Source organism: Ruegeria atlantica (assembly GCF_947495585.1).
GTDB lineage: Bacteria > Pseudomonadota > Alphaproteobacteria > Rhodobacterales > Rhodobacteraceae > Ruegeria > Ruegeria atlantica_G.
This window is the reverse complement of sequence record NZ_CANLZK010000015.1, coordinates 1-108,995: the sequence shown is the minus strand read 5'-3', so window position 1 is coordinate 108,995 and position 108,995 is coordinate 1. Positions and strand designations below refer to the sequence as shown.

The window sequence follows — 108,995 nt, the reverse complement described above, 5'->3', positions numbered from 1 at the left end:
CTGACATGGTCTACGGCTCCAACCTGCTGTTAAAAGCTGGAGTGAAACCAAGGGTTTACCTGAGGAAGTGGTGCCCGGGGGCGGAATCGAACCACCGACACGAGGATTTTCAATCCACTGCTCTACCCCTGAGCTACCCGGGCACGGGAACGGCGTTTGCCGTTGGGTGGAGGCGTTCTATGACTTGCTACAGGCAGTGTCCAGAGGCTTTTTCACATTTTTTCAATGTGGACATTGTTGCTCTGGTTCGGGATCGGAAGCTTCTGTTTCAACGTCCTCTTCCCGCTGCGATGGAACCGCGTAGGACCCGTTCAGCCACTTGGCCAGATCAATATCAGCACACCGCTTCGAACAGAATGGCCGAAACTCGGTTACAGACTTTTCTGCGCAGATCGGGCAGCTCATTTCAGCACTTCCGACAACGGGATACGGCCGCGTTTGCGCTGTAGCTCGTAGTGGCCAAGAGGGGTCCAACCTGCCAGCGTGGTTTCGACCGAATCTGCCTTCAACGCAGCGCGCAGAGAGGCCTCGAACCCACGGCGATCCTTTTTAGGCATTGGTGCTAGGTCCAGAGTGATTTGCCCCCCAAGACCGCGAACGCGCAAGGCACGGGCAAGCCCCTTGGCACAGGCGAAATTGACCTTGGTTCCGGCTGCCATCGACGTGTCGGACCCGGTGTTGACATCCACAGCGACCAAGGCCCGGGTGGGCTGAATATATAGATACCCGCCTCCGGGCAGTGGCTCGGAAATACCACGCGCCACGTCCAATGCATCCAATACGCCATGCGTTTCGAAACTGCCCGGCTGTGTCACAACCTCAGCTGGGTCAGTCCAGTCGCGCCAGGCCAGAACATGGGGTCCGTCACCTTCCAGCAACAGCTCGGGCTCAGTTCCCGGATCGTTCAAAACCTGATCCGCATGGGCCAGCATCGCACCGATATCTTCGGCGATTTCAGCCGCACCTTCGCCCTCACAACAGGACCGCAGGATCAGGCCATGGCTGCTGCCCTCCATGCTCTCATGAGCGATTTCAAGAAGGCGGTCACGCTCATCTTCGTCGTGGATGGAACGTGAGATATTCAAACCGGGCGCATCAGGCGTGACGATCGCATAGCGGCTTTTGAAGAGAACCCGATCGGTCACTGGCAGCGCCTTACCGGGTTCGGCATAGCCCGTCACCTGAACCAACATCAGTGCACCGGGTGCGAGCCCTTTGACCTGTCGTAAAAAGGCCGGACCATCTGGCGTGGTCAGGAACATGCCACCCTGCCCTTTGACCGGTCGGTCGGCACGGGCACGGTAAATCGTACCCGGCGCGGGCGCGTCAGCTGCAATCAGGAAATCGTCCAGCTGACCGTCGACCATAAGGGCGGCAGATTCGCGGTTTTCGATGTGATCCAGAACAATGGTTCGACCCTTCATGACACCTCACGATACAGGGGATAGCCGATGCCTTGCAAAAGCGCGGCAGTCTCGGACAGGGGGAGCCCCACGATGCCGGTAAACGAACCAGAAATCCAAGGGATGAAAGCCCCGGCAGGGCCTTGAATGGCGTAAGCGCCTGCTTTGCCCTGCCAGTCTCCGGTCGCCAGGTAAGCGTTGATTTCGACGTCTGACAGACGTTTGACTTTGACCTGAGACACCACATCACGTTGCAGAACGCGGTCCCCGCGCCGTACAGCGACCGAGGTGATTACGCGGTGCCGTCGACCGGACAAAGCATGCAGGAATTCAGCCGCCTGGCCCGCGTCTTCCGGTTTTCCCAGAATACGGCGACCCAGTGCGACCGTGGTATCCGCGCAAAGAGTTACATCGTCGCCATCGGCCTGTACCGCCTGCACTTTTGCCCGCGTAATGCGATTGCAATAGGGCACCGGCAGCTCACCTTTCAGCGGCGTTTCATCAATGTCGGGTGCACGGATGGCATCGGGCTGCACGCCAAGCTGGGCCAACAGGTCCAGCCGCCTTGGGCTGCCCGATCCTAAGATAAACGCCATTGCGGCAGGCGTTACTTGAAGCGATAGTTGATCCGACCCTTGGTCAGATCATAGGGGGTCATCTCGACCTGAACTTTGTCGCCGGCCAGAACACGGATGCGGTTCTTGCGCATCTTGCCTGCCGTATGTGCGATGATCTCATGGCCGTTTTCCAGCTCGACCCGAAACGTCGCATTAGGCAGGAGTTCCTTCACGACACCGGGAAATTCGAGCGTATCTTCCTTGGCCATGTTGTCTCCACATTTAAGTTGCACCCGCAGAATCTGCGGGGATGTGCGCTTAAATGAGCCTATTTTGGCCCTATTTCAAGGGCGGAATCACCTATAGGGCGGATATTGTGACCGAATCGACTCGGGGTGATTGCTCATCCCAATGAGTTCGGTTGAGGACATGGCCATCGGAACGCACACCGGCGATGGCTGACATGTCGACCTCAGCATAAGTCCAGCCGGGTTGGTTCAGGGTACCTTCGGCCAGCACTCCAGTCACGGGAAAGCCCTTGTCCGGTGGACCAAATATACCGCCAGTGCCGGTATTCATATCAACGGCTTCGGACCATTCATTAACGCCCACCAAGGACGACATCACCGTAACGCATTGATTTTCCAATGCTCTGGACATCGCGCCGATACGCACCCGCCAGTAGCCTGACAACGCCTCGGTGCAGGATGGGACAAGGATAAGGTCTGCCTCGCTGAGAGCACGACCCAACAGCGGAAACTCACTATCGTAGCAGATCAGCACCCCGATTTTGCCCAGCGCAGTATCAAACAGCTTCAGCGGGCCGCCAGGGGCAATATCCCACGACTCGCGTTCGAACCGGGTCATGATCTGTTTGTCCTGGTGGTCCTGTTTGCCATCTGGGGCATAGAATGCAGCCCGGTTCACAGGTCGCTCGAGGCCATCCACAACCGGGGCCGATGCGCCCAGAATGTACGCCTTGTACTCCTGTGCGAGGCGCTGGTGCAGGTTTTGCACTTCCTCCATCCGATCCGAGACCGCGTGGATCGACCGCTCCAGATCACCCGCCACCTCGGCCCCGTCGAGCGTAGACAGCTCCATCGCGCCATATTCAGGAAAAACCAGCAGGTCCGCCCCCTGCCCCGCGGCGTCTGAGACCCAGCGGTCCAGCTTGTCTTCATACTGCGCCCAGCTGTCGAGCCAATCTAGGTTATAGGCGGCAGTAGCGACTTTCATGGGCTATCCTTGCGGTCCAAACTCGGGCGAATTTAAGTGTGAGTTCGCGGTCTGTATAGCCCCATCCTGTCAACATGTGTATTGAATGAACAACTCCACTGTGGGCTCAGTGCCGACTTCTTTTTCAAGCGCAACATCCATCACAACGAGTGCATATGCGTCTTCCAGTTCAGCCATTGGGTTAACAACGGCACAGGGAACTGGCAAAATCTTGCGGGAGAATTGGCAAGCCCCTTTTCATTTTCGGTCAAATCATCGTAGAACCCCGTTAGTCTTCGAACCGGCAATGAAGCGTCTTGGAATACAGCACCTACAAAACAAATACGATTTGGCCGCGCCTGTCCGGCACCGCCCGAACCGCGATTGCGGTGGGTGTTTTTTGTCTTGTCTCCGCCTGCTCCGAGCGTCCAACCGATGCAGACCTCAATCCGGAACGTCAGTCAATGGCTTTGCGGGAGGTCGCGCAAAAGCAAGCCCGGGGGCAAAGGGTGTGGTGCGTACCCTACGCACGGAACCTCAGCGGCATCCAAATTCGTGGCAACGCCAAGGATTGGTGGGGAAGGGCGCGCAGTACATTTGAACGCGGCAATGAACCAGCTGTCGGTGCTGTGATGTCGTTTCGAGCAACCAGCGGGATGCCCCTGGGTCATGTGGCTGTCGTGTCGGATATTGTCACGGACCGGGAAGTCATCGTGAATCACGCCAACTGGCACCGAAACAAGGTATCGTTGAAAATGGGCGTCAGGGACGTATCCAAACACAATGATTGGACCTTGGTCCGTGTCGAAACCCAGCCGGGCCGATATGGCAATTTCTACCCAGTGAACGGGTTTATCTATCCGAAAGATGACGGGTAGCTCAATTTCTCTTCGCGTCTGCCGCGAGGCATCGGAATGCACCGCGAGCGTTTCCTGCTTCGGCCGTGAATCGCGAGCACCTAACGTTTGCGCGGGGAGGTCGAACGTCAATATCGTCCGCAGAGCAGACGAAAACTATCTACAAATCCCGCATCCAAAACTGCAGTCGCTTTGCTGTCTCGCCCTCTTCCCCAACATCCTTCCACAAAAACTGCGCGATCACACCGGGCAGTGGCTCATATCCCCGCGCGCGCCAGAAGGTATCCAAGGGGCGATAATTATCGGGCTGCATCGGGTGGGCGGGGGGGCGCTGTACACTGCAAAAGGCGCATTTTCTGTAGCCCAGCTTGCGCGCGTGTGCCTCGCGAAGGCCAAAGAACTTATGCCCAACCCCCTGCCCCCGATAGTCCGGCAAAAGGACAGATTCGGCGCAGTAGAAGATGTCGGTCAGGTCCAGGCCCGAGCCTTCAAAGGCGGCGGCGAAATCATCAGCGTGATCGGTCAGAGGGGCACCGGTTGAAGCGCCGAACAGGCGGTCACCATCGAACGCTCCAACAACGACTGCTTTGTCGCTGTCACGGTAAGATTGGAGGTACTTCCGCTCGTAATCAATGTCGCCGTCATACAGATACGGCCATGCCCGAAACACCTGAATCCGCAAACGCCCCACATCGTCCAAGGCATTTGTCAGCGCCGCGCCGGTCAGGGGGCGGACAGCTGTAACCTCAGCCATTCGAAACCTGCTTTGTCCAGTCAGCGAGGTTGTAGAACGTGGTGACGCGGGTAATTTTGCCGTCTTTCAAGTCAAAGAACGACCCGGCGGGCAAGCGATAGGTCTGATCGCGGGCTTCCGGCAAACCCTCATCCGTCTGCAGATAGGTGCCGTTCACAGTGAACTCTGCCGCAGCGCGGGTACCGCCTTCGGCCTCAAACACCACGATGTCCGTCAGGTGTTCCTTGTAGCAGCGGTTCATATGGGCACAGAAGGCTGCAAATTTTTCCTTGCCGGTGCGGATCTGGCCTTCGTTCACGTGATGCGCCACATCATCGGACAGGCAGGCCAGCATGCCGTCGACGTCACCGGCATTGAAGGCCTCAAAATAGGTTTTGACGGTCTTGTTCATGTTCACTCCGTAGGTTCACCCCAGCGGCCTTTCAGATGTTGAATGATCTGGTCGCGGGTCTGTCGGTAGTGAATTAACTTGTCTGCGCGGCTTTCGCCCAGTCCGGTAGGGTCCATTATTGGCCAATAATCGACATCCAGGTGAAAAATCCGTGTCAGCTCCAGCGCCTGACGCTGGCTGGCCGGTGACAACGCAACGATCAGGTCGAACGAGCTTAGGTCGTCGCCCCATTCCTGCATTTCATCAAACGAGCGCGACCGATGGCGGGACAGTTCGACGCCAACCTCCTGACAGACCGCTATGCAGAACCCGTCAATCTCAAGGTCATTTCGCACACCGGCGGATTGTACGTAGGTGCCGGTGCCGTAAAACTTTTTCATGAGCCCTTCGGCCATAGGGGACCGAACCGCGTTATGGTCGCAACAAAACAGGACCGACTGCGGCAAAGGCTTCACGCGTCAGCCCCCGAAATGCAGCACGCAGATCAGCGTGAACAAACGGCGTGCGGTATCGGTGTCGATGTCAGCCTTACCTTCAAGACGTTCCTGTAAAACGCGGCTGCCTTCGTTGTGGATGCCGCGACGGGCCATGTCGATGGTTTCGATCTGGCTGGGCGGCAGGGTTTTTACCGCGTTGAAATAGCTTTCGCAGATCTGAAAGTAGTCTTTGACCACCTGCCGGAACGGCCCCAGTGACAGATGAAACTCTGCCGCCTTTTCCTCGGCCTCGGTGGCAATGTCGAAAACCAGCCGCTTGTCGCGGATCGACAACTGAACACGGTACGGTCCGTCGGGCACGACACGGTCATCGCGTAAAGGCAGCGCAAAGCTGTTTTCTTCCAGCAGATCATAGATCGCAACCTTACGCTCCTGCTCGATTTCGGGGGTCGGCGGAGGCAGGTTTCGGTCATCTAGTTCGATGTGCGAGATACGAGTCATAAGGCGTGGTCCGTTCAGTCCGGGACAGACTTATCGCAATTAAAAATGATGAACAACGCAAGAGCAGACCAAATCGGATGCTCCGCAGGGTCGATTTGATGGTTTTTCAGAAGCTGATCGATCAGAGAGCCTTCATTAAAGCTCTTTACACCTAAAAACATCCGGCGGAACCATGATCCATAAAAGTGGATCGACATCTTGTCCTGCCACTCGAGAAAATCCAGCTTTGAGATATCTGGGTCGTACCACAAAGCACGGAAACGGGGCGGAATTGAATACAGGTCGGTTCGAGGCGTTGCCATCGAAGTCTCGTCGCCTTTAGAGACATAGTAATACAGCATTGGAGGCCCCAGTCTAAAAAGGGGCAAACCCCAATACGTGGATTTTCCAAAGATACACAGGTAGGCTTTTTGCTGATCTTCCGGCCACCAGGGCGGAACAAGATCGCTTTCAAATGCAAACTCGCACATCTGCTTTAACGCGAGGTTTTCAGATGGAAAGGCCAGAACGCCATTCATCATACGTCGACGTTTCAAATTCGCCTTTGGAAACAAATATCCCTGTTTGGTCTCGAACGGTCTGTTCGCGTAGGCATCGGCATCCACCCAGATATTGTCCGAAACCTGCATAAGTTTCAGGCGGAACAGATCCGCATAAACGGCAACGAATCGGGTGATTGGATCACGGTAAATCTCGGACGTGTCAAAAATTTCGCGTGCGTCGCACGCCTCAATGTAGTCCGGAATATCCTATAGGTCGCCATAGTGGTAGACGATCGGCTTCTGGTCCACACCCGCGAAGGATTTCAGGCACAAATGCTCCAGAAAACTAAACCGCTTGCCGATCCAGAGTGTTGCCACGCGTTCCAAGTCTGGCTACTATATGTCAGGTCCTTCGGTCAAGGCGCCGTTGAACAACCGGTTGTTTCAAGTCCCTACCTAGATAATCCGTGCAGGTTCGCGGCGGGTGTGACCCTTAGGCCATAAGGATTTAGCCGTTCAGACGTTTCAACCGCGCCGTTACTGAAAGCCCATGTGCCTCGAGGCTTTCGGAGTGCGCCAGTTGCTCAGCTGCTGGTCCAATCGCTCGCAAAGCTTCTGGTGTCATCTGGCTGAGTGTCGTGCGTTTGAGGAAATCCATCACACTGAGACCAGAGGAGAAGCGGGCCGAACGCGCTGTTGGCAGCACGTGATTGGGACCACCGACATAATCGCCAATGGCCTCCGGTGTGTACTGGCCCAGGAAGATCGCCCCGGCGTGGACAGTCTTAGCGCTCAGCGCGATTGGGTCGGCCACGCACAGCTCCAGGTGTTCGGGCGCGATGCGGTTCGACAATGCCGCCGCCTCGTCCAAATCACGTACGGTGATTATCGCGCCAAAATCACGCCAGCTTGCGCCCGCGATGGCGCGGCGCTGCAGGGTTTCCAGGCGTTTGTCGACGGCTTTGGCGACAGCCTGTCCAAATCCTGCGTCATCTGTAATCAGGATCGATTGCGCGCTTTCGTCATGTTCTGCCTGGCTAAGAAGGTCCAGTGCGATCCAGTCGGGATCGTTCTCCTTGTCGGCGATGACCAGAATCTCGGACGGGCCTGCAATCATGTCGATGCCAACCTTCCCGAATACGCGGCGCTTGGCGGCGGCTACAAATGCGTTGCCCGGACCCGTGATCTTGTCGACCGCTGCAATTGTGTCGGTGCCATAGGCCAGTGCGGCAATCGCCTGTGCCCCGCCAATACGATAGATCGTGTCCACACCGGAAAGCTGCGCCGCCAGCAGGACCAACGGGTTCACTTGCCCGTCCGGTGTCGGCACGGCAATGGCCAGACGCTCAACCCCAGCGACCTTCGCGGGGATTGCGTTCATCAGCACGGAAGACGGGTACGATGCCAGCCCGCCGGGCACGTAGAGACCGGCAGCCGACACAGCAGACCAACGCCAACCCAGCATTGCGCCCGACGAATCTGTCCACTCGTGATCCTCTGGCAACTGCTTTTCGTGATAGGATCTGATGCGCTCAGCGGCCAATTCCAAAGCAGCCCGATCTTCGGACGAGACCTGATCCACAGCCTCGGTGATCTTTTCAGCGCTGAAGGCCATTGTTTCGGGCGTCAGCTCCAGTCGGTCAAACTTGGCGGTCAGCTCGATCACCGCCGCATCGCCACGTTTCCGCACGTCATCGATAATCCCGGCGACAACGGCGTCCACATCCGGGCTGTCCTCGCGCTTGGCGGACAATAGTGTTTTGAAGGCGGTCTCGAATTCAGACGACGTCGTGTCGAGGAAAACAGGCATGTACTGGCACTCCGGAGCGTTTGATCGGGACATACCGCCCAGATGGACCGGCCTCAACCCTCAGTCCTGTAGGTGCAGCGATTTGCGCATACTCAGACAGGACACGTCATTGCGCTGACTGCATCTTCCGGTGGCTTCCCAGCCGTGCCGCGCATAGAAACCCTGTGCCGTTTGGGTGGCTTCAAGCCGTCCCTCGGTACAGCCAAAGGCGATAAGTTCCTGCTCAAGCGTCTTCAACAAAGCGCCGCCAATACCGCAACCGGTATGATCGGGATCGATATACAACAGGGTGATTTCTCCGGCTTCGGTCAGCCCACCAACGGCTGCAGGCTGCCCGTTATTCTCGGCAAGCCAGATTTGTGCCCCGTTCCTGATCCAGCCTCTGATCGTCTCCAGATCCTTGTTTGCGACCCATTGCGCGATCACCTCAGGATCATCCTGATGGTCCGCCGTGCAAAGGTCGGTAATTGACCGGATCAGAACACGGCTCAGATCGAACACGTCGAAAACGGTCGCACGGCGCAGCACCAAACCCTGTGGGGGTCCGGTGAATGCCTGCGCTATGCCGCGCTTATTCCGGATGGTGCGGTGCCTGACCGGATGGGGCCTGATACGGTCGGGTCACGTCCTTGAGGGTGACATCCAGCGCCTCGACCGACAAGCGGATCGTACCGTCTCCGGCCAGTGTCAGCATGATCTGCCCGGCACCGTCTTCGCCCGCTTCGAAATCAATCGAAAGCAGGGACATCACCATTTCCTTGTCGCCGCGTTCGACCCCCTGGCTCGCCACAGACAGCACTGAATCGAAAACCAGAACCGACTGCACCCGTTCAAACGGGCGGTCGCGGCGGGCGGCAGCATCCTTGTCTTCCCAGCGGAACCGGTTCAGCAACAGGCCAAAGCGACGCTCAGAGGGCCGCCACGTCATCTCGGTGATTGGGAAAATCGCATCCTGCGCCAGGGTCGAAATCACCTGAAGGTCATCGGCGTCCTCGGCCCCCAGATTCAGTGGGGCTTCGCGTCCGTCTTCGAAACTTGCATCTGTCATTGGCCTTTGATCCGTTCAATCTTTGCGCCCACGCCTTCCAGCTTACGCACCACATGTTCATATCCGCGGTCCAGATGATAGACCCGACTGACTGTCGTTTCCCCTTCAGCCGCCATTCCGGCCAGAATCAACGAGACTGAGGCCCGCAAATCCGTCGCCATCACGGGCGCTCCCTTCAGACGTTCAACCCCGGTCACGGTCGCCGTACCACCGTGCACTTCAATATTCGCGCCCATGCGCACCAATTCCGGGGCATGCATGAAGCGGTTCTCAAAGATACGTTCTTCTAGAACCGAGGTACCTTCGGCCGTGCACATCAGCGCCATCATCTGCGCCTGCAAATCCGTCGGGAAACCGGGGAACGGCTCGGTCACAACATCCACAGCGTTAACACGTCCGTTCTTACGGGCGACCTTCAGGCCATTTGGGGTTTCTTCGACATGCACTCCCGCCGCATCCAACTTGGCCGCAAAAGATTCGACCAAAGCCATCCGACCACCCAGCAGCTCAACTTCACCGCCGCACATGGCCGGGGCCAACATATATGTGCCCAGTTCTATCCGGTCGGTCACCACCTGATGCGTTGCACCGTGCAAGCGATCAACGCCCTGAATCTCGATGGTCGAGGTCCCCTCACCCGAAATTTGCGCACCCATCTTGCGTAGACACTCAACCAGATCGACAATCTCAGGCTCGCGCGCGGCATTCTTCAGAACGGTCGTGCCTTTGGCCAGCGTGGCGGCCATAACGATGTTCTCAGTCGCGCCCACCGAGGCAAAGCGCATCTCATGCACTGCGCCTTTCAGCCCACCCGGGGCTTTGGTGTGCAAGTAACCGTCTTTAAGCTCGATCTCGGCGCCCAGCGCCTCAAGCCCTTCGACATGCAGGTCCATCGGACGCGCGCCGATGGCGCAGCCGCCCGGCAACGACACAACGGCCTGTCCGAAACGTGCCAGCAAAGGACCAAGCACCAAATTGGATGCCCGCATCTTGCGCACAATCTCATAATCCGCCGTCTGACTGGTCAGGTTATGGCTGGACATCGCCAGCACCTGCCCTTCCTGCAGCGAAGACACTTCTGCCCCCAGCGATTGCAATAGCGCAGTCATTGTTTTGATGTCACTCAGTCGCGGCGCATTGGTCAGCGTCAGCGGTTCTTCGCTGAGCAACGTTGCAGGCATCAGCGTCAGGCATGCGTTCTTGGCCCCCGCAATCGGTATCTGACCGTTCAGCGGCCCGTTGCCCGTTACCAAAATCGAATCCATCTGCTCTTATCCCTCGTCCTTGCCAGTCTTGTCCTCGGATGCCGCCCGCGCTTTGGCTTGCGCCTTGCGCCGCGCCATATTCGCCTTAAGCGCGGCCTTAAGCCGTTCTTCGCGCGCGTCCCCGGATTTACCGTCTTTTTTGGGTGAATTTTTGTCTGCCATTGTCTTTCTCTACAGGAGACGAAAAAAACCGTCCAGACACCCTTGCGCCGCGTTTCGTTTGAGTCTAATCACCCGCCCACAGCGCTGCTGTAGCTCAGAGGTAGAGCACTCCCTTGGTAAGGGAGAGGTCGAGAGTTCAATTCTCTCCAGCAGCACCATCTTTTCAATGAGTTACCGACCAGCGCAGCGCTCGCGCCCCGACGCTGGGGCACACGTGGGGCACACATTGCAGCAGAATATCGCGGTTTCAGCACACCATCTGTACCGTTTGGAGCACAGCTGAAACTCCGCACATCCCGCTATGGTCGGTTCCGCAGTCTGAGCGATTGTTCCAGGCATTTGTAATCCTGCGCGCATATCTCAGCGTAGCGCATGCTAGCTAAGAGATTGATCGCCAAGAGCTTGAAGCTTGGGGATGCACTCGGGCAAGCCGCATAGCCCCTCATGTGAAGTCGGACAGAATCTCACGCATCTCCTGCGCGATGCGTTCCGGCGAGGACTCCTGACGGACATGCCTCATCCGTTCGGTCGCCTCGTCCCAAGCAGACGTTCCGTATAAATACCGTGCTCGGTCCAATGCGGTCAGGACGCTGTCTTCGTCAGTTCGGTCCAGAAGAAACGGGTAATCCTCGCCAAGGTAATGCACCGCATCCGTTGTGTGGCGTGTTGTCAGCACATTTGCCCCCAACACCGCGGCGGTGAAGCCCTTGGTGAATGGTTTGAAGACACCGAGCACCTCTTTTCTGCGCGGTAAAGCCCGAACAGCATAGTGCATATTGAAGCCGCGCAGCCCCTCGAATACGTCGCCGATTTCTCGGTCGTTTTCATAGCTCAGCACATGCACCTCCTGACGCAACCGATCCGTGAGAAATGCGTTGGCCGGATGTCCGAGATACCCCACCTGCACCACGTCGGCAAACGTGCAGCGCACGTCCGACAAACGCGGATCAGCATGATGGGTCAGATGCATCACCCTGCCTGCACACTCGCCCGCTCCCTGATAGACAACGAGCTCTTCCAGCATTGCAGCGCCAGCTTTCGATGCCGCTACATGCACCTGAGCGTGGCGGGCGAAATTGGTGCGGACATTCGAGTCTACATAGTCAACGCACACCGCACGCGCATAGCGGCGCAGTTCAAGCATTCGATTGTCACCGAACAAGGCCCAGGTGCCCTTTAACATGATAACAATGCAATCCTGAAGGTTTGAGCAGACTTGTCGGAACGCCTCAGTGCTGCGCATCGGCCTGAGCGTGACCACGGTAAACTCGAACTCATCGCCCAGATAATAACTGCACAGTGCGCTCAACTGATCGCAGCGCATGATTTTCGATCCAGCACCGCTCAGGCCCTTTCGGTGCAGAAAAACCACCCGAGTTTTTTTTACCATGTGCCTGCCTACACGTCTTTACGGAAAAATCGATTTTCATTAACCACATTTTTCACGGAACAAATAGTGCAAGCAGGTTTTTTGGGCGCAAGTCAAATACCAATTGTCAACAACCGACTTGGATCAGGGCGTAATCCGCGCACAGTATGAATTGTAATATTGGTTTATTCGTTCACGTTCCTTCCGTTTATTCGCACGCGAATGCAGCCAGCACGACAATGATTGCCACCCCACCAAACGCCAACCAAATCCGGTCAATCTTGCCGTCATCAGCCACAACTATCTTGCGCCATTTCATGTCGTGTTCCTCTCTGCTGAACCTGCGGTTAGCTTCGACGACTGGTTGACTACAGAATGTCGTGAGCATCATTGGCTTTCGAACCCGCCGCGGTGATTTCCGCAGGTCGTCGGTTTTGAAATATCGGAAAACTCACGCGGTGCAACGTGCACGGGATTGGGAGATCAGTCGTGTGCACAGGGGACAACGTTTTGCGATTTTCTGCCATCTACAGTTGGTGTGCGCCGGAACAATGCCTCTACACCCCAATGCCGTCACGGCTTGGGCGTTGTGGTAGCCATATTTCGAACCGTTTACAGATGATTGCGCGACATTTTGGTGCGATTTTTGGCAATCTGTCGCCGTCGCCACGCCCTGCTCCTGCAACTACTGCTGCAATAGTGTGCGGTGTGTTGGGCCAACTGAAACAACGCCTCTCCACATTCCGCGCAAACACGCGTGTCGGCGGGCAGTGATTGGCCCTCACGCTGCGCACGTAGCAACCGGATGTGTTCCTCAAATGCCGCTTCGTGTTTCGCCTGCGTTTTGCGCCAGCGGTATTCAGCGCTGCGGCAGGCATTAGAACAATATCGACGCGACGAACGCCAGGCGAACACCACAGCGTCGCAACAGTCGCACAAGATTACGTATTGCCGTGTTGAGCGGAACTGCAGCGGCATCGGTCTACCCCCGTGTCCCAAAGTTCCCCAAACCCCACGGTGTGCCGTCTACAACTTCGCTGCGACTGCCACCCGCATCTGCTTTGGTTTGTTGTTGCTGTGCTTTGCGTTTGGCACGATAGCGTTCCCGGTTCGCCTGCACGTTTTCTACCGTGTCCTGCAATTCGATTTCTTGCACGGATGCAATCGTCAGGTACGTTTTACCCTCGTGGGTCTCTTGCTTCAGCTTTCCCGTAACCGTGATGGGTACGCCTTGTACAATATGTTCCGCCAGGGCCAACGCCCGTTTGCCCCACAGGCTCGCCCCGACAATCATTGCATCGTCACCTCGGCCCGACGCAATGCGGAAGTTGGCAACATCCATCTGTCCGGCTTTGGTGAGTTGTGCGCCTCTACTGACGCGTCCCGCTATTATGAGTATCATCATGGTTCAACCCCCATTGATTTGACTGTGATTGATGTTGCGTGTGCCTTTTCGCCTCTGCCCATCCACGGCGATGTTGCGCCCGTGGCCATTGGCGAGACAGTGCAGTGAAAGCGCCGCGATGACCGCAGCCGCTGTTCTGACATTTCCACTGGTGCGTTGAGCGGTGATGGTTCGACACGCAATCCGCAACCACTGACGCTTCCCCAGCAACTGCGCAAACGTTGCCGCACGTATTCATGCCCGTGAGTGAGCCGCGCCATTGACGCCAAAGTCGGTTGAAGTCTGTGCAAATGCATCAGATCTCTCCCGGTGGTACGGGGACAAAACCGTCCCACTCATCTGCGTCGCCGGTGACGCCCAAAACGGTGCCGTCCGCGACACGTATACCGAAGGCATCCTGCTCTTCCGGATACAACGGGGGGTTTTGCATCCGGGTCACGCTATTTGACAGGGCGTCCGTTGCATCCACGTCAGCCGGATCCAGATCGGTTTGCTTTTCATCCGGTTTAACCGGATGTAACGGTTCCACCACATCCACACGGTTTGGCCCGAAATCATACCTCGGCGCACGCCGTCCTCTGCCGGGTTCAGCTTCGTAGATGACACCCAGCGCCAGCAACTGTTGCAGCGCGTGTGTAGCCGTGGAGTTGGATACTGCCATCAGTCGGGCAATGGAGTTTTGCCCACGTTGCCATCCATACTTCGGGTGCCATTTGCAGGCCATCAGATGCAGCAACAGCTTTGCGGACATATCCAACCGAAAATCTCGAAAGCACGTCTCTGCGTACGCACGGGCCTGTTTGAGGCTGGTGATAACCGTGTACCCCGCTTGTCCGTCCGTTCCGTCACGGGCATACTGATTGATGTCACGTTTCGTCGCGTGGCCCCATCTGCGTCTCCGGCGTAGAGTTTGGCTGGCAGGTGGGGGTTCATCGTCCCACTCGCATCACCGTTCTGCCGATGCTTCCAGCGCTTCGAGAATGTGCAGCCCGCGATATTTGGGTGGCGCATTCTGATACAACCGCGTCACCTTTGGCCCGCGTCCATCTTGCCGCCAGCGTTCCACCGTGCGCGGGGAAACCCCCAGAATAGCCGCCAAATCCTGCGTGCTATACAGCACGTCCCGTTCCACCATTCCCCCGGCAGCGGCCAGGACCGGCTGTTTCATGTGCGTGATTTCCGTCATGTGTATATCCCGTGTAATCGGCAACAAATCTCTGTCACCACAAATGCCACGGAACCTGTGTCTGTTTGGATTGGGCCAAACGGACTATTTTCTACCCAACTGATATCTCATCGCTTTACAGGCGAGGGCAGGTTTCAGGAGCGTATGCCCGCCCCACCTTCCGCAGCGTGTCGCGTGCTTTCATGATTGGGTTTTCCGGCAGGCAATAACTCCGCGTCATGAAATCCTGATAAATGTCCACCGCATGCTCCGGGTCCGCATCCGTGTCGACGCCGGGCCCCGAAATGATACGCTGACGAGGCAGCCAATCGGCTTCCCATTTCCGCACGCGTTCGACGCCGTCTGTCCGGCCCATACTGCGCAGTATCCGCGCGACTTCAGCGCGGGCATTCTTCGCTGTCAACGCCTGCCCGTGGGTTTTTCCATCGCGCAGAAAACGCACCGCCGCGATGGCCGCACACCGCAGCAGGGTTTCCCCAGCTGGCTTCTGGGGCTGGCCATTGCCCCGTTCACGCGTGACTGCTGTGCCTGCATTGTGCAGTATTTCAGCCCGTAACCGCCGCAGTTCTGCCAACTCATCGCCCTGTATCAGTTCCGGGTGTGCCGCGTCCATGTACCGGATAATCGCTGTCAGCGCTGTGCCCCGCTTCATATCTTTAGACTGGTGCTGCATTGCGCGGGCCAGGTCAGCCCGCATCTGCACATACGCCGCCCTAACCCGCCGCCCGTCATACGTGGTTGGCATCTCCGACATTCTCTGATTGCCCGTGTCGCGCCCGTTCGTCATGCGACCACCTCGGCAACGCGACTTTCCCATAGCGCCTGCGCATCTACACGCTGCGCCCACAGGTCCGCCGCCGAATACCGCCCCAGCAAATCAGGGCGGGCGTGGCCAATCATCAGTTCGCAAACACGTTCCGGTACGCCCAGCGCTTCCAAACCGGTACGGTATGTTCTGCGCAGCGCGTGAAACCCAAACCCTGGATTGCCCAGCGCGTCCTTTACTGGACGCAGCAACTGGGAAAACCCGCCGATCCGCTTTCCGTGTCTGCCGGGGAAATAAAGCCCGACCCCTGCCATCTGTGGCTGTACGCCCAACAGGCGCAGTGAATGTGCCGCCAACGGAACCCGCACCGCCTGCCCCATCTTGTGCAGCGCGGCTGGGATGATCCAAACGTCCCCGGTCACGTCGGCGCGCGTCATCCACGCTGTTTCACTGCGTCGTTGCCCCGTCAGCAGCAGGAAACGCAGCAGGTCGCGGTGCACGGGGTTTCCCAACGTGCCCGTGGCCACCCAAAACGCCCTGATTTCCTCCGCATCCGTAAACGTCACCTTTGCCCGTGCGCCCAGCCGCTGCGCCCGTGTGTCCTTTTCTCGGCGATATCCTGCCAGCACGTTTGCAGGCAGGTGTCCATCGTTTGTCGCCCACGTCAGCAGGCCGGACACGCATTTGCGCAGGTAGTCGCTTTGTTGTCCTCGTGCCTCAATCTCATCCATCACACCCGTGATGTGCGCCCGTGTCAGGTCATGTGCCGGGCGGCGCAGGTAACGCGTCAGGTTGCGCTGCAGGCACGAAACCACGTCTTTGCGCTTTACCACCCCACGGCGGGACAGGCGTTCACTGTATGCCTCGATCAGCTGAGATAGCGTCAGCGCGTCGGTTTTGTCCGTTGGGTCTATTCCCGCCCGCAGTTCTGCCAGCAGCCGCAGTGCTTCGGCGCGTGCTTCATGCAGCGGCACAACATCAACCCCACCGATGCGGATGTTGCGGAATGCAGCACCCCGGCCACCGCCGACGCGGGATTTCACGTAGTACGAAGCAGCGCCGCTCGGCTGCACGCGGACAATCAGCCCGGGGGTTTGCGCGTCCCGTACCTCATAGCGATTTGCCCGCGGCGTCAGTTTTGTCACTCGGGCGGTTGTGAGTTTCACAGGTGCGGATAGTTTGCGCTTGAGCCGCACCACGTCTGCGGCGTTGTCATCAGTCATCGTGTTTCCCGTCATCATTTGACTGGGGCACACCAGGGGCACACCAGGGGCACACATTGCTGCGTATCCGTGGCGACTCATGTCGGCAGTATAGTCTATAAATATATGATAATAAATGCTACTTTGGAGCTATTGGCGGCGTCTGTCATCACTCAACCGGTCCTTGGAAAGGGAGAGGTCGAGAGTTCAATTCTCTCCAGCAGCACCATATAATCTCCATTGAATAATGCACACGCTGCTCGGTTATGAGCATGGCAGTCCAGTACCCGCTTGCATGTGCCATGGGCGCATCAAGCCCCAGTAGCGCGGTTCGAATTGCGCGTGACGCGTTGAGTTTACTTTGAACCATTCAGCTCAACGCCTTGTTCGCGGAGTATGAATGCAACCTTCCTCAAACGGGGTTGGGACTTGACGTTTGCAAGCCCCACTTGCCGGGATAAACTTGAATTTGTCGATCCACTCTCCCATTGAGAAACCGACAGTGCGTTGAATTATTTTTGTCGAAATTACCCAGCGCGTGTGGGATCCCCGGTCGCGTCAAATGCGCCGTTCCGACGCTGACAATGCGCCAGCAAGCGAGCTCTTGATCTCTGATGGGATGTCCCGACCTTGCTGATTCAGCTTTGCGGCGATCCAGCCCGCAGAATGTCCACGGCATCCGATCTTGTTCAAGCGCGCCGCGGCCGGTGTTGTCACTTCACCCTGAGCCAGGGCCATGGATGCTTCAACCTCTGTGTCCGGCAGGACCATTCTAACGGCGCTGAACACGTCCATCGAGACCTGTAAAGTCTGACGCTCTAGCCGATGGGCGGCGTTGGTCAGCAATCGCGTGCAATAAGCCGACAAGAAATACCAACGGAACACCTGAAAAACCTGACCGTTGGACGCCGTCATATCCGGCGCGCGGTCCGCAACAGCGGTCAGTTCGGAAAAGGCAGCTTCGGCCAATTTGGCCGCATCGCAAATCTGACGCTCGCGACTGGCACGAGAAACCGCACCGTTAGCGAAGCGGGAGTCAGATTTACCGATTTCCAAGTGCATTGATATCCTCCACCGTCAATTTGTGATGAAGATATAAAATCTGACGGCATCGCCGGCATGGGAATTGCGGTCAGAATTTCCCGATTTGTCGTCTTTTTTGGCCAACTTCAGAGTCTGTCTATACATTTCACCCTATAAGTTGGCCTGTTTTGAGCCATTTGGTCAACTGGTGAACACCGCAAACGTTAATGTTTTAAACAAAAAGCACACATATCTGACACGATCTTGTAATAGTTATGCCCACTTCGATATGTATGAATACTCAATCCTGCTGACCAGTTTACCAGTAAAGTTTTAACGAGGGGGTACGAAGCAGGATTAGGGGGTGAGCGCCTGTTCAGCCAGGCTCGCCTTAGGACAGAGACGCTCCCCCCGTCCTTATCACTTAGTCTATCTTGTTCTTTTGAGCATGTGGCGTCACACCAAAACTCGACCGGTAAACGCGCGAAAAATGTCCCGGATTTTCGAACCCGCAGGCCATTGCCACTTCGGTCACGGATGCCTCGGTTTGCAATAACAGCTTCTGGGCGCGCTCCAGCCGAAGCTCCATAAAGTACTTCTTGGGCGACGTGTTGAGGTATTTACCGAACAACCGTTCCAACTGGCGCGTTGAAATCCCCAGGTCCCCGGCAATATCAGATGGGGAAACCGGTGCCTCGATGCAGTCCTGCATGATATGAATTGCCTTGGCGAGATGCGCGTTACGCATCCCGTTGCGCGATTGAAGGGACACGCGCTGTTTGGCCGTGGCATTGCGCACGGCGTTGTAGACCATCTGGTCAGCAACCGCGATGGACAACTCTTCGCCGTGGTCCCTTTCAATCAGGTGCAACATCAGGTCGGCGGTCGCCGTGCCACCCGAGGCAGTGATGTGCTTTTCATCGGCGACAAAGACACTGCGCACCAGATTCACCTCGGGAAAGGCCTCCATAAAGGCATCGTGGTACTCCCAGTGAATGGCGGCCTGCATCCCGTCCAGAAATCCTGCCTCGGCAAGCAACCACGCGCCCGAACACAAGGCCCCGATGGCCGTACCTCTCGCCCGCTCGCGCCGCAGGGTTGCAAGCAAAGGGCGCGAGACATGGTTTCGCATATGAATACCTGACAGCACGAACAGTTGGTCGGTCTTTGGCAGCGCGTCCAGTCCCCCATGAACCAAAGTCACCGACCCGTTGGAACAGACGGCCTGCTTGCTGTGTTCGGATACAAAAGACCACTCATACAGATCTTGACCGCTGACGAGGTTGGCAATGCGCAGCGGCTCGACCGCGCAGGAAAAGGCGAGATGCGAGAATTCCTCGATCAGGATGAAAGTGATGTGGCGGGGTTGGCGCATAGACGTCCGATTCAGTTTGACGTGGTCGACGGCCTATGCTGCACGATTCTTTTCTGTATACAACTTGTATTTTTTTAGAATACAGAGAATGAACGAATTAGCCGACACGATTCGCGCAGCGACTGTTGGAGGAACGGATGAAAGACGACGCCAAATCCCGAAAGGCCGACTTGATGGAGCATCTGAAGGTGTCGATCCTGACGCTGCGCCTGCAACCAGGCACAGATCTGGACGAGGCGCACCTGTCCGACGCTTTTGGCTTGTCCCGGACACCGTTGCGCGAAGTGTTCCGGCAACTGGCGGGCGAAGGCTATCTGGACTTGCGCACCAACCGCAGTGCCAGGGTGTCTGAGATGTCTTATACCACCCTGCGTGATTTTTTTCTGGCTGCACCCATGATCTATGGCGCGGTTTTGCGACTTGCCGCGCAGAACGCCACACGAACTCAGATCAACGACCTGAAAGACGCGCAACAGGCGTTCAAGGCTGCGTTGCAATCCGGATCCGCCGAAGATCGGGCGCTGGCCAATAACCGCTTTCATGATGTGACCGGAGAGATGTCAGGCAATGTTTACTTGCGGCCATCATTCAACCGGTTGCTGATCGACCATGCCCGGATCGGGATGACCTTCTATAGACCCCAATCCGCGCACAAGACCGAGAACCTGTCCGAGGCAAGTCGCCAGCATGACGCCATCATCGCCGCCATCGAGGCGGGCGATGAGGCAGCTGCTGTGCAGCTGGCCGAGGATCACTGGAACCTGTCACGCGACCAAATCGAACTATTCGTGATGCCTGCCGCGTTGGATGTCCCGATGGGCATCCCGCCCCTTTCGAAACCTGCATGAGGACGGAATGAACCCGATTTTCAGATTTGAGGGGATATATACCCCTGTGGTCACGCCCTATCACCAGGATGGCAGCGTGAACTGGGACGCCTTGTCCAACGTGATCGAATACCTGATCGAGAATGGTGTGCACGGGCTGATATCGGGCGGATCAACGGGTGAGAACTATGCTCAGACTGTCGAAGAACGACTGGAACTGGCGTCGTTCACGCATAAACAGTTGAAAGGCCGGTTGCCTCTGGTTGTCGGAACCGGAGCGATGCTGACGCTGGATTCCATGGCGTTGGCCTCCGGTGCCCGCAAGATTGGCGCGGATGCGATCCTGTTGGCCAGCCCGCCCTATTCGGTGCCCACCGACCGGGAAAACGCGCTGAACGCCCTGGCCATCGACAAGGCGGCTGACTTGCCAGTGATGTTATACAACTACCCTCATCGTACCGGCACGATGATGGGAGAAGAATTTCTTGACCGCGTGGGACGCAGCCGGAACTTCTGCGGCATCAAGGAAAGCTCGGGCGATATCAACCGGGTGCATTTGCTGGCGCGGGATTACCCGCATATCCAGCTTGGCTGTGGCATGGATGATCAGGCGCTGGAATTCTTCGCCTGGGGCGCACCGTTCTGGGTCTGCGGTGGGTCGAACCTCCTACCAGCCGAGCATGTAGCACTATATCAAGCCTGCGTTGTCGAAGGGAACTTCGCCAAGGGCCGCCGCATAATGTCCGCCATGATGCCATTGATGCGCGTGCTGGAACAGGGCGGCAAGTTCATCCAGACCATCAAGCATGGCGTCACCATGAACGGGATCGACGCAGGCGCGATGCGGCCCCCGCTTAAGGGGCTGAACAAGGATGACAAACGCGCACTGGAACAGGTGACACGCGTGCTAAAGAAAACAATCGCAGATATCGTGGCGGAGGACTAAGGCATGGAATTGCTGACACAGGACGAATACAAATCCATCGCTGCGGGCCTGACCTTGCCCACCGGGGCCTTCATCGACGGCGCTTTCCGCCCGGCTGTCTCAGGCAAGACCTTTGAGACGGTGAACCCCGCTACAGGCGAGAAACTGGCCGATGTTGCCGCTTGCGACGCGGCGGATGTGGATTTTGCCGTCGAAAAAGCGCGAGAGGCATTTGACGATGGGCGCTGGTCCAGGATGCACCCCTCGGATCGCAAGGACATACTGATCCGACTGGCCAAGTTGATGACCCGCAATGCCCGTGAATTGGCAGTGATGGAGAGTATTGACAGCGGCAAGACCATCTATGACTGCGAAACCGTGGATATCCCCGAAACGATCCACTGCCTGAAATGGCATGCCGAGGCGATCGACAAGATCTATGATCAGGTCTCGCCCGCCAGCGACGACCACATCGCCATGGTGGTGCGCGAACCCATCGGAGTTGCGGGGTTGGTGCTGCCGTGGAACTTCCCGCTTCTGATGCTGGCGTGGAAGATCGGGCCTGCCTTGGCGGCGGGCTGCTCGGTTGTGGTGAAACCAGCAACCGAGACCACGCTGACCGCCCTGCGCCTCGCGGAACTGGCGATGGAGGCGGGCCTGCCGCGCGGCGTTATGAACATCGTTCCGGGTGGCGGTGCTGACGTGGGTGAGCCGATTGGTCGACACATGGATATCGACATGGTCTCTTTCACCGGCTCGACCGTCACTGGCAAACGGTTCCTGACCTATTCGGCGGAAAGCAACGCCAAAGAGGTGGTGTTGGAGATGGGCGGCAAGAACCCGGCCATCGTGATGGATGACGCCGAGAACCTTGACCGCGTGGCGGCCCATGTCGTGAATGGCGCGTTCTGGAATATGGGTGAGAATTGTTCCGCCTCGTCCCGTCTGATCGTGCACAAGGACGTAAAGGCCGAGTTGCTGGAGCGGATCGCCCATCACGCGAAGCAGTGGAATATCGGTGATCCGCTGGACCCGGAAACCCGAATGGGCGCGTTGGTCAGCGAAGGCCACTACAACAAGGTCTGCGGCTACTTAGAGCAAGCCGAAAACGTGGTGATTGGTGGCAATGCCAACAAGGGTTTTGTCGAAGCGACCGTGGTCGAAGTGCCCGGCAATCACAGCACTTTAGCGCGCGAAGAGATCTTTGGTCCCGTTCTGTCGGTGATCGAAGTGTCTGGCTTTGACGAGGCCATCAAGATTGCCAATGACACCGATTATGGCCTGTGTGCTTCGATCTTTACGGCTAACGCCAAGCGAGCCATCCGCGGCGCGCGGGCGATCCGCGCCGGAACCGTGACGGTGAACAGCTTCGGAGAGGGTGACATCACCACCCCCTTCGGCGGCTACAAACAATCCGGTTTTGGTGGCCGCGACAACTCGGTCCATGCCCACGACCAGTACACCCAGTTGAAAACCATCTGGATTGATCTGGCCGATGACGCGGACGAGGCGATCGATTGACGGCCTACACTGCAAAACGGCTGCCACGACAGACCGGGCCGGCGGGGTGGAACGCCATCCTGCCGCCCCAAACATCGCTACGCCTGCTTGAACAGAACATCTCAGCCGACGTCACCATTGTCGGTGGCGGGTTTGCCGGGCTGAGCGCTGCGCGCCGGCTGCGCCAGCTTGACCCAGCGCTCAAGGTTGTTCTGCTAGAGGCCGGTCGTTTTGCCGAAGGTTCCGCTGGCCGCAATTCGGGCTTCATGATCGATCTGCCCCATGATCTGGCCTCGGACAATTACGCCGGAGGCGGGCTGGAAGCGGACCGCGCAACCATAGCCCTAAACCGCCGCGCAATAAGGTTTGCGACGAGCGTGGCAGATGAATGCGACCTGCCGCAGGAAATGTTCGACCCCTGCGGTAAGTTCAACGCCGCTGCCACACGAGCCGGGGACAGGCACAACCGCGAGTTCGCCGCACATCTGGATCGGTTGGGAGAGCCCAGCACGCTTTATGACCGCCAACAGATGCAAGAGATCACGGGCAGCCCGCACTACAGCTCGGGCCTCTACGCACCCGGCACAGTGATGATCCAGCCCGCCGGCTACATTCGCGCTCTGTCCTCTCACCTATCGCCACAAGCTGATCTGTTCGAAAACTCTCCCGTCACCGGCTTTGAAAAACAAGGCGCGGGATGGCTGGTGAAAACACCTGAAGCGCAGGTTTCGACGGGCCGTATCATTCTGGCCAATAACGGCCATCTGGAGAGTTTTGGCTTCTACGAACGCCGACTGATGCATATCTGCCTTTACGCGTCGATCACCGAGCGTTTGACGCCTAAACAGATCACGACATTGAGCGGTCAATCCCGCTGGTCGGTCACTCCGGCTGATCCGATGGGCACCTCGGTCCGGCGGGTCTCGGGCAGCTATGGCGACCGGATTCTGATCCGGTCTTGTTCAACTTTTCACCCGACAATCGAAACCAGCCCAATGCGCTTGCGTAATGCAGGGTGGGTGCATGACCGCAAGTTTCGTGAACGGTTTCCGCATCTGCCCGATGTACGAATGGAGCATCGTTGGGCTGGAATGCTTTGCCTTAGCCGAAACGGATCAGCGGCGTTTGGAGAGTTGGACACGGGCGTCTTCTCGGCCTGTTGTCAGAACGGTTTGGGAATTGCCCGAGGGACATTGCAGGGCATGGCAGTGGCGGAATTGTTCACGCAGGGCGGATCGGACATCGCGGATCATTTCCTGACCCAACCGATGCCACCGCGACTACCGCCAGAGCCGTTTGCCTCACTAGGTGCAAACAGCTATTTGATTTGGAAAGAGTGGCGTTCCGGCAAGGAATGACGGGTCAGGGCAGGCTGAGCTTCGTCATACGACCACCATCAACCGTGTAAACCTGACCGGTAACAAAGCTGGCTTCCTCGGACGCAAGAAAGGCCGCCAACGCAGCGACCTCATCTGGTCGACCAGTTCGGGTGACAGGGTGAATGCGGCCAATATCTCGGCGAAATGCATCTGGATCAGTTTGGGCGTCGATGAAATCCATGTTCAATTCGGTGTCGATCCAACCGGGGGCCACCGCGTTGCACCGGATACCGTCTGCGCCATGATCCACGGCAATTGCGCGGGTCAAGCCATGCAGCCCGGCCTTTGTCGCACAATAGGCCGCATGCCCGGGATTGCTGCCCAGCCCTTCGATTGAGCCGATGTTGACAATACTTCCCTGCGTCTTACGCAGATAGGGCAACGCGGCTTTGATCAGCAGAAACGGGGCCGTCAGGTTGACCGCCAGGTTGCGGTACCAGTCATCCAGGCTCATGTCTTCGACAAGGGATTCCTGCATCATGCCCGCATTGTTGACCAGAACATCTAAACGCCCTGCCCGTTCGATAACGCTGGCAATCACTGCGGCTGGGCTGTCCGAATTGCAGAAATCCGATTCGATCGCTTCAAACTCGGTGTCCTGCCCGCGCTGCGCGGTAAACACCCGTGCCCCGTCCTGACGCAGTCGTTCAGCAATGGCCCGACCGATCCCGCTGCGTCCGCCGGTGACAAGAGCGGTTTTGCCATTAAATCGGGTCATGATACCGGCTTGCCTCCGTTCACCTCAAGCACCGCGCCGCAGATATAGCGCGACGCATCCGCGGCCAGAAACAGGATCACATCAGCAATGTCTTCGGGTTCCGCAATTCGCCCCAAGGGAACAGTCTGCCCCAGCTTGGCGACAGCTGTGTCCGGGTCGAAGCCACGCTTGGCAAAACCGGATCGCAACATAGGCGTGTTCACCTCGTTCGGGCAAACCGCGTTGATGCGGATGCCCTGATGGGCGTGGTCCATCCCCATGCATTGAGTCAGAGAGGCAATCGCGGCCTTGGTCATGCAATAGACAGCGTGGTTTGGACCGGGGCGCAGGCCCCAGCAGGATGCGGTGTTTACGATCGCACCGCCTCCGTTGGCAGCCATAATCGGGATCGCAGCGCGGCAAATGCGAAATGGGGCCTCGACATTCACGCCCAGAGACAGGGACCAATCCTGATCCGACGTTTCGGTGACGGGCCCCCGCGTAATGACACCCGCATTGTTAACAACAATGTCCAACCCGCCCAGCGCATCTGCTGCCCATTGCGGAAGTGCATCGGCATAGGTCGGGTCCAGCAGATCACCAGGCAGATGGGCCTCGGCCTCGATCCCGTCAGTCAGGCGGTCAGCAACGGCAACCTGCGCGCCGGCGGCACGTAGGCGGCGCACCAGAGTGGTTCCGATCCCCCCTGCAGCGCCCGTGACCAAAGCTGATTTTCCCGCAAACTCCATGATATGCTCCATCAGAAAGATGCGACCGGCGCGCCAAAGCGGGTTTCGTCGGGAGCGACGCCCAACCCCGGCCCGGTTGGAACTTGGATATGCCCGCCTTCAATACGAATTCCATTCTGGGCATCGTAATTGCCTTCGATGTATGGCGCAGCCAGCCAAACGCCTTCCAGCAGATCGGGTCGAACAGTCGCGCCGATATGTGTGCATGCTGCGGCAATAATGTCCCCTCCCCAACTGTCGTCGCAGGTATGGGGCAGATTCCGCGCTTCGCAGAGATCTCGGAACGCGCGCATGGGCTGCAGGCCACCGATCCGCGTGACTTTCATGCCGAACCCATCCACCAGACCAGTGCCCGCCGCAGTGATAACCGTATTCAGATTGGTGGCATTTTCGTCCATGTAGATCGGGTGGCTCACTTGTAACCGTATCTTTTGCAGATCTTCGATGGTATCGCAGGGTTGTTCCATGACAAACGGAATGTCCGGGCATTCGCGGCTGACACGCAACGCATCACGGGTTGTCCAGCCGCGGTTTCCGTCCACGGCCAGCCGCATGCCTGACCCGCCGATTGCCTCCCACACTTTGCGGATGGTTTCGATATCGATTTCAACCGGTCGACCACCAACTTTGATTTGCAGGCGCAGGTAACCTTCGGCCAATTTTTCCCTAGCCAGAACGGCTATATCGTCGGGTGCCCCAACCCCCGTCGCATAATATGACGGAACCTTGCCCACCGCAGCACCGCCAAGCATTTCCGACACGCTGATCCCAAATTTCTTGCCCAGCAGATCATGCGCGGCAATGTCGATAGCCGCCTTGGCATAGTTGTGTCCGTTCAAAAGGCTACACATTCGTCGGTGCAGTCCTAGCGGAGGCACCTCAGCACCCAATAGTTCTTCGGCCATCTGAGCCAACGCAGCCCGAGCACCAGCGGCGTGGGCCTCGGCGTAAGTGGGGCCAACCGGGCAGGTCTCCCCCCATCCGACCAACCCGTTGTCGGCCACCAGTTTGACCAATGTGGTGTCTAGCGCCCAGACCTCGGCATTGGCCATTGTGTAGGGGCCGTTTTTGACAGGCAGATCGTGGCTATAGATGTGAATTTCAGCGATTTTCACGGCTTGTGTTCCGTACTGCTATTGAAGGGACAAACCCGCCCAACTGGCCGGACGGGTGGAATGCGGGGGAGTAACTTCAGTAACTTTGGTTCAGCTCATCAGCGGCCGGGATTTCTCGCTCACGTCGGGCGATGTAGTCCAGCAAGGCCTCGTTTTTCGCCTCATCCAGTTTGGGCTCTTCATACTCGGCCAGCAACGCGCGCGCGCGGTTCAGGGCGCGCGCAGTGATTTCGACGCTCCCTTCGGCCTGCCATTGTTCGATCGAGTTGTTGTCGAACAGCTCGGGCATGAAGAATGCACTCTGGAAATTGTCCTGTGTATGGGGGTGACCAAGATAGTGACCTCCGGGCCCAACATCCGGAACCGCTGCGAGGGCTTGATCGAAATCGTGCCACTTTGGCCCCTCGGCCATGCGGTAAGCCATCGCGCATTGTTCGGCGTCGACGATAAACTTGGCGACAGAACAGTGCATCCCGGCTTCATTCCATCCGGCTGAATGCCAGATGTAGTTGGCGCCCGCATGCATGACTGCCTGCAAGGTAGTGGCAGATTCATATCCGGCTTGAGCGTCAAAGGTTTTGGCACCACCCAGCGTGTTCGAAGTACGCCACGGCACCCCATAATACCGTGCCATCTGACCAATCATGAAATTCATCAGGCTGATCTCGGGTGTACCCGCCATCGGCGCACCGGATTTCATCGACACGGTCGACAGGTAGTGGCCATAGATCGCCGGAGCCCCCTTGCGAATGACCTGTGTGTAGGCCAGTGCGCTTAGCGCTTCGGCATTCAGCTGCGCCACAGTGGCCGGAACAGATGCGGGCGTGTTGGCCCCCCCCAGAACGAAGGGTGAGCAGAGCACTGGTTGATTGCGACGACAAAAGGCCCGCAATGCACCCAGCATGGTTTCGTCCCACACCAACGGCGAGTTGCCATTGCAGTTACCGGTGGTCACCGGGTGATCTTCAAGGAATTCCTCGCCAAACAAGATCGCGCACATGTCCATGACGTCTTCGGCATTCTTGGGTGAAGTGGTCATACCCATGAACGTCTTGTCCGAGTGTTTCATCGACGAATAGGTGATGCGCAGGTGCCGTTGACTGATCGGATGGTCGTAGGGTTCCACGATGTGATGCGCCGAGGAATGCAGCGCGGGCATCATGTGGCTGAGTTTGTGGAACATCGCCAGATCTTCCAGCAACGGATTTCGGCGAACGTCGTCCAGATCGCGCAGAAATGGGGCGCCGGTCATCGGCACAAAGATCGAGTGCTTACCGCCCAGCCGCACATTCTTTTTCGGGTCCCGTGCGTGATAAGTGAAATCGCTGGGTATGGTGGCAATCAACTCACGCACCAAACCACGGTCGAGGTAAACCAGCTCCCCTTCGACCTTGGCTCCGGCTTTTTTCCAGTCTTCCAGCGCAATCGGGTCGCGAAACTGAACGCCGACATTTTCCAGAATATCCATCGAAGCAGCGTCGATGCGTTCGACCTGAGCATCATCCATCACCTCACACAAGGGGATGCCTCTGGTCAGGCCGGGCAGCATTTCAAAATTCGGGGCAGTGCGCAGGGCGCGACGGGCAGAGCGTCCGCCCGAGCGTGTCGCGGTACGAATGTTCACGGGGCAATCCTCCAATCTTACTTTTCAGATTGACGGATTCGGCGGCGGTGCACCTCACTGATTGCGATATCTGCTTGCAGGAAACGACACGGGAACCCGGAACGAAAAACGCCGCCCCAACTGGGGCGGCGTCTGTTTTGGCATTAAGACCTGCGCTTATTCAGCGGCCTGCGTGCTTGCATCAGCATACTTGTCGCGCCGACCATCACGATAAAGCGCCTTGGTCAGCGAAACCATCATCAGGCCCATCACAATGGTAAAGGGCAGAGCACCGATGATCATCGCATTGCGCAACGCGTCCATCGGGTTGTTTTCACCAGCGGCCAAGATCAGCGCACCGATCACGGCGGTCAGGATAACACCCCAGATGATACGGTGCTTGACACCGGTTTCCTGGCTGCCACCGGACATGATGGTGTTCATGACCAGAATGCCCGAGTCCGCAGAGGTCACCAGGAAGGTCATAATCAGGATCACGCACATGACGTTCAGCATGGACAGAAGCCCACCGTCGATCATGTAAGACAGCGTCACGAACAGCTTGTTGGTGTTCGACGCACCGATGATCGCGCCTTCAGCTGCACCAGCCAATTCCAGATCAATCGCAGTACCACCCAGAACAGTCATCCAGGCAAAGCAAACCAGCGCCGGCGCCAGTACGCAGCCCAGAATGAACTCACGCACAGACCGACCCTTGGAGATGCGCGCCAGGAACAGGCCCACAAACGGCGAGAACGCAATCCACCAAGCCCAGTAGAAGGTGGTCCAGCCCGACTGCCAGCCAAACTGACGGCCTTGCTCACCTGCGGCATAAACAGCCGCCAGCGTGTCGTCACTCAGCTCAGCCGCAGCACCTTCAAGACCGCTCTTAAAGCCGTCAAAGCTGCCCCATGCGTTGGTTGCGCCACCCACCAGATCAGCTGCATGCGCCTGCGCTTCAGCAGGCAGAGCCGCTGCAAACGCTTCGGTCGACAACGGACCGTATGCACCAAAGCTCAGCGAGAGGAAGTGCAGAAGGTAGTCAAACAGTGCTGTGCCATAGGTTGTCATGGCGAATACGAACGAGCCGAAGATCACAAAGGTGCCCAGCAGGATGATCGACAGAACAAGGTTTAGGTTCGACAGGTATTTAACACCGCGACCAACACCCGAGACCGCCGAAATGATCGACAGACCCATGATGACAACCAAACCTGCGATCAGACCAACTTTGCTTGGTGTGGGTACTTCACCACCAAAATCCATGATCCATTCCATGCCGGTGATTGCATACAGACCATCGATGAACTGGCTGACACCAAATCCGATCGTAACGGACACACCCAGGATCGTTGCAACAACGCCCAGAACGTCAACGACGTGGCCGAGGAAACCGTTCATCAGACGACCAAAAAGCGGGGTAAGAGCCGCGCGAATGGTCAGAGGCATGTCACGGGTATAGGCGTAGTAGGCCAGCGACAGGCCGGTCACCACGTAAATTGCCCAGGCATGAAAGCCATAATGCAGGAAGGTATACCGATACGCGGATTGAACGGACTCTGGATCATTGCCTGCAACTGCACCGGCCACGACCTCGGGGTTCGATCCCCACAGACCCAACGGTTCAGCGGTGGCAAAAACCATCAGGCCGACACCCAGACCTGCTCCGAACATCATCGAGAACCAGGAGAAGTTCGAAAACTCGGGCTTTTCGCCCGCTGTTCCCATAACCCGCTTTCCGGTCGACGGAAGGACGGCAACAATGACGAGGAAGATGACAAACAGGCCGACAATGACCACGTAGAAGCTGTTGAAGATTTCCAGCAGCTTTCCATTCCAGCTGCCAAGTGTGCTGTTGGCATTGGCCGGAAAGACAAGTGCCCATAGCACAAGGGCAACCATGATGCCCTTACTGATCAGGGCGATTGGGACGCTGTAATTTTCATAGAATCCGGCATCGGCCGTTTCTATCTCTAGATCCGTAAAGGGTTCGGGTATCGACATGTTGCTCCTCCGTGGTGCTGTATCAATTGCGAAACTGCCTCTGCATTTCACGCAATTCGCCCAATCGCCTCGAACGATGGGGAAGGTGCCGCAGCAGACGTATCGGCTCTTTCTTGTTTCGTTTCTGTGTATCAGAAATGCGGCACCGCCGCATGGTCTTACGCCTTCTGAGTTGCATTGAATTCAACACACCGTGCAATCAGGCGATACTCGGTCTTACCAACCGGGAATGGGTTCGCGCCTCCTTCACTTCCCCTTTCGACCTTTCCCGTTTGTCATTTCGGGACATCGTTGTGTCGCAGTACCGTCTTGTGACGCCCGGTGAATTCCCTCGAAAAGCCCGAAAAACACAACGTTTGTTGGTAGAACTGACTATAGTGGCGCTCCGTTCTAAATTCGGCCAGAACCGACGCATTGACGAAAAATGCGACATCCGCCTTTAACTTGAGCCAGAAAAACATCAAATCATCAAAAGCGCTATAGCTTTCACCTTCAAAAAAACTAAAACTGGGTTGATAAAAATTAAACTAACCCGAAAAACGATTCACCAGCTTCCATGTCCAGACGCCACTACAACCTGCCGCCGCTGACAACCTTGTCAGCTTTTGAGGCCGCCGCCCGCCACCTGAGCTTTAAGAACGCCGCCGTTGAACTGTCTGTCACACCCGGCGCGGTCAGTCACCAGATCAAGGCGCTTGAAGGCGATCTGGACACACCGTTGTTTCAACGCAAGCATCGCGGCGTTGATCTGACCGAGGATGGCAAGGCGCTTTATGACGCGCTGTCCACGTCCTTCGGGCGCATCTCAAAAACACTGAGCATGATCCGCGACCGATCCACGGCCGGAAAGGTGACTGTAGGATCGACAACCGCGGTTGCCGCGTTGTGGTTATCTCCGGCCGTCATTCGGTTCTGGCGGGATATGCCCGATGTCAATGTTGATCAGCTGTCACAGGATCGACCTTTTCGCGATCGCCCAGACGTCGACTTTTTCATTCGCTATGGGCGGGACAGCGATCCCAACCTGTCACACACTCCGCTGTTTCGCGACCAGCTAGTCCCGGTCGGAAGCCCAGAGATGGCAAAAAGGCTTGCGGATGCCGGTCTTGAAGACCTGACCTCTGAACGGCTGATCCATCTGGATTCAGAAGACCGCACCTGGACCACCTGGCCCGAATGGTTCCAGCAGTTGGGATATAATGGCGCAGTGCCCATTGAATCCCGCGTCAACAGCTATTCCGTCGCGCTGCAGCTTGCGCGCAAGGGTGCCGGGCTGGCGCTGGGTTGGCAGCGGCTGATCCAACCCATGCTGCAATCAGGAAAACTGGTTCCTATCGGCACGCATCAAGTGCCTGCTCCGAACCAGTTTTACCTGGTCGGGCGACCGGATGAAGAACTCTCAGACAGTGCCCGCGCCCTGAAGAACTGGATCGTTCAAGAGGTTCAGGAAGGTTCGGTTTAGGTGAAATCACTCTCTGATGAGCTTTTCTGATATTGAGACCAACAGGTTCAATCCGCCAATAGGGATTAATAGCATCCAGCAAAACCTCAGGAGAGCCCGATGAACAAGCATAGCGCGCTGTCTTCCGTTCTGGCCGATGTAAACGTCGCAAATGGCCTGCCGAACGAACACTACATCGATCCGACCGTTTTCGACGAAGAAAAGCGTTCTGTGCTGTATGCCAACTGGTCAGGGGTCGGGTTCGGCAAGGATGTTCCTGAAGAAGGTGATGCGAAGCCTGTCGACTTTCTGGGCATGCCGCTGCTGATTGTCCGGGACAAAGACGGCGAGGTTGGCGTTTTCCAAAACACCTGCCGCCACCGCGGAATGATCTTGGTCGACACGCCCCGGAAGATCGGCGGCGCAATCCGCTGCCCCTATCACAGCTGGTGCTACAGCCTGAAAGGCGAGCTGCGCGCAACGCCGCATGTGGGTGGTCCCGGCCAGAACAAGCACGAAGACGTCAATCGTGAAGACCTGGGTCTCGTCCGCGTGCGGTCCTACGTCTGGCGCGACGTGATCTTTGTGAATGTTGACGGCACAGCGCCCGAATTCGAAGAAGTTCACGGCGCTCTACTGGAGCGATGGGAAGAGTTTGACAAACCCGTCTTTCACGGCGGTGAAACGTCGTCGTTCAAGCTGGAGGTCAAAACCAACTGGAAACTGGCGGTCGAGAATTATTGCGAGAGCTATCACCTGCCGTGGGTACATCCCGGTCTGAACAGCTATTCCCGGCTGGAGGATCACTATAACATCGAGGTACGCGGCCAGTATTCCGGACAAGGCACAATGGTCTATCGCCAGTTGACAGATCAGGACGGAGCAACGTTCCCGGACTTCGATGGGCTAAGCGACAAATGGGACGAAGGCGCAGAGTACATAGCGCTGTACCCGAACGTTCTGTTGGGCGTTCAGCGCGACCATGCATTCGCCATCGTTTTGGAGCCAGTAGATCAGGAAAACACGGTAGAACACATCGAATTATACTACGCAAAAAGCGTCGAAGACACGCCCCAACATGACGGGCTGCGTGCCTCGAACGCGCAGCTGTGGAAGACGGTATTCGAAGAGGATGTTTTTGTCGTCGAAGGCATGCAGAAAGGCCGGCATGGGATGTTGTTCGACGGCGGACGGTTTTCGCCCGCTATGGACGGGCCGACGCACAACTTCCACCATTGGGTCGCGACGCAGGTCGAAAACGGTCGCGCGGATTAACCTCTTTGAATCGGTCGGCTGCCAAGTGGCCGACCGGTTGATCGTAGAAGGGGACGCCCATGGACAAACAGGAACTGGATCGCCTCTTGCTGGCCGCGCATGATCGAAATGATCATGCCGATCTGATCCGATGCTATACGATAGCCGCGGATGAGCATGAAGCGATGCAAGACATCGACGCCGCCTGTTTCTACCTGACACATGCCTTCATTTTCGCGCTGGAATCCGGCGCGCCCGAAGCTGATGCGCTGAACCAACGGCTGGTCGCATATGGCCGGGCGCATAAGCTGGATTTCTGAGTTTAGCCTCAGATTAAACTCACTCAACCCAACATGAAATTTATGTCCGTTGCCGGTGCCTTCGCGATGATGACACATGGCTGCGGAACCAACTTTGATACGGCAGGCTTATGAAAACGAATGCACAGGCGGTGGTGATTGGCGGCGGGGTGATCGGGTGCTCGATCCTCTATCATTTGACCAAACTGGGTTGGTCTGATGTGGTGCTGCTGGAACGGGATGAGCTGACATCAGGCTCGACCTGGCATGCGGCGGCAAACATCCACGGGCTGCATGACAGCACCAATATCAGCCGCATTCAGCATTACACGATGAACCTGTACAAAGAGCTTGAAGCCGAAACCGGCCAAAGCTGTGGCGTGTTCCAGCCCGGCTCGCTTTACCTCGCTCAAACCGAAGAACGCGAACATCAGCTGAAGCTGCAAGCCGCTAAGGCCAAGCTTTACGGCATGAACTTTTATGAGATCAGCATCGAAGAGGCCCAGTGTTTGAACCCGCTGGTCAACTACGATGGCATCCGCTGCGTGATGTACGAACCAGACGGTGGCAATGTGGATCCATCGGGCGTCACAAACGCCTATGCGGTGGGCGCCCGGCAACGCGGAGCCGAGATCCATCGCTTTACCCCCGTCACGGCGACTGACCAGCAAGAAGATGGCACCTGGATCGTACGAACACCCAAGGGCGACATCCACACCCCTTGGGTCGTCAATGCCGCCGGTCTGTGGGGGCGCGAAGTCGCCAAACTTGCCGGAATTGAGCTGCCCCTACAACCGACCGAGCATCAGTACTTCGTGACCGAAACAATGGCGGACGTGGCAGCGCATGGCACCCGGCTGCCCTCGGTCAGTGATCGTGACGGCGAGTATTACTTGCGGCAGGAAGGTCAGGGCCTGCTGGTTGGCGCCTACGAAAAAGATATGAAATTCTGGGCTGAGGACGGCACTCCCCTAGACTTCGCGCATGATCTCTTCCCCGACGATCTGGAACGGATCGAAGAGAATATGATGAACGCCATTGAACGCCTGCCCGCTGTTGGTGAAACCGGGATCAAACGCGTCATCAACGGACCAATGATCTGGTCGCCCGACAGCAACGTGTTGATGGGCCCGGTACCCGAGGTTGACGGATATTTCTGCTGCAATGGCATCATCCCCGGATTTTCGCAATCCGGTGGCATGGGCCTGATGGCGGCGCAATGGATCATCGAAGGCGAAACGCAGTACGACATGTTCGCATGGGATATGGCGCGGTTCGATGACTGGGCCACGAAAGAGTTCACCATGGCCCGTGTTAAGGACCAGTACGCCCACCGGTTCGCCATTCACTTCCCCAACGAAGAGCGCAGCGCAGGTCGTCCGGCGCGTACGCGCCCTATCTATGGCACCCAAACTCAAATGGGTGCCGTCTTCGGCCTGAATGCTGGTTGGGAACATCCGCTATGGTTCGCAGACACTCCGGGCGCCAAAGACACCAATGGTTTTACGCGTCAGAACTGGTGGGGACCGGTTGGCGAGGAATGCCGTATGCTGCGTGACCGCGCAGGGATCATCGACATCTCGAACTTTGCCAAATATGTCTGCAAAGGCCCCGGGGCCGAGGGTTGGCTCAACGCAGTTTTCGCCAACACGATGCCTAAGGCTGTAGGTCGGTCCTGCCTGACGCCGCTGATCTCGAAACGCGGAGGAATCGCTGGGGACTTCACCGTTACCCGCGTGGCCGAGGACGAATTCTGGATCATCGGTTCAGGCATGGCGGAACGCTATCACAAGCGGTTCTTCAAGCAGGTTCCTCTGCCCAAGGGCACCACTTTCGAAAGCAAGACCCAAGCTGTGTGCGGATTCAACGTCGCGGGCCCAAAATCGCGCGAGATTTTGCAACGACTCACTAATACTTCACTCGCCACCGAGGATTTTCCGTTCATGCGGTCGGCGAAAATCGAACTGGCCGGGATCAAGGTGCTGGCCCTGCGGGTCTCGTTCACGGGTGATCTGGGGTGGGAGGTGCACTGCGCCACCGAAGATCAGGCCAACCTGTACGACGCGCTGCTTCAAGCCGGTCAGGAATTTGGCGCGGGTCCAGTTGGCAGTCGGGCGTTGATGTCTTTGCGCGTCGAAAAGGGGTATGGATCGTGGAGCCGCGAATACAGCCCCGAATACTGGCCGCATGAGGTAGGTCTGGATCGGTTGTGCAAGTTCAGCAAAGGCTTTCTGAACAAGAACGCAGCCGAGGCCGTTTTAGCTAACCCTGCCCGCGAACAGCTTGTCCTTTTGCAACTGGATGAGGCCGACACCAGCGCGTCGAACGCCGACGCGACTGGCGGTGAGCCAATCTTCAAAAATGGTCAGGGTATCGGCCGCGTGACCTCAGGCGCTTATGGTTATTCCGTCGGCATGTCTCTGGCGCTTGGCTTTGTAACCGATGCCAAAGCAGGGGATGAGGTCGAAGTGATGGTATTGGGACATTCGCACAAGGCGACCATTCTGTCCGAGCCGCCTTTTGATCCAAATGGTGAAATACTGCGCGGCTGAATAAACCGTGAACGGTGCCTGACCCTACGGGAAGCTGTTCTCACGCATTCCAGCACCTATAGTCTGACCCAACCATATCGGTCGTTTTGGGAGGGACGGGCGCATGGAATATCAAACCGATATGCTGATCGTCGGCGCTGGATTTTCCGGCCTGACGATGGCGATTGAGGCCCGCAAACGCGGCATCAAGGACATTGCGATCCTTGAAAAAGCGAACGAGATTGGCGGGACGTGGCGTGAGAACATCTATCCCGGTGTCGCGTGTGATATCCCATCGCACCTCTATTCCATGGCAACGCATCTGAACCCGGACTGGAGTCGGGCCTATGCGGGCGGCGCTGAAATTCAGGCCTATCTGAAAAAGGTCTGCCTTGATGAGGGGATTTACCAGCTGTGCCATTTCAGTCAGCAGCTGAAATCTGCCCGCTGGGACGGCATGCGCTGGCAGGTGGAAACCGAAAGTGGGCAGCGCTGGTCCGCGCGGTTTCTAGTCTCAGCCATAGGGGCGCTGCATCTGCCCAGCATCCCCGATTTACCCGGTGCGGACAGCTTTCCCGGGCCTTGCTTTCACTCTGCCGAGTGGGATCACGACACGTCGCTTGAGGAAAAACGCGTCGCAGTTGTCGGAACCGGCGCATCCGCTGTCCAGTTTGTTCCAGAGATTGCAAAAACTGCTGCACACGTCACAATCTTTCAACGCAGCGCGCCCTATGTCCTGCCCCGCCCGGATGGACCAATCGCGCCGTGGTTACGCCGCCTTTACCGCAGCATCCCGGTGTTACCTTGGGCACGCCGGAAACTGATTTACATGGTCTTCGAGTATCGCCACCGCGTGTTCCGCGGCGAAAAACGGATGGTAAATTTTGCCATGAAGATGTGGCGCAAATCGTTGGAAAGCGCGATCGCCGACCCAGGCTTGTGCAAACAGCTGACGCCGGACTATAGGATCGGTTGCAAACGCATCCTCAGCTCAAACGATTGGTACCCGGCACTGGCGCGTGAAAACGTGACGGTTCTCCCGCACGGTGTGGCATCAATTGAGGGCGATCAGATCATTTCATCTGACGGAAGCCGTACACAGGCCGACGTTCTGATCTGGGGCACCGGGTTTCATGTGACGGATGTTGTTGAGCGCCTCGACATAACGGGATCCGATGGCTTGACACTGCGCCAGGCATGGTCGGACGGGATGAAAGCGCATCTGGGCACCGCCATCGCAGGTTTCCCCAATTTTTTCATCTTGCTCGGGCCACATACTGGCCTCGGTCACAACTCGGTTGTGCTGATGATCGAAGCACAGGTTCGCCACATCGGCCGAGTGCTGGACCAGATGAACCGCGACGGACTACTAGTCATAACACCCCGCCCGGACTACCAGGAAGCCTTCGAACAGGAGATGCGCGAACGGCACGAAGGCAGCGTATGGCAGGTGGGTGGCTGCGCCTCATGGTATCAGGATGCACAGGGCCGGAACACGACGCTTTGGCCCGGGACCGTTTCAGAGTATGAAAAGCGCATGGCGCAATCCGGGCTGGAACAATACCAACCTGCCCCTTCCTCAGGCGGAAAGTGATGAGATGACCACAATTCTAGTTATCGCCCTTCTGGTCGGCGGCTTCTTTGTCGGCATGAACCTGTGGACCCGGCGACTGACCCGGCAGGGGTTGCAGCGCGTCCCGCAACTTGGACAGATTGTCCCGGTGCGCGGCGGCAGCATTCATTACGTGGAAAAGGGCGACCCCACTAAGCAGACAGTCATCATGATCCACGGGCTTGCGGGGCAACTGCAGCATTTCACGTATTCTCTGATGGACCTGTTGGCGGATGATTATCACGTCATCGCAGTCGACCGCCCTGGCTGCGGATACTCAACTCGCGATAGCGCCGATCTTGGGCGCCTGCCGGAACAGGCCCGCATGATTCAAGAGTTTCTGGACACCAAAGGCATTTCCAACGCCGTTCTAGTCGGGCACTCATTGGGCGGGGCCGTATCGCTGGCCATGGCGTTGGAACACCCGGAGAAAACCAAAGCGCTCGCTTTGCTCGCCCCGTTGACGCAAAAGCTGTCGAACACGCCGCAAGTTTTCAAACCGCTGGAAATACGTACCGAGTGGTTGCGCAACTTTATCGGCAACACGATCGCTGTCCCCATATCGGCTAAGACCGCCCCGCATACATTGGGAGCCGTTTTCTATCCGGAACCCGCGCCAGATGACTTTCTGGACCGCGCCGGCGGTGCACTGGGGTTGCGCCCTTCGGCCTTCATTACCGCGTCGCAGGATGTTGTAGGGGTGGATGAAAGTATCGGAGCCCAGGTAGACCGCTATACCGACTTGTCCGTACCCGGCGGCATTCTGTACGGGGCACAAGACACCATACTTTCACCCAACGCCAACGGTGCCCCCATGACCCGGTTCGGGCTGAGCGACGAAAAGATAGAAGGGTTGGGCCATATGATCCCGATCACCGCACCCGACGCCTGCGCGGCCTTCATTCGTAGAATTGCTGATACTGCTGGGGTCGCTGAACAACAGGCAACCAAAGCAGATTGATCGGGGCAAAAATAATCTCTGTAAGGCGGTGTTTCCCCCTTGACCCTTTCCGGCCCCTCGCTTAAATCGCCTCTCACTCATGGCGGAGTAGCTCAGTTGGTTAGAGCAGCGGAATCATAATCCGCGTGTCGGGGGTTCAAGTCCCTCCTCCGCTACCAAATTCCCCTTAGAAAACAAGGATGCTATGTTTAGTGAACAAAGTCCTCCCTGCGAGTATCTGCTGGGGCTGCAATCACTTACCAAGCTAAGGGTATAGCTTTCTCTCCTCTCTGTAATGTAGTTGATGCCTAATTAGTGGACTCTCGGCTCATCATGCGCACGTGGCTTTTCCGTAAGGTTGAACACCTTAGAACCGCTCGACTTTGTCCGTCGCCGGAGTATTTGTTTCGATAATCGCAAGCAAGCTGCGAAATCGGCCGTCGTTCTGGCATCCAACTGTTCAGATTACACGGTCTGAAACGAAGTGTCGCAATCTTGTTGGCTTGGGGCAATCAATTCTGGTCCTCGAAACTTCACAGTCGGCACAGACAGTTCTTCTTGTTTGAATAAAAGGGTTTTCGATTGGGCCGTGACGCCTCAATGTGCGGATTTCGAGCCAGTGACCTGGCTGGCGGTCACTGTTGCGATTTCACAAGCGCAGCCAAAACGAGGATGTACCGCCGAACCCGAGCCTCGGCCCCTTTATCTAGGAATTTCTGATTCGGCACAGTTCATTTTCCTGCAACACTCTGAAATAGTTTCCTTTGATGCCCCAAGCAGCGTAACCTTAGATAAGTTTTGACGGCGCCGGTCTGGGATTGCAGGCTTGTGACGCAGAAAACCGGGGGAGTGAGCATGCATAAGGTAACTATCGTCGGGGCCGGGATTGCCGGGCTCACCGCGGCGCTTCGTTTGTTGGAGCGGGGATACCACGTCACACTGTATGAGCAGGACAATTTCATTGGTGGAATGTTGCGATCCCATAAGGAGCACGACCACGGTGATTATCCGCGCGAGCACAGCTATCACATGCTGTGCAATTGGTATTACAACTTCTGGTCGGTCGCAGAAGATTTGGGGATCGAAGACAACTTTACACCGCGTGAAGCCTTCAAGTTCCTCTATGACGGTGATCTCGACAACATGCCGGAAATGGTGAACCCGGGCGGTATTCAGGATTTCTATCGCAATCTCACCGGCGGCGCGGCGCCGCCTGCTGAACTCTTCCTGTTCATGTATTCGATGGTCGATCTGCTTTCGATCCCGGACAGTGAAGATGACAAGCTTGACCGAATGTCGTTCAACGGCTGGTTGCGTGGACGGCCCTATTGCACCGATGAGGTCGCCCAACTTCATGAGAAGATCTGGCAGACCGTCTGGGCCATCGACAGTTGGCAAGCCTCAGCGCGCAGCTACAAAACATTCCTGAAATATGGCAACCGCGTTCCGGTTCCGCAGCTCTGGCTGTTTGATGGGTCCAAGAAGGACACCCTGATTGATCCTTTCCATGCCAAGCTCAAGCAGTTTGGTGACCGGTTCGAACTCAAGTACCGTCACCGACTTCGCGAAGTTCATCCCAGTGAGGATGGAACTCGGATCGAGCGGCTGGTTTTCGACAAGGTGACCAAGTCGCCATCCGTTAATCCCGATTGGAAGGTCGCAAAGAAAGACATCGTCGAAGATGTAAGCGATGAGAACGTAATCATCAGCATTACACCTGGTGGGATGGCATCGATGGTGACCGATGATTTGTACAATGCCGACCCTGCCCTGGGCCAGTTGCGATATCTGGAAGCCGAGCCGATGGCGTCGGTGGAGCTTTATCTCAAGCGGAAACTACCTGGCATCCCTACGGAAGTGGTGGTTTTCATGGATACGCCCTATGAGATGACGTTCCTAAACTATTCGGCGACATGGGGCCTCAAAAACACATTCCTTTATGTGACGGTATCGGATTTCAAATCGCTGTTGTCTGTAAAACCCGAACGCCGAGACGAAAACCAGAACCTCATTCTGGATCTCAAAAACCCCAAAACCGCGATCGACTATATTCTGCGAGAAATCACTGCCAAGTTAGAGATAACCGAGGCCGATATTGATCTGTTCCAGACCTCTGTCGACACAAATACGGGCGAAGAGCTTTTTGCCAATCTAACCGGCAGCTGGGAACATCGCCCCGAGGTCAACACCAAGTTCGAGAACCTGTTTCTTGCCGGGACTTACGTCAGAAATTTCGCAGATGTTTCGACCGTCGAAGGAGCTTGCGCAACAGGGCTGATCGCAGCCGAAGGCGTACGCCAGGCCGCGCAAAGAGAACCGGACAAAGGCGATGCAGGTAAACCGGTAGAGGTGATCACACCCGATTTCTATCCCAGTCAGATGTTTCAGACGCTCAAGATCGCCTGGGCACCTTATGCCGCCAGTGCAAAAGCCTGGACGCTTGCGGACAAAGCGCTGGGGATCAATAAGCTGTGGCCACCGAAAGACTTCAAGTTTCCGAAGTCAAAATTCACACCAGACCCCGAGAACCTTGGTTCGCTGTTTACGGATTGGCTGCCTGCAAGTAAGTGGAACGAAAAGACTCTGGGCCTGGGTCCAATGTTCTGGAACTATACAGAAGACGGCAAGCCCCGTAAAAAGTAACCAAGAATACCTCGCACGAATAAGAGACGACTGATGACTACTAAATCAATTGCGGCATGGCTGAACGAAATTGGCCTGCCACAATACACCACACTATTTGATGAGAACGGTATCGACCTGGACATTCTTGAAGATGTGACCGGTGACCATCTCAGAGAAATGGGTGTCACGGTGTTGGGTCATCGGCTCAAGATCAGCAAGGCGATCGCGGCGATGAAGCCGGACGCGGCACAGCCCAGACCCAGCGGAGCTATGACGGGTGAGGAAAGCGCCGAACGGCGGCACCTTACAATCATGTTTTGTGATCTGGTTGGCTCGACCGCCCTGTCGGCGCGGCTTGATCCCGAAGACTATCGCGATCTTATGGCGTTGTATCAGGATACTGTTTCGCAGTTGGTCAAAGATGCCAGAGGGCACGTGGCCCAATACCTTGGTGATGGCGTTGTGGTCTATTTTGGCTATCCGGTCGCCCAAGAGGACGCGGCTGAACGCGCATGCCGCGCGGCTTTGGAGATTGTCGAGGCCGTCGCCGGGCTGGATACTGCAGCAGGTGACCGCCTGCAGGCCCGCATAGGCATTGCAAGTGGCTTGGTTGTGGCCGGTGATCTCGACCAGATCGGAGTGAACTCAACCTCTGCCGTGGCTGGGGATACGCCAAACCTTGCCGCCCGACTACAGGGGTTGGCAAAGCCGGGGCAGATCGTAATCGGCAACAAGACGCACTCGCTGTTGGGGGATATGTTCGTCTATGAAGCGCTAGAGAACATCCATCTGAAGGGGTTTGACCCCGGTCAGGTGGCTTGGCGTGTCATATCCACGGCACAGCGTCAGGACCGGTTCACCGTCAACTCGGCACGGCGGCAACTTACACCACTGGTCGGTCGCACGCCCGAGCGGACGCACCTTATGTCAGCCTGGGAGGATGCCAAATCAGGTAAGGGGCGTGTCTGCCTTGTCTCTGGTGAGGCCGGCATTGGCAAAAGCCGCCTAACATATGAGGTGGTTGATCAGGCCAAGGGCGAAGGCGCCACCGTCCTTCACCTGCAATCCGCGCCCTACTTCGAGAACACGGCCCTGTATCCCATCCGCCGTCAGATCGAGACCTTGCTTGGGTTCACTGAAGAGGATGATAGTGACGCCCGGCTAGACAAGCTGGAAAAACTGGTAGTCGCCGAAGATAATCTGAACGAAGCGCGCGCCTTAATGGCGTCGTTGTTTTCTCTGCCCTGTGACAGGTATCCACCGCTGAACCTGTCGCCCGAGCTGCAAAAAACCCGTACGATCGACATGCTAATCGAACAGGTCATCGTGCAGGCTAAGCGGGCACCTCTTCTGGTGCATTTCGAAGACCTGCACTGGATCGACCCCACATCGCTGGATTTGCTGACCAAATTCGCCGCCAAACTCGCCGATCATCAGATCTTGTTGCTTGTGACCTGCCGGCCGGAATTCACCCATGACTGGCAGGCAGATCACCTGATGACCTGCGAACTGGCGCGCCTCAAACCCGCAGAAGTCGAAAAGCTTTTGGACAGCATGACAGGGTCGGATACGTTTTCTCCTGAACAGCGCCAGCAACTGCTGGAACGATCGGATGGCGTGCCGCTATTTGCCGAAGAGCTGACCCGCTCTGCGATGGAATTCAGAAACAGTGCGGATCTGGTGCCTGAAACCCTGCAAGACAGTTTGATGGCGCGTCTCGACAAGCTGGGGGCTGCCCGAGAATACGCCCAGATCGGCGCCGTGATCGGCCGGGAATTCGATGTCGACCTGCTGTCTCAGGTGACCGGAACTCCGCTGCCCGAGCTCTCGGACTCGCTTTCGCAACTGGGTGATGCAGACCTCGCATACCCGGACCAAACCGGCCAAAGCCTGATGTTCCGCCATGCCTTGATTCAGGAGGCTGCGTATCGATCTATATTGCGGCGGCGGCGGCAGCAATTACATGGAAAGATTGCCGAAACGCTGGAAGAAAAATTCCCTGAACGTTGCAAGTCCGGTCCGGAACAGGTGGCAAACCACTTTGTTGCCGCCGGACTTGGTGACCGGTCAGTCCCCTATTGGCTGACGGCAGGCAAATCCGCGTGGGGCCGGGCTTCGATGAAAGAAGCGCTCGCTCAACTCAGCAATGGTTTGGAATATGTTGGAGACGTCGATGACCTGACGGATCGCGCAAAGCTGGAGCTGCAACTGCAGTCGACCATTGGCGTGGTGCATTTTGCGGCGACCAGCTACGCTTCGCCACAGGCGCAGACCGCATTTGAGCGCGCCCGCGAGCTATTTCTGGATGTTGACGATCCAGACCTGCGCGTCGCGGTTCTATACGGGATCGGGGCCTTCGAAACCATGCGTGGCGACGTAAGCTCAGGGCATGATACCTTTGCGGCGCTTGCTGACGAGGCGACGCGCAGCGGCAATACCCGTTATGAAGTTTATTCCGCCTCGATGCAGACTTGGTCGCATTTCAACCGGGGCGATTACGCCGAGTCGGTGCGTTATGGCGAACGGGTGCTGCAGCTTTATGAAGAAGGCATTTGGGACCAGCCCGGGCCACGCCTGTCGGCCGCAGAACCCAAAGTGATCTCAGAATGTTTCCGGGCAGCGGCGCTTTGGTCTCTGGGCCGCCCGGATCAGGCGGTGAAGGTTGGTAATGACATCCTGAATTACACCCGGTCGCTGCCAGACCCCTACTCGCTTGTTTATGCCCTGTCGAACGGTGTGATCCGCATTCACGACTGGAACGGTGACTGGGAACAGGTCATGGACCTGACCGAAGAATGCAGCGCGGTTGCCGGAGAGTACGGGTACAGGTTCCTGGGTGTCTGGGCATCGTTCTGGCGCGCCCGGGCGATGGCAAAACTCGGTCAACTGGAACAGGCCGAAGAGATCACGGCCACGGCTGTTGCTGCCTGTAAGAATGCCGGTGTCCATTATCACCGCGTATGCTTTGAAGCCAATCACGCGCGCTTGCTGCTGGCGCAGGACCGGATCGAGGATGCCGCACGTGTTCTGGACGGGCTAGACCAACCATTGCAGGATGGAGGCGAACTGAACCACGTACTTGACCTGAGCCTGGTCAAAGGGGAACTGGCGCAGAAACGTGGCGATACCAGTGGCGCAGAGCGGCATTATCGCGCTGCATTTGACGCAGCTGAAAGCCGGTCCGCGCTGGCATGGCAACTTCGCGCAGCTTTGGGGCTGGCAACCTTGCTGCCTACAAAAGACGCACAGCGCGCGCTTGTCGAACCGCTGATGGCGCAGTTCGAAGAAGGGTTCGACAGCCAGGATCTGAAAGCGGCACGCGCCTATTTGTGATCAGCGGGCTTCGCCCAAAGCGCGTGTGCGATCCACAAGTGTGATCAGCTTTTTGGGGTTTTGGGCAAATCGTTTGGCCTCGGCTATTGCGCTGGCGGCGATCCGGTCCAGTTCGGCCTCGGCTTCTGGCAAAGCGGCGCGAAAGGCCTCGGCCAGCGCGTCGTAATTGCTGGGGTTCGGATCGCGGAACATCTCGGCAATTGCAGGTTCGCGTACAGCTATCGCGGCCGGCAGGGTTAGAATCCCGTCGCGAATGTCCTCTTCACCGCCGCCGCCCAGGGCTTCAGTTCCACGCACGTCGGACACGTCATCGCAGGCGTGATACAGGGTGCCCAGCAGACCACCGAAATGGCGCAACCCCTCGCTACGGTCGCCTAGACAAGCAGCCACCTCAAACATCGAACCGGTGTCTTCCTGCGCCAGCTTGCGCCAATCCTCGACCCCGCGCGGCATCGTGCGGCTGTTCCACTGCGCGATCTCGGCCGCGCCAAGCCGGGACATCAGCTCGGACAACAACACGACCACCTGCGGCTCGGTCGCCATCATCCGATAGCCTTCCGCAACCATGAACCCGGACGTCATCAGCGCCGCAAGTTGCCCAAAGGCCGTGTGCATGGTCGGTTTGCCGCGCCGTTCGTCCGACTGGTCCAGAATGTCGTCCACAACCAGCGTCATGTTATGAAACAGCTCAAGCGTTACGGCCGCCTGGATGGTTTCATCCGTGATCTCCTCGCTGCCGACAGCCGTCTGACAGGCAAAGATGGTCAATGGGCGAAAATACTTTGAGCCGGCCAGAAACTGTTCTTCCAACTGCGGCCGCATCTCGTCGGGTGTGGATTCAACCCACGCGCCGATGGCAGTGCGCAACCGTTCGGTCTCAGACTCAAATCCCAGTTCCGGTATCACCCAATCGGCACGGGCACCTTCGTTATTCATGGTTTGGATTTTGCATAGCGATGGGGGCCTTCCCGGTCGTCACCCTCGGGGCCGACTGACTTGCGAAGCTCAGCCTCGATTTCCATAAGATCACGTTGCAACAGTTTTGCCTCACTCAGCGACAGATCCGATATCTCGCGCAACACGGCACGGGCCTTGTCCAGCACGATCAGCTGTCTGGCTTCCACTGACGGGCCATCCGCACTGGGTATGGTTGCTTCGATCGCGTCTGTCCCTTGGGTCGAGACGATGGTCGCAATCTGCTGCCAATACCGCAAAGCTGAACTGAGCCACCGGGCTTGCGCCTGCGCAAGCAGAAACATCACGTCGGGCTCAACCCGTGCACCCTTTTCGCTGTAGTCCCGCAGCGACCCCAGAACACCCTCAAGCGCTTCCAGATACATCGCCACCATATCGTCAATCGAGCCAGGGTTCCCAAACTCATTGCGTGATGATCCGTCGTCTTGATCCATCTTGCTACTCCATTGCCCGCATCGTCATAAAGTTCTGTAGATTCAGAGTTTTGCTACCGATTTCCACTGTATATTCACACCGCGTTCGGGCATGGGTTGATTTGATTTTCAGTAAAACAAGAAGATCGCCGCGCAATCAAGTACCGAGATTTGTTAACCATCTATTAACCTTGGGAATCTGCCGTCTGCATAAGAAAAAAGCACCCGCCCCGTGGGTTTTGGTTCATATCGCGCGGACGGCGATACGAAACAGATTTTCCGCGATCTGCCGGGTTGAAGTTCGTGACCATGAGGCTTTGCGCCAACTGCGTCACGCAATGTTTCTGGATCTCGATGCAGCCCTGAAGGTGGTCACCAGATGAAGTGGCCCAGCAAAGAAAAAATAGCTAAATGACATCGGCCGAGGGTTCGATTGGGAACTTCAAGGCGGATAAACTGCCTGCTATTAGGGCTTATTCAGGCATCGTTTGCCGTCAATATTCCCGCCGTGCAGTGCTGGTCCAAAACGCAATCCCATGTCTGATCGCCTCGTCGTTAAAATCATACGACGGGTTATGAAGCGGCATCGAATTGTTCCCTTCCAATCCGTTGCCCATCAGGATGAAGGCCCCGGGGCGGTGCGCAAGAAACTCTGCAAAATCCTCTGAGAATCCTACCCGACCGTAATCCGCATCAACGCTACCAACATCACGAGCAGCATCCGCGATCATGTCTGTGGCTCTGGCATCGTTCACCAATGGCCGGAAGGAAGTCGAGTAATCAACCTCCGCCTCAGCGCCTTGTGCTGCACATACACCGGCGACTATGGCGCGCATTCTTCGCTCGATATTCTCGGACACATCTCTGGAAAAGCCCCGGCAATCCCCCCGTAGAGTTACGTTGCTAGGCAGAATGTTGCGCGCGCCGTCCGTCAGGAACTCCGTTACGGAAACCACTGCATGCTCGCTCGCCGGAACCGAGCGAGAGACGATCGATTGCAACTGCTGCACAATTGCGGCCCCAGTCACAATCGGATCAACGCCTTTCTCCGGCATCGACGCGTGCCCGCCCTGACCCTGTACGCGGATCTCAAAATTATCCTCGAACGCGCAGAATGAGCCCCTTTGCGTGGCAAAGCGCCCAAGCTCCATTCCGGGCATGTTGTGAAGGCCGAAGATCGCGGCCATCGGGAAACGTTCAAACAAACCGTCCGCGATCATCGCGGCTGCCCCGTTTCCGTTCTCTTCGTCCGGCTGAAAGATGAAGTGAATGGTGCGGTCAAAAGACGGGTCTGCCGCAAGCTCCAGCGCGGCACCCAGCAGCATGGTGCTGTGGCCATCGTGGCCGCAACCGTGAAACTTGCCTTCCGTTCCCGAGCGGTACGGCAAGTTGGTGGCCTCGTGTGTCGGCAGCGCGTCCATGTCGGCTCGAAAACCGATTGCGGTTTCGTCCGGACCACGGCGCAAGGTGGCCACAATTCCCGCGCGGCCCACACCCCGGGTGACCTCAAGTCCCGCGCGTTCCAACTCCGCCGCGATCAGATCCGACGTCCGGTCAAGGTCGAAGCCTGTTTCCGGGTGGGCATGCAGATCACGGCGAAACGCAACGAGATCAAGCATCGGGAACGGCCCCTTCGGACAGCACGATCAATGGCAATTTGGCCTCGTCCGTCAACAAGGCTGCAAGCCCCGCTGCGCCAGACGGCGTGGTGGAAAAGCCCAGATCGCGCGCATGTTTTACAGCGTCCACGGCCTGCAGGTCAGTGACCGTAACCCAGTCGTCGGCGCACCGTTCAAGAGTTTCCAAAGCCAACATAGAAGGCGTTTTGCAGTCCAAGCGCCCCATATTGGACACCGGGCCCTCAACCGTTACGATCTGTCCGGCCCGGGCGCTTTCGGCAAGGCAAGGGGCCGCATCAGGTTCGACCACTATGATCTTTGGCTGAACCGCCCAGGTGGACCGGATCATGTAAGCGATCCCCGCAGCCAGCCCACCAACGCCTGCCTGCAAGTAAACGTGGCTGGGCCAATTCCCAGAGCTTTCCAACTCTGTCCGCATTTCTTCGGCGATGACGGTATAGCCCTCCATCACCAACCGCGGAGGTTCGGTATATCCAGGCCAAGATCCATCGGCGAGGTGGATTGCGCCGGACGCCTCGGCGTCGGCTATGGCTGCCGCAACGCTCGCCTCATAATCGTCACCCGATCGGACAACTTCCGCGCCTTTTTCCCGCAGGCGAATTGCAAAATCCTCTGGCACTGTTTCGGCAAGGTGAATGCGGGCCTTTGCGCCAAACAGCCGCGCTCCGGCCGCCACGGCCATGCCATGATTGCCTGCACTGGCACAGACAAAAGTCATCGTGCGCGCGATGGTTTTTACGGAATCGTCCAAATAAGCGTTTGGTTCCAAAGGATGACCGACGCGCGCTTCTATCAGCTTGGCAACAGCGTAAACGCCTCCGAGCGCTTTGAAAGCGCCCAATCCCATCCTGTTGGTTTCATCCTTGATCAGAATAGGTCTGGCTTGGAGACTGCGCGTCTCCAACGGACTTGGTTTATAGGCGGGGCATGCAGCCAGCAGAGCCAGCGGTTTTGCAACATCGAGTATCGTTGGATTTTTCATACCGAAAGTTGTACACGCGAAAGGTGATCTATTATGGTCAATGTTTACCAATTTTCGGGAAATTTTCTCGCTATGAAGGAAATTCTCATGAAACTCGATCAGCTTGACCGAAATCTGCTTCAGTTGATGCAAACCGATGCCAAGATAGGCCTCGAAGCGCTTGCGTCCGAGACGGGCTTGTCTGTGGCTTCCGTTCAGCGGCGGTTAAAGGCGCTCAGAACCTCGGGCGCAATTCTTTCGGAAGTCGCGATCGTTGACCCGAAAAAGCTGGGTGTCGCGATGAGCTTTATTGTCATGGTCGAATTGGAGCGTGAGCGTCAGGATCAGATCGACGCATTCTCACGTCAGGCGCAATCAGAGCCTATGGTACAGCAGTGCTATTACATCACCGGAGACGCCGATTTTTGTCTCGTCTGCACCGCAAAGGATATGGATGATTTTCAGGAACTCACGAAACGGCTGTTCTTCGACAACTCAAACGTCCGTCGCTTTCGCACATCTGTTGTCATGGGAAGAAAGAAAGTCGGTTTGGGTATTCCTGTGCAGGATGTTGGGCTGGAACGATAAGGATCAACATATGCGTCAGCTACCGCTTCAAAGCGGCCCTTCGAATGGTGGGCAGCAGATGCGCTCATTAGCCAGCATCACGCGTCCTTGGGGTTAGGGCCCAGATTGGGCCCCTCGTTATTTTTCCCAGTGCGGGATCCAATCCCCGTCAAGGCGAAGTGACACGCCAGCATTGTCTTCTTCAAGCTTCACCACATGCAATTCGCCCTTGTCACCCCCGTACTTTTCGCGGGCCGCTTCGAACTGCGTGCACACCAGGCGTGTGGCCGGGGCGGCGGTGCCGGCGTCGTCGCAGGCCTCAACGATCAGGCCCAGATCCTTTTGGCACAGATCCAGTGTGAAGGACGGATCATAATGTCCGGCAAAAACGGACGGGGCGTCGTGATGCATGCACCAGCTTTCGCTGGCCCCGATCTTAAGCGCGCCCCAGGCTCGTGACAGATCGACACCTGATTTCACCGCCATGACAAGTGCTTCACCCATGGCTGTCGCGTGGATAGCCCAAAGCTGATTGCTGGCCAGTTTCGTCACAGACCCGCTGCCGCTGGTGCCCATGTAATGAAGCGGACCCATCAGTTCCATCACGGGGCGAATACGCGCGACGGTCGCCTCATCCCCACCTGCAAATTGGGGCATGTTGCCGGTGCGTGCACCATCGACGGCACCTGTGACCGGCGCATCAATCAACTGTACACCGTTTTCAGCAAAGGTGGCGGCAAGCTCGCGCACAAAGGCGGGTTTGTTTGTTGTCATATCCACCCAAATCTGCCCCGCGGACATGGCGGATCGCAGCCCATCGTCGCCGCCTGCCACTTGTTCGATTTGCTTTGGTCCAAAGACCATGGTGAACACGATGTCCGCCGCTTGCGCGGCTGCCGCAGGGGTCTCTGCCCACTTCGCCCCAAGCGCCAGGTGCTCTTCTGCCCGGTTCCGATCAAGGTCGCAGACCGTTAGGTCGTGTCCGCCCTTGATCAGGTTCAGGGCTGCCGGGCCGCCCATGGTGCCAAGCCCAATAAATCCAATGCGCATCTTCGCCGTCCTCGGAGTTAGTTATATTGCTTACGCGTTCAGGATGGTGTCGGTCGAACATACCTCACCAAACTCACCCTGCAGGTTGGCAAGCGTGACGGAATGGATCTGTTCGGCGCTGTGGGTCACCCCGTCCGGCCCGGTCGCGTCATAAGCCCAGACGGCATCAGAGGCATAGACCATCTCAAAGCCCAGACTGCTTGCCGAGCGCGCGGCGGACTCGGCGCAGTGATTGGCCGTGGCCCCGCAGATGACCACACGCTCGATATTGTCGGCGCGCAGATCGGCCTCGAGCGAGGTTCCGGCGAAGGCGCTGGAGACGTTTTTGATGATCACCGGCTCGTCCCCCTGCGGTGCCGCAAAGGGTTGAACAGCCGCACCAGGCGCATCCGCATGAAATGGATCGTCGGGGTCAAGCCCGTGGTGATGCACATGGACAATCTTGTCACCTTGCGCGCGAAACCGGCTGAGAAGCCGGCCAATATTGTCGCCTGCCTCGGGGCAAGATCGCACGGCACCGGCGGCATCCTCATGGGCCAGCGCCATTTGCACATCAATGACAAGTAGAGCAGTTTTCATGGCTTGGTCCTTTATGCGTTGATAGTGGAGGCTGCGCGATCCGCGAGAATATTTTTGACGCGATCACCATAGATCCGAATGTTGATGTCGTCGCTGATCACACGGCCTTCCTGTTCGTCATAGGTCATGATCGCGGTGACACGGGGGGTCGACCCTTCGACCTCTGTCACCCCGTGCAATGAATAGCCACCGCGAAACAGGGTAAAAGTACCGGCACCCCGATCAAACTTCTGTGCATGGGACATATCGCCGGCAAGTAAGCGATCCACCGCCTCGCGGTCTTCGGTTTCGTCGGTGCGCGAGTTCGGCAAGAAGGCAAAGTCACCCCCGGTTTCAGCAGCCTGCAACAGCAGCGTCACGGTGCATTCCGTCGTATCATAATGCCAGGCGTGCCAGCTTCCTGGATGCAGGGCGACGACATTCAGCGCCTGAAACTCATCGGCGCAGCGATGCAGCACCTCTTTCTTTTGGACGCGGCGCACAAAGTCCGTCAAACGCGGCGACTGATAAAGCCGTTGGATGAGCGTTTCATTCGGCAACTGATCGTCCGCCAATTGCGTTGCCACATGCGTATATTCCTTACGACGCGGATCATCCTTGGGCAGCGACGGATTAATTGCGCCCTGGTAGATGTTGCGCTTGATGGTCAGCACGTCAGCGGTGGGCAGCAAGGCGTTGGATTCATCGGCCAGAGCAGCCAGTGCCTCGGGACGGATAAACCCATCCAGATTGCACCAGCCATGTTCCTCCATCTGATCCTGACAGTCCTTGAGAAACGCAGTGCCTTCGGCACTTTCCAGATCCGCAATGGGATAGCGCTCCAGATCCACAAGGCTCAAAACCATGTCGGTGGCTGCATCTTGATTGATCTCCGGCATAGATCGCTCCTTTTTGTCTGGTCGATTTCGTCGTCGGTTATTTCTGTCTAGCCGAGGCCCAAAATGAAGGAAAATGAAAGAATTTGCCTCCATGCACATAAAAAACTTATGAATGGGCGATGAAAAGCAATCTCAACCTGAACTGGCTTCGCACTTTCGAGGCCGCCGCACGTCATTTAAGCTTTACCGCCGCCAGTCGAGAGTTGGGGCTGACACAAACGGCTGTCAGTCAGCACATGAAGGCGCTGGAAGGTCAGCTGGGACAGAAACTGTTCATTCGCAAGGCCAAAAGCCTGCAACTTACGGAAATCGGCCGGGCCTATTTAACATCGGTCCGGGATTCATTGGAGCACATTGCGTTTTCCACAAACGGGCTGTTTGGGCCTGCCCTGGAGACGACGATCGTGGTGCGGGCGTCGGCGGCCATGATCATTTGGCTGGCGCCGCAACTTGCCACCTTTCAGAAGGCCCATCCCGGTATCGGGATCAAACTTGTCACTTCTTTGTGGCAGAGCGGTCGGGAAGGACATCCCGTGGACATTGACATCCAGCTGGCTCCGCAAACCCATTCCGACACGCGCATGGTCAAGCTTTCTGATGAATTCATCGTTCCAGTTTGCGGTGTGCGCACCGCGCCAATGATCAAAACACCCGAGGACCTGATGGCACACGCGGCCATCCACGTTCTGGGGTTCGACGACCATTGGGCGCGGTATCTGTCGGCCCGTGGTCTACCCAATGCAGATGTATCCCCGCGCCTTATCGTCGATACCTCGGTTGCCGCTTGCGAATTGGTGGCCGCGGAAAGCGGCTGCACTATTATGATCAGCCGGTTCGCGCAGCAGGCCATCGCAAGCGGCCGCCAGATCAGAATTGTCGGTGCCCCCGTTGATACAGGCCAAGCCCACTACGTCTTGCAACACAAAACAGGTACGGCGGGATCACACCTTTCGACCGCTTTTTGCGAGTGGCTACAAACCCGTTTTTAAACTAATCTTCTGTCTGGCTCCAACGCCAATGAGACAGTCTTATTTGATACAATTAGAGAGGGTTGCTGGCACATCGCAAGCGCCAAAGAGATTATATACCGGCACGCAGGATTCCTCTTAGTTCTCATAGTCGCTGGCCATCAGCGCGGCAGTGGTGAACCTATCAGGTGCACTCACTCCCGCTTCGACCAGATCGCGATCGACTCTTGATAGAATATCGATCCCCGCGGCCTGAGCTGCGGCGGCCTCGGTGCGGTTCACGGCGGTCGTCTGCACGAATTTACGCGTACCCTTGCCTGCCTTGATATCCGCCACCGTCAGGGTTGCGCGTCACCGGGTGCCCGCCGAATGTACAGATTCGCTACAAATCAGCCGCCTTTTTTATTCAGCGGCTTTGCGCTCGGAGCCTTGCGGGATCACCTCGTAACCTGGCTCTTCCGGCTCATCATCCATCATTTCCGGCGGAAACCCGGGGGCGAGAATATCCAGACCGGTGGCCTCTTCCAGACGTTTGATGATGTTGGGCGAATAACAACGCTCGCCATAGCGTTCGATGCCATCCTCAAAGATCTGCACCAGCATCGGCGAGATTTCCAGCGGCACATTGTGACGGTCAGCCACCTGCTGGAACAGACCGGCATCCTTTTTGACCAGATCCATGGTGAAAGAAATGTCCCGGCTGCCGTTCAGGATCACCTGGCTTTCGGTTTCATGTACGAATGACGTGCCGGAACTGATCTTCATCGCCTCATAGGTCGTGTTGAGGTCCATACCGGCCGCCTTGGCGGTGACCAGCGCTTCGCAGCAGGTGACAAGATTGGCCGTGGCCAGATAGTTCGTCACCACTTTCAAAACCGAAGCCGAGCCCAGATCACCAGTGTGCAGAATGCGGCGACCCATTGTTTTCAGGAAAGGCGCGATGCGGTCAAACGTGGCACGGTCGCACCCCGCAAAGATCGAGATATTGCCCGTCGCCGCGCGGTGGCATCCACCCGAAACCGGGCAATCCACGGCTGCGCCTCCTGCGTCCATCACCATTGTGCCCAGGCGTTTGACCTCGGCTTCGTCAGTGGTGGACATCTCCATCCAGATCTTGCCCGGTTTTACCTCGGGCAGCATCTGTTGCATGACGGCATCCGAGGCGGCGGGAGATGGCAGACAGGTGATAACAGCATCGCAATCGCGCATCAGTTGGGCCGGGCTTGCACCCCGGGCCGCCCCACGCGACACGAAGTCATCCACAAGTTCGGGATTGAGGTCATGTACCGTTAGATCAATGCTGTTACGCAGCAAACTGCCGCTGAGTTTCCCGCCGACATTTCCAAGACCAATAAACCCAACTTTCATGCGCGTGTTTCCCTGTTCCAGTTCCCGCCGGATGATCGGCGAAGATGTTACTTTGAAGAAAATTACAAACGTTGATGGCAGGGTGTAAAACGAATAAAACCGGCAGGTATCAGCGAAAAATTTTGGTGCTAAGAATGCCGCGATCTCCTAACCCTATCTGGCTTCGGTCCTTTGAATGCGCGGCGCGGCATCTGAGCTTTACAGCTGCCGCAACAGAGCTGGGCATCACGCAATCGGCACTCAGCCTTCATGTCCGCTCGCTGGAAGCACAACTTGGCTGCCCCTTGTTTTATCGCGCCGCACGAAACCTAAGCCTGACCGAAGTTGGTCAGGCATACGCTTTTTCTGTGCGGCAAGCCCTAAGAGACATCGATCTGTCAACGATCAGCCTTTTCGGATCAAACCAGAAGCACGAGCTGGTCGTGCGTGCGCCAATATCCACGGCGACCTTGTTTCTCGCTCATAGGTTGCCAGAGTTTTTGCGGATTCATCCCGATATTTCCATAAAGCTGATCTCGAACATTTGGGCTGAATCCGCAGGCCGCGAAAATGTCGATGTCGAACTGAGGACAGGAAGTGGCGATTGGAATGAAATCCCCGCTCGGAAAATATCTACTGAACGTATCGTCCCTATTGCCCCCAAGATGGTCGAGGAAAAAACCCCTTCCATCGAAAATCTGCAACAACGGCCACTCATTCACATTCTGGGCTTCCAGCAAATGTGGGAACGGTATTTTTCCGCAATCGGGGTTCAACAAACCCAATTCGCATCAACCTTTGTGGTCGACACGACAATAGCCGCCGTGGACATCGTGGCCGCAGGTGGCGGCAATGCGATCGTTATCGAGAGGTTTGCTAAAACCGCAGTTGAGACCGGTAGAAAAGTCGCCATAGTTGGTGAAGCAGTTCCAATAAAACAGAGCCACTATTTGATTTCAGGGCAAAACACAAAAGCGGATGCGATAGCCAAACAGCGTTTTGAAGCTTGGCTGGAAGACATCTTTGCAAATCCGTCCGCGCCCCATTGATGGAGGTATCGTTGCCGTGGTTATGGTTCTTCCTCTGCTGACAGAAAGGTTTAGTCCAATCCCAATTCGATTCTAATTTTCTAATGATCTCAAACTATAGCGGGATACCTATTTTTTCTTCAGGCGTATCTATGGTGAAGGAGTATGTGCCCGCGGCGACAAAGCTACTGATTCCATCAAGTCGCGTAATCAAGTGTGAAAAGGAGCTCCCTTCCTCAGAGACCCAGACTTCTATTGAGGCTTGCTCAGTTAGCAGTCCGCCGACCCGCTGGATTTCGCGAACTTTTCTTAGGTACAGGAAAGCATGTTTGCACGCGCCGCACAGTTTGCAAAATTTGCCTACTAACATTCCATGCAGGAATGCTAGTAGGCAAAATATCAATAGCAGTTCACCTCTCGAGGCCTTGAACCCGGAATCCCCTCCATCATTGTGTAGAGTCGGCCCAATCCAAGGACGGACAAATGAAACGAGATTCACCGACGAACAGTTCATTCAGATGATCTAGGAACAGGAAGCTGGCGAGAAGACGGCCGACGTGTTCTGGCGCTATGGAATCAGCCAAGGCGCCTACAAATACTAAAGTAAGTTTGGCAGGCTGGGACCGTCGGATGCGAAGAAGCTCCGGTTATTGGAAGGCGAAATCGCAATGCTGTGGAATGTGAACTCAAAAAAGTGGTGACGACTGATGCCAAGCGGAAGACGTGGCCGAGGATTACGGAGGTTATTGTCTGAGGTTCGCATCCAAATCGGACCTCCGAAAACATCCTCGCAAAGTTCAGTTACTTTTTAGGGGCAGTAGTCATCGCCCTATCGCCGCTAACCTTCCTGCAACAGCTCAACTATTTCATCAAGCTCCGCACGTCGCCTTGACGGGTGCGGAAGGTTTATCACCAGCGACCGGCCTGTTTCGCAGGCCTGCGCCGATACACGCACCAAATGCCCGGCCTTGAGCGCAGGTTCGATCAGACATCCATGCGCCATCAAGGCACCAGCCCCGGACTTAGCCTCTTCGACTGCAAGACCGTAAAGCGAATATTTCGGCCCTTTGTTAGGATCGCTGATGAGTGTCCCCGTCTCCTCGGACCACCGCCGCCAGTCATCATGCCATGTCTGATCGTGCAGCAGCGGGGTGGATTCAAAATTGAAACTCTCAGCCAGTTCCGGCGCGCAAACCGGGAAAATGACGTCCTCCGCGATTACAATTTGATCAGCCGCCCCGTCAGGTTCGGCAATGAAGACCGAAAGATCAAACAGATCACGTGATAGGCGAGGCGGTGTTTCCATGGCCGTTACCGAGAACTTCATGTCCGGCCAAGTGTTTCGGATGCGCCCCAAACGCGCCGGCAGCCAAAGTTGCGCGACCGAAGGCAGGGCGGCGATGTGGATCTCAACGCTCGGGCTCAGGTTCCGCAGGTTCTGCGTTGCGGCGGCAAGCTGATCGAAGGCCTGGGTGAAATCACTGGCCAAGTGGCGCCCAGGCGCGGTCAGCTCAACCCCTTGCGCGTTTCGCCGGAACAGCGTCACGTCCGCCCAAGCCTCAATCGTTTTGATGTGTTGCGAAATCGCACCGGGAGTGACGCTCAGCTCTTCGGCAGCAGCTACGAAGCTGCCCAGCCTTGCTGCAGCTTCAAAAGCGCGGAGTGCGTTAAGAGGTGGCCCTTTCGGGCGTCTTGGTAGAACAGCCATCGCCTTAGACTCAGTTTTTCTACGCCAAGAAATAGCAATTCTGATTTGCGATGTCGCCTCAATTGTTCAATCTGATGACAAGCAGGAGGTCACAGACATGACAATCACACACCGAAACTGGGTCCCGGATCAGTGCGAAACCCGTGTTCAACAAATCGCCGCTAAGACGTCTCAGGCCACGTCTGACGAGCTGATCAAACGGATCGACGATCTCGCGACCCAAAACCGCGAGATCCACGAGCAAGAGTGTTTCAACCTAAACCCCGCAACCAACGTGATGAACCCAAAGGCCGAGGCGCTGTTATCGTCGGGCATCGGGTCGCGGCCGTCGCTAGGCTATCCCGGCGACAAATATGAGATGGGGTTGGAGGCCATTGAAGAGATCGAAGTGATCACTGCCCAGCTCTGCGCCGAGGTCTTTGATGCCAAATTCGCCGAAATCCGGGTGCCGTCGGGCGCGATTGCCAACCTTTATGGTTTTATGGCCACCTGCAAACCTGGCGATACAATAATTGCGCCCCCAGCCTCCATCGGTGGGCACGTGACCCATCACTTAGCGGGATGTGCCGGTCTCTTTGGTCTGCGCACGATCGAGGCGCCGACGGATGCTGACGGTTATACCGTCAATCTGGATCAGTTACGCGCATTGGCTCTAAAAGAACGGCCCAAGCTGATCACCATCGGGGGCAGCCTCAATCTGTTCGAACACCCCGTAAAAGAGGTCCGGCAGATCGCTGACGAGATCGGGGCCAAGGTCATGTTCGACGCCGCCCATCAATGCGGGATCATCGCAGGCAAAGCGTGGAGCAATCCACTGGCCGAGGGCGCGCATTTCATGACGATGAGCACCTACAAAAGCCTGGGCGGCCCCGCCGGTGGTTTGATCGTCTCTAATGACGCTGAAATTGCGCAAAAGCTCGACGCGATTGCCTTTCCGGGCATGACGGCCAACTTCGACGCGGCCAAGTCCGCAGCGTTGGCCATAACAATGCTGGACTGGCGCGACTTCGGCCAACAATACGCGGCCGAAATGATCTCGATGGCGCAAGCGCTCGCAGAACGATTGGACGCTCGTGGCGTTCCCGTCTTTGCGGGTCGGGAAGGGTTTACCAACTCACACCAGTTTGCTGTGTTGGCAGAATCTTACGGCGGCGGGCAAGCGGCGTCCAAAACGCTGCGCCGCGCCGGGTTTCTTGCTTGCGGAATTGGACTGCCTGCACCCGAAGTAAAAGGGGACATGAACGGCCTTCGGTTCGGGACGCCTGAACTGGTCAGATGGGGGATGACGTCGCAGGACGCTGATCGGTTGGCGGCATTGATCACCTCTGGATTGGAGGGCCCGAATATCGCCGCCGAGGTTGCAGAGTGGCGGCAGAGTTTTTCAAAACTGCATTTCGTGCACTGACGGCACGTTGGGTGCTATCCAAGGCGCTTTCGTCGCGCCCGCATGATTGCTCCCTTTGCATCGTATATGGGCGCGGGCCGTCCGTTATGGCCCGCGTTTTGGCATTTCACATTGCCACATCCGGTTGGTTCCGAGTTATCTCATACGTTCGGGTTTGGCCGGATCGGGTCACCTGCAAGATCAACTTCTGCGCGTTTTCGAACCGCTCGAAATACGCAAACCGAATATTCACCAGCGCTGTAATATCTTGGCACTGAATCAGGTAGTCGGCCAAAAAATCGCTATGTTGATCTTGATCAGCAGACTTGGTGGTATTGTCCTGCCCCAATCCTTCGCCCGTAAGGGTGACATTGGCTGATGCGGTAACGCATCCGGCCTCTTCCGGTAGCACAAACAGGCCCAAAGGTTTGGACAGGTCTGAGACCGCAACCGCCACCTGCGCGCGATCGTCATCGGTTTCGGCCGGCCCTTCAAAACCAATGATGTCTGCAGAAGGCACGTTGAGGGACAAAGTAAATGCCTGATCAGAAAAGGCGATATCCACATATCCCGTACCATGTTCATGAGCAGGGCCTTGCACCTGCGATAGAACAATCGCCGGTGTCAGCATCAAAGCAATGGCTGCACATTTCATAAACAAAGCACCATCCAACAAGGAATCACGTCGTCCATTCTAATGTGATTAAAACCCCGTGCAATCGCGGCTTCGGCCCACCTACCCCGCTAATTATGGGGAAAGGGTGCGACATTTATTTCCGACAATAAGACTCAGGTTGACTTAACTTAGTAATTCACTCAGTTTTTGGTGCATGCGCGTCGCTGAGGCGGCGCTAGTGAGTTTTTTCTGACAGGAAAGTGTCACCTCCATGACCAAATTTTTTGCCGCCACCAGCGTTTTGACCCTTGGGATCGCGACTGCAGCCTTTGCCGATGCCCCGGCGAAGATCGACGTTCTGACCACCTACGCGAACATCGCCGAAGCCAAATATGACGACAGCCTGATCGCGGCAAAGTCGCTGCAGGCCGCCGTACACGCGCTGATCGATGATCCGTCAGACGCCACACTCAACGCGGCACGCGCCGCTTGGGTTGCCGCACGTGTTCCTTACCAGCAGACCGAGGTTTACCGTTTCGGCAACGCGATCGTTGACGAATGGGAAGGCAAGGTAAACGCATGGCCGCTAGACGAAGGGCTGATCGACTATGTGGACGCAGCCTATGGCGGTCCGACTGACGAGAACGAGTTCGCCGCGCTGAATGTCATCGCCAACCCCAGCTTTGAGCTGTCGGGCAAAACCATCGACGCCAACGAAATCACCCCGGAATTGCTGGGCGAAACCCTGCACGAAGCCGACGGGATCGAGGCAAACGTTGCCACAGGCTACCACGCAATCGAGTTCCTGCTGTGGGGCCAGGATCTAAACGGCCATGGCGCGGGCGCAGGCGACCGTCCGTATACCGATTACGTTCAGGGTGACGACTGCACCAACAGCAATTGCGACCGCCGTGCACAATACCTGAGCGCTGCGACTGACCTGCTGGTCAGCGACCTGGAATGGATGGCCACGCAATGGGCCGAAGGTGGCGAAGCACGCGCAGCCCTGACTGCCGACGAAACCGCAGGCGTCAGCGCCATTCTGACCGGCATGGGTTCACTGTCTTACGGCGAGCAGGCGGGCGAGCGCATGCGTCTTGGCCTGATGTTGAATGATCCCGAGGAAGAGCATGATTGTTTTTCGGACAACACCCATAACAGCCATTATTACGATGGGTTGGGTGTTCAGAACGTCTATCTCGGCAGCTACACCCGCATCGACGGCACTCCGGTCAGCGGCGCATCCTTGTCTGATCTGGTGATCGCCAGCGACCCATCTTTGGATGCCGAGATGAAGGTGAAACTGGCCAACACCATGCAGGCGCTGGGACGTCTGAAATCAACCGCGGAAGCCGGATTTGCCTATGACCAGATGCTGGAACGCGGCAACGAAGGCGGCGAAGTGCTGATCATGGGTGGCGTTAACGGCCTGGTCGATCAGACCAAGACGATCGAGCGCATTGTGACCGTATTGGAACTTGACCAAATCGCGTTCGAAGGTTCGGACAGCCTGGACAACCCAGACGCGGTTTTCCACTAAAACACCGGGCCTACACCCCAGGGAGGCGGCAGGTTCACGCCGCCTCCAAATCTTGTGAGGTACCTTTGATCTGTTGCCTCTGGACGTTTCCAAATTAACTTACTAATACAGTAAGAAATACAACTCAGAGCCCTGATTGCTATGATCGTATGCCACTGCACAAACATCTCGGATCACGATATCCGCGCAGCTATCGACTGGATGCGCACCTCTGATCCTTACACGGTCATTACCCCCGGTAAAATCTACCATGCCCTTGGAAAATCAGCAGATTGTGGCGGGTGCATGCCGCTTTTCCTAGACTCGATGCGCTCCAGCGATAAGTTGGAGGTCCCGATGCAGCTTCGCGCACTTCGCAGCGAGGTAACGCAGGAGAATGCAGATGAAGGGCGACCCCAAGGTCATAGAATATCTCAACAAATCTCTGCGGCATGAACTGACGGCGGTCAGCCAATATTGGCTGCATTACCGCCTGCAAGAGGATTGGGACCTCGGCCACATGGCCAAGAAAAGCCGTGAAGAATCCATCGAAGAAATGGGGCACGCGGACAAGCTGATCGAGCGAATCATTTTCCTGGGCGGTCACCCGAATTTGCAACAACTTGACCCGTTGCGCATCGGCCGGACCCCAAAAGAGACGTTGGAATGTGATCTGGCCGCAGAGGTCGACGCCCGGGCCTTGTACAAGGAAGCACGCGAATACTGTCAGAGCGCTGGGGACTACGTCACTATGTCTCTGTTTGAAGGATTGCTGGCGGATGAGGAAGGGCATATCGATTTCCTCGAAACACAGCTGGACCTGTACGAAAGGATTGGCGAAGCCAATTATGCGCACCTTAACGTATCGAAAATGGACGAAGGCGCGTAAGCTTTCGCTGGTGACGGTGGCCGCCCTTGCGGCCACCCAATCCCTGTCGGCAGAGCTGCGGGATCTTCACCTCAACTACCTTCCCAGAACCGAAGACGAACAAGCGAGGATTGCGCGGGTAACCGCCGCACCTGACGATTTCAGCGCGCCGCAGCGCTTTGAAGAGTTGCCCGGTGGTGCCGCAACTGTCCGCGTGCGCACCGACGCAGATGCGTTTTCGCAGCCCTCGGGCAACCTGAGTTTCGAGCAGGAGCTGGACTTCAAAGTCGGCAACGGGCTGTTCAAGAAAATCTGGGTGTCATCTCCGTCATCCACACTGGCCTCGGATGGGTTGGGGCCACTCTACAACGCACGATCCTGTCAGCGCTGCCACGTCAAAGACGGGCGCGGGCATACGCCCAACGGGCCAGATGACAACGCGATTTCGATGTTCTTGCGCGTATCCATCCCTAGCACGCCCGAAGACGGGTACGCAGAGATCGAAGACTACATCGCCACCCTGCCCGAGCCGAATTACGGCGGGCAGATGCAAGATCTGGCCCTGCCCGGCCACCCGGCGGAATACAGGCTGGATATCACTTACGAGGACGTTCCCGTCACGTTGGCTGATGGGGAAACCATTACCTTGCGCCGCCCGACCTACGAGGCTGCGGATCTGGGTTATGGCCCGCTGCACCCCGACGCCATGATAAGCCCACGCGTAGCCCCACAGATGATCGGTCTCGGTCTGCTCGAAGCGATCCCAGTTGAAGACCTGCTGGCGAATGCGGACCCCGAAGACGAGAACGGCGATGGAATCTCCGGCCGCCCCAACATCGTATGGGCGATTGAGTACGGCGCGCCGATGATGGGCAGGTTTGGCCACAAAGCAGGCATGCCCACGATCATGGAGCAATCCGCCGCGGCCTTTACCGGGGATATCGGCATCTCCAGCCCGCTCTATCCAGCGGCGCATGGCGATTGCACTTATGCGCAAGTCGATTGCGTGAATGCGCCGCATGGTGATGGCGACGACCGGACCTTCGAAATTGATCAGGTCGGCATGGATCTGGTCGCCTTCTACAGCCAAAATCTGGGTGTTCCGGCCCGGCGGGATATGGACGACCCTGAAGTGTTGCGCGGCAAGCAGGTGTTCCACGACACCGGGTGTGCATCGTGCCACACGCCCTCGTTCGTGACGCATCGCATGGAAGACCGTCCCGAGCATAGTTTTCAGCTGATTTGGCCTTACACGGACCTGCTGCTGCATGACATGGGCGATGGGCTGGCTGACAGCAGACCCGAGGCGCGCGCCACGGGTCGTGAATGGCGTACGCCACCGCTTTGGGGGATCGGCATGACCCAGCAGGTGTCAGGACATACGCAGTTTCTGCATGACGGGCGCGCGCAGTCGCTTCTGGAAGCGATCCTGTGGCACGGCGGTGAGGCGCAGGCAGCGCGTGACGCTGTCGTCGGGATGCCAAAACCCGACCGCGATGCCCTTATCCGTTTTCTAGAAAGCCTTTGACCCATGCGCGCCTTCGTACTTGCCCTTTCCCTGACATTGCCGCTTGGCGCCTATGCGCAAGAGCGCAGCCCGATCCTGTCCGACGCCATCGAGGCGCACATCCTGCCCGGCTATGCCAGACTGACGGAGACCACCGATGCATTGGCCGAGGCCGCGCAGACAGATTGCAACCCAACCTCGGTCGCGCTTCGCACTGCTTACCACGCGGCGTTTGACGACTGGATTTCAGTCAGTCATCTGCGCTTTGGCCCATCTGAGGCAGAAGACCGCGCGTTTGCATTGGCGTTTTGGCCCGACACCAAGGGCTTTACGCCCAAAGCCCTGTCCGGCCTGATCGCTGCCGAAGACACAGCCATCCAGTCACCCGACACGTTCGCGGAAACCTCCGTGGCCGGTCGCGGTTTTTTCGCGCTGGAACTGATGCTCTACGATCCACGGTTCACCGATCTGGGCAGCGCCGAGTATCGCTGCGCGCTGATGCAGGCCATAACCGCAGATATCAACCGCAATGCCGGGGCAATTGATGCAGACTGGGCGGGCTACGCGCTCGCATTGGCAAACCCGGGCGAAAACAGCCCATACCGGTCGGAAGACGAAGCCATGCAAGAGCTTTACAAGGCCCTGACGACCGGTCTGGAATTCACCGCCGAAACTCGCCTTGGTCGCCCATTGGGAAGTTTCGACCGCCCCCGCCCCAAACGCGCCGAGGCGCGGCGCTCCGAACGTTCGTTGCGCCATGTGCAGCTGTCTCTGACCGCCTTGCGTGACCTTGCCGCGCGCCTGTCGGCAGATCATCCGGACATCGCGGCAGATCTGGGCGGCGCATTCGCTGCAGCCATCGACCGTGCGCAGTCACTGGACGATCCGGCATTTGTCGCTGTGGCAACCCCGCAGGGACGGTTCCGCCTTGAGGCATTACAGCAATCCATCAACGATATCCGCGCCATTGCCTCCACCGAGCTTGGCCCGACGTTGGGCATCAATGCCGGTTTCAACTCGCTGGACGGGGACTGAACCATGACCAACCGTCGACGCTTCCTAGCCGGTCTGGCCGCTGCCAGCCTTGCCCCCATGCGTGGATGGTCTGCTGTCGGTGCGCCGGATTACCTGGCCGCGGCGCTGTTCCCGGATGGGACTTATCGGCTGGCCGGGATGGACGCGGGTGGCGACATCCTGTTTGCCCTTCCGTTGCCCGCACGCGGGCACGCAGCAGCAGCGCATCCCCACCATGCGCTGGCGGTGGCATTTGCGCGCCGCCCGGGAACATTTGCAATCATCATCGACTGCGCGACGGGCACCCAGACCGCTGTGTTGGAGGCCCCCAAAGACCGCCACTTCTATGGTCACGGCGTGTTCTCAACCGATGGTACACGGCTGTTCACCACCGAAAACAACTATGAGACCGGTGAGGGCGTAATCGGCGTCTGGGACACCGACAGCTGCGCCCGGCTAGGCGAGTTCGCCTCGGGCGGTGTCGGACCACATGACATGCGTCTGATGCCAGATGATCGGACATTGGTTGTGGCAAATGGCGGGATCGAAACCCACCCAGAAACAGGAAGAACCAAGCTCAACCTGCCCGTAATGCAACCGCGCCTGACTTATCTGGATCAAAATGGCAAGGTTCGTGAGCAGGTAGAACTGCCACAAAAGCTTCACAAAAACTCGATCCGCCATTTGGCCGTGCGACCTGACGGTTTGGTCGGGTTCGCGATGCAATGGCAAGGCGATTCATCGCAACACCCTCCTCTTTTGGGTTTGCATCGCCGTGGCGAAAAACCCCTGCTACTCAGCGCGCCCGACGCTGACCAAAGTACGTTGCAGGGATATGCGGGCAGCATCGCCTTTTCCGGTGCAGGCGAAACAGTCGCCATCACCTGTCCCCGCGGCAATGCCATGCACCGTTTTCGGGTCGCGGACGGACTGCTTGATGGAGTATTCCTGCACGAGGATGTTTGCGGCCTTGGCACCGCATCAAACGGGTTTGTGTTCACAACCGGGACTGGAGTCATCGGGCAATTGTCCACAAGCAAGGCCCAAATATCCAACCGGGCTGATTGCCAATGGGACAACCATTTGATCCCAATTCGCACAGCTGCATGAATTCGGAAAATTCCGCCCCATAGATTACACTTGGAAGAATCATATAGCTGCCGTATTGGCGGGCGCGAAACTGGCACCCTGACTTACAAGGACTGACTTGATTGAAACACACGCCCGACGCACCGCATTCCATCTACGGAGTTGAGAAATGGGGCAAAGGTCTCATTGAGGTGACGGAGCAGGGCGAAATCGGTCTGCGCAATCCCATGGCCCCCGAGGCCGAAGCGATCAGCTTACCGGGTATTCTCAGTGATCTGGATGAGCGTGGCATCAAAGCGCCGATGATCCTGCGCGTCAGTTCTTATCTGGAACATGAGATTGTCCACATCAACGAGAGCTTTCGCGATGCGATTGCACGCACCGGCTACAAGGGCAGCTATCGCGGTGTTTTCCCGATCAAGGTGAACCAGCAAGCGCAGGTAGTCGACCGGATTGTCGAGTTCGGCAAGAAATACAACTATGGGCTTGAGGCTGGATCAAAGCCTGAACTGGTAGTGGCCTTGGCGCATCGTCTGGCCAGCGAGGCGCTGATTGTCTGCAACGGCGTCAAGGATGCCGAATTCATTCAGCTGGCCATCCTCAGCCGCAAGATCGGGTTCAACACGGTCATTGTTTTGGAAAGCCCGAAAGAGGCTGACACAGTCATCCAGGTCTATAACGAGCTGGGCATCGAACCCCTGATCGGCGTGCGGGTCAAACTGACCAACCAGATCAGCGGCAAGTGGGAAGAAAGTTCAGGCGATCGCTCGGCCTTTGGCATGAACACCGACCAGCTTGTGGCCACAGTGGACAAGCTGAAAGCGGCAGGCCTGCTACATTGCCTGAAGCTGCAGCATTCGCATCTGGGTTCTCAGGTGCAGGATGTGAACGACGTTCGCCGCGCCGTGGGCGAGGCGTGCCGCTATTACACCGAACTGACCCGCGAGGGTGTGCCGCTAACCCATCTGGATCTGGGCGGCGGCATGGGCGTGGACTATACCGGTGAAAAGAAAGCGGCTGAGAATTCAATAAACTACACGGTCGAGGAATACTGCTCCAACGTGGTCGAAACTGTGGCCTACGCCATGGACGAGGCTGAAATCGCCCACCCCACGCTGGTCACCGAAAGTGGCAGGGCTGTGGTGGCAACCTCTTCGATGTTGGTATTCAACGTGCTGGAAACTACGCTCTACGACGCGCCTAATGGGCCTGAGGTTGAACCGGACGATCATCATATGGTCGCTGACCTCGCCGCCGTTCACAGCTATCTCAGCAAAGACCGCCTGCAGGAATGCTGGAACGACGCCGGCTTCTATCGCAACGAACTGCGCGCGCTGTTCCGCCGCGGTTATGTCGACCTGCGCCAAATGGCGCGCGCCGAACGCATCTATCTGTCATTGATGGCCCGGCTCAAGGCGCTGGCCGCCAGTGATGATCTGGAAACAGATGTGGATGATCAGCTTGAGAAAGTGGCCGATATCTATCACTGCAACTTCTCGCTGTTCCAATCCCTGCCCGATGTCTGGGCCATTGATCAATTACATCCCATCGTGCCGCTGCAGGGTCTGAACGAAACACCCGACCGTCGCGCAGTGCTGTCTGACATCACCTGCGACAGCGATGGCAAGATTGACCGGTTCATTCTGGCCGATGGCGTTTCCCCCAGCCTGCCCGTGCATTCCTTGTCCGAAGATCAGGAATATCTGATGGGTGTTTTCTTCGTCGGTGCCTATCAGGAAACGCTGGGCGATCTACACAACCTGTTCGGAGACACCAACGTCGTCACCATCGATCTGCGCCCCGATGGCGGCTTCGACCTGCTGCACGAGCAAGAGGGCGACACGATCAGCCAGGTTCTGTCGTATGTCGAGTTCGACCCCAACGATTGTGTCGCCGCGTTCCGCAAAATGGTGGACGAGGCGATCTCGACCGGTACTCTGATGGCCAAGGACCGCAAAACCCTGATGAGCGCCTATCGCGACTCCATCAACGGCTACACCTATTACGAATAACTCCAGAGAGGAGATGACCCCCATGGGAACTTTGAGTGGCAAAACACTGGTTGTCGGCGCAGGCGGCGTATCGCACGCGGCTGTGCACAAGATGGCAATGAATTCGGACATCTTTACCGAAATCACTCTGGCCAGCCGCACGAAATCGAAATGCGACGCCATCGCCAAGGCAGTGAAAGATCGCGTGGGCGTTGACATCGCCACAGCGGAGCTGGACGCCTATAAGGTCGAAGATACCGTCAAGCTGATCAAGGAAACCGGGGCCGAACTGCTGGTGAACCTCGCCCTGCCCTATCAGGATCTGGTGCTGATGGATGCGTGTCTTGAGGCGGGCATTCATTATCTCGACACTGCGAACTATGAACCTGAAGACGTGGCCAAGTTCGAATACCACTGGCAATGGGCCTATCAAGATCGGTTCAAAGAGGCAGGCCTGACTGCCATCCTCGGTTCGGGCTTTGATCCGGGCGTGACCAGCGTGTTCGCCAAATGGCTGAAGAAACACAAGCTGGACACCATCCGCCAGATCGACGTGTTGGACGCCAATGGCGGCTCGAACGACCAGGAATTTGCCACCAACTTCAACCCGGAAATCAACCTGCGCGAAGTGTTGGCCGAAGTGCGCCACTGGGAAAACGGCGCATGGCATACCAGCCCGGCGATGACCACAAAAGTCGAATACGATTTCCCCGCCATCGGCCAGAAAAACATGTACCAGATGTACCACGAGGAATTGGAGTCGCTTACGACCCACTTCCCCGAGATTGAGCGCGCCCGCTTCTGGATGACCTTCGGCGCCGCCTACATCACCCACGCCAAAGTGCTGGAAAATGTCGGCATGACCCGCATCGACCCAGTGATGCATGACGGCAAGGAAATCATCCCGATCCAGTTCCTGAAAACATTGCTGCCCGACCCTGGCGATCTGGGCGCAGAAACCAAAGGCAAAGCTTGCATCGGCGACATCGCCACGGGTCAGGCCAAAGACGGCTCGGGTGAGAAGACCTATTACATCTATAACATCTGCGACCACGAGGAATGCTATGCCGAGGTCGGCAGCCAAGCGGTCAGCTATACCACCGGCGTCCCCGCCATGATCGGTGCGGCGCAGGTGCTGAAAGGCAACTGGTCCGAGCCGGGCGTGTGGAACATGGAACAGCTGGATCCGGACAACTTCATGGACATGCTGAACGAACATGGCTTGCCGTGGCAGGTCCACGAACTCGACGGTCCGGTCGAATTCTAACTTCATCTTTTCCAAAATACTCCGGGGGTCCGGGGGCAAAGCCCCCGGCCTCTCCACAATTCGGAGGCGCCGGACATGTCCGACATGATGACCACACAGGCCGGAGACGCCGGAGCCTTTCGCAGCTTTGACCTGAGCCGCGTGCCAAGCCCATGCTTCGTGGTTGATGAAAAAGCCGTCGAGCGGAACCTGACCATTCTCGCCGATATTGGAACCCGATCCGGCGCACATGTGCTGAGCGCGCTCAAGGCATTCTCGATGTTCTCGCTCGCCCCGCTTGTCCGCCAACATCTTGGCGGCACATGCGCGTCCGGCATTTTCGAAGCACGGCTGGGTCGCGAAGAATATGGTGGCGAGGTCGCGACCTTCTGCGCCGGGTACAAGAACGCGGACGTCGATGAAATTCTGTCGTTGTCCGATCACATCATATTCAATTCACCAGCGCAAAAAGACCGGTTTCTTGCCAAAGCTCGGAACGCTGGCGTTCAGGTCGGGCTGCGCATCAACCCGGAACATTCCGAAGGCGAGATTCCCAAATACGACCCATGCGCGCCCTGCTCTCGCCTTGGAACGCCAGTCAGCCAACTGTCAGCCGAAACCCTGACTGGCGTAGACGGGCTGCATATGCACACGCTCTGCGAACAGGGTTTCGAACCATTGCAGCGCACATGGTCTGCTGTGGAACCAAGACTCAAACCGTTCCTCGGTCAGCTCAAATGGCTGAATTTCGGCGGTGGCCATCACATAACCCGCGACGACTATGACCGCGATGGGCTGGTGGCCTTCATTAATACCATCCGCGCCGAACACAATATCGACGTTTACCTTGAACCCGGCGAGGCCGTCGCACTGGATGCAGGTATTCTGGTTGGAGAAATCCTGGACCTGCCAACCAATGGCATGAACCTTGCGATCACCGACATCTCGGCCACCTGCCACATGCCCGACGTGATCGAAGCCCCCTATCGTCCCGCCCTGATGGATGAGGCCGAAGCAGGCCATACTTACCGTCTGGGCGGCCCCTCCTGTCTGGCCGGTGACGTGATCGGGGATTACACGTGGGATCGGCCACTGGAAATCGGCCAACGCTTTGCCTTTCTGGATCAGGCGCACTATTCGATGGTCAAGACCAATACATTCAACGGCGTACCGTTGCCCACCATTGCCCTGTGGAATAGCGAAACGGACGAGCTGAAGATCATCAAGCAGTTCGGCTATGACGACTTTAAGGACAGACTCTCATGAGCATTTTCCTTGACAGTGAACTAACCGCATCTGAGCGCACCGAGGATGCCCGTTTTTGCGTGATCCCGGTGCCGCTAGAGCGCACGGTCTCTTACGGCTCGGGCACGGCCAAAGGGCCTGATGCCATCATCGAAGCCAGCAATGAGCTGGAACGCATCACCGGGCACGCCGAGCCATGCGTCGAGGGGATCTTCACCGAAGAACCGGTGGATTGCGACGCCGCCCTGTCCGAGATCATGGAGCGCCTTGCCCAGCGCACCGAAGCCGCTGTTCGCGCTGGTAGGGTTCCAGTGACTTTGGGCGGAGAGCATTCCCTCAGTTACGGCGCCGTCATGGGAGTGGCCCGCGCGTTAGGTCAACCCATCGGCATAGTTCAGATCGACGCCCATGCTGACCTGCGCAATGCCTATCAGGGGGAAAAACACTCCCATGCTTCGGTCATGCACCTGCTGGCCGAAGAAGGCGTTCGATTGGCTCAGTTCGGTGTCCGTGCCTTTTCGACTGAGGAGGCACAGAGCCGCCTGAAAAACCACATCTTCCACGTGGATGCCGAAGAACTGGTCACAGGCAATATCCACGCTGTCGACCTGCCAGAGGATTTCCCCGAGCTGGTCTATGTCAGTTTCGATGTCGACGGGCTGGACCCGGCGATCATGCCCGCCACCGGAACTCCGGTGCCCGGTGGCCTGGGATATTATCAGGCGTTACGGCTGGTAGAACACACCCTGAAAGGCCGCAAATGCATAGGCTTCGACGTGGTGGAACTGGCCCCGAACGGCAATGCCGCCTGGGACTTCACCGCCGCGCAGATCGTTTATCGTCTGATGGCCGCCTGTTAACCCTCGGACGTTTCATTCAGTTCCATATGGCCTTCGCCCTTGTTCAGGACGCGGCGCAGCATGGGTTCAAAGAACTCAAGCGGTTTGGTCGGGTAGTCCGGATCAAACGCCTTCTGATCGTATTCATGGCAGAAGTAACGGCAGTCCTCCCAATAGGGGCTGTCACGGTACTTGTCGCGGGCGTTACGATCACCGCCCAGGTGGTGATTGTAGTAATAGCCTTGGAACACGCAGTGGTGTTTTAATATCCAGTGGGTTCTCTTGCTGACATAAGGTTTCATCATCGCTGCCGACAACTCACCGTGGTTATACGGTGACAGAATATCTCCGGTGTCATGGATCAGTGCCGCGACCACCAGTTCTTCATCCGCACCATCCTCATAGGCACGCGTCGCGGCCTGAAGGCTGTGCTGGTAACGATTGACCGGGTAAGGCGTCCACGCCTCGTCCAGGGAACGGATCGCGTCCAGGATTCGGTCTGGAAGGGCGGCGTTGAACGCCTCTTCATACTCCATGACGGCGTCCCAATCGGCTTTGGTCGCCTCTTCAAAACTGGTCCAGGTGGGTTTGTGGCTTTTGTCCAGCATGATGTTTCCTCTGGCTGATCTGCTACGGCCAGCATATCCGAAGGCAATAGCTGAAAAAAATGAATTGATTTTATCACTTCGATCAAAAAATACTTTCGACATGCAAATCAAAGCTCTTGAGACATTTCTGTGCGTTGCAGACACCGGTGGCTTCCATGCCGCTGCGCGACACCTCAACATCACACAGACCGCGGTCAGCGCCCGTATCAAACTGATCGAAGAGGAAACCGGAAAGCCCTTGTTCACTCGAGGCGCAGGCGGCACCAACCTGACAGAATTCGGACGGCAGTTTAGGCCCTATGCCGAGCAGATGTTGTCATTGTGGTCTTTTGCCTCTCGTGACCTTCCGGGGCAGACACCGCACCGGATCGCCCTTCGCCTTGGTGCACAGCTCAGCGTTTGGGATCCATTGCTGGTCGATCTGGCCGTTCGCTATGAACAACGCCATGGCCAGCTATTACTGACCCTGAACTACGATCATGACCTCAACATGGTCGAGGCCGTGGCGACGCATGTATTGGATGCAGCACTGACCCACGAAAAACCATCTGATCGGCGCGTTCTATATCACGAACTGGCACCGGAACGTTTATTGTTGGTCGAAACCCCCGGCGCGGGCAAAGACCCGGTTTTCGTCAATCTCGAGTTAGGCGAAGTATATCAGGACCACGTGCGGTCAGCAGCGCGCAAAGCGGCAGGACAGACGCTTTTTTTGGGCAATTGCATGATGGGCCTGCGGTATGTTTTGCAGCGCGGCGGCACGGGGTATTTCCCCGAATATGTTATTCGGGATCAATTGAACGAAGGCACCTTGGTGCCGGTTGCCGAAGCGATGGACCTGATGTTGCCGCTTTATCTGGTGACCCGGCGGGACAGCGAGGCCTTCGACGACGTGGTGGCCTGCCTGACCGAGCTGCGCGCGGCGGATTAAGCTTGAGACAAGGCTCCATTCGCCCTCCGCGATCGAGTGCGCAGCAATGGCCGCCCGGCGATCAACAGGAACACGCATGAAATCAAGACGCCGACAATCGCCGGAAGATAAAGCAAAATCCACAGGTTTGGATCATCAATCACGACCGGCGACACAAAACCCCTGACACCCTCCAACAGGACCAAAATCGTGAAAGCTCCGAATATCTGTGGCCACAGCCCAAAGCGTGAAAAACTGCCCAGCATCAGCGTTGAAAAACCAGCCATCGCCACCGCGATACAAATAGCGATCCATGAAAAACGCTGATGCAGCTCTTCGATCAGTTCCCCTTCCGAGAACTGCTCGGTCGCCAGAATACTATCCCGGCCCTGCAAAAGCTCGAGCGTTGGGATCGCCTCAAGACTGCGCATGGCGTTGGTGTCTGAGTTTGTCAGTTCCGAGATGTCATACGAGGCATCCGCAAAAAGCGTCGAAGACAGCGTCCTGCCTTCTGGATTCAGGCGCAATGCGATCCCGTCCACCATCACCAGATGAATGCCGGAACCATTGTTGACCAGATAAGCCGTCTTGCTGGAATAGCTTACCGGGTCCTCTTCATTCCGACGATCTGAGACAAAGACCTCGGACAACGTGCCATCCAGATCAATTTTCCCGATATAAACCGTAACGCCTTGCGCGGGGTGCAGAAATTCACCTTCATTCAAAAGCTGGGCGGTGACATCCCCTGCGACCTCGGCTTGGCGCTGTTCCAACTGTTCAACGGACGCGGGGCGCAGGAAGACACTGATCGCGGCCATCATCAGGCCGGTCACGATGCCAAATACGAACACTGCGCGCGCCAATCTCCAGGGGCTGGTCCCGGTGGCCAGCATCACCGTCATCTCGCTTTCACGGCTCAGGCGATTGGTGGCATAAACGGCTGCGGCAAACACCGCCATCGGCATCACTGTGCGGATCAGGGTCGGCAGGGTCAGTGCGGTGAATTCCAGAAACACCATCGCGGGTTGGCCACCGCTGATCACCCGGTCAAACAGGCTGACGGAACGGGTAATCCAGAACACACCCACCAGAACCAGGGTGAAAAAGCCGAACAGAATCAGCAGCTGCCGCAGGAAGTAACCATCAAAACGCGACATGAACCCTCTTCCGCCTGTCTGTTGTGGGCAGGACCATATGCCATTCTACTGGCGTAGGAAACCGGATTGATCGAATTGCGCGACACCTGGCTAAACCAATGTTAATCCCATCTAAACCCCAGGTTCAGCACAGCCGCCAATCTGAGTGGAATGAACAACCGAGTACGCGATGGAGGAGAATATGATGGCCCACGCAGACTTCATCACCGAAATGGGCGTCTTTTGAAGCCTCGTAAAATCGCATGCGGCGTGAAGCCGGTTGGTTGCAGAAAATGGATCGGTCAGATTCAGCCACCTTTAGACCCCCCCGGGGTCTCACAATTCCCGTATGCAACACTGGCAGAGATTTTTACGCCATATATTTGCCATATTTCCTTTCAGTTGGTACGGTCGCAAAAAAGGCGAATGCCGGTGGCCAAGATAGAGCAGCAGTCAAAATATTCTAAGAGCGTCGCAGCGCTCACCGTGCCGGAGTCCTTAAAGGGCAAACGCGGAGGGCTGTTCTATTTGCTTCACGAGATGGAGAGATCTCGGCTTATGAAACTGCACGGGCCTAACTTCGAAGACTTTATCTCAAAGTCACCTGCGGGCTGGGACTCAAACAACGGTCGGTTGGTCAGTATGCTCTCCGTCGACGAATTCAAATTTTTCTAGCTATCAATGCCGTGCTGCGGCGTTGTTCGAAAAGTTGGGAATCGCGCCTCGCGTCCGGGTCTCTCCAGACTCAGATTACACTTCAAGCTATTGTAGGATAAACAGCTTGGGTTTCGTTCTTTGAATGAACCGACCTCAGATCAAAGAAGGAATGGCAGGGGCAGCAGGGTTCGAACCCGCGACCTACGGTTTTGGAGACCGTCGCTCTACCAACTGAGCTATACCCCTAAGGTGCGCATCAAATATGCCAGCCGCGCAGCGGACTCAAGAGGCTTTTTCAAATTCCGCGCGACTAATGCACCCGACAAACAAGTTGCGTGCAGCGTTTAGTTCTATAAGACACGGTTTGGTCAGTACGAGGGACCCAATCCGTGAGTATCCGCAAAAAGATCGCCGACAGCGAAGCCGTTTTGAACTGGGCCGCGCGCCGCATCGCGAGTTATATCCGGATAGTCAATCGCAACACCAAGTGGCAGCGCATCGGATACGAAGAACTGGACCAGCTGGCCGAACAAGGTGAACCGGTGATCGTGGTGCTGTGGCATCAGCGTCTGGCGCAATCGCCCTATTTCTTCCCGTTGGACAAAGGGCGCATCTGCTCGATCACTTCGTCTGCAAGAGCAGGCAGCATGGTAGGTCGGGTGCAGAAACTATTCGGCATGGACACCATCGCCATGGCCAGCAAACACAAGAGCAACGTTGCCGTTTCGCGAGAGGTGATCGGCAAGATTAATCAAGGGGTTTCCATCGGCATCGCCGCCGACGGACCACGTGGCCCCGAGCGTGTGCTGTCCACGGTGCCACTGGTCTGGGCGCGCACTTCGGGCAAACGGATCTTCGGTATCACCTTTTCCGCACAATATGGCAGCGAAGCGGGTACATGGGATCGCCTGTTGATGCCCCGCCCCTGGCGGAACAAGGGAGTCTTTCTGTGCCGCGAGTGGACCGAGACCGTGCCTCGCAAAGCACCTGAAGAGAAAATCGAGGAGCTGCGCCAAAGCCTTGAGCAGCATATGAACGATATCACTGCTGAAGCCGACCGCATGGTCGGGCGCGAACCGTGGTCGCCAGAGGCCTAACCGCCCCTTAACCGCTGCATCAGGTAAACTTCGCTGCCTTCAGGGATTGGCTCGGTCAACCCTGTGGCGATAACGCGGCCATCAATTGCAATAGACACCCCGGCATCAATAGGACCTTGAAGCTGTGGATAGGCCAGCACCAATGCGTGTAACAGTTCTCCGGTCGTCTTGGCTTTAACCTCGACCACCTGCTGGCCCCCGGTCAAAGACCGGAGGCCGGACCAGAGGTGGACCTCAACCATTGTCCTTCAGCGCGGCCAGAATACGCGGCGGTGACATTGGCAGTTGCCGCATACGTACGCCCGCCGCGTTCGACACGGCGTTGGCAATGGCAGCCAAGGGCGGCACGATGCCGGTCTCGCCGACGCCACGCACACCGAATGGGTGGCCTGGGTTTGGCACTTCGACGATCACCGTGTCGATCATCGGCAGGTCACTGGCGACGGGAATACGGTAGTCAAGGAAGATCGAGTTCTGCAGGCGACCATCCTCGCCATAGATGTATTCCTCGTTCAGCGCCCAGCCGATGCCCTGCGCCGCGCCGCCCTGATACTGGCCTTCTACATAGGTCGGATGGATCGCCTTACCGGCATCCTGAATAACCGTGTAGCGGGTGATCGCGGTTTTGCCGGTTTCCGGATCAACCTCAGCATCGACGATATGGGTACCAAAGGACACGCCCGCGCCTTCCGGGGTCGCCTCAAAGTGGCCCGAGATCGGACCGCCGGTCGAACCCATATGGGCCGTGATATCGGCCAGTGGGCGCGGATCGAAGTCACCGGCATTGGGGCCAGAGGGTACCGCACAGCCGTTTTCCCATTTCACCGCGTCGGTCGGAATTCCCCAGCTGGCCGCCGCGCGTTCGCACAGTTTTTCGACCGCGTGATTGGCTGCTTTGATGGTGGCAAGACCGGAGGCGTAGGTCACGCGAGAGCCGTGGCTGACGTCGTTGTAGCCAAGCGTCGCTGTGTCGGCGATGGTGACACGGATATTCTCGTACGGAATGCCCAGAACCTCAGCCGCCATCAGCGCCATAGACGCCCGCGAGCCGCCGATATCGGGCGTACCAACCATCAACTGGGCCGAGCCGTCCTCGGACAGGGACAGAGACACCGAGGTCTCGCCGCCATGGTTGAACCAGAACCCACAGGAAATCCCGCGTCCCTGCCCCGGTTTCAGCGGCGCTGAATAGTGCGGATGCGCCTTGGCGGCTTCCAGCGTCTCCACCAGACCGATGCGTTCATACCGGGGACCATAGCTGGCCTTAGTGCCTTCATACGCCGCATTTTTCAGGCGTACATCGACTGGATCGAGGTCCAGCTTTTTGCACAGTTCATCAATCACCGACTCGACGGCGAATGCCCCCATCGGGGCACCGGGGGCACGGTAGGCTGCCTGTTTCGGGCGATTGGCCATAACGTCATAGCCGACCTGTTTGACGTTGGTCAGACTGTAAGGCGCGAAGGCACACATGGCCGTCATATCGCCCGGCGCGCCCGGAAACGCGCCGCCTTGCAGGCGGAACACGCCCTGCGCGGCCGAGATGGTACCGTCCTTCTTCATGCCGATCTTGATGTCCATCGAAGCCGACGAAGTGGGGCCGGTTGCCCGGAACACTTCGGACCGGGTCATCACGAGTTTGACCGGGCGGTTGGCCTTACGGCTTAGCGCCAGCGCGACGGGTTCAATGAACACAGTCGTCTTGCCACCAAAGCCGCCGCCAATTTCGGACGCTGTTACGCGCAGCTGTGCGGTCTCAATCCCCAACAGCGCCGCGCAGGTTTTCTGCGCGATCCAGTGGCCCTGGGTCGTGCACCACAGCTCACCCTTGCCATCATTGCCCAACATACCCAAACAGGCATGCGGCTCGATGTAACCCTGATGGGTCGCCTCAGTGACAAAGCTGTCTTCGATGATCAGATCAGCTTCGGCAAAGCCGGCCTCGACATCGCCATGACCGCTTTCGTGGTACCGCACGACATTGGGGTGCATGCCCTCGGGCACCGAATAATCCGCGGCACCTTCACGAATGACCGGAGCATCCGAGGCCATCGCCTTGTCCACATCGGTGACGTGGGGCAACACCTCGTATTCGACCTCGATCAGCTTGAGCGCATCGCGCGCTGCCAAAGCGGATGTGGCCGCAATGGCCGCTACAGCGTGGCCGTCATACAGAGCCTTTTCGCCTGCCATGACGTTTTCCAAAACACTCCAGAATTCGCCTTCCAGGCCCGGTTTGAACGGGACGTCGGCAAAGTCCGCACGGGTCACGACGGCTTTGACGTCCTTATGCGCCTCGGCCTTCGAAGCGTCGATTTTCACGATCCGCGCATGGGCATGGGGCGAGCGCAGGATCGCGCCATGCAGCATGCCCGGTGCCGAAATATCCGCCCCGAACTTTGCGCGGCCCGTAACCTTGTCCAACCCGTCAGGGCGGTTCGGGCGCGTGCCAACAAAAGTAAATTCAGATTTGCGATCGTCGAGTGCCATTACGAAGCCTCCCGCAGTTCTTCTGCCGTTTCCATGACGGCACGAATGATCTTGTCATAACCGGTGCAGCGGCACAGGTTACCTGCCAGCCAATACCGGGCTTCCTCTTCGGTCGGGTTGGGGTTCTTTTCCAGCAGCGACTTGGCCGCGACCAGAATACCCGGTGTGCAGATGCCGCACTGAAGCGCGGCGTGTTCGATAAACTTCTGCTGCAGCGGGTGCAGAACGTCGCCATCTGCGATGCCCTCAACCGTTTCGATTTGCTTACCTTCGGCCTCAACGCCCAGCATCAGGCAGGAACAGACCAGACGCCCGTCGACCGAGACGGAACACGCGCCGCAGTCACCTGTACCACAGCCTTCTTTCGCTCCGGTCAGGTTCAGCTTGTCGCGCAAACAGTCCAATAGGGTTTCGCGCGGGTCGCAGAGGTATTCAACCGCGTCGCCGTTTACAGTGGTGGATACGTGGAACTTGCTCATGCTTGTTCTCCCTTCGCACGGGCATAGGCGATTTTCGCGGCGCGCTTGGCCAGAACGCCAGCGACCTCGGTGCGGAACGCGATGGTGCCGCGCTTGTCGTCAATCGGGTTACACGCAGCAGATGCAGCGGCAGCCAGCGCATCAAGCGCGGCCTCGTCCAGCGTACTGCCGATGATGGCCTTGGCACAGTCTTCAACCAGCAGAACGGTCGGGGCTACAGCACCCAGCGACACACGGGCTTCGGTGACAGTGTCGCCGTCCAGACGCAGGTTCACCCCTACACCGACAACAGCAATGTCCATTTCGGTCCGTGGTATGAACCGCAAATATGCGTCACCACCGTTGTCACCCCGTGCAGGGATATGCACGGCCGAGACCAACTCTCCCTTGGCCAGCGACGTTTTGCCGGGGCCGGTCGGGATATCTTCGACAGCAACTTTGCGATCACCATCCGGGCCTGTGACAGTAACAGTCACTCCGGCGGCGACCATAGCAGGCACGGAATCAGCCGCCGGAGAGCCATTGCACAGGTTCCCGGTCAGCGTTGCGCGCCCCTGCACTTGGGTTGATCCGATCAGGTCCATCGCCTCGACCACGCCGGGCCAATCGCCGCCCAATTCGGGGTGTTCGCTCATCTCGGCACCGGTGGCCGCGACGCCAATCGTCCAGCTGCCATCGGCGTTACGAATGATATCGCTGACGCCATCAATCTTTTTGATGTCGATTAGCGTATCGGGTGTCACCAGCTCGGACCGCAATTGCACCAGAACATCGGTGCCTCCTGCCAGAAACCGGGTAATGCCCGTCGCGTTCGCGGCCAGAGCCGACGCCTCGGCAAAGTTGGCGGGGCTGTGATAATCCATGAAAATACCTCGCACCTGTTGATCAGGATTCACTGGGGTTCGCGGGGGACGTTAGTGCAGCAGCCCCACGGCGTCCATGGCTGGAACGACCAATTTTTGTGTTTATCGAAGTCGTTTTCAGACCTCAGATCAGAGGTCGAGTTCAATCACACCGTCAGGTTCAGCCGCGCGGCTTTGACACAAGATGATCGCGCCCTCGCGCTGTTTGTTGGACAGAACGAAATCACGGTGCTCAATATCGCCAGAAACAACGCCGCATTTGCAGACGCCACATATACCATCGGCGCATTTCACATCAACGTGAATACCAGCTTCGTTTAGTACCTGCGCGGCATCCTTATCCTCGGGGACGGTCAGTTCCCTGCCCGACTTTGCCAGCTTCAGCGTGAAGGGGTGATTTTCGTATTCTGGCTGTTCAGGCACCGAGAAATACTCCAGATGCCGGGCTTCTTCAGGAAACCCCTGCCGTTCCGCCGCCTGGATCACCCCGTCCATGTAGCGATCCGGTCCGCAGGTATAGACGTGCCACCCTTCCTGATACCCCGACAGGACTGCATCCAGATCGGCGCGCGTTCCTTCATCCGAGAAATGAAAATGCACGTGGTCGGCCCAGGGCATCGCCGCCAGATCGTCCAAGTACCCGGCCCCAGCGCGGGTGCTGGCGGAATAGTGCAGCGCGAACGGCTTGCCGAGCGCATGCAACCGATGAGCAAATGCGATCATCGGGGTGATGCCGATCCCACCACCCATCAGGAAGGTCTTTGTTGCGGTCTCATCCAGTTCGAAATGGTTAATCGGTTTCGAGATGAAGACCTTGCGCCCCTCACTGAAGATTCGATGCAACAGGGCCGAACCGCCGCGTCCTTCATCCTCACGCAGGACGCCGATCTGATAGACTGACCCGTCCGACGGGTCCCCCGACATAGAATACTGACGCAGAAACTCAGGCGCGACCAGCACATCCAGATGCGCCCCGGCGGTCCAATCCGGTAAAGGCGCACCATTCAGGGCCGAGAATTCATACTTGGTCACATCCGCCGTCATCTTGTCGACTTTGGTCAACGCAACCCGCATCACCGGCGCATCGCCCGCGATCGAGTAACGATGCACGATCGACGTATCCCCTGCTGCCTTGCGATTTTTGTATTCTTCGGCTGACACCATCGCCTGATAGGCTGCAATCCCGGCCTCGCGGTCCATCGCAAAGGGATATGGCCACGGATGGGGGGCCAGATAGGCAGGATAGACGGCTAAGGTCTGATCTTCGAACTGCAGGTCCAGATCCGTTTGCAGGTTACGCCGGTTCAGCGGATGTTTCGTGGGACGATAAGCTCCATCCGTCTGCAATTCGATATCCCACCACCATTTCTTGGTGTCGTTCAGACCGCCATTACCCACGGCATCGTCCAGTTTCGCCAATGCCGGCGCGGCTTTCGGGATGTTCATCGCGGCCCAGCGGAACGGGCGTTCCTTGAAGATGCCCTCAAGGTTCCACGGGCAGGTCTTCATGCAACGCCCGCACATCGCACCGCCCGGTGTGGTCACGCGGTAGGTTGCGCATTTCTGGCTGTCGGATTTCCAGATCTCATAGCCATTGAACATGAGTTTCGGCCCCGCGGTGATTGCCCCAGAAGGACATTCGCGCGCGCATTTGTGGCAGCTTTCACAGAAAGTCTGCAGGCCAAAATCAATCGGTTTGTCGTGCTCCATCGGCATGTCGGTCGTCACTGCTCCGGACTTGAGCCGGGGCCCGAGATAAGGGTTCAGGATGACCTCGCCAATCCGGCTGACCTCGCCCAATCCAGACAGCAGCAAAAGCGGCGGCTGAAGCACTTCGCCATCCATGACCGTATGCGCCTTGGCTTTGTAACCGAGGTTGCGGATCTGCTGCGCAATTACACCGCCCAGTAGCGAAAACCGCAGATAAGCGCGCATTGACTGGGCAACTGCGATCCAGTCATCGCCGCTGGACCCCTCCATCGTTTCATAGCCCTGGTCGATGATCATGCTGATGGCCTGATCGTGGGTCGGGTTGATCTCTTCTCCGGTCGCGTCGTGAGAGTACCACGCCCATTCAGGACAACGGCTGAGGCCCACGGCATCGCCTCCAATGAAATAGGTCGCGGCCTTGATATTCGCGGCATTTCGGGCGGCATCGGTCGGGCGCGGGCCATCCGCGCTGTCGCCATCCTGCAAAAGCACAAATGCGCCCAGTGAACGGCGTTGCGCGAAACTGGGGGCGGCCTTGCGCACGTAGTGCCCCCCCCTGGCTGCATCCTGCAGCGGTTTGCCCATATCCCCGAATTGTGCGCGAGCAAACATGTCGGCGCGTTTGGGAACGCGGGCCACGTTTTCTTCGTCGATGTAGGTCGTCGGGTCCTCGACGCGCTTAAGCTTCTCGAACGGATGCGCCCCGTCCAGGTAGCGTCGTTTGGCGTAAGCATCCCGGTTCAGCGCGTTCTTGGCGAACCCCGTTCCCAGCCACCACGCCGGACCCTGAGTGCGAAACCAAGGCTGCTGCGCCATGGGTTGGAGGGGTTGATCATGCGCAATCTCCATCTCGGTCGTAACAGCAGCCAGACCAAACCGCGTGCCTAGCCACGGCACAACGACATCGCCATCCTCGACCGAGGCCAAACCAGCCGCCACCGCCAGCTTGCCCAGATCAACCTCAGAGGACATCGCGGTATGCGCCCGCGCATCGAACCCCAACAACCGGATATAATTGGCAATCACCACCGCATTTTCGGTCGCCAGCAAACAGGAACGGTGATCCTGCGCGTCCATAATCCAATCAGAGCCGGGCTCATCCGGGTTCGGATCACGGTTGTGTTCATAGACAAAGACGATGGCGTGGCGGTGGGTGTCCATCGGCTTGGGCGCGGCCTCCATGCTTTCCTTCAGGTCGGCCATGATGACATCAATACCCGACGCCAGCGTCTTGGTCTGCCGGGTCTTCAGCGCATGGGCCAGACGATCAATGTCGGGGTTATGACGCGGCTGGGGCAGCATCGCCTCGGCAGGCAAAGGCCCGCACCCCATCATCGACGCGTCATTGAAATAGCCAAAAGCCTTCAGGTGATGCGCACGCGCGCTCGGATCAGCCGGGATTTCAGAGGGCACAGCATTCACGAAGCCATCACGAATAGCGTCCATCATCGCCTGAAACTCGCCCATGGCGTTGACGATGCTTTCAGGCTGATCCGGCCGGTGAAAACTGAGCACGGGCATCGGCGGCACGGCAGACAGGTCCGGCACAACGCTCTGACGTGCCAACCGCTCTAACGGATAAGGCCCCATGTGGACCGGCCGGTTCTTGTCCGAGAAAAAGCGGATCCCCATCGTGCGCCTCCTGATTTCTAATTGTCACCTAATGCGGCGTGGACAGTAAATCCATTCATGAATAATCATAAGCGGTATGAGCAAAATAGATTTCATGGATCTGGACGGCAAAGTCCTGAGGGTCTTTCTGACCATTCTCGAAGAAAATTCGGTGTCCAAGGCCGCAGATCGGCTTGGCGTGACACAATCGGCCATCAGCCACACCCTGTCCAAACTTCGGGTGGTTCTGGGCGATCCGTTATTCATCAGATCAGGGCAGGGTCTGACCCCTACTGAGCGCGCCTTGTCCCTGAAAGATCCTGTTCAGCAGGTTCTGGACAATATGCGCGCGCTGACCGAGGACCGCCCGTTCGACCCGCTGTCCGAAGAGATGGTCTTTCACATCGCCACAAACGACATGCCGAGGGAATTGATTTTCCCGCAATTGCTGCAAAAGGTTCGGACCGAAGGCGTGCGGCTGGGGTTGGGGTTTATCCCATCAGGTGTTCCAGACCCTGAGCTGCTGCGCAGCGATCGGTGTCAATTGATGCTGACGCCTTTGCCGCCGGATGGACCGGACATCTTTCAAAAGCGCATCCTCAGCAGCCCGTTGATGATCTATTACGATGGCGCGCGACGAACTCCTCCGGACAGTTGGGAAATCTATTGCGAAACGGAGCACGTCGAAGTGCGTTTTGCGGATGGCCGCAGCTCGCGCGCTGTTATGCGGGGTGTCGATCAAAACCAGATCAGGCCACCTACGGTTACCCTGCCGCATTTCAATGCCATTACCTCATTTGTGAAAGGCGGCGACCTGATTTCCACCGATACCGCGTTGATGAAACACGGGCCACTACGTGCGTTGGATTGTGCGCCCTTGCCCTTCGCGTGCGACCCTGTCTCGATCTACATGGTCTGGCACCAAAGATCGTCCAACGACCCGGCACATCGCTGGTTGCGTGACAGGATCGAAGCCATCGCAGCGACGCTTCAGGATTGAGACAGCAACCAGTCTTTCATCACAGCGACCAGCGCGGGTTGGCGTGGCTGTTTGGGTGTCACGATGTAAAAGCCCAGGTCCTCGACCAGCTCGTCCGGGATCGGGCGCACCAACTGACCGGCGGCCAACTGGGCAGAAACAAGCGGTTCGTTAGCAAGAGCAACGCCCTGGCCCGACACGGCTGCATCGATGGCAAGGCTGGTCTGGCTGAAACTCATCATCTTCGGCTTACCCGTGATCCCTGCCCGCTGCAGGAACAAAGGCCACAGCCCATGGGTGTCGTTTAGCAGAGTGTGCTTTGTCAGGTCAGGAGGATGCGCAATTCTGGCCGCCATCTCAGGACCGCAAACCGGAACGAAAGTTGTGGAAAACAGAGGCACTGCGACCACCCCGGATCCAAACGGCGCGCGCCCTTGCCGAACAGCAATGTCGACACCGTCCCCCTGGAAATCCGCCAGCCGTTCCCGTGCGTCGACCTGCACGGCTATATCAGGGTGGTACCGCGTAAAGTCCGGAAGTCGTGGAACCAGCCATTTCGAGGCAAAGCTGGGCGTGACAGAGATAGTAATTTGTCTGTCACCAGAAAGATCCTCGACGGCCTCTTCGATCAGTCGGAAGGCCCGGCGCAAGGGCGCATGGAACCTGCGCCCGGCCTCGGTCAGTGCAAGGCCCCGCGGCAGGCGATCAAAGAGCGTCACAGCCAATCGCGCCTCAAGTCCGCGTACCTGCTGGGCGACAGCACCTTGGGTGACGCCCAGGTCCTCGGCAGCCAAGCGAAAGTTCAGATGCCGCGCCGAAGCCTCGAAAGCCCGCAATGCGTTCAGAGGGGGAAGAGCCGCCATCGTAGCACCCTGTAGTTTTTCTACATCATAAGGCCAGCAGAACTGATTGGTCAATCAGATCGCCAAAGCGCATCTTCATGCCATCAATGAATGGAGAAATCACATGACCAAAGTGGCGCTGATAACAGCGGGCGGCAGCGGAATGGGCGCGGATTCGGCCCGACGTCTGGCCGCAGATGGATTTAAGGTCGGCATCCTGTCGTCTTCTGGCAAGGGTGAGGCACTGGCGCACGAGCTGGGTGGCGTTGGTGTGACCGGGTCAAACCAGTCGACTGATGATCTGCAAAAACTTGTCGATACCGCAATGACCCATTGGGGGCGTATCGACGTGCTGGTCAACTCGGCCGGTCATGGCCCGCGCGCGCCAGTGCTGGAGCTGTCGGACGAGGATTGGCACACCGGAATGGACGTCTATTTCCTGAACGCCGTCAGACCAACCCGGCTGGTGACACCTATTATGCAGAAGCAAGGTGGTGGATCGATCATCAACATTTCAACCTTTGCCGCGTTCGAACCCGACCCTGTTTTCCCAACCTCGGGTGTTTTTCGCGCGGGTTTGGCGGCCTTCACCAAGCTGTTCTCGGATCATTACGCGGCCGACAACATCCGGATGAACAACGTCTTGCCAGGCTTCATCGACAGCCTGCCAGAGAAAGAGGAATTCCGCGCGCGCATCCCGATGGGCCGCTATGGACGCAGCTATGACGAGATCGCCTCGGTCGTGGCGATGCTTGCATCAGAGGGCGGCGGCTATATCACCGGTCAAAACATCCGGGTTGATGGCGGCATCACCCGCGCGGTCTGAGGTCAGAACCGCGCTTTGACAAAATGGGTCAGCGCCGCGCCGGTTTCAAAATAGGCGCGGCGTAGCCCTATCCACTTTTCCTGATACTCTGGGACTGCGGGCACCGGCAAAAGGCTTGGGTCGTCCTGCAACAGACTTTGGGCAACAAGGCGGCCAAAGACAGTGCCTGGCCCGATTCCACGCCCCGAAAATCCATGAACGGACAGAGCATTGGCACCGATCTGCGTAATCTTCGGGATGTGGTCTGACGTCATGGCGATGCGGCCATGCCACCCTTCGACCAACGGGTGATAGGCCAGTTGCGGATACAGCTGTGCCAGTTTGCGCCTGATCCAGCTCTTGTGAATCCCGCCGCCTGCCTGATCCAGATCACCCATGGCACCGATGATAAACCGCCCCTCTTGATCCATTCGGAACGAGGTCATGATCAGGTCTGTGTCCCAGCACCCCTCGCCCCCCGGCAAAACGCTGGCGCGCAGATTGCCGGACAATGGGGCCGTGGCATATTGGAAATAATAGACCGGCACATAGGCGAGGGCCGATGCGGTCAGATCACGGTGATAGGCATTGGTCGCCTGAATGACCCATTTGGCGCGCACCGTGTGCCGAGCAGTCTTCAACACCCAGATTCCATCCATTTGCTGCATGGACAGAACCGGATCTTGCGTGGAAACCAACGCGCCAGCCTCGACCCCGGCACGGGCCAATCCACGCACAAATGCCAATGGGTGGATGGTCCCGGCGCGCGGGTCGAACAGAGCACCACCAAAGGCCGCGCTGCCCGTTCGCTGCGCTGTCAGCCCTGCAGACAGCAACTCAACCGGTGCACCAGCAGCGCTGAGTTGCGCGTGGCGGACCTGCAGATCCCGAAGACCCGCAGCCGAATGCGCACAGTGCAGAGTTCCGTTGCGCACAGGTTCGCAGTCTATCCCATGCTGGTCGATCAGGCTGAACACCTCTGATGGAGCAGCAGCCAGAAGGTCAACCAGCCGATCCCCAACCATGTCACCCAGATGCGCGCGAATCTTAGCGGGCGGCAACCACAGCCCCGCATTCGCCAGCCCGACATTGCGGCCCGAGCCACCGTGACCGATGTCATGCGCCTCAAGCAGACAGACCGAAGCACCAGCCTTGGCCGCAGTCAGGGCCGCAGAACAGCCGGTATAACCACCACCGATCACCGCCAGATCAACAGTGATATCACCGGTCGAAACACCGGGTTCGACATGTTCACGGCATGTGTTCAGCCAAAGGGACTGGTTGTGGTCGCTCACGTCGCGCTCCTTGAAATTGCGCGGATCATCAGGGCAGTGTCAGCCGGTTGCAAGCGCTCTTTGATCCTCGCGCCCCATCGCGATCAGGAAGGGTTGCGCATCCTGTTTCGCTTGAAAATCAGCCTTGTTACCCATGCCACGCCAGTTCGCCAGAACAAGAGATTGCGCCACTGCGCCACCTAAGGTCGCGCCGGGGCCGGTAACAATGAACACGTCTGGCGCGAACTCATGCGCGGCGGTCTGGATCGCACGGGTAAAGTCATAGGGTTCGGTCACTTGGTGGCCCAGGGTATAATCCCAAAGCGCCTGCGTATCCGTCGCACCCGGCCACCAAATCTTTCCGCGACCGTCGATCAGGGGGCGTTCAGGCTGTCGGAACAAATCCGCGCCCAAGAGCGTACGCCCTTCGGCAGCGACCGGTGCCTGCAAGGATGTGTGAAACGCGGCATGGTTTGGCAAGCGCATCGGGAAACGGTCCTGCACGGTGGGTTGTGACGCCTCAAAAGCCTTCAGCCCCATCTCATTGCCTGCCAGAACCAGCATTCCGCCCAGATCAATGGACAAAGCAAGGTCGTGACCGTCCACCGCATTGATGCGTTTCACATCCGCCAGCAGCTCTGCCTTGCGAAAAGCGTCGTCCGCCCAACCGTCGTCGGCAAAGGGATAAACCAGTTGACCACCGATCAGGTGATCCTGCATCAGTGTTCCCATCGTGTTCACGACGCGGAACCCGTGGTCAGGCGACAACGCCCCGGCAGCGGCCAGCGCAATATACCACCCCATCGAGTTCCCGGTGACCGCGACCACTTCGATATCATCGGCCAGCGATTGCGCGTCTGCCAGCGAAGCTGCGTAGATGAGCGGTGAAGCAATATCGCCTTTTGAATACTTGGAAACTGTGAACCGCGCTGCGCCATCCAATGCGGTAACGGCCTCTTGCCCTGCTTCGGCACGTATCGCGTCGAAGCCCCGAAACATTACAGTCTGCTGCGCGTGATGGCGATGCAGATAGCCAAGCTCGGGCTTGTTGTATGTACCCCGACCGGGGCAGATGACGACGGCTGTGCGAGTCATGAGCGGCCACCCGTCAGTTTAAGCGCGGCGGTGATAATCCCGTCCTTCGATGGCAGCGGAGCGGCATAGGCGGGACCAGTTGCGATAAAGCAGTCTTCGGCCACGATGCGCGCGCTAGGGGTAGAGGGACTGTTTTCAGTGAAAAAGGTCATCAACCCCTCGGACTGGCTGCCGGTCCGGCGGCACTCGTCGACGATCAAGACGTGTTTGCAACCCTTTGTGGCCTGACGCAGAGCCTCAATCGGCAGAGGTGCCAGCCAGCGCATGTCGATGATACGGATTTTCACGCCTGCTGCCTCCAACTCGGGCCGAGCCTGTTTCGACAGATAATGCCCGTTGCCATAAGTGACGATGGCCAGATCTTTGCCCTCGCCATGCACGCCAACCTCACCCAGCGCGATACTCTGGTCAGGCGAAGGATACGTCGTCATCCAGCCTGCGTCCTGTGCATCGTGCAGATCGCGCATCGGATAAAGCGCAATAGGTTCCAGAAAGACCACGACACGCTGTTCTTCGCGCGCCAGCCGTACGCATTCGCGCAGCATCTTCGCCGCATCCGCGCCTGTCGATGGACAGGCAATGATCACGCCGGGAATATCGCGCAGGACAGCTAGAGAATTGTCGTTGTGGAAATGACCGCCGAACCCTTTCTGATAGCCAAGCCCCGCGATGCGTAGAACCATCGGGTTGGTGAACTGCCCGTTCGAGAAAAAGGGCAGCGTCGCGGCTTCGCCTCTGATCTGGTCCTCGGCATTGTGCAGATAAGCGAGGAACTGGATTTCGGGGATCGGGACAAACCCGTTATGCCCCATGCCAATGGCCAGTCCCAGAATGGACTGCTCATCCAACAGCGTGTCGATCACCCGGTCCGGGCCAAAGCGTTGCTGCAGTTTCTGGGTCACGCCATAGACGCCGCCCTTGCGGCCGACATCTTCGCCCATGCAGACGACCTCGCCGTGTTCCAGCATCAGATCGGTCAGCGCCCAGTTGATCAGACGGCTCATGGGTTGCGGATCATCCATTGCCCGCGTGTCGCCGCCAAAGGCTTTGTCGCGCGCTTCGGCGCTGGGACCGTTAGTGGGCTTACAAGCCCGTTTTGGCGGGATCAGGCTGGCCATAACCTCAGAGGCGGTGGTCAGGTGCGGACGGGTTGCGACCTCCGCCGCGACGCGATCAGTACGGGCGCAGGTGTCTTCGTAGATTTTCAACGCCTGTTCCGGCGCCAACGCCCCGGCCTGTTCCAGCAAGCGCACCGAGTGCAACAGGGGATCGTTGGCCTCGTCCGCCTCAACCTCGGACTTCGGCAAGTACGTGGTCGGCACATCTGCGCCCGCATGGCCGTAAAGACGCACGGTTTTCAGATGCAGGAAGGCCGGTTTCCGGCGGGTACGGACATACTCGGCGGCGTCTTGCGCCACCGCGAAGGTCTCATAGATATCCAGACCGTTGGCCTGAAAATACTTGATCCCGGGGCGGTGTTCCATCGACGCCTGTATCCAGCCCTTGGGCGTTTTGACCGAGATTCCAATCCCGTTATCCTCACACACAAACAACAGCGGCAAAGGCGTCGACTGCACGCTGGTCCAGCCTGCGGTGTTGATCGCGCCCTGCGCTGTAGAATGATTGGCCGAGGCATCCCCGAAGGAACACATCGCAATCCCGTCCAAGGGCAGTTCACGGTGTTCAGGATCGTGTCTCCGCGCGGCACCTAGCGAATACGCAGCGCCCACCGCTTTGGGCAAGTGGCTAGCGATAGTCGAAGTCTGCGGCGGGATCGTCAACGCTTTGGACCCCAGTACCTTATGCCGCCCGCCCGAGGTCGGATCCTCTTTCGAACAGGCAAAACTCAGCAGCATGTCCCACGCGATCTGCTGGCCCGGCACCTGCTCAGCCCGCGCGATCTGAAAGGCGGCATCCCGGTAGTGAAGAAAGGCGATATCGGTCGGGCGCAAGGCATGCGCCACGGCGGCCATCCCTTCGTGGCCGGATGATCCGATGGTGTAAAACCCCTGCCCCGCCTTCTGCATGGCCCGGCTGGTCCTGTCCAACGCTCGGCTAAGGACCTGTGATCGGAACAGCGACACCGCATCGGTATTGCTCAGACCCTGCCGTGGCTTTGCTCCGTCGGGAAAGTCGCGATTGGCGACCCGGGTCAGGAAATTCTCGTGAACGATCTGGGCGCGATCCATTGGGTGTCTTCCGGAGTTATTTGGTTACAATTTGGCGGTAGCTTCCGCGATACGGCGCATACCTTCTTGCAGGCTTTCAGTGGCATAGGCAAAAGAAAGCCGCAAATGCCCCGGCATACCAAACGCACGCCCCGGCACCAGCGCCACACCCGCCTCATCCAGCAGAAAGCGACAGAATTCATGGTCTGTGGCCATTTTCGCATGGGTTTTGGGAAAGGCGTAAAACGCGCCATCCGGCACGGCACATTCCAGACCAGCGGCGTTTAGCCCTTCGACAACCAGATCGCGGCGCGCTCGCATTGCCTGACGGCGTTCTGCCAGCAAGCCTTGCGGCCCGTTGATGGCCTCCAATGCTGCAGCCTGGGCAATCGAACACGCCCCCGACGTGATTTGCCCCTGCACAGCCACCATCGCCTTGATCAACTCAGCAGGGCCGATACCCCACCCGATACGCCAGCCGGTCATGGAATAGGCCTTGGACACGCCGTTTACGATCAACGTTCGTTCCGCTAATTCGGGAACGGCCTGCACAAAGGGCGTGAAAGGCACAAAAGACAGGTGTTGATAAATCTCGTCAGAAATCACCCAGACCTGAGGATAGTTTTGCAATACCGCGCCCAGCGCCTGCAATTCCGCCTTGGAATAGACCGCGCCAGTTGGATTGGACGGGGAATTCAGCAGCAGCCAACGCGTGCGCGGGGTGATCGCGGCCTCCAACTGATCCGGCGTCAGTTTGAATTTCTGCGTCGCCGGACAGCTGACGACTACGGGGACACCGCCAGCCAAACTGACCATATCCGCATAGCTTGTCCAGAATGGAGCAGCCATAATCACTTCTTCACCAGGGTTCAGAGTTGCCATCATTGCGCAGGACAAAACCTGCTTGGCACCCGTCGAAACGACTACGTTCTCGGGATGCGCGCCAGCCTCAGTCGCGATCGCTGATCGCAAAGTGGGCGTTCCTGCCGTTGCGGGGTATCGCGTCTGCCCGTCAATAGCTGCGCGGTGGGCCGCCTCAACAACATGCGACGGCGTCGGGAAATCAGGCTCGCCAGTGCTGAGCGCAATCACGTCGACACCCTGCGCCCGAAGGCGCGCGGCCTGCTCTGAGATACGAACGATCTCTGACAGCTCAATGCCATTCAACCTGTCGGCGGGCTGAAAATCTTGAATACTGGTCGTTAGGGTCATTGGTCCACATCCACATTGGAATCCACGCCTCTGTATCGGGCTGGTGAACGGCAATTGCCAGTGATATTCCGTGTGAAAGGTATGAGGATTTATCATATGATTGCACCACGTCGGTTTCTCCCCTCGATCCCCTCTCTTCTGGCATTGGAAGCGGTTGATCGCCTCGGCAGTGCCTCGGCAGCAGCCGAGGAGCTGTCATTGACCCAAAGCGCGATCAGCCGACAGCTAAAGTCCATGGAGGAACAACTGGGTGTCGCGCTTATCCAGCGCAATCAGATGCGTTTGCACCTGACCCCCGCCGCGAAAGATTATGTTCAGGTGACGCGCACAGCGCTGAACCAGATTGCGCAGGCGTCACTGAAACTAAAGGCCAACCCAACAGGCGGGTCGCTGAACCTGTCCATCCTGCCCGCCTTTGGAATGCATTGGCTGGCACCGCGCCTGCAGGATTTTGCCCGTCGCCACCCCGAAGTGACTGTGAACCTGAGCACATGCCTCAAGCCGTTTGATTTCGAGACCGAACATTTTGATGCCGCCATCCACTTCGGCCAAAAGAACTGGCCGGGCGTCAACTACCTGCCGATCATGCGTGAAGATGTGGTTCCGGTCTGTGCACCGGACCTGTTGCTCGATCAGGAGCAGGACTTGAGCTGGCTGATGACGGCCCCCTTGCTGCATCTTGAGACCCGGCCAGACGCTTGGGAGCGATGGTTTGCGGCACAAGGGCGTGACTCATCAGGGATACGGGGAATGCTGTTCGATCAGTTCTCGACTATGGTGCAGGCCACGATCCACGGGTTGGGAGCGGCGCTATTGCCCAGCTATCTGATCGAAGACGAGCTGAAAACCAAAAGGTTGGTTCCCGCATGGAACGGACCCCGCATCAGCCTTGGGCAATTCTTTCTGGTCTGGCCACAGTCACGACCTGAGTCCGAACCGCTACGGTCATTTCGGATATGGCTGCAAGGTCAGGTTGGCCCATTCTGATCTAAAACTGCACAGTTAAACACGGCACAGTCTCCAGCTTTGCGTCCTGCGGCCCAACTGGAGGAGACGTTTTTCCAAAAACGTTGACGAAAGGCGGGAGCCCTTTGGGTGCGTTACTTGTCCAGCGAACGGGCGATCAGTTCCTTCATGATCTCGTTGGTGCCGCCGTAGATCATCTGCACCCGCGCATCCGCATAAAGCCGGGCAATCGGGTATTCCATCATAAACCCGTAACCACCGAACAACTGAAGGCATTCGTGCATGATCTCGTTCTGCACTTCTGAACCCCAGTATTTCACCATAGAGGCCGTCGCCGCATCCAAAGTCCCAGCCTCAAGCTGCGCGATGCAGTCATTGACGAAACTGCGCAGGACTTCGGCTTTGGTTTTGCACTCGGCCAGTTTGAAACGCGTGTTCTGAAAGTCCATAACGCGTTGGCCAAAGGCCTTGCGTTCCTGCGTATAACGCACCGTCTCGGCAATTGCGAAATCGATCGCGCCCAGCGCCATGATACCGATGGTCAGGCGTTCCCAGGGCAGTTGCTTCATCATCTGATAGAAGCCCTGGCCTTCCTCAGGTCCGATCAGGTTCGTCATCGGAACCTTAACGTCTTCAAAGAACAGCTCGGCCGTATCGTTGGCCTTCATCCCCAGTTTCTTGAGGTTGCGACCTCGGCGAAACCCTTCTGCGCCTTCGGTTTCGACGGCGATCAGAGAAACGCCCTTGGATCCTTGCGATTTATCCGTCTTTGCGGCCACCAGGATCAAATCGGCGGATTGGCCGTTGGTGATAAAGATCTTGGACCCGTTCAAACGATAGGAATTTCCGTCCTTGTCTGCGGTGGTGCGAACGGATTGAACGTCCGAACCTGTTCCCGGCTCAGTCATAGCCAAAGCGCCAACCATTTCACCGGATGCCAAACGGGGCAGCCATTTGTGTTTTTGATCCTCGCTGCCATAGGCGTTCAGGTAATGGACAACAATCGACTGAATTCCAAAGCCCCAACCCGAGTCACCGCGTGCGGCTTGCCCGTACATCGTGACCGCGTCGAACCCGATCCCGCCGCCAACACCACCATATTCCTCGGCAATAGCGCCGGCCATCAGCCCCATGTCCCCGGCCTTGTTCCAGAACTCGCGATCGACCATGCCGTTTTGGTTCCAGCGTTCGATGTTGGGCACAAGTTCGTCGTCCATGAACCGGTTTGCCATTTCGGCAAACATCTGATGTTCGTCAGTGACCCAGTTGGCGGTTGGCTTGAATAGCGACATGTAGGTTTCTCCCAAATCGAATTTCGATAAGGGTAGCGTTGGGCACCGCGCAAACCAACCCATCCACCGGATTGCTACGCAACGTCTTTTTCGCACAAGACCTTACGTTCACAGGCTTAAACATGATCAAGCCAGGGCATTATCCAGCAGAACCTGTGCCGCTGCCTTTGCATCTCGCGCAGGATCGCAGCTTTTTACCAGGACGGCCGTAACGATTGCGCCCTCTTGCAAGAGCAGCAGCTGGCATCCCAATGCCTCGGGATCACGTGCGCCTGCCTTGCGGGCCAAATCGGTGAGAAACTCGAGCATCAGATGCTTGTGTTCGGCTGCCTGCACATGGATTGGGTGATCCTGTTCCTGATACTCTGCGCCCGCTTTGATAAACATGCATCCGCGAAAGCTGTCTTCCTGGAACCATTCGCCCAGCGCATCGAAACTGGCGATCAGCCGTTCGGCCGGTGTATCGGCTAGCTCATCTACCCGTTGCAGGAACCATTTGCGAAAGTTCTCATCCCGCAACTGCAATGCCGCCAGGATCAGCTCTTCCTTGGTACGGAAATGTTTGTACATCGACGTTTTCGACACGCCTGTCTCGACCACTAACTTGTCCATGCCGGTGACGTGAAATCCGTCACGATAGAAGACCTGCAAAGCCTTGCGGACCAGCTCGTCACGTTTGTTCGGACGCATCTGTCAGCTCCTGTATGTACTGATCGGTACATAGTGCACCGCAGCGATGGCTGCAACAGACACAGCCTAACCTGCTGTTTTCACTTACTCTCCTTAGGAGACTCAAATGCAGGGTCAAATAAATCCAACTCAACACTTGAAAAAGGTTACCGATCTGTACACATTCAAGGCACAGTGTACCGATCAGTAAACTCAGGAGCGAACGTATGAGACCCCGCACCAGACCTCTCTCGCACCAGTACATCCCCCTTCTTTTGACCATCGCCTTGATGGCGGCTTCTCTGACTTGAAAGACCCGCGCATGAACCGTCCTCCGCTGCCCCCGTTCACCCTGGAAACCGCAACGCAAAAAGTGCGATTGGCGGAAAACGCCTGGAACAGCCGTGATGCGGATGTCGTGACCCCCGCCTATACCGAAGACAGCCAGTGGCGAAATCGGGCAGAATTCCTAAGCGGCCATGCAGACATCCATGCCTTTCTGACATGCAAGTGGCACAAGGAACTGGACTATCGGTTGATAAAAGAGCTGTGGGCCTTTTCCGGTGACCGCATTGCGGTACGCTACGCATATGAATGGCGTGACGACAGCGGTCAGTGGTTCCGGTCTTATGGCAACGAAAACTGGCGATTTGCCGAAGATGGTCGAATGGCCGAACGGCACGCATCGCTGAACGACCTGCCGATTGCGGAAACCGAACGTCTGTTTTTCTGGCCGCAAGGCCCTCGCCCCGACGATCACCCCGGCCTGTTCGATCTGGGACTTTGAAAGGACATCTCATGCCTCGCGCCTTTTCCGAACTGACCTTCACCCCTGCCGTCCGCGCCCATCAGGAACGGATGGGGTCTGCCAAGACCTATGCCAAATTCATCGAAAGTGGCCCGCAGCAAGGCCACGAAATCGGCGAGCCTGAAAAGGCCTTTATCGAAGCGCGGGACGGGTTCTATCAGTCCACCGTGTCCGAAACGGGTTGGCCATATGTGCAATACCGTGGCGGACCGACCGGGTTTCTCAAAGTTCTGGGACCGCAGACAATCGGTTATGCCGACTTTTCGGGCAACAAGCAGTATATCTCGCGCGGAAACCTGGATGGAAATGACCGGGTTGCAATGATCTTGATGGATTACGCCAATCGGCGACGCCTGAAAATCCTTGGCCGGGTCGCGTTCACCGAGGGCGAAGATGCCACAACCAGCCTATATCCTGACGGTGCCGATGCCCCGGCTGAACGCGCCGTGATCATCCGGGTCGAAGCGCTGGACTGGAACTGCCCGCGCCACATCACGCCCCGCTTTACCGAGGCCGAGCTTCGTCCACATCTGAACTCTCTAGGGCAGCAATTGGCGCAACTTCAGGCCGAAAATGACAGCTTGAAGCAAGAGCTGGCAAAACAGTCCTGACCCAACAGCGCCTGATGAACCTCTCGAACCAGGACTTTGCCCATGTCGCGATCTTCATTGAATATGGCCGGTTTCATTCTTGTAGGCATCGCGCTGACCACGGCCGCAGTGTCGCTTGCGTTCTTTGCCTCCCCCGAGGCCGTCAGATCCCCGCCGCCGGATACCTACAACTCTCTCTTGCTAGAAATGTTTGCGAACAGGTGACGCCGACGCGCGGGTTGCAAAAAAGAAAATCCGCGATACCTCTTGACCTTCCCGTGACTGGAACCCCCATTTGGAGGGCAGATCAGACATCGGGACGAGTCGCATGGCTACGCCGCAAACAACACAACTCAAAATCTCGGGCATGTCCTGCGCGTCCTGCGTGGCGCGTGTAGAAGCCGCATTGCAATCGGTGCCAGAAGTGACCGATGCCTCGGTCAACTTCGCGACCGAAACGGCGCAGGTCACACATACCGGGCCAATCAACGCACTGACTGACGCCCTGAGCAATGCCGGGTATCCGGCAGCCAGCAAGCAGACGACCCTGAAGATTGGCGGGATGACCTGCGCCTCGTGCGTGGCAAAGATCGAGAACGCGCTGACCGCTGATCCTGCGGTCGTCGACGCACAGGTTAACCTTGCGACCGAAACCGCTGTGGTCACGTTTATCGACGGGGCCACCGACCCGCAAAAGCTGGCCAGTTTGTCTGAGGCAGCGGGATACCCTGCGCGCGTGGCAGACAGCATGACGGCTGACCAAACAGACCACACGAAATCCGACGAAGCGCATGCGCTGACCCGCGCGACGATCTTCGCAGCGGTATTGGCTCTGCCAGTTTTCATTCTGGAAATGGGCGGGCATATGATCCCGGCCTTCCATCATTGGGTCCAGGCCACGATCGGCACGCAAACCAGCCACCTCATTCAGTTCGCACTGACCTCGGCCATACTGATTGGCCCCGGGCGCGTGTTCTACGCCAAGGGTATTCCGTCACTGATGCGCGGATCGCCCGATATGAACGCGCTGGTCGCCTTAGGAACGGGGGCCGCCTATTTGTTTTCCGTCACCGCAACCTTCGCCCCGCAGATCCTGCCGCAGGGTAGCGCCAATGTGTATTTCGAGGCCGCCTCTGTCATCGTGGTTCTCATACTGCTGGGCCGGGTCATGGAAGCGCGCGCCAAAGGCAGGACCGGGGCCGCGATCCGCAAGCTGGTTGGGCTGCAGCCCAAAACAGCGCGGGTCGAACAGGACGGAAATTTCATTGATCGCCCCATCGCCGACTTAACAGTAGGCGATACCCTGCAGATCCGCCCGGGCGAACGAGTTCCCGTGGATGCCGAGGTTCTGGACGGCACCTCTTATGTGGATGAAAGCATGATCACGGGCGAACCGGTGCCGGTGGGCAAGTCGCCATCGGATCAGGTCGTTGGTGGTACGGTGAATGGCACCGGAGCGCTGCGGGTACGCGCAACGCGCGTTGGTGCCGATACGGTGTTGGCGCAGGTGATCCACATGGTCGAACAGGCGCAGGGGGCGAAGCTGCCGATCCAAGGGCTGGTCGACCGGATTACTGCGCGATTTGTGCCCGTTGTGATGGCTGTTGCGCTGCTGACGATTGCCGTTTGGTTGTTCGTTGGCCCAGAACCGGCTTTACCATTGGCGCTGGTCGCCGGCGTCTCGGTTCTGATTATCGCCTGCCCTTGCGCCATGGGCCTTGCGACACCAACCTCAATCATGGTCGGCACTGGCCGCGCGGCAGAATTGGGTGTGCTGTTCCGCAAAGGCGATGCGTTGCAGCAGTTGCAACAAGCTAAGGTGGTCGCACTGGACAAGACCGGAACACTCACGTTGGGTCGGCCGGAACTGGAGAGTGTTACGACTGCAAACGGCTTTGACCGCGACGGTGTTCTGCGTTTGGCCGCCGCCGTCGAGGCAAGGTCAGAGCATCCCGTTGCCACTGCCATCACTCGTGCCGGACCATCTGAATTGCCCAAGGTATCAGAATTTGAGTCTCTCACGGGGCTGGGAGTTCGGGCTGTGGTCGAGGGGCATAAGTTGCTGATCGGTTCGGCCAGATTGATGGAACAGAACGACATAACCGTCAGGGACCTGATGGCCGAGGCCAACCAGCGCGCCGAAGAAGGCGCAACCCCTTTGTTTGTCGCCATCGACGGTCAGGCCGCTGCAATGCTTGCGGTCGCGGACCCGATCAAGCCCGGCACTGTGCAGGCGCTTAGGCGGTTGCACGAAATGGGGCTAACTTTGGCGATGGTGACAGGCGACAACGCCCGGACGGCGCAGGCTCTGGCGGACAAGCTGGGCATTGATCATGTCACAGCCGAAGTGCTGCCCGATGGTAAGCTTGCCGCGATCAATGCGCTGCGCGACACGTTTGGTGCACTGGCCTTTGTCGGGGATGGCATCAACGATGCCCCGGCACTGGCTTCGGCGGATATCGGCATCGCCATCGGAACCGGCACAGACGTAGCGATTGAAACTGCGGATGTCGTGCTGATGTCGGGCGATCTATGCGGCGTCGCAAACGCGGTCGAGATCAGCCGCAGAACCATGCGCAACATCAAGCAGAACCTGGGTTGGGCGTTCGGCTATAACATCTTGCTTATTCCGGTTGCCGCTGGGGTTCTTTACCCCTTTGGCGGCCATCTGCTGTCCCCAGCGCTCGCCGCTGGGGCCATGGCATTGTCCAGTGTTTTCGTGGTCTCGAATGCGCTGCGTTTGCGACGCGTCCGGGCCAGCTTGCCTGACACCCCGCTAGGCCATTCAGCGCAAACGGTGACCTCATGAATATCGGCGATGTTTCAAACCAGACCGGCCTACCCGCCAAGACGATCCGGTATTACGAAGAAATCGGCCTGGTAAAGCCCCTGCGCGATGACAACGGATACCGCAGTTTTCGCAGTCAGGACGTGCACAAACTGAATTTTCTGGGCCGCGCCCGCGCCTTGGGATTCACGATCGAGGATTGCCGGACGCTGATGGCATTGTACGAGGACGAAACCCGTGCCAGCGCCGATGTCAAAAAGGTGGCCCGCGCGCATATGGCTCAGATCGAAGCCAAGATCGCTGACCTGAACGCCATGCGGGACACTCTGAGCCATCTGATCGACGCTTGCGCAGGGGACGACAGACCCGATTGCCCAATCCTGCAGGATTTGGGTGGCAAAGCGTGACGCGGGGTTGCCCTTTGGGCGCAGCTTTGCTTTGTCTCTGCTAAACAATCCGGCCCGGTGAAAGAAACGGGTACCGGACAGCAGAGAGGATCTCCAAATGGCAAAAGTCGCGTTTCTGGGTCTGGGCGTCATGGGATACCCCATGGCCGGTCACTTGCAGGCCGCAGGTCATGAGGTGACCGTTTACAACCGCACCGCCAATAAGGCCGAAGCTTGGGTCGCCCAACATGGTGGCGCCATGGCGACGACGCCCCGAGAGGCCGCGCAGGGTGCAGATTTCGTCATGGCCTGTGTCGGTAATGACGACGACCTACGGATGGTCTGCACAGGTGAAAACGGCGCATTCAGCGGCATGTCCAATGGGGCGACGTTTGTTGATCACACCACTGTTTCGGCCATGGTGACACGCGAGTTGTACGAAGCTGGGCAAACAAAAGGCATCGCCTTTGTGGACGCTCCGATCTCGGGCGGTCAGGCAGGGGCAGAAAACGCGGTTCTGTCGATTATGTGCGGTGGGGATCAGGCGGCGTATGACGCGGCTGAACCGATTATGCAGGTCTATTCCAAGATTTGCCGTCGTATCGGCGACAGCGGTGCAGGTCAGATGACCAAGATGTGCAACCAGATCGCTATTGCCGGTCTGGTGCAGGGCCTCAGCGAAGCGCTGCACTTTGCCGAGAAGGCGGGCCTTGATGGCCGCGCAGTTGTTGAAGTTATCAGTCAGGGCGCGGCAGGCAGTTGGCAGATGGCAAACCGATATGAGACAATGCTGGATGACCATTTCGAACATGGGTTTGCGGTGGACTGGATGCGTAAGGATCTTGGCATCTGTCTGGATACGGCCAATGAAACAGGGGCTTCGCTGCCTGTGACCGCTCTGGTCGATCAGTTTTACAAGGACGTTCAGAAACTGGGCGGCGGACGCTGGGACACATCCTCGCTGATCAAACGCCTGCGCGCGCTGGATTAAAGGACCGTCGCACTGATGACCGAGTTGACCGAATTCTGGGCCCACGCCCTGCGCATCCACTGGGGGCTTGAGGCCAAACTGAACCGGCTGGACGGCGAATATGACCTCAACTTTCTGGTCAGGGCCACCAATGGTCAGGACTACGTACTGAAAGTCATGCGCGCGGGTTGCGAGGCAGAGTTCATTGACCTGCAGATCAAGGCGCTGAAACACGTTGCCGCCGAGGCACCGGGACTGCCCTTTCCCAGTGTTTTTCCGGATATCAACGGTACGCTGCTCCCGGAAATCCCTGATCAGGATGGGCAGCCCCGACTGGTTTGGTTGCTCGAATGCCTGCCCGGCCATTGCTATGCAAAGGCTGCGCCTAAATCCGAGGAACTGATCCTGAAACTGGGCCGCGTTCTGGGGGCAACCGACCGGGCACTGGAACGGTTTACCCATGACGGGCTGCACCGCGCGGATTTCAAATGGGACCTGACACAAGCGGGCTGGATTTCGGACAAGCTGGAGGCCATTGCCGACCCTGCGCGGCAGGCGATATTGTCAGAGATTTGCGTTGAATTCGATGCAATCTCGGGCCCTCTGGCTGGATTGTCAAAACAAGCCATCCACAATGATGCCAACGACTACAACATATTGGTCGACGGTGAACTGGGTCAACGGCAAACCGTCTCTGGCTTGATCGATCTTGGTGATATGTGCGCCGCACCGCGTATCTGCGATCTGGCAATTGCCGGGGCGTATATCGTTCTGGACCACCCAAAACCCGAGCGGGCATTGACGGCGTTGGTGCGTGGTTATCACGCCGCCAATCGCCTGCGTGCTGACGAGGTCGATCTGATCTGGCTGCTGCTGCGGATGAGGCTGGCCGTGTCCGTGGTGAACTCGACCTTGATGGCCGCGGACAATCCGGACGATCCTTATGTGACCATCAGTCAGGCCCCTGCGTGGCGCTTCCTAGAGAACGATACGGTGAATGGCGGCTTGATGTCCGCCCGGCTGCGCGCCGCCTGCGGGTTGCCCGTGACTGACGGAGCTGAACGCATCCACGCCTATCTGGCCGAGCATCGCGGTCAATTCGCGCAGATGTTCGAACAGGATCTGAGCGATATTCCGATGGGATCTCTGTCGGTTGAAAACTCGACCTGGCCCCAGAACCCGTTCCACATGCCGCTAGACGAAGCCGCGCGCGTGGGCGAAGAGTTCGGAGAAGGCCTCTGGCTGGGTTACTACAACGAACCACGCCTGATCTATGCCGAGCCTGCGTTCCGCAAGGGACAGTGGAAGGCCTCTGACAGGCGAACGGTGCATTTGGCCGTGGACGTTTTCGCCCGTGCCGGGACTGTTTTGCATGCACCTATGAGTGGCCGGGTCGAGGCAGTCGAAAACCGCGATACGCATCTGGATTATGGCGGCGTAGTGATCCTGCACCATGAAACACCCGAGGGCGATCCGTTCTATACGCTCTACGGTCATCTCGACCCCGAGGTCTGTGACCGGCTGAAACCGGGCGATCCGGTCGCGCAGGGCGCGGCCTTTGCACGGCTGGGGGACGCCATGCAGAATGGCGGCTGGGCTCCGCATGTGCATTTCCAACTGGCCCTGACAACTGACGGGATGCAGAACGACTGGCCCGGTGTCGGCGACCCGGACGAGATGGAGTTGTGGCACGCCGTTTGTCCCAACCCGGCGGCGCTGTTGAACCTGCCGGACGAAAAAGTGTTCTATCGCCCGACCGACAAGCAAGCGATCCTGCAAGGGCGGCATGACCATTTCGGTGGCAACCTTAGCCTGACCTATGATGATCCGGTCATGCTAGTGCGCGGGTGGAAGCATCATCTGTTCGACGAATGGGGGCGCCCCTATCTGGACGCCTATAACAACGTCCCCCATGTGGGCCACGCTCATCCGCGCATTCAAGTGGTCGCGGCAGATCAGCTTAAGCGGATGAATTCCAACACCCGCTACCTGCACCCGGCGCAGACAGCCTTCGCTGACAAAACCCTGTCCAAGCTACCGGATCATTTCGAGGTGTGCTTTTTCGTCAACTCGGGCACCGAGGCTAACGAGCTGGCCTTGCGTCTGGCGCGCGCGCATACCGGGGCCAAAGGCATCGTAACGCCTGACCACGGGTACCACGGCAATACGAATGCGGCGGTGGAGATCTCTGCCTACAAATTCAACAAACCGGGCGGGATTGGTCAGGCCGATTGGGTCGAACTGGTCGAGGTTGCAGACGACTACCGGGGCTCATTCAAGCGCGACGATCCTGACCGGGCAAAGAAATTCGCCGATCTCGTGGATCCGGCTATTGCCGTGCTACAGGACAAAGGCCAAGGGTTGGCTGGTTTCATCGCCGAGACCTTCCCCTCGGTTGGCGGCCAGATCATCCCACCCAAAGGGTATCTGCCAGCCGTCTACGACAAAATCCGTGCTGCTGGCGGGGTTTGTATTGCCGATGAGGTGCAAACGGGTCTCGGTCGCCTTGGTGACCACTATTTCGGCTTTGAACACCAGGGAGCGCTTCCGGATATCGTTGTCATGGGCAAACCCATCGGAAACGGCCATCCGCTGGGCGTACTGGTCACGACCAAAGCCATCGCCGACAGTTTCAACAACGGCATCGAGTTCTTTTCGACTTTTGGCGGCTCCACCCTGTCCTGCCGGATCGGAAAAGAGGTGCTGGACATCGTCGATGACGAAGGCCTGCAAGATAACGCCCGTGTCGTGGGTGGGCAGCTGATGGATGGGCTCCGTCAGATCGAGGCTGATTTCGCCTGTGTCGGTGACGTGCGCGGCATGGGCTTGTTTCTTGGTGTGGAGCTGATCAATCCAGACGGATCTGAGGGCACCGAAATCTGCAGTTACGTCAAGAACCGGATGCGCGATCACCGCATCCTGATCGGCAGCGAAGGACCCAAGGACAACATCCTGAAAGTCCGCCCTCCTTTAACCATCGAGGCGGAAGACGTCGACATGATCCTTTGGACCCTGCGCGAGGTTTTGTCCGAAGTCGGTGACTTTGCCCCTGCCCCGACTTGCGATCATGATCATCATCACGCGGGCTGCGGGTGCTGCTGAAACAACAAAACCCCGGCTCGCCAGAGTCGGGGTTTTGAAGCCGCCTGCCGCTTAATGCAGCACGGCCGAGGGGGTTTTGTGCCCGGTTGTCGGCAAGGGTACTGACGCAGTCATCCGACGCAGCACCATACCCATCTCTTCGGACAGTGACGCCAGTGCCGGGGCAAAGTCTGGTCGAACGATCAGCGTTGCCATCATCATCGCGTCTTCACGCGCTCCTTCCGAGGCGGCAGCAATCATCTGGGCGAAACAGTTTTCATCTGCACCAAGGCAGGAACAGCCAAGACCATGCCGCACCAACGGGCGACGGCCGTGATGGGCACACAGCCCGCACAAACGATCCAGCGTCATCATTGCAGCCCGCCCCTGATCCAGACCAAGAGCGATCTCGAAATCGCTTGCAGCATCCGAACGGGCCTCGGGACTTTCGCTCCACAATCGCAGATACATCACAGCACCGGCTTCGATTGGGCTGAGGTCGGACAGACGCCCAACCGCAGCGCCACCGCGCGAGGAATTTGTGCTCATTTTGTCAGGATCAACTTGCCGGCGCGCGTGATACGCAAGGTATATAGTTGATCGCCCAGTTCGATATGGGCCAGGTTGCCACCCTTGGTCAGATCTTCGGCCTTATGTGCCGGAAGCATGGACACCGCATAGGACTGGCTGGGATTCGGGGTCTGCACATTCATCAGGACAACTCCAGTAGGTTCTCGGGCGAAGGGCCTTAATTTGTTCGCGCTTTCAACAATATGGCTGACCCGAACTGGGTTGGCTGAGGGGGTCTTTCCGTTAATCTGATTAATTTAGTCAGGTATGTCAACCCTATTCGATGGAAACCGCGGATGTGGGGTGATTGCGCAAGGATTTTATGCAGGTTAGGTCTGGCTCACGCGCATTAACCGACGGGGAAACCGATGACGGCAACAATCATGTTCGACCTGGACGGAACGCTGGTGGACAGTCTTCCGGACATTGCAGCGGCCGCCAACCGGACATTGCTGGATATCGGCATCGCCCCGTTGCCGGAAAGCACGATCAAACAATTTGTGGGCAACGGCCTGCCAAAACTGGTCGAACGCATGATCCGCCATCACGACCTGCCGATCGAACAGCATAGCGAATTGACCGAACTCACACTCGCCCATTACTCTGCCGCCTCCAGCGACAAAACAATCCCTTACCCAGGCGTCCCGCAAGCTCTGACGCAACTGCGCGAATTGGGCTGCGTTCTGGGCGTATGCACAAACAAACCTGAGGCGCCCGCACGTCATATTCTGGACGCACTGGATCTGGCGCATCACTTCGAAACAGTGTTTGGCGGCGACACACTACCCGTTCGCAAACCAGACCCCGCGCACCTTGAGGCAAGCTTCAACGCGGTCGCGAACGCTGGACCCCGGCTCTATGTCGGAGACAGCGAAGTGGATGCCGAAACTGCGCGCCGTGCAAACGTGCCCTTTCTTTTGTTTTCGGAAGGCTACCGAAAAACTCCGGTGGAAGAGATCCCACACAGGTTGAGCTACGATGACACGCATAAACTACCCGCACTCGTCCTGGAGGCATTGCAGGGATAGGGGAGAAATTTGCTGGCAGGGGGACTTGGGAAGGCGGTTGAGGGGCCGGCCGAGGGGGTAAGTAGCCAGCCCCTCATCGGGGAAAAGTGGTATTGTCCGCAGTAACTCTTTGGATGATTTAACATTAACGAATCGCCCTGCCTTCAGGAATTGGGGGTTTCCCGTAGATGGATTTAAATAATTGAAATTAATTGATATTTTGTGGGAAAATGACACAAAGAAGACCTAAAATGCACATTACAATGCTCGGATGACCCCAAGAATCCTCCGCCTGTAGGGCGAAAAACTCTACCCCGAGTGTAGCCTGCAAAGAAAAATTGGACAGGCCTCCCTCAGAAAACGATCCGAGTCCGCAGGCCGATCAGCATGACGTTAGATTGCGCCAGGTTCAGCAATGTGTTTTCGATGAACTAAAAAGTCAGTGTGACCTGCCAAACCGGTGAGATCAAGACCGTTAGAACGCTTCAAGCATAAACTGAGCCCAAAGCGGGCACAGTTAGAGTTCTGGAACGCAATCATCCACTTTTGACAACGCAATTTGGGCCGTTTGGCCAAGTTCCAACTCGAAATTATCAAACGGTCGAACTGATGGGGCTCAAAACCGTGTCACAAGCCTTAAGATACGAAGTAAGATGTTATTTCTCCCACTCCTTTTACAAAATGAGTTTGCGCTTCCGCGTTGGGCAAATGGTCACCCAGTGCATCCTTGGTTTCGGCAGAGATGTGGATGTGCCCCGACCTGCCTGTGGCCTCGAGACGGCTGGCAAGGTTCACGGTCTCCCCCCAAACATCATAAATTGACCGTTTTCGGCCAATCAGACCAGCAATGACTGGTCCGGAATGGATACCGATGCGGATTTGCAAACCCGCGCTACTAACTGTGCTGTCGGACATCGTTCTCAGGATGTCACGTGCAAAGCTTACTGCCGCGTGTGCGTGGTCCTTGCGATGCAATGGGATACCCGATGCCGCCATGTAGGCGTCTCCAATCGTCTTGATCTTTTCGATACCGTGCAGGGTGGCCAGGTCATCAAATGCAGTGAACAAATTTGACAATTCCAGGATCAGGTCACCGGCGTCCATGCGGGCTACCAGTGGTGTAAATTCTACGATATCCGCGAATATTATGGTGGCGCCGACGAAGCGATCAGCGATGTTTGTCTCGCCATCGTTTAGTCGTTTGATAACCGGCGCGGGCAGCATCGAGTGCAGCAATTTGTCTGCCCTGTCACGTTCGTATTTGATCTCATTTGTGAACGCCAATTCCTTAGCGCGCCAGCGACTGCGTTCCATGCAAGCATCCACGCGCGCGTGCAGTAACACCGGGTCGATAGGTTTTGGCAAATAGTCCTCAGCGCCGACACTGATGCATTTGGCGATAGCGTTCGTCTCGTTCAGACCTGAAACCATGACCACGGGTATTTCGCGCCAAGACGGATCTTTTTTAATTCTTTCGAGGACATCGATCCCATTCACCTCTGGCATGAGAATGTCCAACAGAACAAGGTCAAACTCTTCGCGCTTCAGTGACTCGTAAGTTTCCTTAGCCGACCCGACCGACCGAACACTGTGTCCTCGCCGTTCCAGCAATCGGGTCAGGATTTCCCGATTGGCCGCCTCGTCATCAATCACCAATATGTGACCAGTCAGGATTTCGCGACCGTCGTCTGGTGTGGCTAAGCTGCGTTCAAGACTAGCTGCAATTTTCTGATCTCGGTCACTTTCCTCAGCGCTATTCTGAATATCATCATCACTGATTGTGCTGTCAATCTGTAGCGCCAGCTTACGCGCTTCGTTCAGGATCGCGTTTATGTCCCTGCGGGCGGAAGGTTCCAGATCTGTCTCGAAATCATCCAGTACCATTTCGGAATAACCAATGATCGCATTGATCGGTGAGCGTAAATCATGCCGCAATTTTGCCTGAGCGTCTTTGTCGGCCGAGATTTGGTGCGCACCTTTCCCCAACATTTCGACCATCTGAGTAAGGCTACTGGCGGCGACGCCAATCTTTTGCAAATCCTCCAGCGCAGCCGTTGGCCCTGTTCTGCGCACTTCCTCGGTCAGCAGGTTATGAAACCCTACGATCGCTTCTGACGGCCCATTGAGGTTCTGGGAAATGCGGGTGGCTAGTGCCAACTTGTCTTTCCGGGTCTCTGAAACCATGCTGCGCTACCCGTTCAGCAGTTTTTTAATAATTTCCAGCAACCCAGGCAGTTCGATCGGTTTGGTATAGAATTCGTCGCAACCTGCCTCCATGGCTTTGTCGCGATCACTCTGCATCGCATGGGCAGTCAAAGCGACAACTGGGATAGCTTTTGTGTCTGGGTTTGCTTTTATTTGTCTTGTCGCCTCCCAACCGTCGATTACTGGCAGGCTCATGTCCATTAAAATCAAATCTGGTTTATCCGATAGGGCTTGTTCGACGCCAGCCTGACCATCGCGGGCCGATACGGTTTCGTATCCTTTTCTCTGCAGCCGGCGCGACAGCATGTCGAGGTTCATATCGTTGTCTTCCACAATAAGTATCTTTGCCATCGCCTTAAACTTTCCGACTTATGAATAGTCCTGTAACTGACGTTTCAGTGCCGCGATCAGATCACCTCGACCGGTATCTCCTTTGCGGATGACCTCATCTGAATGGGCTTTCAACCAATCCAGCTCGTCCCGCGTCAGGTCCTTAGACGTGGCTACGATAACCGGCAAATCTGCAAGCCCATCAGTTGTGCGAACCGTTTTGAGAACATCGAAACCGTCCACATTCGGCATCATAATGTCCAATACCATCAGAGTCGGCCTTTTGGATTTCAACTGGCTGAGCGCGCCGTGACCGTCTGCCGCCTCGCGCACTGTCCAACCATTGCGCGTCAAAATACGGCGAAACAGGTTCCGCGTTGACATATCGTCGTCAACGATCAGCACGTCTTTGTCGCGACCCGAGGCGATTGAATCTAGCGTTGCGATCAGCCGAGCTGGATCAATCGGCTTGATCAGGTGCTCGATCGCTCCAAAAGCAAGGCCCATGTCGCGATCCGCGACAATTGTGGCCAAGACGACGGGTGTCTCGCACAGCTTCGAGTCTGCCTTGAGTTCTTTCAACATAGACCAGCCGTCGCGTTCGGGCATAATAACGTCCAGTAGAATGACGTCAGGCTTTTGCGCGCGTGCCATTTCCATGCCCGCCTCCGCGTTTGATGCCATCAAGACATCATACCCTTCCTCGCGTACGATTTGTGCAACCACGTTTCGTGCGTCTTCTTCATCATCCACGATCAGAACGCGGCCTAAAGCAGTGTCCGGTGACGCTTCACTGTGATCGTCAACCAAGGTGGACACAGCAGCATAGCGCGCCGGAATTTCAAAAGAGAAGGTCGATCCAACACCCTCTTTGCTATCGACTGTGATGTGCCCGCCCATCATACGCGTAAATTCCTGCGCAATGGCGAGCCCGAGCCCGGTGCCTCCGAAATTCCGCGTAGTAGACTGGTCAGCTTGTACGAACGCCTGGAACAGCTTGTCGCGTTGCTCCGGCGTCATTCCGATGCCTTCATCTCGCACTGTAAATCGAAAGAAATCCGTATCATTTTTCCGAAGTCTAGAGACGAGAAGTTCAATCTTACCACCTTCGGTAAACTTCGCCGCGTTGGACAACAGGTTGAAAAGGTTCTGCCGGAGCTTTGTTTTATCGGTTTCGATCTCGTCAGAGTCTGCGAGATCACAAGAGAGAACCAGTTCATTTCTATTCTTGCTCACCAAGGGAACCACCGTTGAAGCGACTTCGTCCAACAAGGGTCGGAGCGCGAAGCGTTCCGGGTACATTTCCATTTTGCCCGCTTCGATCTTGGACAGGTCAAGAACGTCATTGATGAGCGAGAGCAGATGTCGCCCGGATGCCATGATCTTCTCCAGATCATCCGTCGCAGTCTCGAATCCCATGTCCTGCGCATCTTCGGACAGCATTTCGCTATAACCGATGATCGCGTTCAACGGCGTACGCAACTCGTGGCTCATGGAAGCCAGGAACTGGCTTTTTGCAGAGCTGGCAGCGACCGCATGCGCGTTGGCTTCTTCAAGTTGTTCCTGTTTGGATTTAAGGTCAGAAATATCGCTATAAACGGCGACCGTGCCCCCGTCGGGTGTCTGGCGTTTCGACACCTGAATCCATGCGCCACCCAGTAAGACTTCTTGGCGATCCCCGTCAGGTCTGCGATGTCGTGCAAGCCGGCTGCTAACCCACTCTTCGTCAGGCACACCATTGGTATCAACCGATTTTCGTTCCAGTTGCAGCCGCAAGATGTCCTCGAACCGCGTGCCCGGCACAAGTATGTCGTCCACATGTGCGAAAATGCTGCGGAACCGGTCATTGAAGAGTATGAGTTGATCTTCGTTGTCGAACAGCGCAAATCCGTCTGGGATTGTTTCAATCGCGGTGAGGATTGTATTGCGTTGCGCACACGCTTCTTCTTCTAGTTCGCGCCGTTTGTCCTGGCTGTCGCGAAGGGCCCTTAGCGCTTGGGACATCCGGCCCAGCTCATCAGGGCCTTCGGGCGGCAGGGCGACATCCCGTTCACCTCGGATCAGGCCTGAAATCGCAATGTTGATTGCATGCAGTGGCACAACGATTGACCTCAGAGCACGCCACGTAAGAAGCGCTCCCAATATCACAATGACAACACATGCAATGATCGCTCGATTCATCGCTGCCTTCGCGGCAACCGTTGCTTCATTTCTGGTTCGGTCGGCGCTTTCAGATAGGTCATCGACCAATTGCGTCAGCGTCTTGTCGACGGCATCACTGGCCACTCGGGCCTGTGCAAGTAAAGTATTTCCCAGCACTCTGTTGCCGTCGGTGTAAGCATCGGCTGCTTGCATGGAAGTTTCGTAATAGGAGTTTGCCTGCTCTTGTACGCTGGTTGCGGACTCGGGTGCAAAATCGGAGAGCTGTTCGAGGCTGCTGTTGAGCTTTGTACTTGCTTCGTTGGCTCGCCGCTCAGAAAGGGTCAGTAAGCTGACAGAAAGATCCGTCAGCCAATACCTCATCTCTCCAAATTGACGATCTGCCTGGCCTGCGACTTCCAGCCGGTGAAACTCAGTATTTGCGTCTTCAATGCGGGCTTGGTTGCGCGCCAGATCGTAGACCATCACGATGGTGCTCACGACCAAAGCAGCTAACAATAGCGCCGACAGTGATCCTATGCGCACCGGAATAGTATTTTCGGACACCCACCGCCAATTGTTACTCACACCAGATTCTTGTTTCATCTAAAAAGGGTTATGCTAATTGCACCCGCCAGATCACCAAGTTGCCCACCTTCCTTTGGGAAACCGGTCACATCCGTTTCACCCGCTGGCGATCCGTGGCATGAAAGACAGGACTCAGAGTAGTATTCTGGGATCAGCATACGGAAAGCGGGTGTTCCTGAAACGCTAGTTTCTTCGAAAAATGGCTGCCCTTCGGTCCAAGATGAGTCCTTGAACTTTTCCTCTATGACCGAGTTTTCCCAAGTATCCGGACGGGCCATGCGATTGCGGACAAGTTCCGAAGGCGCAGTTACCTTTACCATGGCAGACGTGCCAATTTCATCAGCGAACTGTTCATTTACCAACCGCGCAAAAACCGCTGGAATAAATCCTTTGAATGCCACTCCCTCGGCATTTATTATCTCTTGGTTTGCGTCGATTACCGTGACCATAGCGTCCAGTTGCGTTTCTGTAAGCTTTCGTTCCAGTGGGTCCAGCCCATCACGTAGTGGTGGTTCGCCGTTAGCCTCCAAGTAGGCCTGAATAACTTTCTCGTAAAATACGTCACCGGATAGACCTTTATCAGTGACGGTTGGATCGTTGATTAGTTCCTGGCTGTTTGACACCACACTTCGGCCGGCTCGCAACACCGCCGCTAACCGGTTGCCCGTCTCAACCTCTTCTGCGGATTGCGCCGCAACACTATCCGGACTAAGCGGACAGAATGTACTCAAAATGACCGCTGCCGCTAAATTTGAAATCTTCAAAAGACCAACGCCTCCACGCAAAGTCGAGTGCAGTGACAATAAGATAGACTAGCAAAAATTCTCCAAACTGTCTTATGAATTCGGACCGACCAAAGTTGTTCAACCAAAAATGGAGTGTAGTTAATGACTGTTGAGCTAGTGATCACGCTACTTGTGCGCAAAACAGCTTTGGCCGCAATTCAGATGGCGAGCGAAGTTTCGTGAATGTATGCTCCGAGTCCAAAGCTGACTTATCGTGCTACTCATGACATTCAAACGCCTAAGCTGGGCACACGTGCCGGTGGCTTTGTTGCACAAATAGGCGTTTGAGCATACTGAGTTACTCCCCAATTGCTAGGTAAGTTCTGGCGTGAATTGAGTTACTCTTTGGACCTGCTGACTGGGGTTTGTAGTTTCAATTCTCTGCCAATAGGTCACCGCAGGAGGCTTGCC

At 57.2% G+C, this 108,995-nt stretch carries 98 protein-coding genes and 4 tRNA genes; 41 read left to right on the top strand and 61 right to left on the bottom strand.

The annotated features are described in order from the left end of the window. Positions 1-68: 68 nt before the first annotated feature. The 6 genes from QMP16_RS20225 to QMP16_RS20200 all read right to left on the bottom strand — a co-directional run bounded on the left by QMP16_RS20225 (position 69) and on the right by QMP16_RS20200 (position 3,196). Positions 69-143 (bottom strand) — tRNA-Phe (locus QMP16_RS20225). A gap of 79 nt (positions 144-222) precedes the next feature. Next, a complete protein-coding gene (locus QMP16_RS20220) occupies positions 223-405 on the bottom strand; it encodes a DNA gyrase inhibitor YacG (RefSeq protein WP_282153862.1) in 183 nt (60 codons plus the stop codon). Next, a complete protein-coding gene (locus tag QMP16_RS20215) occupies positions 402-1,424 on the bottom strand; it encodes a ribonuclease E/G (protein ID WP_282153861.1) in 1,023 nt (340 codons plus the stop codon). Before QMP16_RS20215 ends, QMP16_RS20220 begins: the two co-directional genes overlap by 4 nt. Beyond that, positions 1,421-1,999: a Maf family protein gene (locus QMP16_RS20210; protein ID WP_109312466.1), complete on the bottom strand. Its 579-nt coding sequence runs from the start codon at positions 1,997-1,999 to the stop codon at positions 1,421-1,423. Before QMP16_RS20210 ends, QMP16_RS20215 begins: the two co-directional genes overlap by 4 nt. Before the next feature lie 11 nt (positions 2,000-2,010). Next, positions 2,011-2,229, bottom strand: coding sequence for a translation initiation factor IF-1 (gene infA / locus QMP16_RS20205; protein ID WP_005978431.1), 219 nt, complete (start codon positions 2,227-2,229; stop codon positions 2,011-2,013). A 91-nt stretch (positions 2,230-2,320) separates the two neighbouring features. Beyond that, entirely contained in the window at positions 2,321-3,196 is an 876-nt protein-coding gene (locus QMP16_RS20200) for a carbon-nitrogen hydrolase family protein (protein WP_282153860.1), read from the bottom strand. Between the two features lie 443 nt (positions 3,197-3,639). On the opposite strand from QMP16_RS20200, the gene QMP16_RS20195 reads away from it, so the two are divergent. Continuing rightward, positions 3,640-4,053: a CHAP domain-containing protein gene (locus QMP16_RS20195; protein ID WP_348774619.1), complete on the top strand. Its 414-nt coding sequence runs from the start codon at positions 3,640-3,642 to the stop codon at positions 4,051-4,053. A gap of 139 nt (positions 4,054-4,192) precedes the next feature. Here QMP16_RS20195 and QMP16_RS20190 read toward each other — a convergent pair whose 3' ends face one another. The 10 genes from QMP16_RS20190 to QMP16_RS20145 form a co-directional block, all read right to left on the bottom strand. Then, positions 4,193-4,786: a GNAT family N-acetyltransferase gene (locus tag QMP16_RS20190; RefSeq protein ID WP_282153859.1), complete on the bottom strand. Its 594-nt coding sequence runs from the start codon at positions 4,784-4,786 to the stop codon at positions 4,193-4,195. Beyond that, on the bottom strand, positions 4,779-5,177 hold the full coding sequence (locus QMP16_RS20185) for a ketosteroid isomerase-related protein (RefSeq protein ID WP_282153858.1): 399 nt from the start codon (positions 5,175-5,177) through the stop codon (positions 4,779-4,781). Before QMP16_RS20185 ends, QMP16_RS20190 begins: the two co-directional genes overlap by 8 nt. Before the next feature lie 2 nt (positions 5,178-5,179). Then, positions 5,180-5,632: a low molecular weight phosphatase family protein gene (locus QMP16_RS20180; protein WP_058275393.1), complete on the bottom strand. Its 453-nt coding sequence runs from the start codon at positions 5,630-5,632 to the stop codon at positions 5,180-5,182. Between the two features lie 3 nt (positions 5,633-5,635). After that, a complete protein-coding gene (locus QMP16_RS20175; RefSeq protein WP_282153857.1) occupies positions 5,636-6,115 on the bottom strand; it encodes a UPF0262 family protein in 480 nt (159 codons plus the stop codon). A gap of 14 nt (positions 6,116-6,129) precedes the next feature. After that, the gene (locus QMP16_RS20170) at positions 6,130-6,720 is read right to left on the bottom strand and encodes a hypothetical protein (protein WP_282153856.1); all 591 of its coding nucleotides are present in this window, start codon (positions 6,718-6,720) and stop codon (positions 6,130-6,132) included. A gap of 385 nt (positions 6,721-7,105) precedes the next feature. Beyond that, a complete protein-coding gene (hisD, locus tag QMP16_RS20165; protein WP_282153855.1) occupies positions 7,106-8,407 on the bottom strand; it encodes a histidinol dehydrogenase in 1,302 nt (433 codons plus the stop codon). A 60-nt stretch (positions 8,408-8,467) separates the two neighbouring features. Then, complete coding sequence (locus QMP16_RS20160; RefSeq protein WP_282153854.1) at positions 8,468-8,935, bottom strand: GNAT family N-acetyltransferase; 468 nt, start codon at positions 8,933-8,935, stop codon at positions 8,468-8,470. Positions 8,936-8,978: 43 nt separating this feature from the next. Continuing rightward, positions 8,979-9,455 (bottom strand): DUF2948 family protein, encoded by a 477-nt coding sequence (locus QMP16_RS20155; protein ID WP_058275388.1) that lies wholly within the window; start codon positions 9,453-9,455, stop codon positions 8,979-8,981. Continuing rightward, positions 9,452-10,720, bottom strand: a complete 1,269-nt coding sequence (murA, locus tag QMP16_RS20150; RefSeq protein WP_282153853.1) for a UDP-N-acetylglucosamine 1-carboxyvinyltransferase — start codon at positions 10,718-10,720, stop codon at positions 9,452-9,454. The genes QMP16_RS20155 and murA overlap by 4 nt, the downstream gene beginning before the upstream one ends. A gap of 6 nt (positions 10,721-10,726) precedes the next feature. After that, on the bottom strand, positions 10,727-10,882 hold the full coding sequence (locus tag QMP16_RS20145) for a hypothetical protein (protein WP_199520031.1): 156 nt from the start codon (positions 10,880-10,882) through the stop codon (positions 10,727-10,729). A gap of 83 nt (positions 10,883-10,965) precedes the next feature. Here QMP16_RS20145 and QMP16_RS20140 point away from each other — a divergent pair. Next, positions 10,966-11,040 (top strand) — tRNA-Thr (locus QMP16_RS20140). A 284-nt stretch (positions 11,041-11,324) separates the two neighbouring features. On the opposite strand, the gene QMP16_RS20135 is transcribed toward QMP16_RS20140, so the two are convergent. From QMP16_RS20135 to QMP16_RS20100, 8 genes are all read right to left on the bottom strand, one after another. Then, positions 11,325-12,272 carry a hypothetical protein gene (locus QMP16_RS20135; RefSeq protein ID WP_282153852.1) on the bottom strand — a complete coding sequence of 316 codons (948 nt, stop codon included), beginning with the start codon at positions 12,270-12,272 and terminating at the stop codon, positions 11,325-11,327. 961 nt (positions 12,273-13,233) lie between these two features. Then, positions 13,234-13,656, bottom strand: coding sequence for a single-stranded DNA-binding protein (locus tag QMP16_RS20130; RefSeq protein WP_282153851.1), 423 nt, complete (start codon positions 13,654-13,656; stop codon positions 13,234-13,236). 295 nt (positions 13,657-13,951) lie between these two features. Beyond that, on the bottom strand, positions 13,952-14,407 hold the full coding sequence (locus QMP16_RS20125; RefSeq protein ID WP_282153850.1) for a hypothetical protein: 456 nt from the start codon (positions 14,405-14,407) through the stop codon (positions 13,952-13,954). Between the two features lie 195 nt (positions 14,408-14,602). After that, positions 14,603-14,842, bottom strand: a complete 240-nt coding sequence (locus QMP16_RS20120; RefSeq protein ID WP_282153849.1) for a helix-turn-helix transcriptional regulator — start codon at positions 14,840-14,842, stop codon at positions 14,603-14,605. A 115-nt stretch (positions 14,843-14,957) separates the two neighbouring features. After that, a complete protein-coding gene (locus QMP16_RS20115; protein WP_282153848.1) occupies positions 14,958-15,629 on the bottom strand; it encodes a hypothetical protein in 672 nt (223 codons plus the stop codon). Then, positions 15,626-16,831: a tyrosine-type recombinase/integrase gene (locus QMP16_RS20110; protein ID WP_282153847.1), complete on the bottom strand. Its 1,206-nt coding sequence runs from the start codon at positions 16,829-16,831 to the stop codon at positions 15,626-15,628. The genes QMP16_RS20115 and QMP16_RS20110 overlap by 4 nt, the downstream gene beginning before the upstream one ends. A 537-nt stretch (positions 16,832-17,368) precedes the next feature. Further along, a complete protein-coding gene (locus QMP16_RS20105) occupies positions 17,369-17,872 on the bottom strand; it encodes a hypothetical protein (protein ID WP_282153846.1) in 504 nt (167 codons plus the stop codon). A 385-nt stretch (positions 17,873-18,257) separates the two neighbouring features. Beyond that, positions 18,258-19,208 carry a GlxA family transcriptional regulator gene (locus tag QMP16_RS20100; RefSeq protein WP_108862113.1) on the bottom strand — a complete coding sequence of 317 codons (951 nt, stop codon included), beginning with the start codon at positions 19,206-19,208 and terminating at the stop codon, positions 18,258-18,260. Between the two features lie 137 nt (positions 19,209-19,345). On the opposite strand from QMP16_RS20100, the gene QMP16_RS20095 reads away from it, so the two are divergent. Genes QMP16_RS20095 through QMP16_RS20080 form a run of 4 tightly spaced genes read left to right on the top strand, consistent with a single transcriptional unit; the run spans position 19,346 to position 23,818 of the window. Then, on the top strand, positions 19,346-20,056 hold the full coding sequence (locus QMP16_RS20095) for a GntR family transcriptional regulator (RefSeq protein ID WP_282153845.1): 711 nt from the start codon (positions 19,346-19,348) through the stop codon (positions 20,054-20,056). A gap of 7 nt (positions 20,057-20,063) precedes the next feature. After that, positions 20,064-20,981 (top strand): dihydrodipicolinate synthase family protein, encoded by a 918-nt coding sequence (locus QMP16_RS20090; protein ID WP_282153844.1) that lies wholly within the window; start codon positions 20,064-20,066, stop codon positions 20,979-20,981. Positions 20,982-20,984: 3 nt separating this feature from the next. Further along, positions 20,985-22,481, top strand: a complete 1,497-nt coding sequence (locus QMP16_RS20085; RefSeq protein ID WP_282153843.1) for an aldehyde dehydrogenase — start codon at positions 20,985-20,987, stop codon at positions 22,479-22,481. Then, positions 22,478-23,818, top strand: a complete 1,341-nt coding sequence (locus QMP16_RS20080) for an NAD(P)/FAD-dependent oxidoreductase (RefSeq protein WP_282153842.1) — start codon at positions 22,478-22,480, stop codon at positions 23,816-23,818. The genes QMP16_RS20085 and QMP16_RS20080 overlap by 4 nt, the downstream gene beginning before the upstream one ends. A gap of 4 nt (positions 23,819-23,822) precedes the next feature. Here QMP16_RS20080 and QMP16_RS20075 read toward each other — a convergent pair whose 3' ends face one another. The 5 genes from QMP16_RS20075 to QMP16_RS20055 all read right to left on the bottom strand — a co-directional run bounded on the left by QMP16_RS20075 (position 23,823) and on the right by QMP16_RS20055 (position 30,007). Next, positions 23,823-24,557: an SDR family NAD(P)-dependent oxidoreductase gene (locus tag QMP16_RS20075; protein WP_282153841.1), complete on the bottom strand. Its 735-nt coding sequence runs from the start codon at positions 24,555-24,557 to the stop codon at positions 23,823-23,825. Next, positions 24,554-25,285, bottom strand: coding sequence for an SDR family NAD(P)-dependent oxidoreductase (locus QMP16_RS20070; protein ID WP_282153840.1), 732 nt, complete (start codon positions 25,283-25,285; stop codon positions 24,554-24,556). Before QMP16_RS20070 ends, QMP16_RS20075 begins: the two co-directional genes overlap by 4 nt. 11 nt (positions 25,286-25,296) lie before the next feature. Continuing rightward, positions 25,297-26,400, bottom strand: a complete 1,104-nt coding sequence (locus QMP16_RS20065; RefSeq protein WP_282153839.1) for a mandelate racemase/muconate lactonizing enzyme family protein — start codon at positions 26,398-26,400, stop codon at positions 25,297-25,299. A 76-nt stretch (positions 26,401-26,476) separates the two neighbouring features. Further along, positions 26,477-28,024: a trimethylamine methyltransferase family protein gene (locus QMP16_RS20060; protein ID WP_282153838.1), complete on the bottom strand. Its 1,548-nt coding sequence runs from the start codon at positions 28,022-28,024 to the stop codon at positions 26,477-26,479. Positions 28,025-28,180: 156 nt separating this feature from the next. Further along, on the bottom strand, positions 28,181-30,007 hold the full coding sequence (locus tag QMP16_RS20055) for a BCCT family transporter (protein WP_282153837.1): 1,827 nt from the start codon (positions 30,005-30,007) through the stop codon (positions 28,181-28,183). Positions 30,008-30,563: 556 nt separating this feature from the next. Here QMP16_RS20055 and QMP16_RS20050 point away from each other — a divergent pair. From QMP16_RS20050 to QMP16_RS20010, 9 genes are all read left to right on the top strand, one after another. Then, a complete protein-coding gene (locus QMP16_RS20050) occupies positions 30,564-31,469 on the top strand; it encodes a LysR substrate-binding domain-containing protein (RefSeq protein WP_282153836.1) in 906 nt (301 codons plus the stop codon). 99 nt (positions 31,470-31,568) lie between these two features. Next, positions 31,569-32,723: an aromatic ring-hydroxylating oxygenase subunit alpha gene (locus QMP16_RS20045; protein ID WP_282153835.1), complete on the top strand. Its 1,155-nt coding sequence runs from the start codon at positions 31,569-31,571 to the stop codon at positions 32,721-32,723. A gap of 59 nt (positions 32,724-32,782) precedes the next feature. Beyond that, entirely contained in the window at positions 32,783-33,022 is a 240-nt protein-coding gene (locus tag QMP16_RS20040; RefSeq protein ID WP_282153834.1) for a hypothetical protein, read from the top strand. Between the two features lie 110 nt (positions 33,023-33,132). Beyond that, positions 33,133-35,553: a GcvT family protein gene (locus QMP16_RS20035; RefSeq protein WP_282153833.1), complete on the top strand. Its 2,421-nt coding sequence runs from the start codon at positions 33,133-33,135 to the stop codon at positions 35,551-35,553. A 103-nt stretch (positions 35,554-35,656) separates the two neighbouring features. Next, positions 35,657-37,126 carry a flavin-containing monooxygenase gene (locus QMP16_RS20030; protein ID WP_282153832.1) on the top strand — a complete coding sequence of 490 codons (1,470 nt, stop codon included), beginning with the start codon at positions 35,657-35,659 and terminating at the stop codon, positions 37,124-37,126. A 4-nt stretch (positions 37,127-37,130) separates the two neighbouring features. Beyond that, on the top strand, positions 37,131-38,105 hold the full coding sequence (locus QMP16_RS20025) for an alpha/beta fold hydrolase (RefSeq protein ID WP_282153831.1): 975 nt from the start codon (positions 37,131-37,133) through the stop codon (positions 38,103-38,105). An 81-nt stretch (positions 38,106-38,186) separates the two neighbouring features. Then, positions 38,187-38,263, top strand: a tRNA-Met gene (locus tag QMP16_RS20020). Positions 38,264-38,939: 676 nt separating this feature from the next. Further along, positions 38,940-40,727: an FAD-dependent oxidoreductase gene (locus tag QMP16_RS20015; RefSeq protein WP_282153830.1), complete on the top strand. Its 1,788-nt coding sequence runs from the start codon at positions 38,940-38,942 to the stop codon at positions 40,725-40,727. 33 nt (positions 40,728-40,760) lie between these two features. Beyond that, positions 40,761-44,042 (top strand): AAA family ATPase, encoded by a 3,282-nt coding sequence (locus QMP16_RS20010; protein ID WP_282153829.1) that lies wholly within the window; start codon positions 40,761-40,763, stop codon positions 44,040-44,042. Here the strand turns inward: QMP16_RS20010 and QMP16_RS20005 are convergent, their stop codons facing one another. The 4 genes from QMP16_RS20005 to QMP16_RS19990 all read right to left on the bottom strand — a co-directional run bounded on the left by QMP16_RS20005 (position 44,043) and on the right by QMP16_RS19990 (position 48,052). Further along, a complete protein-coding gene (locus tag QMP16_RS20005) occupies positions 44,043-44,978 on the bottom strand; it encodes a polyprenyl synthetase family protein (RefSeq protein ID WP_282153828.1) in 936 nt (311 codons plus the stop codon). Continuing rightward, positions 44,975-45,451 carry a hypothetical protein gene (locus QMP16_RS20000; protein WP_058273394.1) on the bottom strand — a complete coding sequence of 159 codons (477 nt, stop codon included), beginning with the start codon at positions 45,449-45,451 and terminating at the stop codon, positions 44,975-44,977. Before QMP16_RS20000 ends, QMP16_RS20005 begins: the two co-directional genes overlap by 4 nt. A gap of 473 nt (positions 45,452-45,924) precedes the next feature. Further along, positions 45,925-47,049: an amidohydrolase gene (locus QMP16_RS19995; RefSeq protein ID WP_282153827.1), complete on the bottom strand. Its 1,125-nt coding sequence runs from the start codon at positions 47,047-47,049 to the stop codon at positions 45,925-45,927. Beyond that, positions 47,042-48,052, bottom strand: a complete 1,011-nt coding sequence (locus QMP16_RS19990) for a pyridoxal-phosphate dependent enzyme (RefSeq protein ID WP_282153826.1) — start codon at positions 48,050-48,052, stop codon at positions 47,042-47,044. Before QMP16_RS19990 ends, QMP16_RS19995 begins: the two co-directional genes overlap by 8 nt. A gap of 87 nt (positions 48,053-48,139) precedes the next feature. Between QMP16_RS19990 and QMP16_RS19985 the strand changes: the two genes are divergently transcribed. Further along, positions 48,140-48,619, top strand: a complete 480-nt coding sequence (locus QMP16_RS19985; RefSeq protein ID WP_348774618.1) for an Lrp/AsnC family transcriptional regulator — start codon at positions 48,140-48,142, stop codon at positions 48,617-48,619. Positions 48,620-48,736: 117 nt separating this feature from the next. Here the strand turns inward: QMP16_RS19985 and QMP16_RS19980 are convergent, their stop codons facing one another. The 3 genes from QMP16_RS19980 to QMP16_RS19970 are packed head-to-tail and all read right to left on the bottom strand — an operon-like array spanning position 48,737 to position 51,105. Beyond that, a complete protein-coding gene (locus QMP16_RS19980) occupies positions 48,737-49,648 on the bottom strand; it encodes an NAD(P)-dependent oxidoreductase (RefSeq protein WP_282153825.1) in 912 nt (303 codons plus the stop codon). Positions 49,649-49,678: 30 nt separating this feature from the next. After that, complete coding sequence (locus QMP16_RS19975; RefSeq protein WP_282153824.1) at positions 49,679-50,227, bottom strand: isochorismatase family protein; 549 nt, start codon at positions 50,225-50,227, stop codon at positions 49,679-49,681. An 11-nt stretch (positions 50,228-50,238) separates the two neighbouring features. Continuing rightward, complete coding sequence (locus tag QMP16_RS19970) at positions 50,239-51,105, bottom strand: HalD/BesD family halogenase (protein WP_282153823.1); 867 nt, start codon at positions 51,103-51,105, stop codon at positions 50,239-50,241. 119 nt (positions 51,106-51,224) lie between these two features. Between QMP16_RS19970 and QMP16_RS19965 the strand changes: the two genes are divergently transcribed. Continuing rightward, positions 51,225-52,094, top strand: a complete 870-nt coding sequence (locus QMP16_RS19965) for a LysR family transcriptional regulator (RefSeq protein ID WP_282153822.1) — start codon at positions 51,225-51,227, stop codon at positions 52,092-52,094. Between the two features lie 117 nt (positions 52,095-52,211). Here the strand turns inward: QMP16_RS19965 and QMP16_RS19960 are convergent, their stop codons facing one another. Beyond that, complete coding sequence (locus QMP16_RS19960) at positions 52,212-52,409, bottom strand: hypothetical protein (protein ID WP_282153821.1); 198 nt, start codon at positions 52,407-52,409, stop codon at positions 52,212-52,214. A 66-nt stretch (positions 52,410-52,475) separates the two neighbouring features. Next, positions 52,476-53,441: an NAD(P)-dependent oxidoreductase gene (locus tag QMP16_RS19955; protein ID WP_282153820.1), complete on the bottom strand. Its 966-nt coding sequence runs from the start codon at positions 53,439-53,441 to the stop codon at positions 52,476-52,478. 74 nt (positions 53,442-53,515) lie between these two features. Here QMP16_RS19955 and QMP16_RS19950 point away from each other — a divergent pair, with 74 nt between their 5' ends. Then, entirely contained in the window at positions 53,516-54,469 is a 954-nt protein-coding gene (locus tag QMP16_RS19950; protein WP_348774617.1) for a LysR family transcriptional regulator, read from the top strand. Positions 54,470-55,286: 817 nt separating this feature from the next. On the opposite strand, the gene QMP16_RS19945 is transcribed toward QMP16_RS19950, so the two are convergent. Next, positions 55,287-56,156 carry a LysR family transcriptional regulator gene (locus tag QMP16_RS19945; protein WP_282153818.1) on the bottom strand — a complete coding sequence of 290 codons (870 nt, stop codon included), beginning with the start codon at positions 56,154-56,156 and terminating at the stop codon, positions 55,287-55,289. Between the two features lie 97 nt (positions 56,157-56,253). Between QMP16_RS19945 and glyA the strand changes: the two genes are divergently transcribed. Beyond that, a complete protein-coding gene (gene glyA, locus QMP16_RS19940; protein WP_282153817.1) occupies positions 56,254-57,561 on the top strand; it encodes a serine hydroxymethyltransferase in 1,308 nt (435 codons plus the stop codon). Between the two features lie 106 nt (positions 57,562-57,667). Here the strand turns inward: glyA and QMP16_RS19935 are convergent, their stop codons facing one another. Next, entirely contained in the window at positions 57,668-58,195 is a 528-nt protein-coding gene (locus tag QMP16_RS19935; protein ID WP_282153816.1) for a ZrgA family zinc uptake protein, read from the bottom strand. Between the two features lie 232 nt (positions 58,196-58,427). Between QMP16_RS19935 and QMP16_RS19930 the strand changes: the two genes are divergently transcribed. The 10 genes from QMP16_RS19930 (at position 58,428) to speB (ending at position 69,495) form a co-directional block, all read left to right on the top strand. Continuing rightward, complete coding sequence (locus tag QMP16_RS19930) at positions 58,428-59,696, top strand: imelysin family protein (RefSeq protein WP_282153815.1); 1,269 nt, start codon at positions 58,428-58,430, stop codon at positions 59,694-59,696. A 141-nt stretch (positions 59,697-59,837) separates the two neighbouring features. Then, entirely contained in the window at positions 59,838-60,131 is a 294-nt protein-coding gene (locus QMP16_RS19925; RefSeq protein WP_282153814.1) for a (2Fe-2S)-binding protein, read from the top strand. Continuing rightward, a complete protein-coding gene (gene bfr, locus QMP16_RS19920) occupies positions 60,079-60,564 on the top strand; it encodes a bacterioferritin (RefSeq protein ID WP_282153813.1) in 486 nt (161 codons plus the stop codon). The genes QMP16_RS19925 and bfr overlap by 53 nt, the downstream gene beginning before the upstream one ends. After that, positions 60,524-62,071: a di-heme oxidoredictase family protein gene (locus QMP16_RS19915; protein ID WP_432653423.1), complete on the top strand. Its 1,548-nt coding sequence runs from the start codon at positions 60,524-60,526 to the stop codon at positions 62,069-62,071. Before bfr ends, QMP16_RS19915 begins: the two co-directional genes overlap by 41 nt. Before the next feature lie 3 nt (positions 62,072-62,074). Beyond that, a complete protein-coding gene (locus tag QMP16_RS19910) occupies positions 62,075-63,085 on the top strand; it encodes an imelysin family protein (protein WP_282153812.1) in 1,011 nt (336 codons plus the stop codon). Between the two features lie 3 nt (positions 63,086-63,088). Then, positions 63,089-64,174: a DUF1513 domain-containing protein gene (locus QMP16_RS19905; RefSeq protein ID WP_282153811.1), complete on the top strand. Its 1,086-nt coding sequence runs from the start codon at positions 63,089-63,091 to the stop codon at positions 64,172-64,174. 101 nt (positions 64,175-64,275) lie between these two features. Further along, positions 64,276-66,165, top strand: coding sequence for a biosynthetic arginine decarboxylase (speA, locus tag QMP16_RS19900; RefSeq protein WP_282153810.1), 1,890 nt, complete (start codon positions 64,276-64,278; stop codon positions 66,163-66,165). 22 nt (positions 66,166-66,187) lie between these two features. Then, positions 66,188-67,411: a saccharopine dehydrogenase family protein gene (locus QMP16_RS19895; protein WP_282153809.1), complete on the top strand. Its 1,224-nt coding sequence runs from the start codon at positions 66,188-66,190 to the stop codon at positions 67,409-67,411. 75 nt (positions 67,412-67,486) lie between these two features. Continuing rightward, positions 67,487-68,656, top strand: coding sequence for a carboxynorspermidine decarboxylase (gene nspC / locus QMP16_RS19890; protein ID WP_282153808.1), 1,170 nt, complete (start codon positions 67,487-67,489; stop codon positions 68,654-68,656). Then, positions 68,653-69,495: an agmatinase gene (gene speB / locus QMP16_RS19885; protein ID WP_282153807.1), complete on the top strand. Its 843-nt coding sequence runs from the start codon at positions 68,653-68,655 to the stop codon at positions 69,493-69,495. The genes nspC and speB overlap by 4 nt, the downstream gene beginning before the upstream one ends. Here the strand turns inward: speB and QMP16_RS19880 are convergent. Then, positions 69,492-70,082, bottom strand: a complete 591-nt coding sequence (locus QMP16_RS19880) for an HD domain-containing protein (protein ID WP_282153806.1) — start codon at positions 70,080-70,082, stop codon at positions 69,492-69,494. The two genes, speB and QMP16_RS19880, sit on opposite strands and share 4 nt — an antisense overlap. 100 nt (positions 70,083-70,182) lie before the next feature. On the opposite strand from QMP16_RS19880, the gene QMP16_RS19875 reads away from it, so the two are divergent. Next, entirely contained in the window at positions 70,183-71,013 is an 831-nt protein-coding gene (locus tag QMP16_RS19875) for a LysR family transcriptional regulator (RefSeq protein WP_282153805.1), read from the top strand. Here the strand turns inward: QMP16_RS19875 and lptF are convergent. Both lptF and QMP16_RS19865 read right to left on the bottom strand, forming a co-directional pair. Next, positions 71,010-72,149, bottom strand: coding sequence for an LPS export ABC transporter permease LptF (gene lptF / locus QMP16_RS19870; protein WP_282153804.1), 1,140 nt, complete (start codon positions 72,147-72,149; stop codon positions 71,010-71,012). The genes QMP16_RS19875 and lptF overlap by 4 nt on opposite strands. 806 nt (positions 72,150-72,955) lie before the next feature. Further along, positions 72,956-73,031: transfer RNA gene (locus tag QMP16_RS19865), tRNA-Trp, on the bottom strand. Between the two features lie 143 nt (positions 73,032-73,174). Between QMP16_RS19865 and QMP16_RS19860 the strand changes: the two genes are divergently transcribed. Beyond that, entirely contained in the window at positions 73,175-73,882 is a 708-nt protein-coding gene (locus QMP16_RS19860; protein WP_282153803.1) for a lysophospholipid acyltransferase family protein, read from the top strand. Here QMP16_RS19860 and QMP16_RS19855 read toward each other — a convergent pair. The 5 genes from QMP16_RS19855 to QMP16_RS19835 form a co-directional block, all read right to left on the bottom strand. Then, positions 73,879-74,124 (bottom strand): MoaD/ThiS family protein, encoded by a 246-nt coding sequence (locus tag QMP16_RS19855; RefSeq protein ID WP_282153802.1) that lies wholly within the window; start codon positions 74,122-74,124, stop codon positions 73,879-73,881. The two genes, QMP16_RS19860 and QMP16_RS19855, sit on opposite strands and share 4 nt — an antisense overlap. After that, positions 74,117-76,372, bottom strand: a complete 2,256-nt coding sequence (locus QMP16_RS19850; protein ID WP_282153801.1) for a xanthine dehydrogenase family protein molybdopterin-binding subunit — start codon at positions 76,370-76,372, stop codon at positions 74,117-74,119. The genes QMP16_RS19855 and QMP16_RS19850 overlap by 8 nt, the downstream gene beginning before the upstream one ends. Further along, positions 76,372-76,851, bottom strand: coding sequence for a (2Fe-2S)-binding protein (locus tag QMP16_RS19845; RefSeq protein WP_282153800.1), 480 nt, complete (start codon positions 76,849-76,851; stop codon positions 76,372-76,374). The genes QMP16_RS19850 and QMP16_RS19845 overlap by 1 nt, the downstream gene beginning before the upstream one ends. Beyond that, positions 76,848-77,714, bottom strand: coding sequence for an FAD binding domain-containing protein (locus QMP16_RS19840; RefSeq protein ID WP_282153799.1), 867 nt, complete (start codon positions 77,712-77,714; stop codon positions 76,848-76,850). The genes QMP16_RS19845 and QMP16_RS19840 overlap by 4 nt, the downstream gene beginning before the upstream one ends. Positions 77,715-77,843: 129 nt before the next feature. Then, positions 77,844-81,056, bottom strand: a complete 3,213-nt coding sequence (locus QMP16_RS19835) for a reductive dehalogenase (RefSeq protein ID WP_282153798.1) — start codon at positions 81,054-81,056, stop codon at positions 77,844-77,846. A 76-nt stretch (positions 81,057-81,132) separates the two neighbouring features. On the opposite strand from QMP16_RS19835, the gene QMP16_RS19830 reads away from it, so the two are divergent. After that, positions 81,133-82,035 (top strand): LysR family transcriptional regulator, encoded by a 903-nt coding sequence (locus QMP16_RS19830; RefSeq protein WP_282153797.1) that lies wholly within the window; start codon positions 81,133-81,135, stop codon positions 82,033-82,035. On the opposite strand, the gene QMP16_RS19825 is transcribed toward QMP16_RS19830, so the two are convergent. Beyond that, positions 82,026-82,877 (bottom strand): LysR substrate-binding domain-containing protein, encoded by an 852-nt coding sequence (locus QMP16_RS19825; protein WP_282153796.1) that lies wholly within the window; start codon positions 82,875-82,877, stop codon positions 82,026-82,028. The genes QMP16_RS19830 and QMP16_RS19825 overlap by 10 nt on opposite strands. Positions 82,878-82,980: 103 nt before the next feature. Between QMP16_RS19825 and QMP16_RS19820 the strand changes: the two genes are divergently transcribed. Beyond that, positions 82,981-83,682, top strand: coding sequence for an SDR family oxidoreductase (locus QMP16_RS19820; protein ID WP_282153795.1), 702 nt, complete (start codon positions 82,981-82,983; stop codon positions 83,680-83,682). Positions 83,683-83,684: 2 nt separating this feature from the next. On the opposite strand, the gene QMP16_RS19815 is transcribed toward QMP16_RS19820, so the two are convergent. Genes QMP16_RS19815 through QMP16_RS19800 form a run of 4 tightly spaced genes read right to left on the bottom strand, consistent with a single transcriptional unit; the run spans position 83,685 to position 89,410 of the window. Next, the gene (locus tag QMP16_RS19815; protein WP_282153794.1) at positions 83,685-84,956 is read right to left on the bottom strand and encodes an NAD(P)/FAD-dependent oxidoreductase; all 1,272 of its coding nucleotides are present in this window, start codon (positions 84,954-84,956) and stop codon (positions 83,685-83,687) included. 39 nt (positions 84,957-84,995) lie between these two features. After that, complete coding sequence (locus QMP16_RS19810) at positions 84,996-86,030, bottom strand: ACP S-malonyltransferase (protein WP_282153793.1); 1,035 nt, start codon at positions 86,028-86,030, stop codon at positions 84,996-84,998. Next, entirely contained in the window at positions 86,027-88,219 is a 2,193-nt protein-coding gene (locus QMP16_RS19805) for a dehydrogenase E1 component subunit alpha/beta (protein WP_282153792.1), read from the bottom strand. Before QMP16_RS19805 ends, QMP16_RS19810 begins: the two co-directional genes overlap by 4 nt. 24 nt (positions 88,220-88,243) lie before the next feature. Then, on the bottom strand, positions 88,244-89,410 hold the full coding sequence (locus QMP16_RS19800) for a pyridoxal phosphate-dependent aminotransferase (RefSeq protein ID WP_282153791.1): 1,167 nt from the start codon (positions 89,408-89,410) through the stop codon (positions 88,244-88,246). 96 nt (positions 89,411-89,506) lie between these two features. Between QMP16_RS19800 and QMP16_RS19795 the strand changes: the two genes are divergently transcribed. Then, positions 89,507-90,397 carry a LysR substrate-binding domain-containing protein gene (locus QMP16_RS19795; RefSeq protein WP_282153790.1) on the top strand — a complete coding sequence of 297 codons (891 nt, stop codon included), beginning with the start codon at positions 89,507-89,509 and terminating at the stop codon, positions 90,395-90,397. A 113-nt stretch (positions 90,398-90,510) separates the two neighbouring features. Here the strand turns inward: QMP16_RS19795 and QMP16_RS19790 are convergent, their stop codons facing one another. Together QMP16_RS19790 and QMP16_RS19785 are read right to left on the bottom strand one after the other, a co-directional pair. Next, on the bottom strand, positions 90,511-91,668 hold the full coding sequence (locus QMP16_RS19790) for an acyl-CoA dehydrogenase family protein (RefSeq protein WP_108859173.1): 1,158 nt from the start codon (positions 91,666-91,668) through the stop codon (positions 90,511-90,513). A gap of 126 nt (positions 91,669-91,794) precedes the next feature. After that, the gene (locus QMP16_RS19785) at positions 91,795-92,358 is read right to left on the bottom strand and encodes a TetR/AcrR family transcriptional regulator (protein WP_282153789.1); all 564 of its coding nucleotides are present in this window, start codon (positions 92,356-92,358) and stop codon (positions 91,795-91,797) included. 301 nt (positions 92,359-92,659) lie between these two features. Between QMP16_RS19785 and QMP16_RS19780 the strand changes: the two genes are divergently transcribed. The 6 genes from QMP16_RS19780 (at position 92,660) to QMP16_RS19755 (ending at position 100,981) form a co-directional block, all read left to right on the top strand. Beyond that, on the top strand, positions 92,660-93,124 hold the full coding sequence (locus QMP16_RS19780) for a nuclear transport factor 2 family protein (RefSeq protein ID WP_282153788.1): 465 nt from the start codon (positions 92,660-92,662) through the stop codon (positions 93,122-93,124). A gap of 11 nt (positions 93,125-93,135) precedes the next feature. Then, on the top strand, positions 93,136-93,756 hold the full coding sequence (locus tag QMP16_RS19775) for a pyridoxamine 5'-phosphate oxidase family protein (RefSeq protein ID WP_282153787.1): 621 nt from the start codon (positions 93,136-93,138) through the stop codon (positions 93,754-93,756). 307 nt (positions 93,757-94,063) lie between these two features. Beyond that, positions 94,064-96,544 carry a heavy metal translocating P-type ATPase gene (locus QMP16_RS19770; RefSeq protein WP_282153786.1) on the top strand — a complete coding sequence of 827 codons (2,481 nt, stop codon included), beginning with the start codon at positions 94,064-94,066 and terminating at the stop codon, positions 96,542-96,544. After that, positions 96,541-96,930: a Cu(I)-responsive transcriptional regulator gene (gene cueR / locus QMP16_RS19765; protein ID WP_282153785.1), complete on the top strand. Its 390-nt coding sequence runs from the start codon at positions 96,541-96,543 to the stop codon at positions 96,928-96,930. Before QMP16_RS19770 ends, cueR begins: the two co-directional genes overlap by 4 nt. Before the next feature lie 97 nt (positions 96,931-97,027). Next, on the top strand, positions 97,028-97,900 hold the full coding sequence (locus QMP16_RS19760; protein ID WP_282153784.1) for an NAD(P)-dependent oxidoreductase: 873 nt from the start codon (positions 97,028-97,030) through the stop codon (positions 97,898-97,900). A gap of 15 nt (positions 97,901-97,915) precedes the next feature. Further along, a complete protein-coding gene (locus QMP16_RS19755) occupies positions 97,916-100,981 on the top strand; it encodes an aminotransferase class III-fold pyridoxal phosphate-dependent enzyme (RefSeq protein ID WP_282153783.1) in 3,066 nt (1,021 codons plus the stop codon). Between the two features lie 51 nt (positions 100,982-101,032). Here QMP16_RS19755 and QMP16_RS19750 read toward each other — a convergent pair whose 3' ends face one another. Further along, a complete protein-coding gene (locus QMP16_RS19750; RefSeq protein ID WP_109312371.1) occupies positions 101,033-101,509 on the bottom strand; it encodes a hypothetical protein in 477 nt (158 codons plus the stop codon). Continuing rightward, entirely contained in the window at positions 101,506-101,673 is a 168-nt protein-coding gene (gene hemP, locus QMP16_RS19745; RefSeq protein WP_081894606.1) for a hemin uptake protein HemP, read from the bottom strand. The genes QMP16_RS19750 and hemP overlap by 4 nt, the downstream gene beginning before the upstream one ends. Before the next feature lie 225 nt (positions 101,674-101,898). Between hemP and gph the strand changes: the two genes are divergently transcribed. Then, entirely contained in the window at positions 101,899-102,558 is a 660-nt protein-coding gene (gene gph, locus QMP16_RS19740) for a phosphoglycolate phosphatase (protein ID WP_282121072.1), read from the top strand. Positions 102,559-103,173: 615 nt separating this feature from the next. Here the strand turns inward: gph and QMP16_RS19735 are convergent. Genes QMP16_RS19735 through QMP16_RS19720 form a run of 4 tightly spaced genes read right to left on the bottom strand, consistent with a single transcriptional unit; the run spans position 103,174 to position 108,563 of the window. Beyond that, positions 103,174-104,694 carry an adenylate/guanylate cyclase domain-containing protein gene (locus QMP16_RS19735; protein WP_282153782.1) on the bottom strand — a complete coding sequence of 507 codons (1,521 nt, stop codon included), beginning with the start codon at positions 104,692-104,694 and terminating at the stop codon, positions 103,174-103,176. 33 nt (positions 104,695-104,727) lie between these two features. After that, a complete protein-coding gene (locus QMP16_RS19730; protein ID WP_282153781.1) occupies positions 104,728-105,093 on the bottom strand; it encodes a response regulator in 366 nt (121 codons plus the stop codon). A gap of 18 nt (positions 105,094-105,111) precedes the next feature. Then, on the bottom strand, positions 105,112-107,799 hold the full coding sequence (locus tag QMP16_RS19725; protein WP_282153780.1) for a response regulator: 2,688 nt from the start codon (positions 107,797-107,799) through the stop codon (positions 105,112-105,114). A gap of 14 nt (positions 107,800-107,813) precedes the next feature. Continuing rightward, positions 107,814-108,563, bottom strand: coding sequence for a Tll0287-like domain-containing protein (locus QMP16_RS19720; protein WP_282153779.1), 750 nt, complete (start codon positions 108,561-108,563; stop codon positions 107,814-107,816). Positions 108,564-108,995: the final 432 nt, after the last annotated feature.

What these genes read in the sequence shown, in the direction of transcription:
- QMP16_RS20045 (WP_282153835.1), top strand. Translation starts at nt 31,569, where the DNA reads ATGAACAAGCATAGCGCGCTGTCTTCCGTTCTGGCCGATGTAAACGTC.
- QMP16_RS20050 (WP_282153836.1), top strand. Translation starts at nt 30,564, where the DNA reads ATGTCCAGACGCCACTACAACCTGCCGCCGCTGACAACCTTGTCAGCT.
- QMP16_RS19930 (WP_282153815.1), top strand. Translation starts at nt 58,428, where the DNA reads ATGACCAAATTTTTTGCCGCCACCAGCGTTTTGACCCTTGGGATCGCG.
- QMP16_RS19855 (WP_282153802.1), bottom strand. Translation starts at nt 74,124, where the DNA reads ATGGTTGAGGTCCACCTCTGGTCCGGCCTCCGGTCTTTGACCGGGGGC.
- QMP16_RS19845 (WP_282153800.1), bottom strand. Translation starts at nt 76,851, where the DNA reads ATGAGCAAGTTCCACGTATCCACCACTGTAAACGGCGACGCGGTTGAA.
- QMP16_RS19760 (WP_282153784.1), top strand. Translation starts at nt 97,028, where the DNA reads ATGGCAAAAGTCGCGTTTCTGGGTCTGGGCGTCATGGGATACCCCATG.
- QMP16_RS20145 (WP_199520031.1), bottom strand. Translation starts at nt 10,882, where the DNA reads ATGGCAGACAAAAATTCACCCAAAAAAGACGGTAAATCCGGGGACGCG.
- QMP16_RS19755 (WP_282153783.1), top strand. Translation starts at nt 97,916, where the DNA reads ATGACCGAGTTGACCGAATTCTGGGCCCACGCCCTGCGCATCCACTGG.
- speB (WP_282153807.1), top strand. Translation starts at nt 68,653, where the DNA reads ATGAGCATTTTCCTTGACAGTGAACTAACCGCATCTGAGCGCACCGAG.
- QMP16_RS19750 (WP_109312371.1), bottom strand. Translation starts at nt 101,509, where the DNA reads ATGAGCACAAATTCCTCGCGCGGTGGCGCTGCGGTTGGGCGTCTGTCC.
- gph (WP_282121072.1), top strand. Translation starts at nt 101,899, where the DNA reads ATGACGGCAACAATCATGTTCGACCTGGACGGAACGCTGGTGGACAGT.
- QMP16_RS20185 (WP_282153858.1), bottom strand. Translation starts at nt 5,177, where the DNA reads ATGAACAAGACCGTCAAAACCTATTTTGAGGCCTTCAATGCCGGTGAC.
- QMP16_RS20105 (WP_282153846.1), bottom strand. Translation starts at nt 17,872, where the DNA reads ATGCACTTGGAAATCGGTAAATCTGACTCCCGCTTCGCTAACGGTGCG.
- QMP16_RS20070 (WP_282153840.1), bottom strand. Translation starts at nt 25,285, where the DNA reads ATGGAGTTTGCGGGAAAATCAGCTTTGGTCACGGGCGCTGCAGGGGGG.
- QMP16_RS20195 (WP_348774619.1), top strand. Translation starts at nt 3,640, where the DNA reads ATGGCTTTGCGGGAGGTCGCGCAAAAGCAAGCCCGGGGGCAAAGGGTG.
- QMP16_RS19800 (WP_282153791.1), bottom strand. Translation starts at nt 89,410, where the DNA reads ATGACCCTAACGACCAGTATTCAAGATTTTCAGCCCGCCGACAGGTTG.
- QMP16_RS19790 (WP_108859173.1), bottom strand. Translation starts at nt 91,668, where the DNA reads ATGTCGCTATTCAAGCCAACCGCCAACTGGGTCACTGACGAACATCAG.
- QMP16_RS20005 (WP_282153828.1), bottom strand. Translation starts at nt 44,978, where the DNA reads ATGAATAACGAAGGTGCCCGTGCCGATTGGGTGATACCGGAACTGGGA.
- QMP16_RS19785 (WP_282153789.1), bottom strand. Translation starts at nt 92,358, where the DNA reads ATGCGTCCGAACAAACGTGACGAGCTGGTCCGCAAGGCTTTGCAGGTC.
- QMP16_RS20075 (WP_282153841.1), bottom strand. Translation starts at nt 24,557, where the DNA reads ATGACCCGATTTAATGGCAAAACCGCTCTTGTCACCGGCGGACGCAGC.
- bfr (WP_282153813.1), top strand. Translation starts at nt 60,079, where the DNA reads ATGAAGGGCGACCCCAAGGTCATAGAATATCTCAACAAATCTCTGCGG.
- QMP16_RS20190 (WP_282153859.1), bottom strand. Translation starts at nt 4,786, where the DNA reads ATGGCTGAGGTTACAGCTGTCCGCCCCCTGACCGGCGCGGCGCTGACA.
- cueR (WP_282153785.1), top strand. Translation starts at nt 96,541, where the DNA reads ATGAATATCGGCGATGTTTCAAACCAGACCGGCCTACCCGCCAAGACG.
- QMP16_RS19780 (WP_282153788.1), top strand. Translation starts at nt 92,660, where the DNA reads ATGAACCGTCCTCCGCTGCCCCCGTTCACCCTGGAAACCGCAACGCAA.
- QMP16_RS20015 (WP_282153830.1), top strand. Translation starts at nt 38,940, where the DNA reads ATGCATAAGGTAACTATCGTCGGGGCCGGGATTGCCGGGCTCACCGCG.
- QMP16_RS19895 (WP_282153809.1), top strand. Translation starts at nt 66,188, where the DNA reads ATGGGAACTTTGAGTGGCAAAACACTGGTTGTCGGCGCAGGCGGCGTA.
- QMP16_RS19730 (WP_282153781.1), bottom strand. Translation starts at nt 105,093, where the DNA reads ATGGCAAAGATACTTATTGTGGAAGACAACGATATGAACCTCGACATG.
- QMP16_RS19980 (WP_282153825.1), bottom strand. Translation starts at nt 49,648, where the DNA reads ATGCGCATTGGATTTATTGGGCTTGGCACCATGGGCGGCCCGGCAGCC.
- QMP16_RS19950 (WP_348774617.1), top strand. Translation starts at nt 53,516, where the DNA reads ATGGCAGGGTGTAAAACGAATAAAACCGGCAGGTATCAGCGAAAAATT.
- QMP16_RS19905 (WP_282153811.1), top strand. Translation starts at nt 63,089, where the DNA reads ATGACCAACCGTCGACGCTTCCTAGCCGGTCTGGCCGCTGCCAGCCTT.
- QMP16_RS19810 (WP_282153793.1), bottom strand. Translation starts at nt 86,030, where the DNA reads ATGACTCGCACAGCCGTCGTCATCTGCCCCGGTCGGGGTACATACAAC.
- QMP16_RS20030 (WP_282153832.1), top strand. Translation starts at nt 35,657, where the DNA reads ATGGAATATCAAACCGATATGCTGATCGTCGGCGCTGGATTTTCCGGC.
- QMP16_RS20115 (WP_282153848.1), bottom strand. Translation starts at nt 15,629, where the DNA reads ATGACGAACGGGCGCGACACGGGCAATCAGAGAATGTCGGAGATGCCA.
- QMP16_RS19830 (WP_282153797.1), top strand. Translation starts at nt 81,133, where the DNA reads ATGAGCAAAATAGATTTCATGGATCTGGACGGCAAAGTCCTGAGGGTC.
- hisD (WP_282153855.1), bottom strand. Translation starts at nt 8,407, where the DNA reads ATGCCTGTTTTCCTCGACACGACGTCGTCTGAATTCGAGACCGCCTTC.
- QMP16_RS19910 (WP_282153812.1), top strand. Translation starts at nt 62,075, where the DNA reads ATGCGCGCCTTCGTACTTGCCCTTTCCCTGACATTGCCGCTTGGCGCC.
- QMP16_RS20040 (WP_282153834.1), top strand. Translation starts at nt 32,783, where the DNA reads ATGGACAAACAGGAACTGGATCGCCTCTTGCTGGCCGCGCATGATCGA.
- QMP16_RS20000 (WP_058273394.1), bottom strand. Translation starts at nt 45,451, where the DNA reads ATGGATCAAGACGACGGATCATCACGCAATGAGTTTGGGAACCCTGGC.
- QMP16_RS20130 (WP_282153851.1), bottom strand. Translation starts at nt 13,656, where the DNA reads ATGATGATACTCATAATAGCGGGACGCGTCAGTAGAGGCGCACAACTC.
- QMP16_RS20095 (WP_282153845.1), top strand. Translation starts at nt 19,346, where the DNA reads ATGAAAGACGACGCCAAATCCCGAAAGGCCGACTTGATGGAGCATCTG.
- QMP16_RS20135 (WP_282153852.1), bottom strand. Translation starts at nt 12,272, where the DNA reads ATGGTAAAAAAAACTCGGGTGGTTTTTCTGCACCGAAAGGGCCTGAGC.
- QMP16_RS19795 (WP_282153790.1), top strand. Translation starts at nt 89,507, where the DNA reads ATGATTGCACCACGTCGGTTTCTCCCCTCGATCCCCTCTCTTCTGGCA.
- QMP16_RS19935 (WP_282153816.1), bottom strand. Translation starts at nt 58,195, where the DNA reads ATGAAATGTGCAGCCATTGCTTTGATGCTGACACCGGCGATTGTTCTA.
- QMP16_RS19915 (WP_432653423.1), top strand. Translation starts at nt 60,524, where the DNA reads ATGCGCACCTTAACGTATCGAAAATGGACGAAGGCGCGTAAGCTTTCG.
- QMP16_RS19955 (WP_282153820.1), bottom strand. Translation starts at nt 53,441, where the DNA reads ATGAAAGTTGGGTTTATTGGTCTTGGAAATGTCGGCGGGAAACTCAGC.
- QMP16_RS19945 (WP_282153818.1), bottom strand. Translation starts at nt 56,156, where the DNA reads ATGGCTGTTCTACCAAGACGCCCGAAAGGGCCACCTCTTAACGCACTC.
- nspC (WP_282153808.1), top strand. Translation starts at nt 67,487, where the DNA reads ATGTCCGACATGATGACCACACAGGCCGGAGACGCCGGAGCCTTTCGC.
- QMP16_RS19925 (WP_282153814.1), top strand. Translation starts at nt 59,838, where the DNA reads ATGATCGTATGCCACTGCACAAACATCTCGGATCACGATATCCGCGCA.
- QMP16_RS20210 (WP_109312466.1), bottom strand. Translation starts at nt 1,999, where the DNA reads ATGGCGTTTATCTTAGGATCGGGCAGCCCAAGGCGGCTGGACCTGTTG.
- QMP16_RS20215 (WP_282153861.1), bottom strand. Translation starts at nt 1,424, where the DNA reads ATGAAGGGTCGAACCATTGTTCTGGATCACATCGAAAACCGCGAATCT.
- QMP16_RS19770 (WP_282153786.1), top strand. Translation starts at nt 94,064, where the DNA reads ATGGCTACGCCGCAAACAACACAACTCAAAATCTCGGGCATGTCCTGC.
- QMP16_RS19850 (WP_282153801.1), bottom strand. Translation starts at nt 76,372, where the DNA reads ATGGCACTCGACGATCGCAAATCTGAATTTACTTTTGTTGGCACGCGC.
- QMP16_RS19995 (WP_282153827.1), bottom strand. Translation starts at nt 47,049, where the DNA reads ATGCTTGATCTCGTTGCGTTTCGCCGTGATCTGCATGCCCACCCGGAA.
- QMP16_RS20125 (WP_282153850.1), bottom strand. Translation starts at nt 14,407, where the DNA reads ATGTCCGCAAAGCTGTTGCTGCATCTGATGGCCTGCAAATGGCACCCG.
- QMP16_RS19875 (WP_282153805.1), top strand. Translation starts at nt 70,183, where the DNA reads ATGCAAATCAAAGCTCTTGAGACATTTCTGTGCGTTGCAGACACCGGT.
- murA (WP_282153853.1), bottom strand. Translation starts at nt 10,720, where the DNA reads ATGGATTCGATTTTGGTAACGGGCAACGGGCCGCTGAACGGTCAGATA.
- QMP16_RS19985 (WP_348774618.1), top strand. Translation starts at nt 48,140, where the DNA reads ATGAAACTCGATCAGCTTGACCGAAATCTGCTTCAGTTGATGCAAACC.
- QMP16_RS20035 (WP_282153833.1), top strand. Translation starts at nt 33,133, where the DNA reads ATGAAAACGAATGCACAGGCGGTGGTGATTGGCGGCGGGGTGATCGGG.
- QMP16_RS20120 (WP_282153849.1), bottom strand. Translation starts at nt 14,842, where the DNA reads ATGACGGAAATCACGCACATGAAACAGCCGGTCCTGGCCGCTGCCGGG.
- QMP16_RS20220 (WP_282153862.1), bottom strand. Translation starts at nt 405, where the DNA reads ATGAGCTGCCCGATCTGCGCAGAAAAGTCTGTAACCGAGTTTCGGCCA.
- QMP16_RS19965 (WP_282153822.1), top strand. Translation starts at nt 51,225, where the DNA reads ATGAAAAGCAATCTCAACCTGAACTGGCTTCGCACTTTCGAGGCCGCC.
- QMP16_RS20155 (WP_058275388.1), bottom strand. Translation starts at nt 9,455, where the DNA reads ATGACAGATGCAAGTTTCGAAGACGGACGCGAAGCCCCACTGAATCTG.
- QMP16_RS19825 (WP_282153796.1), bottom strand. Translation starts at nt 82,877, where the DNA reads ATGGCGGCTCTTCCCCCTCTGAACGCATTGCGGGCTTTCGAGGCTTCG.
- QMP16_RS20010 (WP_282153829.1), top strand. Translation starts at nt 40,761, where the DNA reads ATGACTACTAAATCAATTGCGGCATGGCTGAACGAAATTGGCCTGCCA.
- QMP16_RS19990 (WP_282153826.1), bottom strand. Translation starts at nt 48,052, where the DNA reads ATGAAAAATCCAACGATACTCGATGTTGCAAAACCGCTGGCTCTGCTG.
- QMP16_RS19805 (WP_282153792.1), bottom strand. Translation starts at nt 88,219, where the DNA reads ATGGATCGCGCCCAGATCGTTCACGAGAATTTCCTGACCCGGGTCGCC.
- QMP16_RS20055 (WP_282153837.1), bottom strand. Translation starts at nt 30,007, where the DNA reads ATGTCGATACCCGAACCCTTTACGGATCTAGAGATAGAAACGGCCGAT.
- QMP16_RS19820 (WP_282153795.1), top strand. Translation starts at nt 82,981, where the DNA reads ATGACCAAAGTGGCGCTGATAACAGCGGGCGGCAGCGGAATGGGCGCG.
- QMP16_RS20025 (WP_282153831.1), top strand. Translation starts at nt 37,131, where the DNA reads ATGACCACAATTCTAGTTATCGCCCTTCTGGTCGGCGGCTTCTTTGTC.
- QMP16_RS20110 (WP_282153847.1), bottom strand. Translation starts at nt 16,831, where the DNA reads ATGACTGATGACAACGCCGCAGACGTGGTGCGGCTCAAGCGCAAACTA.
- QMP16_RS20100 (WP_108862113.1), bottom strand. Translation starts at nt 19,208, where the DNA reads ATGCGCCAACCCCGCCACATCACTTTCATCCTGATCGAGGAATTCTCG.
- glyA (WP_282153817.1), top strand. Translation starts at nt 56,254, where the DNA reads ATGACAATCACACACCGAAACTGGGTCCCGGATCAGTGCGAAACCCGT.
- QMP16_RS20090 (WP_282153844.1), top strand. Translation starts at nt 20,064, where the DNA reads ATGAACCCGATTTTCAGATTTGAGGGGATATATACCCCTGTGGTCACG.
- hemP (WP_081894606.1), bottom strand. Translation starts at nt 101,673, where the DNA reads ATGAATGTGCAGACCCCGAATCCCAGCCAGTCCTATGCGGTGTCCATG.
- QMP16_RS19775 (WP_282153787.1), top strand. Translation starts at nt 93,136, where the DNA reads ATGCCTCGCGCCTTTTCCGAACTGACCTTCACCCCTGCCGTCCGCGCC.
- QMP16_RS19880 (WP_282153806.1), bottom strand. Translation starts at nt 70,082, where the DNA reads ATGCTGGACAAAAGCCACAAACCCACCTGGACCAGTTTTGAAGAGGCG.
- infA (WP_005978431.1), bottom strand. Translation starts at nt 2,229, where the DNA reads ATGGCCAAGGAAGATACGCTCGAATTTCCCGGTGTCGTGAAGGAACTC.
- lptF (WP_282153804.1), bottom strand. Translation starts at nt 72,149, where the DNA reads ATGTCGCGTTTTGATGGTTACTTCCTGCGGCAGCTGCTGATTCTGTTC.
- QMP16_RS20085 (WP_282153843.1), top strand. Translation starts at nt 20,985, where the DNA reads ATGGAATTGCTGACACAGGACGAATACAAATCCATCGCTGCGGGCCTG.
- QMP16_RS19840 (WP_282153799.1), bottom strand. Translation starts at nt 77,714, where the DNA reads ATGGATTATCACAGCCCCGCCAACTTTGCCGAGGCGTCGGCTCTGGCC.
- QMP16_RS20200 (WP_282153860.1), bottom strand. Translation starts at nt 3,196, where the DNA reads ATGAAAGTCGCTACTGCCGCCTATAACCTAGATTGGCTCGACAGCTGG.
- QMP16_RS20175 (WP_282153857.1), bottom strand. Translation starts at nt 6,115, where the DNA reads ATGACTCGTATCTCGCACATCGAACTAGATGACCGAAACCTGCCTCCG.
- QMP16_RS19970 (WP_282153823.1), bottom strand. Translation starts at nt 51,105, where the DNA reads ATGCCGGAGATCAATCAAGATGCAGCCACCGACATGGTTTTGAGCCTT.
- QMP16_RS19835 (WP_282153798.1), bottom strand. Translation starts at nt 81,056, where the DNA reads ATGGGGATCCGCTTTTTCTCGGACAAGAACCGGCCGGTCCACATGGGG.
- QMP16_RS19975 (WP_282153824.1), bottom strand. Translation starts at nt 50,227, where the DNA reads ATGAAAACTGCTCTACTTGTCATTGATGTGCAAATGGCGCTGGCCCAT.